The organism is Streptomyces sp. RPT161 (assembly GCF_027533845.1).
In the GTDB taxonomy this organism is placed as follows: domain Bacteria; phylum Actinomycetota; class Actinomycetes; order Streptomycetales; family Streptomycetaceae; genus Streptantibioticus_A; species Streptantibioticus_A silvisoli_A.
Genome location: NZ_JAPZVN010000003.1, coordinates 286,516 through 400,971 on the forward strand (window position 1 = coordinate 286,516; position 114,456 = coordinate 400,971).

The 114,456-nt window shown below is 71.0% G+C and carries 109 protein-coding genes and 2 riboswitches (2 of these 111 cut by a window edge); of the genes, 23 read left to right on the forward strand and 86 right to left on the reverse strand.

Features of this window, described 5'->3' with window-relative positions; genetic code table 11:
* A protein-coding gene (metE, locus tag O5O46_RS09325; RefSeq protein WP_269854839.1) for a 5-methyltetrahydropteroyltriglutamate--homocysteine S-methyltransferase crosses the window boundary here: on the forward strand, positions 1–449 show its final stretch. 1,870 nt of this gene lie to the left of the window's left edge; 449 of the gene's 2,319 nt are visible here — the last part of the coding sequence; its start codon lies off the left edge, out of view; its stop codon occupies positions 447–449.
* Positions 450–587: 138 nt separating this feature from the next.
* On the opposite strand, the gene O5O46_RS09330 is transcribed toward metE, so the two are convergent.
* Complete coding sequence (locus tag O5O46_RS09330) at positions 588–929, reverse strand: (2Fe-2S) ferredoxin domain-containing protein (RefSeq protein WP_269855150.1); 342 nt, start codon at positions 927–929, stop codon at positions 588–590.
* 122 nt (positions 930–1,051) lie between these two features.
* A riboswitch (cobalamin riboswitch) is annotated at positions 1,052–1,175 on the reverse strand.
* Positions 1,176–1,466: 291 nt separating this feature from the next.
* Here O5O46_RS09330 and O5O46_RS09335 point away from each other — a divergent pair.
* The 5 genes from O5O46_RS09335 (at position 1,467) to meaB (ending at position 7,141) form a co-directional block, all read left to right on the forward strand.
* A complete protein-coding gene (locus O5O46_RS09335; RefSeq protein ID WP_269854840.1) occupies positions 1,467–1,733 on the forward strand; it encodes a hypothetical protein in 267 nt (88 codons plus the stop codon).
* Between the two features lie 27 nt (positions 1,734–1,760).
* Entirely contained in the window at positions 1,761–2,033 is a 273-nt protein-coding gene (locus O5O46_RS09340; protein ID WP_333482349.1) for a hypothetical protein, read from the forward strand.
* A gap of 114 nt (positions 2,034–2,147) precedes the next feature.
* Positions 2,148–3,959 carry a methylmalonyl-CoA mutase family protein gene (locus tag O5O46_RS09345; RefSeq protein ID WP_269854842.1) on the forward strand — a complete coding sequence of 604 codons (1,812 nt, stop codon included), beginning with the start codon at positions 2,148–2,150 and terminating at the stop codon, positions 3,957–3,959.
* The gene (scpA, locus tag O5O46_RS09350) at positions 3,959–6,136 is read left to right on the forward strand and encodes a methylmalonyl-CoA mutase (protein ID WP_269854843.1); all 2,178 of its coding nucleotides are present in this window, start codon (positions 3,959–3,961) and stop codon (positions 6,134–6,136) included. The genes O5O46_RS09345 and scpA overlap by 1 nt, the downstream gene beginning before the upstream one ends.
* A gap of 12 nt (positions 6,137–6,148) precedes the next feature.
* The gene (gene meaB, locus O5O46_RS09355; protein WP_269854844.1) at positions 6,149–7,141 is read left to right on the forward strand and encodes a methylmalonyl Co-A mutase-associated GTPase MeaB; all 993 of its coding nucleotides are present in this window, start codon (positions 6,149–6,151) and stop codon (positions 7,139–7,141) included.
* A gap of 147 nt (positions 7,142–7,288) precedes the next feature.
* On the opposite strand, the gene O5O46_RS09360 is transcribed toward meaB, so the two are convergent.
* The 5 genes from O5O46_RS09360 to O5O46_RS09380 all read right to left on the reverse strand — a co-directional run bounded on the left by O5O46_RS09360 (position 7,289) and on the right by O5O46_RS09380 (position 11,397).
* On the reverse strand, positions 7,289–7,738 hold the full coding sequence (locus tag O5O46_RS09360) for a Fur family transcriptional regulator (RefSeq protein WP_269854845.1): 450 nt from the start codon (positions 7,736–7,738) through the stop codon (positions 7,289–7,291).
* A 70-nt stretch (positions 7,739–7,808) separates the two neighbouring features.
* A complete protein-coding gene (locus O5O46_RS09365; RefSeq protein WP_269854846.1) occupies positions 7,809–8,639 on the reverse strand; it encodes a metal ABC transporter permease in 831 nt (276 codons plus the stop codon).
* 1 nt (position 8,640) lies between these two features.
* Positions 8,641–9,573 carry a metal ABC transporter permease gene (locus O5O46_RS09370; protein WP_269854847.1) on the reverse strand — a complete coding sequence of 311 codons (933 nt, stop codon included), beginning with the start codon at positions 9,571–9,573 and terminating at the stop codon, positions 8,641–8,643.
* Positions 9,574–9,580: 7 nt separating this feature from the next.
* Positions 9,581–10,432, reverse strand: coding sequence for a metal ABC transporter ATP-binding protein (locus tag O5O46_RS09375; RefSeq protein WP_269854848.1), 852 nt, complete (start codon positions 10,430–10,432; stop codon positions 9,581–9,583).
* Entirely contained in the window at positions 10,432–11,397 is a 966-nt protein-coding gene (locus tag O5O46_RS09380) for a metal ABC transporter solute-binding protein, Zn/Mn family (RefSeq protein WP_269854849.1), read from the reverse strand. Before O5O46_RS09380 ends, O5O46_RS09375 begins: the two co-directional genes overlap by 1 nt.
* A gap of 118 nt (positions 11,398–11,515) precedes the next feature.
* Here O5O46_RS09380 and O5O46_RS09385 point away from each other — a divergent pair, with 118 nt between their 5' ends.
* Positions 11,516–11,821: a hypothetical protein gene (locus tag O5O46_RS09385; protein ID WP_269854850.1), complete on the forward strand. Its 306-nt coding sequence runs from the start codon at positions 11,516–11,518 to the stop codon at positions 11,819–11,821.
* Positions 11,822–12,031: 210 nt separating this feature from the next.
* On the opposite strand, the gene O5O46_RS09390 is transcribed toward O5O46_RS09385, so the two are convergent.
* The gene (locus O5O46_RS09390) at positions 12,032–13,405 is read right to left on the reverse strand and encodes a C39 family peptidase (protein WP_269854851.1); all 1,374 of its coding nucleotides are present in this window, start codon (positions 13,403–13,405) and stop codon (positions 12,032–12,034) included.
* Positions 13,406–13,493: 88 nt separating this feature from the next.
* The gene (locus O5O46_RS09395) at positions 13,494–14,633 is read right to left on the reverse strand and encodes a M24 family metallopeptidase (RefSeq protein WP_269854852.1); all 1,140 of its coding nucleotides are present in this window, start codon (positions 14,631–14,633) and stop codon (positions 13,494–13,496) included.
* 71 nt (positions 14,634–14,704) lie between these two features.
* Here O5O46_RS09395 and O5O46_RS09400 point away from each other — a divergent pair, with 71 nt between their 5' ends.
* Entirely contained in the window at positions 14,705–15,307 is a 603-nt protein-coding gene (locus O5O46_RS09400; RefSeq protein ID WP_269854853.1) for a uridine kinase family protein, read from the forward strand.
* A gap of 494 nt (positions 15,308–15,801) precedes the next feature.
* The gene (locus O5O46_RS09405) at positions 15,802–17,685 is read left to right on the forward strand and encodes an AAA family ATPase (protein ID WP_269854854.1); all 1,884 of its coding nucleotides are present in this window, start codon (positions 15,802–15,804) and stop codon (positions 17,683–17,685) included.
* Between the two features lie 65 nt (positions 17,686–17,750).
* Here the strand turns inward: O5O46_RS09405 and O5O46_RS09410 are convergent, their stop codons facing one another.
* The 11 genes from O5O46_RS09410 to O5O46_RS09460 all read right to left on the reverse strand — a co-directional run bounded on the left by O5O46_RS09410 (position 17,751) and on the right by O5O46_RS09460 (position 27,122).
* Complete coding sequence (locus tag O5O46_RS09410) at positions 17,751–18,848, reverse strand: hemolysin family protein (protein WP_269854855.1); 1,098 nt, start codon at positions 18,846–18,848, stop codon at positions 17,751–17,753.
* Positions 18,845–20,173 (reverse strand): hemolysin family protein, encoded by a 1,329-nt coding sequence (locus O5O46_RS09415; RefSeq protein ID WP_269854856.1) that lies wholly within the window; start codon positions 20,171–20,173, stop codon positions 18,845–18,847. The genes O5O46_RS09410 and O5O46_RS09415 overlap by 4 nt, the downstream gene beginning before the upstream one ends.
* 215 nt (positions 20,174–20,388) lie before the next feature.
* A complete protein-coding gene (locus O5O46_RS09420; protein ID WP_269854857.1) occupies positions 20,389–20,850 on the reverse strand; it encodes a PH domain-containing protein in 462 nt (153 codons plus the stop codon).
* A 35-nt stretch (positions 20,851–20,885) separates the two neighbouring features.
* Positions 20,886–21,734: an ATP phosphoribosyltransferase gene (gene hisG, locus O5O46_RS09425; RefSeq protein WP_269854858.1), complete on the reverse strand. Its 849-nt coding sequence runs from the start codon at positions 21,732–21,734 to the stop codon at positions 20,886–20,888.
* Between the two features lie 50 nt (positions 21,735–21,784).
* Entirely contained in the window at positions 21,785–22,057 is a 273-nt protein-coding gene (locus O5O46_RS09430; protein WP_269854859.1) for a phosphoribosyl-ATP diphosphatase, read from the reverse strand.
* An 81-nt stretch (positions 22,058–22,138) separates the two neighbouring features.
* Positions 22,139–22,624 (reverse strand): 6,7-dimethyl-8-ribityllumazine synthase, encoded by a 486-nt coding sequence (gene ribH / locus O5O46_RS09435; RefSeq protein WP_269854860.1) that lies wholly within the window; start codon positions 22,622–22,624, stop codon positions 22,139–22,141.
* Positions 22,625–22,680: 56 nt separating this feature from the next.
* Positions 22,681–23,970: a bifunctional 3,4-dihydroxy-2-butanone-4-phosphate synthase/GTP cyclohydrolase II gene (locus O5O46_RS09440; RefSeq protein WP_269854861.1), complete on the reverse strand. Its 1,290-nt coding sequence runs from the start codon at positions 23,968–23,970 to the stop codon at positions 22,681–22,683.
* Positions 23,971–24,061: 91 nt separating this feature from the next.
* Positions 24,062–24,712 (reverse strand): nicotinamide mononucleotide transporter family protein, encoded by a 651-nt coding sequence (locus tag O5O46_RS09445; RefSeq protein ID WP_269854862.1) that lies wholly within the window; start codon positions 24,710–24,712, stop codon positions 24,062–24,064.
* On the reverse strand, positions 24,709–25,317 hold the full coding sequence (locus O5O46_RS09450) for a riboflavin synthase (protein WP_269854863.1): 609 nt from the start codon (positions 25,315–25,317) through the stop codon (positions 24,709–24,711). Before O5O46_RS09450 ends, O5O46_RS09445 begins: the two co-directional genes overlap by 4 nt.
* A complete protein-coding gene (ribD, locus tag O5O46_RS09455) occupies positions 25,318–26,466 on the reverse strand; it encodes a bifunctional diaminohydroxyphosphoribosylaminopyrimidine deaminase/5-amino-6-(5-phosphoribosylamino)uracil reductase RibD (RefSeq protein WP_443072453.1) in 1,149 nt (382 codons plus the stop codon). It abuts the gene before it with no gap.
* Positions 26,467–26,658: 192 nt separating this feature from the next.
* A riboswitch (FMN riboswitch) is annotated at positions 26,659–26,789 on the reverse strand.
* 147 nt (positions 26,790–26,936) lie between these two features.
* Positions 26,937–27,122 (reverse strand): hypothetical protein, encoded by a 186-nt coding sequence (locus O5O46_RS09460; protein WP_269854865.1) that lies wholly within the window; start codon positions 27,120–27,122, stop codon positions 26,937–26,939.
* 132 nt (positions 27,123–27,254) lie between these two features.
* On the opposite strand from O5O46_RS09460, the gene O5O46_RS09465 reads away from it, so the two are divergent.
* A complete protein-coding gene (locus O5O46_RS09465) occupies positions 27,255–28,148 on the forward strand; it encodes a DUF2797 domain-containing protein (protein WP_269854866.1) in 894 nt (297 codons plus the stop codon).
* Positions 28,149–28,176: 28 nt separating this feature from the next.
* Here the strand turns inward: O5O46_RS09465 and O5O46_RS09470 are convergent, their stop codons facing one another.
* The 3 genes from O5O46_RS09470 to O5O46_RS09480 all read right to left on the reverse strand — a co-directional run bounded on the left by O5O46_RS09470 (position 28,177) and on the right by O5O46_RS09480 (position 30,892).
* Positions 28,177–29,562, reverse strand: a complete 1,386-nt coding sequence (locus O5O46_RS09470; RefSeq protein ID WP_269854867.1) for a uracil-xanthine permease family protein — start codon at positions 29,560–29,562, stop codon at positions 28,177–28,179.
* Between the two features lie 65 nt (positions 29,563–29,627).
* Complete coding sequence (locus O5O46_RS09475) at positions 29,628–30,476, reverse strand: helix-turn-helix transcriptional regulator (RefSeq protein WP_269854868.1); 849 nt, start codon at positions 30,474–30,476, stop codon at positions 29,628–29,630.
* Between the two features lie 80 nt (positions 30,477–30,556).
* A complete protein-coding gene (locus tag O5O46_RS09480) occupies positions 30,557–30,892 on the reverse strand; it encodes an L-rhamnose mutarotase (RefSeq protein ID WP_269854869.1) in 336 nt (111 codons plus the stop codon).
* 121 nt (positions 30,893–31,013) lie between these two features.
* On the opposite strand from O5O46_RS09480, the gene O5O46_RS09485 reads away from it, so the two are divergent.
* A complete protein-coding gene (locus O5O46_RS09485) occupies positions 31,014–31,706 on the forward strand; it encodes a DUF5995 family protein (RefSeq protein ID WP_269854870.1) in 693 nt (230 codons plus the stop codon).
* Between the two features lie 41 nt (positions 31,707–31,747).
* Here the strand turns inward: O5O46_RS09485 and O5O46_RS09490 are convergent, their stop codons facing one another.
* From O5O46_RS09490 to O5O46_RS09500, 3 genes are all read right to left on the reverse strand, one after another.
* Positions 31,748–33,445 (reverse strand): flavin monoamine oxidase family protein, encoded by a 1,698-nt coding sequence (locus O5O46_RS09490; protein ID WP_269854871.1) that lies wholly within the window; start codon positions 33,443–33,445, stop codon positions 31,748–31,750.
* Positions 33,446–33,504: 59 nt separating this feature from the next.
* On the reverse strand, positions 33,505–34,305 hold the full coding sequence (locus O5O46_RS09495; RefSeq protein WP_269854872.1) for a carbon-nitrogen hydrolase family protein: 801 nt from the start codon (positions 34,303–34,305) through the stop codon (positions 33,505–33,507).
* 220 nt (positions 34,306–34,525) lie between these two features.
* Positions 34,526–35,428: a LysR family transcriptional regulator gene (locus tag O5O46_RS09500; RefSeq protein ID WP_269854873.1), complete on the reverse strand. Its 903-nt coding sequence runs from the start codon at positions 35,426–35,428 to the stop codon at positions 34,526–34,528.
* Between the two features lie 95 nt (positions 35,429–35,523).
* Between O5O46_RS09500 and O5O46_RS09505 the strand changes: the two genes are divergently transcribed.
* A complete protein-coding gene (locus tag O5O46_RS09505) occupies positions 35,524–37,035 on the forward strand; it encodes an MFS transporter (RefSeq protein WP_269854874.1) in 1,512 nt (503 codons plus the stop codon).
* Here O5O46_RS09505 and O5O46_RS09510 read toward each other — a convergent pair.
* The 3 genes from O5O46_RS09510 to O5O46_RS09520 all read right to left on the reverse strand — a co-directional run bounded on the left by O5O46_RS09510 (position 37,011) and on the right by O5O46_RS09520 (position 40,771).
* Positions 37,011–37,466: an Lrp/AsnC family transcriptional regulator gene (locus tag O5O46_RS09510; RefSeq protein ID WP_269854875.1), complete on the reverse strand. Its 456-nt coding sequence runs from the start codon at positions 37,464–37,466 to the stop codon at positions 37,011–37,013. The genes O5O46_RS09505 and O5O46_RS09510 overlap by 25 nt on opposite strands.
* A 10-nt stretch (positions 37,467–37,476) precedes the next feature.
* Entirely contained in the window at positions 37,477–38,883 is a 1,407-nt protein-coding gene (locus tag O5O46_RS09515) for an amino acid permease (protein WP_269855151.1), read from the reverse strand.
* A 439-nt stretch (positions 38,884–39,322) separates the two neighbouring features.
* Positions 39,323–40,771, reverse strand: coding sequence for a GuaB1 family IMP dehydrogenase-related protein (locus tag O5O46_RS09520; RefSeq protein WP_269854876.1), 1,449 nt, complete (start codon positions 40,769–40,771; stop codon positions 39,323–39,325).
* Positions 40,772–41,011: 240 nt separating this feature from the next.
* On the opposite strand from O5O46_RS09520, the gene htpX reads away from it, so the two are divergent.
* Positions 41,012–41,914, forward strand: a complete 903-nt coding sequence (htpX, locus tag O5O46_RS09525) for a zinc metalloprotease HtpX (RefSeq protein WP_269854877.1) — start codon at positions 41,012–41,014, stop codon at positions 41,912–41,914.
* A 56-nt stretch (positions 41,915–41,970) separates the two neighbouring features.
* Positions 41,971–42,552: a PspA-associated protein PspAB gene (gene pspAB / locus O5O46_RS09530; RefSeq protein ID WP_269854878.1), complete on the forward strand. Its 582-nt coding sequence runs from the start codon at positions 41,971–41,973 to the stop codon at positions 42,550–42,552.
* Here the strand turns inward: pspAB and O5O46_RS09535 are convergent.
* The 7 genes from O5O46_RS09535 to def all read right to left on the reverse strand — a co-directional run bounded on the left by O5O46_RS09535 (position 42,512) and on the right by def (position 48,670).
* Positions 42,512–42,970, reverse strand: a complete 459-nt coding sequence (locus tag O5O46_RS09535) for a barstar family protein (protein WP_269854879.1) — start codon at positions 42,968–42,970, stop codon at positions 42,512–42,514. The genes pspAB and O5O46_RS09535 overlap by 41 nt on opposite strands.
* Positions 42,951–43,364, reverse strand: a complete 414-nt coding sequence (locus O5O46_RS09540; protein WP_269854880.1) for a ribonuclease domain-containing protein — start codon at positions 43,362–43,364, stop codon at positions 42,951–42,953. Before O5O46_RS09540 ends, O5O46_RS09535 begins: the two co-directional genes overlap by 20 nt.
* A gap of 179 nt (positions 43,365–43,543) precedes the next feature.
* Positions 43,544–44,581 carry a sugar-binding transcriptional regulator gene (locus O5O46_RS09545; RefSeq protein ID WP_269854881.1) on the reverse strand — a complete coding sequence of 346 codons (1,038 nt, stop codon included), beginning with the start codon at positions 44,579–44,581 and terminating at the stop codon, positions 43,544–43,546.
* A gap of 174 nt (positions 44,582–44,755) precedes the next feature.
* Complete coding sequence (gene rpe / locus O5O46_RS09550) at positions 44,756–45,442, reverse strand: ribulose-phosphate 3-epimerase (RefSeq protein ID WP_269854882.1); 687 nt, start codon at positions 45,440–45,442, stop codon at positions 44,756–44,758.
* A 70-nt stretch (positions 45,443–45,512) separates the two neighbouring features.
* Entirely contained in the window at positions 45,513–46,940 is a 1,428-nt protein-coding gene (locus O5O46_RS09555) for an RsmB/NOP family class I SAM-dependent RNA methyltransferase (protein WP_269854883.1), read from the reverse strand.
* A 191-nt stretch (positions 46,941–47,131) separates the two neighbouring features.
* Complete coding sequence (gene fmt / locus O5O46_RS09560) at positions 47,132–48,082, reverse strand: methionyl-tRNA formyltransferase (protein ID WP_269854884.1); 951 nt, start codon at positions 48,080–48,082, stop codon at positions 47,132–47,134.
* A 42-nt stretch (positions 48,083–48,124) separates the two neighbouring features.
* Positions 48,125–48,670 (reverse strand): peptide deformylase, encoded by a 546-nt coding sequence (def, locus tag O5O46_RS09565; protein WP_269854885.1) that lies wholly within the window; start codon positions 48,668–48,670, stop codon positions 48,125–48,127.
* 241 nt (positions 48,671–48,911) lie between these two features.
* Between def and O5O46_RS09570 the strand changes: the two genes are divergently transcribed.
* Complete coding sequence (locus O5O46_RS09570) at positions 48,912–49,415, forward strand: hypothetical protein (protein ID WP_269854886.1); 504 nt, start codon at positions 48,912–48,914, stop codon at positions 49,413–49,415.
* A 70-nt stretch (positions 49,416–49,485) separates the two neighbouring features.
* Here the strand turns inward: O5O46_RS09570 and O5O46_RS09575 are convergent, their stop codons facing one another.
* The 14 genes from O5O46_RS09575 to pyrR all read right to left on the reverse strand — a co-directional run bounded on the left by O5O46_RS09575 (position 49,486) and on the right by pyrR (position 66,306).
* Positions 49,486–51,621 (reverse strand): primosomal protein N', encoded by a 2,136-nt coding sequence (locus tag O5O46_RS09575; RefSeq protein ID WP_269854887.1) that lies wholly within the window; start codon positions 51,619–51,621, stop codon positions 49,486–49,488.
* Positions 51,622–51,721: 100 nt separating this feature from the next.
* Positions 51,722–52,930, reverse strand: a complete 1,209-nt coding sequence (gene metK / locus O5O46_RS09580) for a methionine adenosyltransferase (protein WP_269854888.1) — start codon at positions 52,928–52,930, stop codon at positions 51,722–51,724.
* Positions 52,931–53,215: 285 nt separating this feature from the next.
* The gene (coaBC, locus tag O5O46_RS09585) at positions 53,216–54,418 is read right to left on the reverse strand and encodes a bifunctional phosphopantothenoylcysteine decarboxylase/phosphopantothenate--cysteine ligase CoaBC (RefSeq protein WP_269854889.1); all 1,203 of its coding nucleotides are present in this window, start codon (positions 54,416–54,418) and stop codon (positions 53,216–53,218) included.
* A 136-nt stretch (positions 54,419–54,554) separates the two neighbouring features.
* The gene (rpoZ, locus tag O5O46_RS09590) at positions 54,555–54,827 is read right to left on the reverse strand and encodes a DNA-directed RNA polymerase subunit omega (protein ID WP_255929886.1); all 273 of its coding nucleotides are present in this window, start codon (positions 54,825–54,827) and stop codon (positions 54,555–54,557) included.
* A 76-nt stretch (positions 54,828–54,903) separates the two neighbouring features.
* The gene (gene gmk, locus O5O46_RS09595; protein WP_269854890.1) at positions 54,904–55,500 is read right to left on the reverse strand and encodes a guanylate kinase; all 597 of its coding nucleotides are present in this window, start codon (positions 55,498–55,500) and stop codon (positions 54,904–54,906) included.
* 49 nt (positions 55,501–55,549) lie between these two features.
* Positions 55,550–55,873: an integration host factor gene (locus tag O5O46_RS09600; RefSeq protein ID WP_255929890.1), complete on the reverse strand. Its 324-nt coding sequence runs from the start codon at positions 55,871–55,873 to the stop codon at positions 55,550–55,552.
* A gap of 262 nt (positions 55,874–56,135) precedes the next feature.
* A complete protein-coding gene (gene pyrF / locus O5O46_RS09605; protein ID WP_269854891.1) occupies positions 56,136–56,984 on the reverse strand; it encodes an orotidine-5'-phosphate decarboxylase in 849 nt (282 codons plus the stop codon).
* A 103-nt stretch (positions 56,985–57,087) separates the two neighbouring features.
* Positions 57,088–58,194 (reverse strand): quinone-dependent dihydroorotate dehydrogenase, encoded by a 1,107-nt coding sequence (locus O5O46_RS09610; protein ID WP_269854892.1) that lies wholly within the window; start codon positions 58,192–58,194, stop codon positions 57,088–57,090.
* A gap of 140 nt (positions 58,195–58,334) precedes the next feature.
* A complete protein-coding gene (gene carB, locus O5O46_RS09615; RefSeq protein ID WP_269854893.1) occupies positions 58,335–61,646 on the reverse strand; it encodes a carbamoyl-phosphate synthase large subunit in 3,312 nt (1,103 codons plus the stop codon).
* Positions 61,639–62,778 (reverse strand): glutamine-hydrolyzing carbamoyl-phosphate synthase small subunit, encoded by a 1,140-nt coding sequence (gene carA / locus O5O46_RS09620; protein ID WP_269854894.1) that lies wholly within the window; start codon positions 62,776–62,778, stop codon positions 61,639–61,641. Before carA ends, carB begins: the two co-directional genes overlap by 8 nt.
* Positions 62,775–63,341, reverse strand: coding sequence for a PH-like domain-containing protein (locus O5O46_RS09625; RefSeq protein ID WP_269854895.1), 567 nt, complete (start codon positions 63,339–63,341; stop codon positions 62,775–62,777). The genes carA and O5O46_RS09625 overlap by 4 nt, the downstream gene beginning before the upstream one ends.
* Positions 63,338–64,639 (reverse strand): dihydroorotase, encoded by a 1,302-nt coding sequence (locus O5O46_RS09630; RefSeq protein ID WP_269854896.1) that lies wholly within the window; start codon positions 64,637–64,639, stop codon positions 63,338–63,340. Before O5O46_RS09630 ends, O5O46_RS09625 begins: the two co-directional genes overlap by 4 nt.
* Entirely contained in the window at positions 64,636–65,652 is a 1,017-nt protein-coding gene (locus O5O46_RS09635) for an aspartate carbamoyltransferase catalytic subunit (protein WP_269854897.1), read from the reverse strand. Before O5O46_RS09635 ends, O5O46_RS09630 begins: the two co-directional genes overlap by 4 nt.
* 84 nt (positions 65,653–65,736) lie before the next feature.
* Positions 65,737–66,306, reverse strand: a complete 570-nt coding sequence (gene pyrR / locus O5O46_RS09640) for a bifunctional pyr operon transcriptional regulator/uracil phosphoribosyltransferase PyrR (RefSeq protein ID WP_269854898.1) — start codon at positions 66,304–66,306, stop codon at positions 65,737–65,739.
* 187 nt (positions 66,307–66,493) lie between these two features.
* Between pyrR and bldD the strand changes: the two genes are divergently transcribed.
* Positions 66,494–66,994, forward strand: a complete 501-nt coding sequence (bldD, locus tag O5O46_RS09645) for a transcriptional regulator BldD (RefSeq protein WP_255929900.1) — start codon at positions 66,494–66,496, stop codon at positions 66,992–66,994.
* Positions 66,995–67,100: 106 nt separating this feature from the next.
* Here bldD and nusB read toward each other — a convergent pair whose 3' ends face one another.
* The 14 genes from nusB to O5O46_RS09715 form a co-directional block, all read right to left on the reverse strand.
* Positions 67,101–67,529, reverse strand: coding sequence for a transcription antitermination factor NusB (nusB, locus tag O5O46_RS09650; RefSeq protein ID WP_269854899.1), 429 nt, complete (start codon positions 67,527–67,529; stop codon positions 67,101–67,103).
* Positions 67,530–67,531: 2 nt separating this feature from the next.
* Complete coding sequence (gene efp, locus O5O46_RS09655; RefSeq protein WP_269854900.1) at positions 67,532–68,098, reverse strand: elongation factor P; 567 nt, start codon at positions 68,096–68,098, stop codon at positions 67,532–67,534.
* A gap of 49 nt (positions 68,099–68,147) precedes the next feature.
* Entirely contained in the window at positions 68,148–69,254 is a 1,107-nt protein-coding gene (locus O5O46_RS09660; protein ID WP_269854901.1) for an aminopeptidase P family protein, read from the reverse strand.
* Positions 69,255–69,622: 368 nt separating this feature from the next.
* Entirely contained in the window at positions 69,623–70,399 is a 777-nt protein-coding gene (locus tag O5O46_RS09665; RefSeq protein WP_269854902.1) for an AAA family ATPase, read from the reverse strand.
* A 147-nt stretch (positions 70,400–70,546) separates the two neighbouring features.
* Positions 70,547–70,987 (reverse strand): type II 3-dehydroquinate dehydratase, encoded by a 441-nt coding sequence (gene aroQ / locus O5O46_RS09670; RefSeq protein ID WP_269854903.1) that lies wholly within the window; start codon positions 70,985–70,987, stop codon positions 70,547–70,549.
* Complete coding sequence (gene aroB / locus O5O46_RS09675) at positions 70,984–72,075, reverse strand: 3-dehydroquinate synthase (protein ID WP_269854904.1); 1,092 nt, start codon at positions 72,073–72,075, stop codon at positions 70,984–70,986. The genes aroQ and aroB overlap by 4 nt, the downstream gene beginning before the upstream one ends.
* Complete coding sequence (locus tag O5O46_RS09680; protein ID WP_269855152.1) at positions 72,072–72,617, reverse strand: shikimate kinase; 546 nt, start codon at positions 72,615–72,617, stop codon at positions 72,072–72,074. Before O5O46_RS09680 ends, aroB begins: the two co-directional genes overlap by 4 nt.
* 2 nt (positions 72,618–72,619) lie before the next feature.
* Positions 72,620–73,804 (reverse strand): chorismate synthase, encoded by a 1,185-nt coding sequence (gene aroC, locus O5O46_RS09685; RefSeq protein WP_269854905.1) that lies wholly within the window; start codon positions 73,802–73,804, stop codon positions 72,620–72,622.
* A 115-nt stretch (positions 73,805–73,919) separates the two neighbouring features.
* Entirely contained in the window at positions 73,920–74,774 is an 855-nt protein-coding gene (locus O5O46_RS09690; protein ID WP_269854906.1) for a shikimate dehydrogenase, read from the reverse strand.
* Entirely contained in the window at positions 74,774–76,417 is a 1,644-nt protein-coding gene (gene mltG / locus O5O46_RS09695; protein WP_269854907.1) for an endolytic transglycosylase MltG, read from the reverse strand. Before mltG ends, O5O46_RS09690 begins: the two co-directional genes overlap by 1 nt.
* Before the next feature lie 94 nt (positions 76,418–76,511).
* Positions 76,512–76,976, reverse strand: a complete 465-nt coding sequence (gene ruvX, locus O5O46_RS09700; protein ID WP_269854908.1) for a Holliday junction resolvase RuvX — start codon at positions 76,974–76,976, stop codon at positions 76,512–76,514.
* A gap of 26 nt (positions 76,977–77,002) precedes the next feature.
* Entirely contained in the window at positions 77,003–79,672 is a 2,670-nt protein-coding gene (gene alaS, locus O5O46_RS09705) for an alanine--tRNA ligase (RefSeq protein WP_269854909.1), read from the reverse strand.
* Positions 79,672–79,998, reverse strand: coding sequence for a DUF6167 family protein (locus O5O46_RS09710; RefSeq protein WP_269854910.1), 327 nt, complete (start codon positions 79,996–79,998; stop codon positions 79,672–79,674). Before O5O46_RS09710 ends, alaS begins: the two co-directional genes overlap by 1 nt.
* Before the next feature lie 6 nt (positions 79,999–80,004).
* A complete protein-coding gene (locus tag O5O46_RS09715; protein WP_269854911.1) occupies positions 80,005–80,469 on the reverse strand; it encodes a DUF948 domain-containing protein in 465 nt (154 codons plus the stop codon).
* A gap of 280 nt (positions 80,470–80,749) precedes the next feature.
* Here O5O46_RS09715 and O5O46_RS09720 point away from each other — a divergent pair, with 280 nt between their 5' ends.
* Positions 80,750–82,744 (forward strand): ATP-binding protein, encoded by a 1,995-nt coding sequence (locus tag O5O46_RS09720; RefSeq protein WP_269854912.1) that lies wholly within the window; start codon positions 80,750–80,752, stop codon positions 82,742–82,744.
* A gap of 250 nt (positions 82,745–82,994) precedes the next feature.
* Here the strand turns inward: O5O46_RS09720 and rpsD are convergent, their stop codons facing one another.
* Positions 82,995–83,606, reverse strand: a complete 612-nt coding sequence (gene rpsD / locus O5O46_RS09725) for a 30S ribosomal protein S4 (RefSeq protein WP_269854913.1) — start codon at positions 83,604–83,606, stop codon at positions 82,995–82,997.
* A gap of 160 nt (positions 83,607–83,766) precedes the next feature.
* Here rpsD and O5O46_RS09730 point away from each other — a divergent pair, with 160 nt between their 5' ends.
* Entirely contained in the window at positions 83,767–84,477 is a 711-nt protein-coding gene (locus O5O46_RS09730) for a DUF2470 domain-containing protein (RefSeq protein WP_269855153.1), read from the forward strand.
* Positions 84,478–84,487: 10 nt separating this feature from the next.
* Positions 84,488–84,787, forward strand: coding sequence for a YciI family protein (locus O5O46_RS09735; protein WP_269854914.1), 300 nt, complete (start codon positions 84,488–84,490; stop codon positions 84,785–84,787).
* A 10-nt stretch (positions 84,788–84,797) separates the two neighbouring features.
* Here the strand turns inward: O5O46_RS09735 and O5O46_RS09740 are convergent, their stop codons facing one another.
* The 4 genes from O5O46_RS09740 to O5O46_RS09755 all read right to left on the reverse strand — a co-directional run bounded on the left by O5O46_RS09740 (position 84,798) and on the right by O5O46_RS09755 (position 89,036).
* The gene (locus O5O46_RS09740; RefSeq protein ID WP_269854915.1) at positions 84,798–86,147 is read right to left on the reverse strand and encodes a replication-associated recombination protein A; all 1,350 of its coding nucleotides are present in this window, start codon (positions 86,145–86,147) and stop codon (positions 84,798–84,800) included.
* 46 nt (positions 86,148–86,193) lie between these two features.
* The gene (locus tag O5O46_RS09745; RefSeq protein ID WP_269854916.1) at positions 86,194–86,832 is read right to left on the reverse strand and encodes a vitamin K epoxide reductase family protein; all 639 of its coding nucleotides are present in this window, start codon (positions 86,830–86,832) and stop codon (positions 86,194–86,196) included.
* 204 nt (positions 86,833–87,036) lie between these two features.
* Positions 87,037–88,314, reverse strand: a complete 1,278-nt coding sequence (gene hisS, locus O5O46_RS09750) for a histidine--tRNA ligase (protein WP_269854917.1) — start codon at positions 88,312–88,314, stop codon at positions 87,037–87,039.
* 11 nt (positions 88,315–88,325) lie between these two features.
* On the reverse strand, positions 88,326–89,036 hold the full coding sequence (locus tag O5O46_RS09755; protein ID WP_269854918.1) for an MBL fold metallo-hydrolase: 711 nt from the start codon (positions 89,034–89,036) through the stop codon (positions 88,326–88,328).
* 181 nt (positions 89,037–89,217) lie between these two features.
* Here O5O46_RS09755 and O5O46_RS09760 point away from each other — a divergent pair, with 181 nt between their 5' ends.
* A complete protein-coding gene (locus O5O46_RS09760; protein ID WP_269854919.1) occupies positions 89,218–90,042 on the forward strand; it encodes a peptidylprolyl isomerase in 825 nt (274 codons plus the stop codon).
* Between the two features lie 262 nt (positions 90,043–90,304).
* The gene (locus O5O46_RS09765) at positions 90,305–91,534 is read left to right on the forward strand and encodes a DUF349 domain-containing protein (RefSeq protein ID WP_269854920.1); all 1,230 of its coding nucleotides are present in this window, start codon (positions 90,305–90,307) and stop codon (positions 91,532–91,534) included.
* 90 nt (positions 91,535–91,624) lie between these two features.
* On the opposite strand, the gene O5O46_RS09770 is transcribed toward O5O46_RS09765, so the two are convergent.
* The 15 genes from O5O46_RS09770 to pgsA form a co-directional block, all read right to left on the reverse strand.
* The gene (locus O5O46_RS09770) at positions 91,625–94,087 is read right to left on the reverse strand and encodes a RelA/SpoT family protein (RefSeq protein ID WP_269854921.1); all 2,463 of its coding nucleotides are present in this window, start codon (positions 94,085–94,087) and stop codon (positions 91,625–91,627) included.
* A 139-nt stretch (positions 94,088–94,226) separates the two neighbouring features.
* Positions 94,227–94,787, reverse strand: coding sequence for an adenine phosphoribosyltransferase (locus O5O46_RS09775; protein ID WP_269854922.1), 561 nt, complete (start codon positions 94,785–94,787; stop codon positions 94,227–94,229).
* A gap of 16 nt (positions 94,788–94,803) precedes the next feature.
* A complete protein-coding gene (gene secF / locus O5O46_RS09780; RefSeq protein ID WP_269854923.1) occupies positions 94,804–95,934 on the reverse strand; it encodes a protein translocase subunit SecF in 1,131 nt (376 codons plus the stop codon).
* The gene (gene secD / locus O5O46_RS09785) at positions 95,934–97,712 is read right to left on the reverse strand and encodes a protein translocase subunit SecD (RefSeq protein WP_269854924.1); all 1,779 of its coding nucleotides are present in this window, start codon (positions 97,710–97,712) and stop codon (positions 95,934–95,936) included. Before secD ends, secF begins: the two co-directional genes overlap by 1 nt.
* A 126-nt stretch (positions 97,713–97,838) precedes the next feature.
* Positions 97,839–98,327 (reverse strand): preprotein translocase subunit YajC, encoded by a 489-nt coding sequence (gene yajC, locus O5O46_RS09790; protein WP_269854925.1) that lies wholly within the window; start codon positions 98,325–98,327, stop codon positions 97,839–97,841.
* A gap of 173 nt (positions 98,328–98,500) precedes the next feature.
* A complete protein-coding gene (gene ruvB / locus O5O46_RS09795) occupies positions 98,501–99,565 on the reverse strand; it encodes a Holliday junction branch migration DNA helicase RuvB (protein WP_269854926.1) in 1,065 nt (354 codons plus the stop codon).
* A gap of 47 nt (positions 99,566–99,612) precedes the next feature.
* Positions 99,613–100,227: a Holliday junction branch migration protein RuvA gene (gene ruvA, locus O5O46_RS09800; protein WP_269854927.1), complete on the reverse strand. Its 615-nt coding sequence runs from the start codon at positions 100,225–100,227 to the stop codon at positions 99,613–99,615.
* The gene (ruvC, locus tag O5O46_RS09805; protein WP_269854928.1) at positions 100,224–100,760 is read right to left on the reverse strand and encodes a crossover junction endodeoxyribonuclease RuvC; all 537 of its coding nucleotides are present in this window, start codon (positions 100,758–100,760) and stop codon (positions 100,224–100,226) included. Before ruvC ends, ruvA begins: the two co-directional genes overlap by 4 nt.
* Before the next feature lie 111 nt (positions 100,761–100,871).
* On the reverse strand, positions 100,872–101,624 hold the full coding sequence (locus O5O46_RS09810) for a YebC/PmpR family DNA-binding transcriptional regulator (RefSeq protein ID WP_269854929.1): 753 nt from the start codon (positions 101,622–101,624) through the stop codon (positions 100,872–100,874).
* A 74-nt stretch (positions 101,625–101,698) separates the two neighbouring features.
* Positions 101,699–102,295, reverse strand: a complete 597-nt coding sequence (gene pdxT, locus O5O46_RS09815) for a pyridoxal 5'-phosphate synthase glutaminase subunit PdxT (RefSeq protein ID WP_269854930.1) — start codon at positions 102,293–102,295, stop codon at positions 101,699–101,701.
* A 132-nt stretch (positions 102,296–102,427) separates the two neighbouring features.
* Positions 102,428–103,342, reverse strand: coding sequence for a pyridoxal 5'-phosphate synthase lyase subunit PdxS (pdxS, locus tag O5O46_RS09820; protein WP_269854931.1), 915 nt, complete (start codon positions 103,340–103,342; stop codon positions 102,428–102,430).
* A gap of 210 nt (positions 103,343–103,552) precedes the next feature.
* Positions 103,553–104,101, reverse strand: coding sequence for a hypothetical protein (locus O5O46_RS09825; protein WP_269854932.1), 549 nt, complete (start codon positions 104,099–104,101; stop codon positions 103,553–103,555).
* A gap of 193 nt (positions 104,102–104,294) precedes the next feature.
* Complete coding sequence (locus O5O46_RS09830; protein WP_269854933.1) at positions 104,295–105,446, reverse strand: glycosyltransferase family 4 protein; 1,152 nt, start codon at positions 105,444–105,446, stop codon at positions 104,295–104,297.
* A complete protein-coding gene (locus O5O46_RS09835) occupies positions 105,443–106,381 on the reverse strand; it encodes a phosphatidylinositol mannoside acyltransferase (protein WP_269854934.1) in 939 nt (312 codons plus the stop codon). The genes O5O46_RS09830 and O5O46_RS09835 overlap by 4 nt, the downstream gene beginning before the upstream one ends.
* Entirely contained in the window at positions 106,378–107,040 is a 663-nt protein-coding gene (gene pgsA / locus O5O46_RS09840; RefSeq protein ID WP_269854935.1) for a phosphatidylinositol phosphate synthase, read from the reverse strand. The genes O5O46_RS09835 and pgsA overlap by 4 nt, the downstream gene beginning before the upstream one ends.
* Positions 107,041–107,329: 289 nt before the next feature.
* Here pgsA and O5O46_RS09845 point away from each other — a divergent pair, with 289 nt between their 5' ends.
* On the forward strand, positions 107,330–109,528 hold the full coding sequence (locus O5O46_RS09845) for an elongation factor G-like protein EF-G2 (RefSeq protein WP_269854936.1): 2,199 nt from the start codon (positions 107,330–107,332) through the stop codon (positions 109,526–109,528).
* 229 nt (positions 109,529–109,757) lie between these two features.
* Positions 109,758–111,344, forward strand: a complete 1,587-nt coding sequence (locus O5O46_RS09850; RefSeq protein WP_269855154.1) for a hypothetical protein — start codon at positions 109,758–109,760, stop codon at positions 111,342–111,344.
* 101 nt (positions 111,345–111,445) lie between these two features.
* Here O5O46_RS09850 and O5O46_RS09855 read toward each other — a convergent pair whose 3' ends face one another.
* From O5O46_RS09855 to O5O46_RS09865, 3 genes are all read right to left on the reverse strand, one after another.
* Positions 111,446–112,006, reverse strand: a complete 561-nt coding sequence (locus O5O46_RS09855) for an HIT family protein (RefSeq protein ID WP_269854937.1) — start codon at positions 112,004–112,006, stop codon at positions 111,446–111,448.
* 82 nt (positions 112,007–112,088) lie between these two features.
* Positions 112,089–114,071, reverse strand: coding sequence for a threonine--tRNA ligase (gene thrS, locus O5O46_RS09860; protein ID WP_269854938.1), 1,983 nt, complete (start codon positions 114,069–114,071; stop codon positions 112,089–112,091).
* Positions 114,072–114,272: 201 nt separating this feature from the next.
* Positions 114,273–114,456 carry the final stretch of a hypothetical protein gene (locus O5O46_RS09865; protein ID WP_269854939.1) on the reverse strand. 1,010 nt of this gene lie beyond the right edge of the window, so the window shows 184 of its 1,194 coding nt (coding positions 1,011–1,194); its start codon lies off the right edge, out of view; it ends in the stop codon at positions 114,273–114,275.

Here is a 114,456-nt window from a genome sequence, read left to right on the forward strand (position 1 = left end):
TGCGCGCCGCCGACCGCCCCACCTACCTGGCCTGGGCCACGGAGGCCTTCCGGCTCACGACCAGCGGGGTGCGCCCGGACACCCAGATCCACACCCACATGTGCTACGCCGAGTTCGGTGACATCATCCAGGCCATCGACGACCTCGACGCCGACGTCATCAGCCTGGAGGCCGCCCGCTCCCACATGCAGGTCGCCCACGAACTGGCCGCCCACGGCTACCCGCGTGAGGCAGGGCCCGGCGTGTACGACATCCACTCCCCACGGGTGCCGAGCGCACAGGAGGTCGCGGCCCTACTGCGCACCGCGCTGAAGGCGATCCCCGCCGAACGACTGTGGGTCAACCCCGACTGCGGGTTGAAGACCCGCGGTTGGCCGGAGACCCGTGACTCGCTGGAGAGCCTGGTCACCGCGGCCCGCACGGTTCGCGCTGAGCTGCTCCCGTCCTGAACCTGCCGATCACGAAGGGCCGGGACGCCTCGCGCGTCCCGGCCCCGGCTGGCGGGCGACTGACCATCGCCCCGGACCGGCGCACGTACGTACCGTATCCGGTGGGACCCCTGGTCCCAGATCGGCGCGGAGTACCGTTCAGGAAGGCGCGCGCCGCCGCGGCGGCGTGAAGGCGTACAGGTCGAGGATCTCCGGCCGGGGAGCGACACCAGGGCCGCCGGCGCGCACCCAGGTTGCGATGTCCTCGGTCGCGTCCGGGTCGTTGACCAGCCCCAGCCAGACCGGCCGGGCGCCGGCGGCCCGGCCAGCGGAGGAGGGCTGTACGACAATGACGTTGGCCTGGTCGCACACATCCAGGCAGGCGGAGACGCGCACGGGTGCCTCGGCTCGCAGGCGCGCGGTCTGCGCCGCGTGATCGACACCCCTCACCTTGGAACTACCGCAGCAGCAGTCCCGGCACACGACGACCCGGCACTGCACCGGGTCAGCCGCCCGCGCAGCCGCGTCGCCGTCGGAGGCCTCTTCTATGGGTCTCTCGGGCACGCCGAACACCCCTCTCTCCGGGGAGATCCGCCCCGGGTCCGTCGAGGAGGCGACCGCGTGAGTCTCCTGGCTCTCGGGTCGATGCTCGTCCCGGCCTTCCCACCCGTCGCGGGGCAGTGGCCAGTTGGGATCCGCTCGCCGATCACAGTGGCGGGACCGCGCCGGATTCACACCGGCTTCCTCGGACCGCCGTCGCCTTGTCTCCGTTCATCATTCCATCCGGCAGTCGCCCCCACCCCGCAGACCCCTGCGAAGCCCTCGGAGCGCGTCCGTCTTCGTCCGGCCCTCTTCGACGCCGTTGTTCCGGCCGAGCTGCCAGGGTCTGCGTGTGTCGCCAACTTTCCCGACTACCCGGCATGCACCGGAACATCGACCGTTTCCGCATCTCGTCAACACGCTGCCGCACGAAGCGCAGACATTGCACCCGATTGACGCGACATGGCGCCACGGGCGACTATCCCCGCCGGAGGGAACATGGACGTCAACACCACCGTCTACCCCGGTGAGTCGGCGCTCACGATCGTCGAGGAGTTCGTGCATCTGCGGCGTCTGTCAACGCAGGGCCACTCCACGCGGCACGTCGAGCGGCAAATCGGTGGCATGCGCGACCGGCTTGCCCACGACGTCCGCAAACCGGGATTCCTGGCGGTCACAGCGAGCATCGGCAGTCGGCTGTGCGGCTTCGGCACGGCCGTGCGGTCGGTGGACCCCGTTCCCACGCATCCCGCGCCGGACGCCTGACGTTCGCACCAGCCGCTGGCGGACGCGATGCAGATCACGGACCTGACGGTTGCACCCGTGGCCCGAGGCAGAGGTGTCGGCACGAGGCTGCTGGACGTCCTGCTGCTGCCCGCGCTGGACGACCGGGCCTGGGTGGCCGCCGATCCGGGCGACCGGGCCACGCTGGCCTTCCTCCGCTGTCGGGGCTGGCGGCAGATCGTCTTCCCGTCTCCCGGCAAGCCAACCGACGGGCGTGCGCAGCTCGTCCTTCTCGCTCCGCGCCATCCAGCGCTCACCGACGCGTCAACCGCTTCGCGCTGAGGGCCGGGCGCCAACTCCCACCACGTGCGCGGTCGCACGTCACACACTTGAAGAGAACAAGGTCACAATCGCGCCCTCTGCCGCTCGTCTGTCGACCTGCCCTAGCATCCGGGCATGACGGTCCTGCCTGACGACGGGCTCTCCCTGGCAGCCGAGTTTCCTGACGCGACACACGAGCAGTGGCAGCACCTGGTAGCGGGTGTTCTACGCAAGTCGGGCAAGGAAGTCTCGGACGCCGAGGCGGAGCACGCCCTGTCCACCGCGCTGGAGGACGGGCTGCGCACCCTGCCCCTGTACAGCGCGCGCGACACCGCGCCCGACCCCGGTCTGCCCGGCTTCGCGCCCTTCGTGCGCAGCGGCCGGGCCGAGGGGAACACGGTCGGCGGCTGGGACGTGCGCCAGCAGCACACGGTCGTGGACGCTGGCTCAGTCCTGACCGACCTGGAGAACGGCGTCACTTCCCTGTGGCTGGTCGTCGGCGAGTCCACCGGCATCCCCGTTCCGTCGCTCGACCGCGCCCTCGATGGCGTCTACCTCGATCTGGCACCCGTCGTCCTGGACGCGGGTGCCGAAGTCGAGCCAGCCGCACGGCGGTTGCTGCGGCTGTACGAGGAACGGGGCGTCGCGGCGGACGCGGCACGCGGCAACCTGGGCGCCGACCCGCTGGGCCACGAGGCCCGCACCGGAGGCTCGTACGACTTCGCGCCCGTGGCCGAGTTGGCCCAGCTGTGCGCCGCGCGGCATCCGGGGCTGCGGGCGCTGACCGTGGACGCCCTGCCCTACCACGAGGCAGGGGGTTCGGCGGCACAGGAGCTGGGCTGCTCCCTGGCGACGGGTGTCGCCTATCTGCGCGGGCTGACCCGGGCGGGGTTGGATGTCGAGCAGGCCTGTGCCCAACTGGAGTTCCGGTACGCCGCGACCGCCGACCAGTTCCTGACCGTCGCCAAGTTGCGCGCGGCGCGTCGGCTGTGGGCTCGGGTGGCCGAGGTCTGCGGGGCACCGCGGGCGGGCGCGCAGCTCCAGCACGCGGTGACCTCGCCGGTGATGATGACGCGCCGCGACCCGTGGGTGAACATGCTGCGCACCACGGTCGCGACACTGGCCGCGGGCGTGGGGGGCGCCGACGCGGTGACCGTGCTGCCCTTCGACCACGCGCTCGGTCTACCGGACGCCTTCGCACGTCGCATCGCCCGCAACACCTCCACCATCCTCATCGAGGAGTCGCACCTGTCCCGGGTGATCGACCCGGCGGGCGGCTCCTGGTACGTGGAGCGGCTGACCGACGAAGTCGCCCACTCTGCCTGGGAGTTCTTCCAGGAGATCGAGCGATCGGGCGGTCAGGCGGCCGCCCTGCGCTCCGGCATGGTCCGCGAACGGCTGGCCGCTACCTGGTCGGTGCGCAGCGCGAAGCTCGCCAAGCGGCGTGAACCGGTCACCGGGGTCAGCGAGTTCCCGTACCTGGCCGAGAAGCCGGTCGTCCGTGCTCCCGCGCCCAAGGCACCGTCCGGGGGCCTGCCCCGCGTGCGGCGGGACGAGGCGTTCGAGGCGCTGCGTGCCCGTTCCGACGCCCATCTGGCCGCGACGGGGGCCCGGCCCCGTGTCCATCTGACCGCTCTCGGGCCGGCCGCCGCACACACCGCGCGGCTCACCTTCGCCGCCAACCTCTTCCAGGCGGGCGGCATCGAGCCCGTCACCGAGGAGACGTTCGAGGAGAGCGGGGCGCGGGAGGTCTGCCTGTGCTCCAGCGACGCGGTGTACGAGGAGCAGGCCGAGGCCACCGCACAGGCGCTGCGGGCGGCGGGCGCGCGGCACGTGTTCGTCGCGGGCCGTCCCGGAACGTACGCGGGCGTGGACGCCTACGTCTTCGCCGGCTGCGACGCCGTCGCCGTACTCTCCGCCACGCTCGACCGCATGGGAGTGTCCTGATGTCCATCCCCGACTTCTCGGCGATCGAGCTGGGGAACCCGGCCGCCGACGGCAGCCCCGACGAGTGGCGTACGTCGGTGAAGAAGGCGGCCGACGGTGCCGATCTGCTCTGGGAGACGCCCGAGGGCATCACGGTCAAGCCGCTCTACACCGGGCAGGACCTGGAGGGCCTGGACTTCCTGGGCACCTACCCGGGCATCGCGCCCTACCTGCGCGGCCCGTACCCGACGATGTACGTCAACCAGCCCTGGACGATCCGCCAGTACGCGGGCTTCTCCACCGCCGAGGAGTCCAACGCCTTCTACCGGCGCAATCTGGCGGCCGGTCAGAAGGGCCTGTCCGTCGCCTTCGACCTGCCCACCCACCGCGGCTACGACAGCGACCACCCGCGGGTGACCGGTGACGTCGGCATGGCGGGCGTGGCGATCGACTCGATCTACGACATGCGGCAGTTGTTCGACGGCATCCCGCTGGACCGGATGACGGTGTCGATGACGATGAACGGCGCCGTGCTGCCGGTGCTCGCGCTGTACATCGTGGCGGCGGAGGAACAGGGCGTAGCGCCCGAGAAGTTGGCCGGGACCATCCAGAACGACATCCTCAAGGAGTTCATGGTCCGCAACACCTACATCTATCCGCCGAAGCCGTCGATGCGGATCATCTCCGACATCTTCGCGTTCACCTCGCAGCGGATGCCCCGCTACAACTCCATCTCCATCTCCGGCTACCACATCCAGGAGGCGGGTGCGACGGCCGACCTGGAGCTGGCCTACACCCTCGCCGACGGCGTGGAGTACATCCGGGCCGGGCGGGACGCGGGCCTGGACGTGGACGCGTTCGCGCCGCGGCTGTCGTTCTTCTGGGCGATCGGCATGAACTTCTTCATGGAGATCGCCAAACTGCGCGCGGCCCGGCTGCTGTGGGCCAAGCTGGTCAAGCAGTTCGAGCCGAAGAACACCAAGTCGCTCTCGCTGCGCACCCATTCACAGACCTCCGGCTGGTCGCTGACCGCGCAGGACGTGTTCAACAACGTCACGCGCACCTGCGTGGAGGCGATGGCGGCGACCCAGGGCCACACCCAGTCGCTGCACACCAACGCCCTCGACGAGGCGCTCGCTCTGCCCACCGACTTCTCCGCCCGCATCGCCCGCAACACCCAGCTGCTGATCCAGCAGGAGTCCGGCACGACGCGCGTGATCGACCCGTGGGGCGGCAGCGCGTACGTGGAACGGCTGACGTACGACCTCGCCCGCCGGGCCTGGCAGCACATCCGGGAGGTCGAGCGGGCGGGCGGTATGGCGCAGGCCATCGACGCGGGCATCCCCAAACTTCGCGTCGAGGAGGCCGCGGCCCGCACCCAGGCCCGCATCGACTCCGGGCGGCAGCCGGTGATCGGCGTGAACAAGTACCGGGTGGACTCCGACGAGCAGATCGAGGTGCTCAAGGTCGACAACTCCTCCGTGCGCGCCCAGCAGATCGCCAAGTTGCGGCGACTACGGGAGGAACGGGACGAGACCGCCTGCCAGGACGCGCTGGACGCCCTGACCCGGGCGGCCGACGGCGAGGGGAACCTGCTGGAGCTGGCGGTGCGCGCGGCCCGGGCGAAGGCGACCGTCGGAGAGATCTCGTACGCCCTGGAGAAGGTGTACGGACGGCACGCGGGCCAGATCCGTACGATCTCGGGTGTGTACCGCAACGAAGCAGGCGAGTCCCCGTCCGTGGACCGTACCCGTGGTCTCGTCGACGCCTTCGCCGAGGCCGAGGGCCGCCGACCGCGCATCCTGGTCGCCAAGATGGGCCAGGACGGCCACGACCGCGGGCAGAAGGTGATCGCCACCGCCTTCGCCGACCTCGGCTTCGACGTGGACGTCGGCCCGCTGTTCCAGACCCCGGCCGAGGTGGCCCGCCAGGCCGTCGAGGCGGACGTGCACATCGTCGGGGTGTCATCGCTGGCCGCCGGACACCTCACCCTCGTACCGGCGCTACGCGAACAACTCGCCGAGGAGGGGCGCGAGGACATCATGATCGTGGTCGGCGGAGTGATCCCGCCGCAGGATGTGCCGACGCTGCTGGAGATGGGGGCGACGGCCGTGTTCCCGCCCGGCACGGTGATCCCGGACGCCGCCCACGACCTGGTCTCCCGGCTGGCGGTCGACCTCGGGCACAGCGACCTGTGAGGCCGTGAACCCATGGCCATCGACCTCGACACGTACGTCAAGGGCGTCCTCGACGGCAAGCGGGCGGTCGTCGCCCGCGCGATCACCCTCGTCGAATCCACCCGCCCCCAACACCGGGCACTGGCCCAGGAGTTGCTGACCGAGCTGCTGCCGCACAGCGGGAAGGCCCGGCGGATCGGGGTCAGCGGTGTACCGGGCGTGGGCAAGTCCACGTTCATCGACGCCTTCGGCACGCTGCTGACCGGGCTCGGACACCGGGTGGCCGTCCTGGCGGTCGACCCGTCCTCCACCAGGACCGGCGGCTCGATCCTCGGTGACAAGACTCGGATGGAGCGCCTGGCCGTCGACCCGGCGGCCTTCGTCCGGCCCTCCCCCACCGCCGGCACGCTCGGCGGTGTCGCCAAGGCCACCCGCGAGTCGATCGTGGTGATGGAGGCCGCCGGCTACGACGTGGTGCTGGTGGAGACGGTCGGCGTCGGCCAGTCCGAGACGGCCGTCGCCAACATGGTCGACTCCTTCCTTCTGCTCACCCTGGCCCGCACCGGAGACCAGTTGCAGGGCATCAAGAAGGGCGTTCTGGAGCTGGCCGACGTGATCGCCGTCAACAAGGCGGACGGTCCGCACGAACGCGACGCCCGCACGGCGGCGCGTGAACTGGCCGGTGCGCTGCGGCTGATGCACGGCAAGGATGCCTTCTGGACACCGCCGGTGCTCAGTTGCAGCGCACGGGAGTCGACCGGCCTGGACACCGTCTGGGAGCGGCTGGAGCAACACCGCACGCTGCTGGACTCCAACGGCCGCCTCACTGCCCGACGTCGCGACCAGCAGGTCGACTGGACCTGGACCATGGTCCGCGACGAACTACTGGGCCGCCTGCACGCCGACCCGGCGGTCCGCTCCCTCGCACCCGCCCTGGAGCAGCAGGTCAGGAACGGTGAGCTGACGGCCACACTAGCCGCAGAACGCATCCTGGACGCCTTCACACCGTCAAGGCTGCGCGACTGACGAAACGTCTCCCGCACCGCAACCTGTGGGCGAGGCGGCTGGTGTCGCGCCGACGCGAAAGCGGGTCCGCAGGTGGCCGAAGCGGTTCCAGAGGACTGGCCGCCCGCGACGCTTACCGTCGGCCACCAGGTACCTGTGTCGCGTAACTCAGTGAGTCTGTGGTTGCCGCTCAGCGCAGTGCGGGCAGATGCCGGTGAGTTCGACGGTGTGTCGTACGTTCGCGAACCCGGAAGTTACCGCGATCTTTTCTGCCCAGTTCTCCACAGGCCCGGAGTCGACGGGCAAGCTGAGGCCGCACTCCGTGCACAGCAGGTAGTGGCGATGGTCAGCGCCGGGGCGGTAGCGGAAGAGGCGTTCACCCTTGGTGTCCCGTACGACGTCGACGCGTCCGGCATCGGCGAGCGCGGTCAGCGTACGGTACACCGTGGACAGCCCGACAGGCGATCCACCGGACAGCAGACGTTTGTGCAGGGCCTGGGCGCTGACGAAGTCCCCCGCCGCGACCAAGTCGGCCAGTATGATTTCGCGTTGCGGCGTCGGGCGTCCGATCGCCGCCACTTCCTGGGATGGCTCGCTGTGAGGTCGGTTCCTTGACATCACCGGGCTTTCCCTAAGCTCTCCGCAGGATCTGCGGTACGAGTGGGCGAACTGGGCGGGGGCTGGGCGGTCATGCCGCGCTTTCACCGGCAAGCGGTGCCTGGGGCCTGCTGTATGCGTTGCGGATCCAGCGTCCCCCGTGGGCCAGGAGGTAGCCAGCGAAGGCGAAGGCGGTCACGAAGAAGCCGACGGGCCAGTTGGTTTGGTAGGCCGCGGCGATCGATGCCCAGGCGGTCAGTAGCGCGATCACCACCGACAGGACGACGGCGTGCAGCGGTCGGTCGGTGAGACAGCGGGCCGTGGCCGCGGGGCCGACCATCAGGCTGAACATCAGCAGAGCGCCGACAACCGGTACGGCCGTGGTGGTGGCCAGGGCGACCACGACGAGAAAGGCCATGTCGATGCGGTGGTTGCGGATGCCACGTGCGGCGGCCAGCTCGGGTGCCACCGAGGTGAGCAGCAGCGGCCGGTAGAGCACGGCGATCGCGCCCAGGCACAGCGCGCCGAGCAGCGCCGTCAGACCGATCTCGTTGCCGCTGACCCCCAGTACCTCTCCGAACAGCAACGAGTAGATCTCGGGGGCGTACTCGGTGCTCCAACCCAGGAACAGCGAACCCGCACCGAGCAGCATCACCAACGCCAGGGCGGTCACCACGTCATGACGGCCGCGGCGGCCGAGCATGCCGATGCCGAGCGAGGCTCCGAGCGCGAACGCCCCAAGCCCGAAGATGGTGTTGAGGCCGAGCAGGCTGGCTCCGGCGGCCCCCGCGAAGGCGGCCTCCGGCACGGCGTGGGCGACGAACGCCGATCCACGCAGGACGACGAAGAATCCGACGACGGGGGCGACGACAGCCACGATGGTCGCCACAACCCACGCGTTGAGCATGTAGTCCGCGAACACGTCAGCCCTGCCTCACCGTTGGCAGTGGTTGCCCTGTGACCGGTGCCCCGGCCCGGCGTTGTCGGACGCGTGCCGTCCGAAGGCGGCTGCCGAGGCCGGTGAGCAGGTAGACGGTGAAGAGCACGGCCACCACGCAGAAGCTCACCGGCCACCCCTTACCGGCTGGCGGCCAGCGGTAGCTGTCGTAGGCCAGGACGATGCCGACCCACGTCGATACCATCCCGATGACGCCGGCCAACACCATCGCCACGGCTGGGCGCTTGGTCAGTCGTAGCGCGGTCGCGGCAGGTCCGATCAGCAGTGCGGAGCTGAGGATCGTGCCCACCGTCACCGAGGAGAGTGCCGCCGACAGTGCCAGGAGCATGAGGAACGCGACGCCCAACGTTCGCACCGGGATGCCGCGGGCCGCCGCCAGCTCCGAGCTGACCGAACTGAGCAACAGCGGACGGTACAGCAGAGCGAGGAGCACCAGGCAGACGATGCCGAGCAGGATCATGGCCGGCAGGGTGATGCCGTTGAGCGCGAACAGGGAACCGAACAAGATGGTGATGGTCACCCCTGTCGTGCTGTTGACGATCGTCTCGAAGTAGAGGAACAGGGCTGACAGGCCGAGCGCGGTGCTCAGCACCAGCCCGGTCGCCACGTCCCGGCCACTGCGTCGCTGTGTGCCGACCAGTTCCATTGCTCCGGCGACGATGAAGCCGCTGGTGACGAAACCCCACAGGGGTGTGATGCCGACCAGGAACGCGGCGGAGCCGCCAAGGGTGCCCAAGGCACTCAACGCGTGCCCGGCAAAGGACTGTCCGCGCAGCACGGTGATGACGCCCACCGCTCCCGAGACGAGTGCGACGACCGCCCCGGCGAGGACCGCCGTGCGCACCGGCTCGCTGTGGCCGAAGCCCGGGGCGAAGAGGGCGTGCAGGATGCCTTCCATCACAACCTCACCGCCCCTCCACAGACGCGTCGGCGGCGGGGGCTCCTGACTGCCGGGGAATCGCGTCGAGCGAGACGTGCGAACCGGAGACGACCAGGACTCGTCCGTCGACCCGAAGGACGTTGACCTGGTGGCCGTACAGCTTGCTCAGCACCTCGGTACGCACCACGTCGTCGGTCGTCCCGACCGCCACCCGGCCACCGGCCACATAGACGACTCGGTCCATCACGGGAAGCAGCGGGTTCATATCGTGTGCGGAGAGCAGGACCGCGATGCGCTGCTGCTCCGCGATGCGGGCGAGGAGATCGACGATCTCCTGGCCGCTGCGGATGTCGAGATTGGCCAACGGCTCGTCCATCAACAGCAGTTGCGGACGGCTGATGAGCGCGTGGGCGATCAGTACGCGCTGCAGCTCGCCGCCGGAGAGGTTGCCGACCCGGGCGTCGGCGAACGCCGTGGCGTCGACGGCATCGAGCATCTCCTCGACACGTTGCCGGCGTTGCCGGGACGGAGTGCGCGGTCCGACCTTCTCGCCGTCCAGCCCGAGGGCGACCAGGTCGCTGGCGCGCAGCGGGGCATCGGGGTCGATCAGCACTTTCTGCGGGACGTAGCCGACCGAACGGTTACGCCGCGCGAGCGGGCGGCCGTTGACCAGGACTGTGCCTTCCGCGGGTGCCAGCAGTCCCATGACGACCCGCAGGATCGTTGTCTTGCCGGCACCGTTGGAGCCGATGAGGCCGGTGAACTCCCCTGGCGCAAGTGAGAATCCCACTTCGTCGAGGATCTGCCGTCCTCCCCGCCACACGCTGACGCCCTCAAGGGCGAGGACGTCACCGCGTCGCATCTCGTCGCCGATCATCACAGGGTCGGCGCCGACTTGCCGTTGGCCACGGCGTTCCTCAACGCGGAGACCTCGGCGTTCATCCAGGACTGGTAGGTGTAGCCGGGCGTCGGCATGGTCTCGTAGACCCCGACGACGGGGATGTTGTTCTGCTTGGCCAGCGTCATCAGCGACTGCGTCAGGGAGTCGGTGACCTGCTGGTTGTAGACGAAGACCTTCGCCTTGTGCTGGGTGAACAGCGCCTTCTCGGTGGCGACGTCCTGCGGTGAGGGGTCGGTGCCGTTCATCACGTCGGCCTGGAACGCCCAGGGGGTCAGGTTCTTGAAGCCGAGCGCGTCGAGCAGGTAGTCGGCCACCGGCTCGGTGGTCGCCACCGCAGCGCCGGGAGCGGATGCCTTGAGTTGCGAGATCGCCTGGTTCCAGGGCTGGAGTGAGTTGTCGAACTTGGCGGCGTTCGCTTCGAAGTCGGCCTTGTGCGATGGGTCCATGGCCGACAGGTCCGCGGCGATGGCCTTCGCCACCGCGGGCATCGTCGTCGGCTTGAACCACAGATGCGGGTTCGGCGTGGAGTCCGGCAGGCCGAGCAGCTTCTGCACGTCGATCACCTGACGGTGGGAGTTGCTCGATGCCTGCTCTGTCTTGCCCATGAAGTCGTCGTAGCCCACTCCGTTCTGGACGATGAGCTGGGCGGAGCTGACGGTGTGCGCGACCTTGGGGTTCGCCTCGAAGGTGTGCGGGTCCGTGTTCGGGTTGCTCATGATCCCGGTCACCGACACGTACTGACCGCCGATCTGGCTGACGACATCGGCGTACTCGTTCTCCGCCGCCACCACCTGGATCGTCTTACCGGTGCTGGCGGCGCCGGTCTTCGACGAAGAGGACGAGCACGCGGTGGCCGTCACGGCTGTCAGGGCCGCCACGGCGGCGATGAGCCCAGTGCGTATGGACGACCGGGCGGGACGGGAGGCGGGGGCGGCAGACACGCGGGGGCTCCTTCGAACGATGCCGACAGACAGCCGCGCAGCGGCACGCTCCATCGGTGCGGTGATGCCGACAACAGTAGATGGAAATGATTTTCATATCCACTAAGGATGAAAATCATTGCCACTCCTTGACCGGCTCCGCGGCTGCCCCATGGTCAACACCCATACCGAGTTCCCCGACCCGCAGCACCCCGCAAACCGTGTGGCGGTCACCCACGAGCGGCGGGTCCGCCAGTGGATGCGTGACTTGGCAGCCGACGCCTGCGCTGCCGACCCCGAGCAGCTCGCCGACGATCTACTCGTCGTCCTCAATGGCGTCTACGTCACCGCCACCGTCCTCGGCCCCCAGGGCCCGGCCCAGCGCACCGGTGAGCTCGCCCGTCGCCTCATCTGGACTGCCTGCGACGAACCTGGCCGCCCCTGAATCCCGCGTCGCCGCCAGGCCGTCGACCGCAGTCCCACGCCACTCGCCTGCCGAACTCCTTCCCCGCCCCATCCACGAGGTGTCCCGTTGGATGGGGGCACGAATCCATCAAGGTCACGGTGGACCGGTACGGCCACCCGACCCACCTGACCCAGGGCGGCAGCGACCGCTGCCGCCAGGCCGTCGAGACGGCCTTCGGTCAGCACCTGTTCAGCGCACCCCAACGCTGGCCAGCGCAGCCCTGCGAGCTGCCGAAATGGTGGTGGGCCAGTACACGTAGCAGATGCCCCCGCTACCGCCCACCACCTGGCCCTTCGCGTTGTAGCGCTTCGTCCTCAGCCAGATGTTCTCGAACTGGCGCCGCTTGTAGACGCGCCGGACCGCAGCGTCGTCAGCGCTGAACGGGTCGTTGGCGATCACGTCGCCGGTCGGCGTGAAGCCGACCACGCACATCAGGTGGCCCGCAGTGCCGTAACCGGCGCCGTCGAGTTCCGAGGCGAGGAAGGACTGGGACGTTATCACCGGGATGCCGTGCCGGATCAGCCGTTCCACGTCGTTCAGGGAGCGCAGCCGGGTGATCACCGCCTCCATCTCGTGGTAGCTCGCGGCGTACGCTGCGTTGAACGGCCAGTTGCCGCAGCCCTGGTACTGCCAGTCGTAGGTGTACCGGGCCGCCTGGTCGACCTGCGGGTCGGCGAACGACGGGTTGACCCAGGCGAGTTGGGCGGGGGTGGGTCTGCGCCCCCAGTACTCGACCACCATCTGCGAGGAGGTCGGGCTGCACCATGCCTCCCCGCCGTTGTTGTACTCGGGGTACTGGCCCTTGTGGACCTCCTGCGAGTAGCGCGGCACTCGCAGTTCGTGCCCCGCGCCCTCCCCCGGTTTCGACGCGGGCACCGTGAAGCGGTCCGGTACGGCGGAGGCCATGGCGCCGATCCGCCAGACGATCGGGGTCAGTTGGGTACCCGGCCTGCGGTAGAGGGTCAGCCGCAGCCGGTAGGAGGCCAGCCGCAGCCCGCCGGCCGGATTGTCGATGGCGAAGGTGTCGGTGGAGATGCCGCTTCTGCCGTCGTCCTGGCCGTCCACCGAGGTGCGCTTGATGTCGGTGTCCCCGGACGCCCAGCGGCCCATCACGTACCACGGCGTCGTACCGCCGTCGCTGTAGGTGCCGCCCAACTCGGCCTGGAGCCACGTGCCTTGCGGGGTGTGCGCGTTCCACGAGGCGACCAGCTCGGTGGCGCCGAACGGCAGGGCGCGCGGCGGGGAGGTCCAGGTGGCGTACTCCCAGGTGCTGGTGGTCTTGGTGTGCGGGTCGGTGTACTCGACGGTGCCGACCGGACGGTCCAGCACGATGCCGGGGCGGCGGCCGGGCAGCGCCCTGGTGCCCCGCCCGGATCCGCAGCGCCAGTCGGTGTACGAGGTCCAGGAGTGGTAGTCCACGGGCGCCGCCTCCGGGCCGGGTGCGGGGGTGGCCGCCGGTCCCTCGGTACCGCGCGGCTCGGCGGACGCATGCGTCGCGGCGCTGGCGGTGGTGGCGGCCAGCGCGGTGACCAGGACGGCGCGGCGGGATGTCGGTCTTCTCATGTGGCGGAACCCCCTTGTCGTTGACGCGTCGGGTCGGTTCTGTCGGACAACTGTCGTACCGGGTGGGGAGGTTGGCCAGCCCCCGCTGTCAGGTGGGCAGTACGACCAGCTCCCGGCCGGTGACGTTGAGCCGTTCGCCGCCGGTCTCGGTGACCACGGCGATGTCCTCGATACGGGCACCGAAGCGGCCCGGCAGATAGATGCCCGGTTCGATGGAGAAGGCCATTCCGGGCTCAAGCGGCCGGTCGCTGCTCGCCACGATGTACGGCTCCTCGTGGGTCTCCAGGCCGATGCCGTGCCCAGTGCGGTGCAGGAAGTGCTCGCCGTATCCGGCGTCCTCGATGATGTCCCGGCCGATCGCGTCGAGTTCCCGCGCGGTGAGCCCGGGCCGTACCGCTTCGGTCTGCGCCTGCTGGGCCCGGCGCAGCACCGCGTACAACTCCCGGAAATCCGGGTCCGGTTCACCGACCGCGTAGGTGCGGGTGGAGTCCGAGCAGTAGCCGTCGGCCGTGGTGCCGCCGATGTCCACGACCACCGGGTCGCCGGCCCTGATCACCCGGTCGGAGACCTCGTGGTACGGGCTGGCGCCGTTCGGTCCGGCGGCCACGATGACGAAGTCGCAGGTGGCATGGCCCGCCTCGATGATCGCGTCGGCGATGTCCCGGGCCACCTCGCGCTCGGTGCGGCCCGGCCGCAGCCACTCCCCGATCCTGCGGTGCACCCGGTCGATCGCCGCCCCGGCCCGGCGCAGTGCGGCCACCTCGGCCGGGCTCTTGCGCATCCGCAGCTCCCGTAGCACCACACCGGCCAGGCTCTGCTCCGCGTCCGGCAGCGCGGCGCGGAACGCCAGCACCTTCTCCGCCCACATGTGGTCGTCCACCGCGACCCGCCTGGTCCGAGCGGGCAGCCGGTCGGCGACCAGCGCGTAGGGGTCGTCGGTCTCCGCCCAGCCGATGATCTCGACGCCGAGGCCACCGACCGGCGAGGCCTCGGCGGCCGCCTTCTCCAGCGCGGGCACCACCAGCACCGGCTCACCCTGCGCCGGGCACACCAGGCAGGTGAGCCGCTCCAGCGGCAGTGCGTGGTATCCGGTCAGATACCGCAGATCCGGCCCGGGCGAGATCAGCAGCGCGTCCAGTCCGGCCGCGGCGGCGGCCCGGCAGGCCGTGGCGAGCCGGTCGGCCGGGTAGAGGTCCGCGGTGGCGGAGGCATCGTGGGAGTCAGTCACGGCCTTACCGTAAACGCCGCCCGCGCGGGGCGCATCGGGCCCGCGGAAGGACGCGCCGTAGGCTGATCGCGATGGACCAACACCACGCCCGCTCCGCCACGCTGGCCCGGCTCGCCGCCCGGCTGCGTGCTCTGCCGCCGTCCTGCGGCCCGGTGCGGCTGGTCGCGGTGGACGGGCACGCGGGCTCCGGCAAGAGCACCTTCGCCGCCCGGCTGTCCGAGGCACTCGACGGCGCGCCCGTGGTGCATCTGGACGATCTCGCCACCCACGAGGAGTTCTTCGGCTGGACCGGGCGGCTGCGCGAGCAGGTGCTGGAGCCGCTGGGCCGGGGGGTTGCGGCGCGGTACGCGGTGTACGACTGGACCGCGTCCCGGTTTGCCACCTTCGCCCAGGTGCCGTGTGCGCCCGTGGTGCTGATCGAAGGCGTGGGGGCGGGGCGACTGGAGGTACGCCCGTTTCTGGCGGGACTGGTGTGGATGGAGTTTCCCCGGGACCACTCCTGGGAGCGCGGCCGGCATCGCGACGGCCCGGAGCTCCACGGCTTCTGGCAGGGCTGGACGCGGGCCGAGGCCGATCACTTCGCGGCCGATCCGTCTCGTCCTTTCGCCGATCTGCTGGTACTGCAGAGGTCGGATGGATACGAGGTACTACCGGGACCGATGTGCCGGTCCTGAACGGCCTTGCTCCTCACGTACGGTGACAGTGCGCGGCCGGTGAGCTGCGACGGCGAAATGTCTGGCACCAAGTGTCCGATGGCGGCTTGACCTGGGGGGCGTACAGGACTTACGTTCTGAATGCGCGGTCGGCAGCCGACCGCCCGATGACACGAAGCCCCCGGTTGTTCCCCCGTGACCGGGGGCTTCGTCCTGTGCGGGCTAAGCGGAATGCCCTCTTTGTCGGGAACGTTCTCACCCTGTGTCACGGTCGGCCCAGCGCCTTTGGGCGACGGCCGGTTCGCCATGTGTAACCTGAGAGTGCGGTGCGCCGCTCTCTACCCCACGCAACACCGCAGGTACGATGCCGAAGGGGGCGGCAGGCCGTCGCGGTCGGTCCGCTCCCACGCCAACTTCCTTGGCGGTTAGGCCCGTTCGACTGCAACACAGTTCGACAGGACCGTTCGCAGGAGTGGCGTTGGCAGGCCACGGGGGGCACGGTTGTGGGGGACCTGATGGACTTCGGTACTGAGCGCTCCGGCGCCCCCGCCGATCTGGCGTGGCTGCGCGCCGTCGACGCCTGCACGGTGGGAGCGTACGCGCAGGCCGAGGAGGAGTTCCGGGCGGCGGTACGGCTCGATCCGGGCATGGCCGACGCCTGGCTGGGACTGCACGCGCTGCGCGCCGACACCTCCACCGCCCTGCTGCGGATGTACCGGCACCGGGACCGGTTCGGGGAGCAGCGCAAACGCCACAGCCGCTCGCTCAACTCCTGGTACTGGCTGGGCTGGTGGGTGCAACCGGTGCTGGAGTCACCGCGCGACCTGCTGCTGGCCCACGCCTCGCACTGGCTGGACGGCCGCCATGTGGCCGACCTGGACCGGGCGTTGGCGGAGTGCCCACCGGTGGACACCGATTCGCAGGTCCGCTTCCTGCACGCCTGCCGGGCGTACCTGGTCAAGGACTGGGAGCAGTTGGTCCGGCACACCGAGCCACTGCTGGACGATCCCATACTGGGCATAGAGGCGGGCCTGTTCGGCGGCATGGCCCGGGTACGACTGGAGATGTGCGGGCAGGCGGAGCCGCTGCTGGCCGCCGCGCTGATGCGCTGCCGCAGCGAACTGCCGCAGCGCAAGGAACTGCGCTACTGGCTGGCCCGCGCCTACGAGGGCACCGGCCGCTCCGCCGCCGCGCTGCCGCTGTACCGGGCGGTTCACCGGGTGGACCCCACCTTCATGGACACCGCCGCCCGACTGGCGGCGATCACCGAGGCCGAGGACGGTCTGGACGAGGCCCAGGACCTGGCGACCGTGACACTCGCCGGAGTCGGCCAGTTCGGCCCGGACGGCGCGCCCGACGGCGAGCAGGGCCCGCTCCCCGACCCGGACCCCGGCCGCGCGTCCGACGGCCCTCCGGCGTCCTCCTCCCCCGCTCCCGCCCCGGGGGACGACGACGCGGTACGGGAGAAGGCGGTGCTGCCGGTGACCCCGATACCGCCGGAGATACCGATGGGCACCCCCGATCCGGTGCTACTCGCCAACGCGCTGGCCGAGTTGGAGCGGATGGTGGGTCTGGAACCGGTCAAGCGGCAGGTCAAGGCGCTGTCCGCGCAGCTTCGGATGGCCCGGCTGCGGGCCGGTCAGGGGCTTCCGGTGCAGCCGCCGAAGCGGCACTTCGTCTTCTCCGGCCCCTCGGGCACCGGCAAGACCACGGTGGCCCGCATTCTCGGCCGGGTCTTCTTCGCCCTCGGACTGCTCGGCGGCGACCACCTGGTGGAGGCCCAACGGGCCGACCTGGTCGGCGAGTTCCTGGGTCAGACGGCGGTCAAGGCCAATGAACTGATCGACTCCGCGCTGGGCGGCGTACTGTTCGTGGACGAGGCGTACAGCCTGTCCAACTCCGGTTACAGCAAGGGCGACGCGTACGGCGAGGAAGCGTTGCAGGTGCTGCTGAAGCGGGCCGAGGACAACCGCGACCGACTGGTGGTGATCCTCGCCGGGTACCCCGAGGGGATGGACCGGCTGCTCGCCGCCAATCCCGGCCTGAGTTCCCGCTTCACCACCCGGGTGGACTTCCCCAGCTACCGGCCGCTCGAACTGACGAAGATCGGCGAGGTGCTGGCCGCCGAGGGCGGCGACCGCTGGGACGAGGAGGCCCTGGACGAACTGCGCAGCATCGCCGGTCACGTGGTGGCACAGGACTGGATCGACGAGCTGGGCAACGGGCGCTTCCTGCGCACCCTGTACGAGAAGAGTTGCGCGTACCGCGACTTACGCCTGTCCATGTACGACGGCACGCCGACTCGCGTGGACCTGTCCACGCTTCGACTCCCCGACCTCATGCAGGCGTACGGTGAGGTCCTCTCGGGCCGAGGCCCGGGCCAACCACCGCTGGACTGAGGACCTTTCACGGGACTGCGGCCCCCTGACCCCGCGGTGGGTCAGGGGGCCGCAGTCCCCGGGCGTCAGCCCGCCATCGCGGACGGCCGCGCTGACGGTGCGGCCTCGGGGCGCCGGGGCTCCGCGACGATCCGGTGGGCGGGGTCTCGAACCTCGCCGACCAGCATCTCCAGCACGTCCTCCAGTGCCACGAGTCCCAGCGTGCGGCCGTCGGCGTCAGTGACAGCCGCCAGGTGGGACGCCGCGCGCCGCATGGCGGTAAGCGCGTCGTCCAACGGGAGTTCGGCCCGCAGCGTCGTCATCGGACGCCACAGCCTACGCGGCACCGGGCGGTCGCCCTCGTCCGTCTCCTGAAGCTCCAGCACGTCCTTGACGTGCAGATAACCCAGGAACGCCCCATCAGCCCCGGCCACCGGGAAGCGCGAGTAGCCGGTACGGACGGTGAGTTGCTCGACCTCGTACGGTGTGACCTGCGGCCCCACCGTCACCAGCGCGGACGGCTGCAGCAGTACGTCGGTGACCGGTCGGGTGCCCAACTCCAGGGCGTCCTCAAGGCGTTCCAGGTCACCGGGGTCGAGCAGTCCGGCCTGCCGGGAGTCCGCCAGCAGATAGCTGAGCTGCTCACTGGTGAAGGCCGCCTCGATCTCGTCGCGCGGCTCCACCCGGAACAGCTTCAGCACCAGCCGCGCGCAGGCCCCCAGCACCACGATCACCGGGCGGAACAACCGTGCGAAGGCGACCAGTCCGGGGCCCAGCCACAGCGCCGTCTTCTCCGGCGCGGCCATCGCCAGGTTCTTCGGCACCAACTCGCCGATGACGAGGTGGAAGAAGACCACGAAGGCGAGCGCGACCACATAGCCGATCGGATGCACCAGCCCCTCGGGCACCCGTAGCGCGGCGAACACCGGCTCCAGCAGTGCCGCGACGGTCGGCTCCGCCACCGCGCCGAGGGTCAACGAGCAGACGGTGACGCCGAACTGCGCGGCGGCCATCATCTGCGGCAGGTTCTCCAGCCCGTGCAGCACGGTACGGGCCCGCCGCTGCCGCTCCGCGAGCGGCTCCACCTGGCTGCGCCGCACCGAGACCATGGCGAACTCGGCGCCCACGAAGAACCCGTTGCCGAGTACCAGCAGTAGCGCGAACAGAAGTTGCAGGAAGCTCATCGCTCCTCCTCCTGCCCGTCACCGGTGCGCACCAGTCGTATCCGCTCGGCCCGGTGGTGCACCACCTCACGCACCCGCAGCTCCCAGCCAGGCAGCCGGGCGATGTCGCCGGGGCGCGGAATACGGCCCAGCAGATCGGCGACCAGTCCGGCCACCGTCTCGTACGGTCCCTGCGGCACGGCCAGCCCGATCCTGGCCAGCACGTCGGCCCGGCAGCTGCCGTCCGCGTCCCAGGCGGGGTGGCCGTCCTGGGCCGTGGCCTGGGCCAGCTCGGGGGTGTCGGCACCCTCGTGGTCGTGCTCGTCACGCACCTCGCCGACCAGTTCCTCCACGATGTCCTCCAGCGTCACCACACCCGCCGTGCCGCCGTACTCGTCGACCACCACCGCCATCGGCTGCTCGTTGCGCAGCCGCTCCAGCAGCGGCTGGACCGGCAGCGTCTCCGGGACCAGCAGCGGCGGCACCGCGATCCGGCCCACGGGCGTGACGGCCCGCAGCGGGGCGGGGACGGCGAGGGCGGCCTTGAGGTGGACCACACCGACCACCTCGTCCAGCCGCTCCCGGTAGACCGGGAAGCGGGACAGGCCGGTGGCCCGGGTGAGGTTGAGCACGTCGGCAGCGGTCGTGGTGTCCTCCAGCGCGCTGACCTTGACCCGTGCGGTCATCACCGACTGGGCGGTCAGCTCACCGAGGTTGATGGTGCGCACGAACAGGTCGGCGGTGTCCTCCTCTATGGCACCGGCCCGCGCCGAGTGGCGGGCCAGCGACACCAGTTCGGTGGGGGTGCGGGCGGACGCCAACTCGTCGGCCGGCTCCACGCCCAGGGCACGCACCAGCCGGTTGGCCGCCGAGTTGAGCGCCTGGATGACGGGCCGGAAGGCCCGGGAGAAGGCCCGCTGCGGACCGGCCACCATCCGGGCCACCTGCAGCGGCCGGGAGACGGCCCAGTTCTTGGGCACCAGCTCGCCGATGACCATCTGCACCGCCGAGGCGGCGATCATGCCGAGCACCACGCCCACCCCGGGCGCCACCGCGCCCGGCAGCCCGATCGCGGTGAGCGGGCCGGTGAGCAGCCGGGCCAGCGCGGGCTCGGCGAGCATGCCGACCACCAGCGAGGTGATGGTGATGCCCAGCTGGGTGCCGGAGAGCTGGAAGGAGAGCTTACGCAGGGCCGCGACCACGCTGCGGGCCCGTCGGTCCCCGCCCGCCGCGGCCCGCTCGGCCTCCGGCCGTTCCACGGTGACCAGGCCGAACTCGGCGGCCACGAAGAATCCGTTGGCGAGGATCAGGAGAAGTGCCGCACCGAGCAGCAGGAGGGAACTCATGCCGCCACCACCACGCATGAAGCGTTCACAGCGGAGGCGGCGCAGGTACTACAGGACGATTCGTCCATCGCCGGTTAGATGTCACTCCTTGGATCGTTCCGGTCTCCCCCGCGGCGTAGCGGGGTGGGCGCACACGCGCCATGTACCTCAAGAGTAGTCAAGCGGCGGCGCCCAGGGGGAGGCCCGCCCACGCCATCAGGGCGTTATGTCCGGTTTCACCGGTGGTCGCGACCGCCCGTGCCGTACCCGTCGACCAGCGCCCGCAGCTGTCGGGCGTGCCGCAGCGCCTGCTCCCTGGCCATCCCCGGCTGGATGCCCATGGCGGCCAGGCTGGTGCCGTCGGCGAGGTCGAGATAGACCCAGGGATCACCCGCACGCAGGTTGACCCGCAGCACTTCGGCCCATTCCAGGCGGCGCTTGGTGGTGAGGTTGACGACGGTCACCCCGCCTGGGTCCGCGACCACCTTGGGGCGGCTGAGCAGCACCAGCAGCGCGAAGATCAGCAGCCCGGTGCTGATCATGGTGGACCGGTCGGTCACCGTCCACGGATCCGGCATCGCCAGGGCGACCACGGTGAACGTGACCAGCATCACACTGCCGACCGACAGCAGCACCGCCCGGGTCCTGGTGGGCCGGAAGGTCACCGGCAGCTCGGGCAGCGGGTCGGAAGCGGGCATCTCGGCGGGCTTCCCGGTACGGGGCGAGGCGGCGGTCACAGGCGGCAGGCGTGGATGCCGGTGGTGAGGATGGCCCGGGCGCCCAGCTCGTACAGGTCGTCCATGATCCGCTGGGCCTCGCGGGACGGCACCATGGAGCGGACCGCTACCCAGCCCTCGTGGTGCAGCGGGGAGATCGTCGGCGACTCCAGGCCCGGGGTGAGGGCGACCGCCGCCTCGACCTTCTCGGCACGGATGTCGTAGTCCATCATCACGTACCGCCGGGCCACCAGGACGCCCTGCATACGGCGGAGGAACTGCTGGACCTTGGGGTCTTCGGTGGACGCGCCGGTGCGGCGGATGACCACCGCCTCGGACTCCAGGATCGGCTCGCCGATGATCTCCAGGCCCGCGTTGCGCAGCGTGGTGCCGGTCTCCACGACATCCGCGATGATCTCGGCGACGCCCAGCTGGATGGCGGTCTCCACCGCGCCGTCGAGGTGGACCACTGAGGCGTCCACGCCGTTGTCGGCGAGGTGCTTCTCGACCAGTCCGGCGAAGGAGGTGGCGATCGTCATGCCGCCGAACTCCTTGACGCTGTTGGCGGTGCCCGGACGAGTGGCGTACCGGAAGGTGGAGGCGGCGAAGCCGAGCTGCATGATCTCCTCGGCCTGCGCACCGGAGTCCAGCAGCAGGTCGCGGCCGGTGATGCCGATGTCGAGGCGACCGGAGCCGACGTACACGGCGATGTCCCGCGGGCGAAGGAAGAAGAACTCGACCTGGTTCTCCGCGTCCACCAGCACCAGTTCCCTGCGGTCCTTGCGCTGCCGGTAGCCGGCCTCATGCAGCATCGCCGACGCAGGCTCGGACAGAGAACCCTTGTTGGGGACGGCGATGCGCAGCATGGGAACGGCTTCCTTCGGTGAGTGCGGGTGGCGTACGGACGGAAGGTGGCTCACAGGTGAGCGTATACGTCGTCCAGGGAGATTCCCCGGGCGACCATCATCACCTGAAGGTGGTACAGCAGCTGCGAGATCTCTTCGGCGGTGCGGTCGGCGCCCTCGTACTCGGCGGCCATCCACACCTCAGCGGCTTCCTCGACCACCTTCTTGCCGATGGTGTGCACGCCCGCCTGCACCAGTTCGGCGGTACGGGACGTGCTCGGGTCGCCGCTGGCGGCCTTCCGCTGGAGCTCGGCGAAGAGTTCCTCGAATGTCTTCTTGGCCATGGTGGTCACACTCTACGTGACGGCCCGCCCGTCACCCGCCACCACCCTCAAACGAGGGCGCCGCGCGCCCTTCCGTCGCTGCTAGCGCCAGGGCTCGGAGACCGACCGCAAGGTCGCCGCCGTGGCGATCGCGGCGGTGACCGCCTCATGTCCCTTGTCCTCGGCGGAGCCAGGCAGTCCGGCCCGGTCCAGCGCCTGCGCCTCGGTGTCACAGGTCAACACGCCGAAGCCGATCGGCACTCCGGTGTCCACCGACACCTGCGTGAGCCCGGCCGTCACTCCCTGGCACACGTAGTCGAAGTGCGGGGTGCCGCCACGGATCACCACGCCGAGGGCCACCACCGCGTCATAGCCGCGACCGGCCAACACCTTGGCCACGACCGGGAGTTCGAAGCTGCCGGGTACCCGCAGCAGGGTCGGCTCGTCGATGCCCAGTTCGTGCAGCGCCCGTAGCGCACCGTCGACCAGACCGTCCATCACCTGCTGGTGCCACTGCGCCGCGACCACGGCCACCCGCAGGTCACCGCAGTTCTTAACGCTCAGCTCTGGGGCGCCCTTACCGCTCACATCTCTCCTTAGGTGGGGTCCGAGGGGCAGTGCCCCCGGGGAAAACTAAACGCCGGTCACTGGTTTCCGCATGCGCCGGTCGGCGCTGCGGCGTCGAGCCACGGCAGTTCATGGCCCATCCGGTCGCGCTTGGTGCGCAGGTACCGCAGATTGTGCTCCCCGGCCTGCACCGGCATCGGCTCCCGGCCGGTGACGCGCAGACCGTGCGCGGTCAACGCCGCCACCTTCTGCGGGTTGTTGGTCATCAGCCGCAGCGACCGCACGCCGAGGTCGGCGAGGATCTGGGCACCGGCGGCGTAGTCGCGGGAGTCGGCGGGCAGTCCCAGTTCCAGGTTGGCGTCCAGCGTGTCGCGGCCGCGCTCCTGGAGCTCGTAGGCGCGCAGCTTGTGCAGCAGGCCGATGCCGCGGCCCTCGTGCCCGCGCAGATACACCACCACGCCGCGGCCCTCGACGGCCACCTTCCGCATCGACTCCTCCAACTGCGGCCCGCAGTCGCAGCGCAGCGAGTGGAAGACGTCGCCGGTCAGGCATTCGGAGTGCATCCGCACCAGCACGTCCTCGCCCTGGCCGACCTCGCCGTACACCAGCGCGATGTGCTCGACACCGTCGGTGGTGCTGCGGTAGCCGTAGGCGCGGAAGTCGCCGAACTCGGTGGGCAGCGCGGTCGTCGCCTCACGGCGCACGGTGGGCTCGCTGGCCCTGCGGTAGGTGATCAGGTCCGCGATGGAGATGATCGCCAGCCCGTGCTTGCGGGCGAACGGCACCAGCTCTGGCAGCCGGGCCATGCTGCCGTCCTCGTTGGCGATCTCGCAGATCGCGGCGGCCGGGCGCAGCCCCGCCAGCCGGGCGAGGTCGACGCCCGCCTCGGTGTGCCCGTCCCGGGTGAGCACGCCGCCGGAGCGGGCGCGCAGCGGGAAGATGTGTCCGGGGCGCACGAAGTCGGTGGCCGCGCTGCCGGGGGCGGCGAGCATCCGCAGGGTGGTGGCGCGGTCGGCGGCGGAGATGCCGGTGCTGGTGCCGTGCTCGGGGGCCGCGTCCACGGAGACGGTGAAGGCGGTGCGCATCGACTCGGTGTTCTGCTGCACCATCTGCGGCAGGTCGAGGCGCTCCAGGTCGGGGGCCTCCAGTGGGGCGCAGATCAGGCCGCGGCACTCGGTCATCATGAAGGCGACGAGTTCGGGCGTGGCGAGCTCCGCGGCGAAGACCAGGTCGCCCTCGTTCTCCCGGTCCTCGTCGTCGACCACCACGACCGGGCGTCCGGCCGCGATGTCGGCGATCGCCCGCTCGACGGGGTCCAGGGCGAAAGTGTCGCCGTCGGCGTCGTACCAGCTCTGCAGCGCGGTCATGCTCGGCCCCTTGTGTTCGCTTCTCCGCCCTCGCGGCGCGAAGGTGCGGCTTTCACTGTTGTCTGCGGCCCGGCGGCCGCGAGTGCGACGCTCACGCGACTCCTTCCAGAACGGTCCCGGTGTTCGGAAGCACCCGGGTGCGCAGCCACCAGGCGCGCATGCCCGCGATCACGAGAATGAAGTAGACGCCGTAGACGAGGGCGGAGAAGACCAGCCCGCTGCTGAACGCCAGCGGCACACCGACCAGGTCCACCGCGAGCCAGGCGAACCAGAACTCGACCCAGCCACGGGCCTGCGCCACCATCGCGGCGAGGGTGCCGACGAATATGTACGCGTCCGGCCAGGGGTTCCAGGACAGCGCCGGGTAGGCCGTGAACAGCCCGCCGACGAGCAGCGTGCCGAGCGCCAACCCGGCCAGCAGCAGGCCGCGTTCCCGCCAGGTGGCGAAGCGCACCGCGACATCGCCCTCGGTGCGCAGCCCCCGCTGCCACCGGCCCCAGCCCCACAACGCCACGACGATGACCACGAGTTGCTTGCCGATCCCACCGCTGAGGTGCGCGGTGGCGTACGCGACGACCAGGACCAGCCCGGAGAGCAGCTGTGCGGGCCAGCTCCACACCGAGCGGCGCCAGCCGAGCGCGAGCGCGGCCAGGCCGAGCACGTTGCCGATCATGTCGGACCAGATGACGTGCTGTCCCAGTACGGAGAACGCCTGGCCGGACAGCCAGTGCAGGGCGCTCACCTGGCCACGTCCCCGGTACGGTCGCCCAGCAGCCGCTCGACGTACTTGGCGAGCACGTCCACCTCGAGGTTGACCGGGTCGCCGGGCTGCTTGATGCCGAGCGTGGTCAGCGCGAGGGTGGTCGGGATCAGGCTGACGGTGAAGTGGTCGTCGGCCGCCTCGACCACGGTGAGGCTGATGCCGTCCACCGTGATCGAGCCCTTCTCCACCACGTACCGCGAAAGGGCCTTCGGCAGCGAGACCTTGACGATCTCCCAGTGCTCGGCGGGGGTGCGCTCCACGATGGTCCCGGTGCCGTCGACATGCCCCTGGACGAGGTGGCCGCCGAGCCGCCCGCCGAGCGCCATCGGCCGCTCAAGGTTGACCCGGGAGCCGGTGCGCAGCGCGCCCAGGCTGGAGCGGTGCAACGTTTCGGCCATCACATCGGCGGTGAAGGCGCCGTCCGCGGTCTCCACGACCGTGAGGCACACGCCGTTGACCGCGATCGAGTCGCCGTGCTTGGCGTCTTCGGCGACTACCGGGCCGCGCAGGGTGAAGCGGGACGCGTCACCCAGGTCCGCCACGGCGACGACCTCGCCCAGTTCTTCGACGATTCCGGTGAACACTCAGTTCTCCTCGGCAGCTTCGGCATCGGGGTGGGCCCGCAGGTCCCTCGATGAGGGGTGGTGGTCGGGCGACGGGTGGGACCGAACCAGGTGATCAGGTGACGGGTAGGCGGTGATGCGGATGTCGGGGCCGATGGGTTGCAGGTCGGCCACATCGAGCCGCAACGCCCGTTCGATGGTGGGGATTCCGGCGTCGGCGAGGGCGGCGGGCCCGGCGCCGAGCAGTGCGGGTGCGAGGTAGCCGATGACCTTGTCCACCACTCCGGCGGCCAGGAAGGCCCCGGCGAGGGTGGGTCCGCCCTCCAGCAGCACGGACCGAACGTCGCGCTGGTACAACGCGCTGAGCAGGGCGTGCGGGTCGAGACCGCGGCCGTCGGCGGCGCGCGGCAGGCGGAGCACCTCGGCCTTGAGGTGGTCGGTGTCGGCGTCCTGGGCGACCGCCACCACGGTGGGCGCGGCCGAGTCCAGTACGCGGGCGTCGGGGCGGATGGTGGCTTCGGTGTCCACCACGACCCGCAGCGGCTGGGTGATGTCACCGTCGACGCCGCGCACCGCGAGCTGCGGGTCGTCGGCGCGCAGGGTGCCGGAGCCGACCAGCACCGCGTCGGACTCGGCGCGCAGGCGGTGCACCTCGGCCCTGGCCTGGGGTGCGGTGATCCAGCGGCTGGTGCCGTCGGCGGCGGCGCTGCGGCCGTCCAGCGTGGCGGCGTACTTCCAGGTCACGAAGGGGCGTCGGCGGGGGGTGGCGGTCAGCCATGCCTCGTTGCCGCGGGCCGCGGCGTCGGCGAGCAGTCCGCCCTCCACGTCGATGCCCGCGGCGCGCAGGGTGGCCGCGCCCCCGGTGGCGGTGGGGGTGGGGTCGGCGACGGCGTAGACGACCCGGGCGACTCCGGCGGAGATCAGCGCCTGGGCGCAGGGGCCGGTGCGGCCGGTGTGGTTGCAGGGCTCCAGGGTGACGACCGCGGTTCCGCCGCGGGCCCGCCCGGCCGCGGCGCGCAGTGCGTGCACCTCGGCGTGCGGCCCGCCGGCCCGCTGGTGCCAGCCCTCTCCGGCGACCTCGCCGTCCGGATCGAGGATGACGCAGCCGACGACCGGGTTGGGGCTGGTGGAGCCGAGCCCACGGGCGGCGAGCTCAATGGCCCGCTGCATCGCGAGGGCTTCAACTGCGGTGGCCACCGGGTCCTCCTGCCTCTTCGGGCGGACTCCGGGGCTCAGTCGGGACGCGTACGGGCGAGAACGCCTCGTACGGGCATGTACACCAGGCCACACCGTTGTCGGCAATGCGCCGCCGCGAGTACGAACGCTGGCGGGGCCGCCGAAGACGGCGTACCGGTGGATCCCGCGCGCACTGCCTCCCATCCGGACTTTAACCGTCGGTCCAGGAATTTCACCTGGTCAACCGGCCGCTGGTTGCGGACGGGTCGCGGACTGTAACCGCCGGTTCGGACTTTCACCGACCCCGGAGTGCGCTTTGTCACTGGTACAGCTTCAGTCTGCCACGGCTGATCGGGAACTATGCGGGCGAGGCCCTGTGGCTTGAGTCACAGGATGGATGCGGAACGTGAAGGTCCGATTCGCTGGGCCGAAGCGACCCCACGGCGGCCCGGCCCGCCGGTCGCTCAGCCCCAGACCGGATCGGGCTGTTCCGGTGCGGGGCGCAGCGCGTGGACATCGCCGCCGGGTGGGGTGCGCGGCCTGGACAGCGCGGTGCGCACGGCCCGGTCTCCCGCGTCGGCGGCGGCGTCCACGAACAAGGCCGTTGGAGCGTAGAGCCATCGCCGCCGCGCGGGCAGTGGTGCGGACATGACGAGAGCGCGACGGCTTGGGGACGGCCGGGCGCAGATCGGCACTGACAGACTGGTTGACGTGCGGACATCCCCCGCCGAGCCGCTGACCGGGGGCGCACCGCGCGAGCACTGCCTGCGACGGGAGCGTTGATGAGCGAATGGCGCTGCACCGGGATGTCGTGGCGCGCCACGGGTCCGGTGCTGGGCTGGTCCTCGGCGACCGCCGGTGAGCGCGAACGGCCGCTGGTGCTGGGCGAGTCGCTCGCCTTCGCCGCTGGTGGGGACCGCCGCTGCGGCGGTGTGCGGCGAGCCGGGCGGCGCCTCAGGTGCCCGTGGCAGGCCACGGTGCCCGACGGCGCCGTCTCCGGGCAGTGCCCGGACTGCTCGGCCATGGACCGCTCCTCCTCAGTGGCCGCCGACACCGCCTTCGACGACCGGCGCCCGTTCCGCCTGTACCTGGCGTGGTTCGGCCCCGGCCTGCTGAAGCTCGGCATCACCGCCGCCGAACGGGGCCACAACCGGCTACGTGAACAGGGCGCCCTCGCCCACACCTGGCTCGGCCAGGGTCCCCTGGCCGCCGCCCGCCGCGCGGAGGCGTCCCTCGGCCCGGCCCTGGGCATACCCGACCGCGTCCGCCACGCCACCAAACTCGCCGCCCGTATGGCCGCGTCTGACCCCGCCGACCGGACGCGGGAGATGGCGACCGCCCACGAGTGCGCGGTCTCCTGCGCGGCGTGGCCGGAGACCCTGCACAGCCTCCCGCTGGAGATCACTGACCACACCCCCGCCTACGGCCTGGACCTGGCCTCCCCACCGCTCCCGCACGCGGAGATCAGCCACCTCTCCGCCGGCAGTACCGTGGCGGGCGCCCTGACCTCGCTGGTGGGCACGGACGCGTATCTCAGCACCGGATCAGGGCTGTTCACACTCGACCTGCGCCTGCTCTCCGGCTGGCCCCTCACGTCCGCGTCCCCCACCGACCGCACCACCGCACCGAACCGGCCGCTCGGACCGCGCGAAGGGGACCAGGACGCCTTGTTCTGAGGGCACTTCGCGGCGCTGCGGTAGCCGCTCATTCCGGCTCTGTCGTCGTCCGGTCGTAGTCGCTCGTGCCGGCGTCGAGGAGGGGCATCCGGCGTTGGGCGGCGGCGCGGGAGAGCCAGCGCAGGGCGTGGTAGCCGGTGAGGACGATGAGCGTGCCCAGGGCGATGCCGTTGAGCTCGAAGTGGTTGGTGATCTTGAGCGAGACGCCGCCGATGGCGATGATGACTCCGGAGGCGGCCGGGATGAGGTTCAGCGGAACGGCGAAGTCCACCTTGTTGCGGACCCAGATCTGGGCGCCCAGCAGGCCGATCATGCCGTAGAGGATCACCGTGATCCCGCCCAGCACGCCGCCGGGGATCGCCGCCACCATGGCGCCGAACTTCGGGCAGAGGCCGAAGAGCAGAGCGAAGGCCGCCGCCGCGGAGTAGGCGGCGGTGGAGTAGACCCGGGTCGCCGCCATGACCCCGATGTTCTCCGCGTAGGTGGTGGTCGCCGGACCGCCGACGGCGGTGGAGAGCATGGTGGCCGTACCGTCAGCCGCGATGGCCATGCCCATCTTGTCCTCCAGCGGGTCCCCCGTCATCTCCCCGACCGCCTTGACGTGGCCCGCGTTCTCGGCCACCAGGGCCACCAGGACGGGAAGGGCGACGAGGATCGCCGAGGCCGAGAAGTCGGGGGCGTGGAAGTGCGGCAGACCGATCCAGTGCGCCTTGGCCACTCCGGAGAAGTCGATGCGCCAGTGGTCGGTGATCTGACCACTGCCATTGGCCGAATGGATCCTTCCGGTGGTGCGGTCGAGCACCCAGGAGAGCGCGTAGCCGAAGACCAGGCCGAGGAAGATCGCGATCCGCGACCAGAAGCCGCGCAGTACGACCAGCGCCAGCCCCGTGAACAGCATGGTCAGCAGTGCCGTCCACTGGTCCTGCGGCCAGTAGGTGCTGGCCGTGACCGGGGCCAGATTGAAGCCGATGAGCATCACGACCGCCCCGGTGACCGCGGGCGGCAGCACCGCGTGGATGACCCGGGCGCCGAGCACCTGGATGGCGATGCCGCACGCGGCCAGGCAGGCCCCCACCACCAGCATCGAGCCGGTCAGCGTCCCGGCGTTGCCGCCCTGACGCGCGATCACCGCGGACACACCGACGAAGGAGAGCGAGGAGCCGAGGTAGCTGGGGATGCGGCCCCGCGTCATCACCAGGAACAGTACGGTCGCCACGCCGGACGCCATCAGGGCCAGGCTCGGATCGAGCCCCATCAGTACCGGGGCGACGAAGCAGGCGCCGATCATCGAGACGACGTGCTGGGCGCCAAGGGCGATCGTGCGCCCCCAACTCAGCCGCTCCCCCGGTTTGACGACCTCGCCGGGCGCCAGGTGCCTGCCATCACCGTGCAGCTTCCAGCCGAAGCCGGTCATTGATCACGCTCCGTCCACTACGCTCCGGGCGACGAAGCATACGACGGCGCGGCGCGCCGGCACGGTCAGTTGGTGCTGGCGGCGAAGTCCTCAAGGCCGACCACGCGCAGCAGCCGAAGCCGCTCGTACGAGTCGCTGCCGGGGCGCGCGGTGTAGACGATCAGCCGCTGGCCGCCCTCCTCGCTGAGCAGCACCTCGCGCGCCAACTCCAGCGCGCCGACGACCGGATGGCGCAGCCGCAGGCTGTTCCGGTGCCGTGGTGCAGGCTCGGGGTGGTCCCACAGGTCGGCGAACTCCGGGCTCGCCGTGCGCAGTCGGGCGACCAGCGCGGCGGCCCTGGCGTCCTGGTGGCGTGCCGCCAACGCCGTCCGCAGCCGGGCGACATGGGCCCGGGAGTGGGCCAACCGGTCCGGCGCGGAGAGGAGTTCCCGGGCGGCGGGGTCGGTGAAGTGCCGGAGGATGACGTTCCGCCGCTGTGGCGGGAGGTTCGAGTCATCGCCGAGCAGCGCCGCCGCCAGTGCGTTGCGGGCCAGCACATCGCCGATGCCGTTCACCACTTGGGCGGGGGTGTCGGCCAGGCGGTCCAGGATCAACAGCATTCCCGGGCGAACGTGTTCGCCGGAACCACGGTCGTCCGGCGGCTCCTCCCCCGCCAACCTGAACAGATGGTCCCGTTCGCCGTCGGTCAGCCGCAGTGCCCGGGCCAGCGCGGCCAGGACCCGGCGCGACGGACGAGGCGCGCGGCCCTGTTCCAGCCGGGTGTAGTAGTCGGCGGACATGTCGGCCAGCCGGGCCACCTCCTCCCGCCGCAGTCCGGGGGTCCGGCGGCGCGGCCCCGCCGCCAGCCCGACGTCCACGGGCGCGAGCCCGGCACGGCGGCGGCGCAGGAAGTCGGCGAGAGCGGTGCGGTCCACATGTTCAGGATGCGCGGCACCGAAGACCGTATCCAGGGTGTGCCGGTCCCCGTATCGGGGTTACCGTCGACGGGCGGGCGTCAGTCCAGGTGGAAGACCTCTTCGGCGTGGACCCACAGTTCTCCCCGCGCCGCGCTGTCCAGCGGTTGCTGGCAGGGGTCGGTCAGCTGCCACCAGCGCCGGGTCTGCGGGTCGGCCGCGATACGGGCCTGGTCGGCGGCGTAGTCGTCGCCGGTGTACTCGAAGTAGGCGAACAGCAGGCCGTCGCGCAGGAAGATCGAGTAGTTGGTGATGTGCGCCGCGGTCAGGGTCTTCAGCACCGAGGGCCAGACCTCCTGGTGCAGCCTTCGGTACTCCGCCTCGTGCTCGGGACGGAGCCGGACCACCTGGGCGACGCGTCGCGGGGGCTTCGACATGGGGCCAGGATGCCCAGGCCTTCGTACCGCCGGAAGGGGGGAGGCGGCCTGTCGCCCGTTGTGGGGAACGCCGGGCGGGGCGAATCGCCCCAAGTGTCCGTTCACTGGGACGCTGGCCCGCATGACTCCAAGCGGGCAACTGTCCTCGGCGGCAACCGGTGTTGACTCCGCACTGGCACGGATGCGGGCGCTGTACGAGACGCTGCCGCCGGACGACGGCGTGGCGGTGTTCAACCGGGTGTACCTGGCGGTGACCGAGGCGCTGCGCGGCCGGATCGCGGACGGCTACTTTCCCGATCCCTACGCCACGGCCGAGTTGGGTGCGGTGTTCGCGGAGCGCTATCTGGCCGCCGTCGACGCCGACGCGGCCGGGCGGCGGGCGCCCGCGTGCTGGCGCCCGCTGTTCCAGTTGCGTGGGCACCGCGGGGTGCGGCCGGTGCAGTTCGCGCTGGCTGGCATCAACGCCCACGTGGGCCACGACCTGCCGATGGCGGTGGTCGACGCGTGCGAGGCGCTCGGCGCGCCACCGCACGCCGTCCAGCGGGACTTCGAGCGGGTCGGGCGGATGCTCGGGCTGCTTGAGGACCGGATCCGCGAGGAGTTGATGCCCGTCGGCGACGTGCGGGAGATCGGCGACGCGCTGATCCACCTCGCCGGGGCGTGGAGTCTGGACGCGGCACGGGACGCGGCGTGGGACGCCGCGCAGGTGCTGTGGCGGTTGCGTGAACTGCCGCATGTGTACGCGGCGTTCACGGATCGGCTGGACGCCGGGGTCGGGCTGGTCGGCCGGTGTTTGCTGACCCCGCTCAACTAGGGGCCGCCGGGGTGGGGGCGAGCCCCCACCCCCAAGGCCCGTCAGTCCTCCGGTAGTTCCACCGGCGCGATCTCCTCGTAGACGTCGCCCGGGCCGGGGTTGGTCGGGTCCGTCTCGCCACCGAGGTGGTGCATCACGCCCCACACCGCGTTCAGGGCGGTTTGGACCGCGCCCTCGGCCCAGCCGGCGGTCCAGGAGATGTCGTCGCCCGCCAGGAAGATGCCGCGCTTGTCGGCGGGCAGCCGGTCCTGCATGAAGTGGGTGAACAGGCGGCGCTGGTAGCGGTAGTGGCCCGGCAGGTTGGCCTTGAACGCCCCCATGAAATAGGGCTCGTTCTCCCAGGAGATGGTCACCGGGTTGCCGATGATGTGCTTGCGGATGTCGACCTTCGGGTAGATCTCGCCGAGCGACTTGAGCATGACCTCCATCCGCTCGTTGGCGCTGAGCGGAAGCCACTTGAGGCTGTCGTCGCACCAGGTGTACGACAGGCAGATCACCGCGGGCCTGTCCGGCCCGTCGTCCAGCAGGTACGTGCCGCGGGTCATCCGGTCGGTGAGCGTCATGCTCATCACGTCCCTGCCCGTCTCCTCGTCCTTGTCCAGCCAGAAAGGCCGGTCGACGGGGACGAACAGCTTGGACGACTCCATGTAGTGGGTGCGCTCGATCGCCGTCCAGTGGTCGATCGGGAACAGCTCGTCATCGCAGGCGATCTTCGACAGCAGCATCCAGCTCTGCGCGGTGAAGACAACCGCTTTGTAGGAACGGATGTCGCCGGACGCGTCGGTGACCGTGATCCGGTTGCCCGCGGTGCGGTGCAGCCTGGTGACGGCCGGGCGCGGCTCGCCGTCGTGCAGCGACTTCAGGGACGTGCCCGGCGCCCAGTACACCAGCTTGGCGGGCTCGTCCTCCCAGAGCCGCAGCGGCAGTTGCTCGCTGCCCCCGACGATGCCGCGGTGGTCGTCGTCCGCGCCGGTGTAGACGACGCGCAGGATCTCCAGGATGGAGTTGGGGAAGTCGGTGTCCCAGCCGCCGGTGCCGAAGCCCACCTGGCCGAAGATCTCACGGTGGCGGAAGGACTTGAACGCCGGGGAGTCGCAGAGGAACCCGTAGAAGGTCTGGTTGTCCAGCTTCTCCACGAGGTCCGCCCAGAGGGCGCGGATGGCGGGCACGTCGCGCTCGCGGATCGCCCGCTGCATCTCGGAGAACCGGGCGCCGTCCTCCAGGCAGGCGTTCCAGGCGTCCATCACCTGGTGGTAGACCTCGGGCAGGTCGTCGAGGGTGCGCGCGTAGTGCGACTCGCCCTTGAGGTCGACGACGGTCGACGGGGTGTCCGGGGCCAGCGGGTTGGGGAACGGCCTGGTCTCCAGGCCGACCATGTCGATGTAGTGCTGGAAGGCGGTGGAGCACGGCGGGAAACGCATCGCGCCCATCTCGGCCGTCAGGTCGTCGCAGCCGTCGAAGCGCGCGGTGCGCAGCCGCCCGCCGAGCCGGTCGGCCTCGTAGACGACCGGCTTGAGGCCCATCTTCATCAGCTCGTACGCGGCGACGATGCCGGACAGTCCGCCGCCGACGACGGCCACCTCCGTGCCGTGCTCGTGCGCCGGTATCGAGCCGAGGCCCGCCGGGTGCGCCAGGTAGTCGTCGTAGGCGTACGGGAAGTCGGGGCCGAACATGGTGATCGGCTTGGCCGCCTCCGGAACCTGCTCATCGTGGACGGCAGTGGGCACCGTGGACGTCATCGGCGTGCTCTCCTTGGCGGGGCGGTACGAGAAGGGCGGTACGAGAGGGGAGACCGGAATCAGGCGAGCGGCCCGTACAACTCGGGGCGGCGGTCGCGCAGATACGGGTTCTGGCGGCGCGAGGCGCGCAGGCGCACCGGGTCGACGTCAGCGAAGACCAGGTCCTCGCCGGTCCCGGCACGGGCGTGCGCCACGCCGTCGGGACCGGCCAGACAGCTGAGCCCGGCGAAGTGGAACTCGCCCTCGGCGCCCGCACGGTTCGCATAGGCCAGATACAGCTGGCTCTCGAACGCGCGCGCCGGGACGAGGGTCTGGGGTACGACCTCGAAGGGCCGCATCAGTGCGGTGGGCACCACGATCAGATCGGTACCGGCCAGCGCGTGCGCCCGCACGTTCTCCGGGAACTCGACGTCGTAGCAGATCAGCAGGCCGACGGTGAGCCCGTCGAGGGTCGCCTGGACGATCAGTTCGTCTCCGGCCGTGAAGTGCCGGGCCTCGAACTCGCCGAACAGGTGCGTCTTGCGGTAGTTGGCCAGCCGGACCCCGTCCGGGCCGATGAACTGGGCGGAGTTGAAGACCCGTTCGCCGTCGCGCTCGGGGTATCCGTACACGATCGCGACCCGGTGCTCGGCGGCGATCTTCGCGACGCGCTGGGCGCCGGGGCCGTCGGCGGGCTCGGCGAGGGTGGCGACGGCGTCCCCGAGGGCGTATCCGGTCAGGTACATCTCGGCGGTCGCCAGCAGCGCCGCGCCCGCGGCGGCCGCCCGCCGTGCGGCGTCGTCCAGCGCGGCAAGGCTCTCCTCGGTGGTCCGCGGCACACCGCTCGGGCCCTGGTACAACGCGATGCGCAGCGGCTTCATGGTGTCGTGGCCGTTCCGTGAAGGGGTTCGGGGGTTCCCTCGAAGGTACGGGCGCCTGCGGCGGGCTCACAAGGTCGGGTCATTGCGTTCCGATGGTGGGTTCGTTGCGTTCTGGGGGGCTTGCGTGGTGAATCGTTGCGCGGGTGCGCTCGTGGGTTTTCGCACCTGGTCCGCCCGTGCGCTCCGCCGGGTCGTGGGGCGGTTTCCGCCGCGCCGGGGCCTACGCGGCGGCGACCGCGTCCCTGACCACCTGGCGGAGCCAGGCGTGGCCCGGGTCCGCGTCGTGGCGGGGGTGCCAGGCCATGCCGATGCGGACCGGCGGCAGCTCCAGCGGGACCGGGAAGGTGCGCAGCCCCAGCGCGTCCACCGCGCGGGCCGCCACACGCTCCAGGACCAGGCCCACCGCATCGCTCTCCATGATCATGAACAGCGAGGCGGCCAGCGCGGGCGCGGAGCCGACCACCCGGCGGCGCAGCCCGCGGTCGGCCAGCGCTTCGTCCAGGGGGCCGTAGAACCGGCCGCGCCGGGAGATCAACAGGTGCCCGGCGTCGGTGAACTGACGCAGGGTCAGCTTGTTCTCCCTGGCCATCGGATGGCCCGGCCGTACCACCGCGACCATGCGGTCCTCGAACAGCGGCTCCACCCGTACCTCCGGCTCGCCGCGGTCGATGACGCCGATCTCCAGGTCCACCGAGCCGTCCCGCAGCGGCGGCACACCGGAGCGTTCCTCGGGCAGGAACCGCAGCTTGGAGCCAGGCGCCTCGCAGGCCACCCGGCGCAGCAGTTCGGAGCCGAACACCATCACCAGCGCGTCGAACGCCACAATGGTGAACTGCCGCTGGAAGGTGCTGGGGTCGTCGGGTGCCACCGAGGCGAAGACCGCCCGCGCCTCCTCCACCACGCGCCGCACCTCGGCGCGGATCGCCAACGCGCGCGGGGTGGGAACCATCCGCCGCCCGGCCCGCACCAGCACGGGGTCGCCGAACTGCCGCCGGATCCGGCCCAGCGTACGGCTCATCGCCGGGCCGGACAGTCCGAGCCGCTCGGCGGCCAACGTGACACTCTCTTCCTCCAGTAGCGCATCAAGCGCGACCAGCAGATTGAGATCGGCCCCGCGGTCCATTTCTCCCCTCCGAGCTGCTGGATTGCGTCTGGCGCAGCAATGCCTTGCCATCATTGCACTTGAAGGCAACACTGGCGGCCCCTAGCGTCCTGAACATGTCCACAACGCTTTCCGCCACTGCTCCGGCACCCCCAACCACCAAGCCACGCGCGGTCGTTCTGGCGATGTGCGCCTGTGTGCTGGTGACCCAGTCCCTGGTCGCGGCGATCAACCTGGCGATACCGAAGCTCTCCGCCAGCGCACTGCATCCCAGCTCCGCGCAACTGCTGTGGATCGTCGACGCCTACGTCATCGTCTTCGCCGGTCTGCTGATCCCGGCCGGTGCGCTGGGTGACCGCTACGGCCGCAAGGGGGTGCTGCTCAGCGGCCTGGCGGTGTTCACCGTGGGCGCGGCCGGCTGCGCGCTCGCGCCGAGCGTGCCCGTGCTGCTCGCGGCACGGGCGGTGTGCGGTCTGGGCGCCGCCCTGGTGCTGCCGGGCACCATGGCGCTGCTGCTGTACGCGGTGCCGGCCGAGCGCCGGGGCGCGGCGGTGGCCAGTTGGAGCAGTGCCATCGCCGTCGGGGGTGTGCTGGGCAACGCGGGCGGCGCGCTGGTGTTGCAGTACCTGCCCTGGCAGGGCCTGTTCTGGATGTACGTACCGCTGGGCGCGGCGCTGCTGGCCTTCTCCGCGCACAGCGCGCCCCGGGTGCCCCGGCACGCCGCGGCCCTGGACCTGCCCGGCTCGGGGCTGCTGATCCTCGGCTGTGTGGCGCTGCTCTACGGCATCATCGAGGGGCCCGAGCTGGGTTGGGGTTCGACCGCCACGCTGGGCGCCTTCGCCCTGTCGGCGGTGCTGCTGGCGGTGTTCGTCCGGCACGAGCTGCGGGTGGCCGCTCCGCTGCTGGACCCACGGCTGTTCCGGCTGCCGAAGGTCCGCGCGGGGGCGCTGGGGGTGGCTGCGGCGTTCTTCGGGATGTTCGCGCTGTTCTACGTGAACGCCCAGTTCCTCCAGTACGTCAAGGGGTTCAGCGCGCTACGGGCCGGATTCGCGGTGCTGCCGCTGGCGTTCGGGATGATGCTGGTGACACAGCGCAGCATGCGGTGGGCGGCGCGGATCGGGGCCGCCGCCACGGTGGCCACGGGGCTGGTGTCCATCGCGGGCGGTCTGCTGCTGTTGTCCACCGCGAACTCCGGCACGCCGTACCCGCTGTACGCCTGCTACATGCTGGTGCTGGCGTTCGGCGCGGGCATGGCGATGCCCTCGCTGTCGCACGCCATCGTCACCTCGCTGCCGCAGCACCGGGCCGGGGTCGGCTCGGCGCTGAACACCGCGGCCCGTGAGCTGGGCACCGCGCTGGGGGTGGCGGCGGTGGGCACCGCCCTGTCCACCGGGTTCGCCTCCCGGCTGCCCGCCCCGCTCGCCGGTCACGCGGACTCGACGGCGGCCACCTTCGCGGCGGCCACCCGGCTGGGGGTCCGGGCCCACACCGAGGCGGTGACCGCGTTCACCCACGCGACGGCGGACGGGTACCGGGTCGTGGCGGCACTGCTGCTGGTGCTGACCGTCGCCGTCGCCGCCGGGCTGCGGCGCGGGGGCACGGCTCAGGTGGGCGAGCCCGCGCTGTAGCGGCGCAGCAGTGGCGAGAGCACCAGGACGGACTTGGTGCGCTCCACGAAGGGTTCGCCCGCGATGCGCTCCAGGACGCGCTCGAAGTGGCGGACGTCGGAGGCGTAGATCTGCACCAGGGCGTCCGCCTCGCCGGTGACGGTGGAGGCCGAGGCCACCTCCGGGTAGCGGGTGAGGCCGCGCCGGATGTCCTCGGGAGAGGTGTTGTGGCGGCAGTAGATCTCGACGAACGCCTCGGTCTCCCAGCCGAGTGCGGCCGGGTCGACCCGTACCGTGAAGCCGGTGATGGCGCCCGCCGCCAGCAGCCGGTCGACCCGGCGCTTGACGGCGGGCGCGGACAGGCCGACTTCGGCGCCGATGTCGGCGTAGGAGCGGCGGGCGTCCTCGGCGAGGGCGTGCACGATGCGTTCGTCGAGATCGTTCAGTCGCAAGGGGGGTGGTTCACTTCTCTAGTCGGGTGGGCACTTCTCGGGCCAGCTGCGAGCGGCGCATGCCGTACGCGAAGTACAGCACGATTCCGATGATCATCCAGCCACCGAAGTACTCCCAGGTAATCGTTTCGAAGCTACCCATCATCCACAGGCACAGCAGGAAACCGATCGCCGGGGTGACCGGCGAGAAGGCCACCTTGAAGCTGCGCGGCATGTCCGGCCGCGTCCTGCGCAGCACGATGACGGCCGCGTTGACCAGGGCGAAGGCGAAGAGGGTGCCGATGCTGGTGGCGTCGGCGAGCGCCCCGAGCGGGACCACGGCGGCCAGCACACCGCAGAACAGCGAGACGATCACGGTGTTGGCCACCGGGATGCCGGACTTCGGGCTGACCCTGGCGAACAGCTTGGGCACCAGGCCGTCCCGGGACATGGAGAACAGGATCCGGGTCTGGCCGTACATCACGGTCAGCACCACGCTGGCGATGGCGATGACGGCGCCCGCGGCCAGCAGTACGGACCAGAAGTCCTGGCCGGTGACGTCCTTCATGATCTGGGCCAGCGCGGCGTCGGCGTTTCCGAACTGCTTCCACGGCATCGCGCCCACGGCCACCAGTGCGACCAGGCAGTACAGCGCGGTGACGATCAGCAGCGAGAGCATGATCGCCCGCGGCAGGTCGCGCTTGGGGTTCTTGGCCTCCTCGCCCGCGGTCGAGGCGGCGTCGAAGCCGATGTAGGAGAAGAACAGCGAGGCACCCGCCGCGCTGACGCCGCCGAGGCCGAGCGGCATGAACGGCTTGTAGTTCCCGGCCCTGATGCCGGTGAAGGCGACCGCGCAGAAGAGGATCAGCGAGGCGATCTTCACCATGACCATGATGGTGTTGGCCCGCGCGCTCTCCTTGGCGCCGCCCAGCAGGAAGCCCATGGCCAGCAGTACCACGAGCAGCGCGGGGATGTTCAGATAGCCGCCCTGGCCCGGAGGGTTGGCCATCCAGCCGGGGATGGTGAGTCCGATGGTGCCGCTGAGCAGTTCGTTGAGGTACTGCCCCCAGCCCACCGCGACCGCGGCGACCGACACGCCGTATTCGAGGATCAGACACCAGCCGCAGATCCAGGCGATCAGCTCGCCCATCGTGGCGTAGGCGTAGGAGTAGGAGGAGCCGGAGACCGGGATGGTGCCGGCCAGCTCGGCGTAGGACAGGGCGGAGAAAAGCGCGGTCAGACCGGCGATGACGAAGGAGACCACCACGGCCGGACCGGCCTTGGGCACCGCCTCGCCGAGCACCACGAAGATGCCGGTGCCCAGGGTGGCGCCGATGCTGATCATGGTGAGCTGCCACATGCTCAGCGAGCGCTTGAGCTGACCGCCCTCACCCTGGCCGCCCTCGGCGACCAGGCGTTCCACCGGCTTGCGGCGCATCACGGCGGCACCGAGGCCGGACGGCCGTCCGGCCGGAGGCGGTACGGCGTCGGTCGTCCGGGCAGGGGCTGTCGGCGTCGTGCCGGGTTCCACCACGGGGGCTCCATCATCGTCAGCGGCTCTGAGCGGCGGCGACCCGCACGGCCGACCAGGCGAAGGGCACGCCGATGAAAGGCATGCCCTTGAGGGGGACCGCCGAGCCGGGGGTCCCCGCTGCTCCACGTATGGCCCACGACTCTAAGAGGGCGGGCGCTCCGTCCATAATGCGTGACCATTGCACATATACAAAAAAACGTTGCGCCTAACCCGTGGTAGCCGAGTGATCGTTAGCCGCTCTCGGCGAATCGTTGCGCTCGGGGCGTTATGCGGCAAATAAGCAAGGCCCCGTACGGCCCGCCGAGCGGCGGTCCGTACGGGGCCTGATGCCGATGTGGTGCGTCTACTGCCAGCTGGAGTGCAGCGGCTTGCCCTCGGCGTAGCCGGAGGCGGACTGCACGCCGACGACCGCCTTCTGGTGGAACTCCTCCAGCGAGCCCGCGCCCGCGTAGGTGCAGGAGCTGCGGACACCCGCGATGATCGAGTCGATCAGGTCCTCGACACCCGGGCGGGCCGGGTCGAGGAACATCCGCGAGGTCGAGATGCCCTCCTCGAACAGCGCCTTGCGGGCCCGGTCGTACGCGGACTCCTCGCTGGTGCGGTTGCGCACCGCGCGGGCCGACGCCATGCCGAAGCTCTCCTTGTACGGACGGCCGTCCGCGGTGTGCAGGAGGTCGCCGGGGGACTCGTAGGTCCCGGCGAACCACGAGCCGATCATCACGTTGGACGCGCCGGCGGCCAGCGCCATCGCCACGTCGCGCGGGTGCCGCACACCGCCGTCGGCCCACACGTGCTTGCCGTACTTGCGCGCCTCGGCGGCGCACTCCAGCACGGCCGAGAACTGCGGACGGCCGACACCGGTCATCATGCGGGTGGTGCACATGGCGCCCGGACCGACACCGACCTTGATGATGTCGGCTCCGGCCTCGATCAGGTCACGGACGCCCTCGGCGGCCACGATGTTGCCGGCCACGATCGGCACCTGCGGGTCGAGCGCGCGCACCGCCTTGACGGCGGAGATCATCGACTCCTGGTGGCCGTGCGCGGTGTCGATCACCAGCGTGTCGACACCGGCGTCCAGCAGCTGCTTGGCCTTGCCCGCCACATCGCCGTTGATGCCCACGGCGGCGGCGATCCGCAGCCTGCCCTGGGCGTCGGTGGCGGGGGTGTAGAGGGTGGCGCGCAGCGCGCCCTTGCGGGTGAGGATGCCCGCCAGCCTGCCGTCCTTGTCGACCGCGGGGGCGAGCCTGCGGTGGGCTTCCTCCAGGCGGTTGAACGCCTCACGCGGGTCGATGTCCGCGTCGAGGACCAGCAGGTCCTTGGACATGACCTCGGACAGCTGGGTGAAACGGTCCACCCCGGACAGGTCGGACTCGGTGACGACGCCCACCGGGCGGCCGTCCTCGACCACGACACCCGCGCCGTGCGCCCGCTTGGGCAGCAGCGCGATGGCGTCGGCGACGGTGCTGTGCGGGGCGAGCACGATCGGGGTGTCCAGCACCAGGTGGCGCTGCTTGACCCAGGAGATGACCTCGGTCACCACGTCGATCGGGATGTCCTGCGGAATGACGGCCAGACCGCCGCGGCGGGCCATCGTCTCGGCCATGCGGCGGCCGGCGATCGCGGTCATGTTGGCGACCACGAGGGGGATGGTGGTTCCGGTGCCGTCCGGGGCGGACAGGTCCACACCCTGCCGGGAGCCCACGGCGGAGCGGCTGGGAACCATGAACACGTCGTCGTACGTCAGGTCGTACGGCGGCTGAGAATCGTTGAGGAAACGCACGTACTTCATTTTTGCATGCCGGAAGGGGAAACCCGGTTTGGAGGAACCTCCCGGATCCGGCAGTACCGCTTGGGGCATGATCTGAAACGACCCGCTCCGTGTGGCGTGGACCACCCGCGGCTTCGGCCGGGGGTCCGGGGGTGAGCCCCCGGGCGTAGGCGGTCACAGGTGGGCGAGTGACAATCGTAGTGACGTAGTGAGGCGTCCTCCGGCCGCGCGGCCGGGCCTTGGGACCCCCGGGAGGGGAACATGAACCGCACTCGCTTCGCCCCGGATCGGGGCCTGGCCAGCCGCATGGTCATCACCATGTTCTTGATCGGCCTGCTGTACGTGGTCTTCGTCGGTGCGCTGCTGGTGCTGCTGCGAGGCGCCTGGCCGATGATCCTGATCATCGCCGGGGGCCTGTTCATCGCCCAGTTCTGGTTCAGCGACAAGATCGCCGCGTTCAGCATGGGCGCGCGCGAGGTCACGCCGGAGGAGTATCCGCAGCTGCACGGCACGGTCGACCGCCTGTGCGCCCTGGCCGACATGCCCAAGCCGCGGGTGGCGGTCGCCGAGTCCGACGTGCCCAACGCCTTCGCCACCGGGCGCAACGCCGACAACGCGGTGATCTGCGCGACCACCGGACTGCTGCGCCGGCTGGAGCCGGAGGAGCTGGAGGGCGTGCTGGCCCATGAGCTGTCGCATGTGGCGCACAAGGACGTCGCGGTGATGACCATCGCGTCCTTCCTCGGCGTACTGGCCGGGGTGATCACCCGGGTCGCGCTGTGGGGCGGCTTCCGCTCCCGTGGCAACAACCAGAACGCCGCCATCGCCGCGCTGCTCATCCCGCTGGTGAGCGCCGTGGTGTACGCGATCAGCTTCCTGCTGACCCGGATGCTCTCCCGTTACCGCGAGCTGTCCGCGGACCGCTCGGCCGCGCAGCTCACCGGTCGGCCGTCCGCGCTCGCCTCCGCGCTGACCAAGGTCACCGGCCAGATGGCCCGGATCCCCACCGAGGACCTGCGCAAGGCGGAGCCCTTCAACGCCTTCTACTTCGCCCCGGCGATCGCCTCCAAGGAGAGCCTGTCCAACCTGCTCTCCACCCACCCGACGCTGGAGCAGCGGCTGGAGCAGCTGGGGCGGATCTCCGCCGAGCTGAACCGCGGCTGAACCACCACCGCACCCGCCGGGGAGATTCCCCGTACCTTTCGAGGAGCTGACCGTCCGTGGGATTCCTTGACACCCTGCTCGGCCGCAGCAAGCCGGTGAAGCCCGATCTCGACCAGCTGTTCGGACTGCCGTCGGCCGCCGTGACGCTGACCGCGGCGGCCGGGTTCACCCCGACCGGCGAGGGGTCGGTGTGCTTCGCCGCCGTGGAGGGCGGCGCCTTCGCCCAGTTGAAGCAGGAGGTGCAGGGCCTGCTGGACGCCGGGGCCAAGCAGGACGGCGGGCTTCCGGTGGAGTTCAGCCGGGACTCCTACGGCTACACCTGGCTGCTCTCCCGGCACGCCGCGGACGATGTGACAGGTCTGGTCACCGATCTGCACGCGGTCAACTCGGTGCTGGAGAGCGGCGGTTTCGGCCCCCAGTTGCTGTGCTCGCTGGTGGGCTTCCGGGACGCCGAGGGGCGTTCGCTGGCGCTGGTCTACCTCTACAAGCGCGGCACGTTCTACCCGTTCGCGCCGCGCGGCGGCGAACGGCGGGACAACGCGCTGGAGTTGCAGGTGAAGGCGATGGTCGCGAACGACCTGCGGGTCGAGGAGGACCTCAGCCGCTGGTTCCCGGTGTGGGGTGCGCCGGGGCTGTGAACTCCGGCTCCACCAGCAGGGCCAGGAACGGGGTGTCCGTCTTCGCCCAGTAGTCGGCGGCGTCGCCGAGGACGTCGAGCGCGGTGCGCCACTCCCCCGGTGCCGCCGCCGCGTACCCCTGCCAGCCGGTGACCACCAGCACCCGGCCGCCTTCGGCGGGCAGTACGTCCGCGTCGGTCAGGCAGTCGTACAGGGCGTCCCAGTTGGCGCCGAACCACTCCGGCAGCTTCAGCGCCTCGGCGCAGCGCGCCATGAACGCGGCCTTGTCCGCGGCCCCTTGGAGGTCCAGCGGATACGCCCGGCGCCCGGTCCGCCGCACCGCGGCCAGCAGGTCGGCGATCGGGCGGTCCTGCTGCCAGTGGACTACTCCGGTGCCGCCCAGCAGAATCGGCAGCTTGTCAGGTTCCGGGGTGGTCAACTCCCGTCACCTCCTTGAAGGTTCGGTAGTGGTCGTCGGTGTAGTACGTCTCATGGCCCGCGCCGGTGACGATGCGGCGGGCACCGCGGTCACGCGCGCCGGGGGTGGGCACCGTGTACTCGTGGTAGTAGCCGCGGCGTTCGCGCGGCAGCGCGTTCTCGTAGTTGCCGAACACCACGCCGTCCTTCGGGTACGGGAACGGGCCTCCGGCGGCGATGAGTTGCAGGGTGTGCCGTGCCTCCGGGGGCAGTTGGCCCACCGTGATCGTCGCCATGCCGTGTCCGCGCGTTCCGCTCGGGCGCGCAGCGGAGTGTTTGCCGCCGGAACAGCCCGCAAGGGCGAGGATCAGGCAGGCAAGCAGGGCGGGGAGCAGACGGAACGGACGGCGTCGCATGGGGTCGATGCTTCCACATCCCGGGTCACGGCGGGTTCGGCGCAGCCGGGTCCCCGCCCCGGAAGGCCGCGGCCCGGGGGCTTGCTCCCAGTAGAGAAGAACCGCCGCGGCGGCGAGCGACCACGACGGCGTGGCCCGGCGGTGCCCAACCGAAGGCCAGTGGATCCGCCGGAGGCGGCTCACGCCTCGCCGGGGTCGGCGCGTTCCAGGGCCGGACGGGGGCCAGGGGCCTGGTGGTTGAGCAGGTGGTCCGCCGCGGCGGTGTCCGTGACGAGGCTGGTGACCAGCCCGGACCGCAGCACCGCGCCGACCGCCTGCGCCTTGCGCATGCCGCCGGCGATGGCGACGACCTCCGGCACCCGGCGCAGCCGGTCCGCGTCCACCGTGATGCAGCGCTCCCGCAGGTCCGGGCCGACCCGTCGGCCGTCCGCGTCGAACAGGTGCGAGGACATCTCGGCGGCCACGCCGAGGTCCGCGTAGTGCTTGCGCTCGGCGTCGGACAGCGCGTCGTACACCGTGGACACGCGCGGCTCCCAGGAGCCGATGGACACCACGGCGACGGTGACCTTGTCGAAGTAGCTCATGGCCGCGGCGATCCCGGTCTGCTTGCGCAGCGCGGCGGCCGTGGCCGCGTCCGGCAGCACCATGGGCGCGTACATCGGATGGGCCTCACCGCCGGAGACCGCGGCGGCCCGGCGGACCGCCTCGACCGAGCCGCGCTCCGCGGTCCCGGCGTCGTACACGCCGGTGAGCTGGACGACGGTGCACGGCGGCAGCCGGTCGAGCGCGTTGGCCATGGTGATGATGGAACGCCCCCAGGCGAGGCCCAGCACATCACCCTCGTTGACCAGCTCACCGAGCAGCCCGGCGGCCACCGCTCCGAGGTTCTCCGGGTCGGGGGCGTCACTGGCCTGGCCGTCCGGCGACTCGACCACCACCGCGTGGCGCAAGCCGTACCGGGCGCGCAGCGCGTCGGAGCGCTCGGCATCCAGCTCCGCGGGGACACGGATCTCGATGCGCACCAGATCGCGTTCGAGCGCGGACTCCAGCACGCGGGCGACCTTGAAGCGGCTGACGCCGAACTCCTCCGCGATCTGGATCTTGGACTTGCCCTCCAGGTAGAAGCGGCGGGCCATCGCCGCCGCCTGCACCATCTCGGCGGGCCCCATGCGGACGGATGAGCGGCCAGTGGTCACGTCAGCCTCCCCAGTGCTCATTTGATTGCCAACATGCTCATCTTTGCAGATGGCGAGGCGCGGCGCGCCCTCCGGCCGCCGGGACTTTGCCCGGAATCACAATCTCACCCGCAATTTACGGGAGTGAGATGAACGGAACGCGGCGCTGGGTGCCGCGACGCCCAGCGGAGTTAACGGTTCCGTTCCCGTTCGCGTTCAGTGGCCGCAGGCCCACGGCGCGCCGGCGAAAGTCGACTCGGCCCTCTCGCGCAGCGCCCGCACCGCCGCCGCCGGATCGTCCGCCCCGTACACCGCGGAGCCCGCCACGAACACGTCGGCGCCCGCCTCAGCGCACCGCTCGATGGTGGACTCGGACACCCCGCCGTCCACCTGGAGCCACAGCTCAAGGCCGTGCTTGGCGATCAGTTCCCGGGTGCGGCGGATCTTCGGCAGCATGATGTCCAGGAACGCCTGGCCACCGAAGCCCGGCTCCACCGTCATCACCAGCAGCATGTCGAGTTCCGGAAGCAGGTCCTCGTAAGGCTCGATCGGCGTGGCGGGCTTGAGCGCCATGGACGCCCTGGCACCCTGGGCCCGGATCTCCCGGGCAAGCCGGACCGGCGCCGCCGCGGCCTCGACATGGAAGGTCACCGACCCCGCGCCCGCCTCCACGTACCGCGGTGCCCAGCGGTCCGGGTCCTCGATCATCAGGTGGCAGTCCAGCGGGGTGTCGGTCGCCTTGCGCAGCGATTCCACGACGGGAACACCGAGCGTGAGGTTGGGCACGAAGTGGTTGTCCATCACGTCGACATGGAGCCAGTCGGCTCCCGCCACGGCCTGCGCCTCGTCGGCGAGCCGGGCGAAGTCGGCGGAAAGGATGCTCGGGTTGATCTGCGCACGCATGCGCCCAGTATGGCGCCCCGTGCGCCGGGCCGCTTCGGGCGGCCCCCTCGCCCCGGCCGGTGGGGCCGGGTCAGCCGACCCGGCGCAGCAGCGCCAGGTACATCGCGTCCGTGCCGTGCAGATGCGGCCACAGCTGGATGTCCGGGCCGTCGCCGAGGTGCGGTACGCCGGGCAACAGCGGCCGGGCGTCGACCAGTTCGGCGGCCTCCGGCGCCGCACGCAGCACGTCGTCCACCACGGCCCGGGTCTCCGCCGGATGCGGTGAGCAGGTCGCGTACCCCACCACACCGCCGACCCGCACCGAACGCAGCGCTGTGCGCAGCAACTCCCGCTGGAGCGGCCCGAATCCGGCCACGTCCTCCGGGCGGCGGCGCCACCGGGCCTCCGGGCGGCGGCGCAGCGCGCCCAGCCCGGTGCACGGCACATCCATCAGCACCCGGTCGAAGGCTCCCAGCGGCCACGCCGGTCGGGTGCCGTCGGCGGTGACCACCTGGTAGGGGCCGGGGTTGCCGGCCAGTGCGCGGGCGACCAGCCGGGCGCGGTGCGGCTGCTTCTCGGCGGCCAGCAGCCCGGCGCCACGCTCCGCGGCGAGCGCGGCCAGCAGCGCCGCCTTGCCGCCGGGTCCGGCGCAGCCGTCCAGCCAGCGGCGGTCGGGGCCGTCCAGCGGGGCGTTGGCCAGCGCGAGCGCGACGAGCTGGCTGCCCTCGTCCTGGACCCCGGCGGCGCCGTCGCGCACCGCGTCCAGTGCCGCCGGGTCGCCGCCGTCGGCGAGCCGGATCGCGTACGGGGACCAGCGGCCCGGCGCGCCGTCCACGCCGACCTCCTCGGCCAGCTCGGCGGCGCCGCACCGGCCCGGCCGGGCGACCAGGGTCACCTCGGGCCGCTCGTTGTCCGCCGCCAGCAGCTCCTCGATGTCCTCGCGTCCGCCGCCGAGCGCGTCCCACAGCGCGGAGACCACCCACCGGGGGTGGGAGTGCACCACGGCGAGGTGGTCCTCGGGGTCCTCGTCGTACGGCGGTGCCACCCGGTCCAGCCAGCCGTCGAGGTCATCGGCGGCGATCTTGCGCAGCACCGCGTTGACGAACCGCGAGCGGCCGTCCCCCACCACGGCCCTGGCCAGCTCGACGGTGGCCGAGACCGCGGCGTGCGGTGGGATGCGGGTGCCCAGCAGCTGGTGCGCGCCGAGACTCAGCACGTCCAGCACCGGCGGGTCCACCTCGCGCAACGGCCGGTCGACGCAGGCCGCGATGACGGCGTCGTACGTGCCCTGGCGGCGCAGCGTCCCGTAGACCAGCTCGGTGGCCAGCGCCGAGTCCCGGCGGTCGAAGCCCGCTCCGTCGCGCTCGGCTTCCCGCAGCAAGGCCGGGAGCACGAGATTGGCGTACGCGTCGCGCTCGTCCACTGCGCGCAGCACGTCGTAGGCGAGCTTGCGCACCGGATCGGGCTTCGGGCGACGGTACGGTGCCTTGCCCTGCGGGCGGCGGGGACGGGAGTTCATACGGGAAGGTGCTCCGGAATCCAGCGATGTACGGGCCGCCTGGGCGGCGGACCTCCCCAGCCTACGGCTTACCCGCCGTACGGGCTGGCCACAGGGGGTACCGGAGGCTCGCCCCGGCCCATGGCCAGCCGCGACGGCGAGCACTCGACGACGGCCCCGGCGGTCACGAACCGGCCGCGCCCCGGCGCCCGCTAGGCCCCGGCCCCGTCGAACCGTTCGCCGGAAGCGATCCGGACGCCGCGGGCCCAGTCCGCGGCCCGCATCCGCTTCTTGCCCTGCGGCTGCACCTCCGTCAGCTCCACGGCGTACGAGCCGGTGCCCGCGTAGACCGCGGACTTGGTCACCGCCAACTCGCCCGGCGCGAGTTGGAGGTCCGCGCGGTCCGGCAGCGGCTTCACCGGCGCCGCGAGCTTGAGCCGCTCGCCCTGGAAGAGGGTCCACGCCCCCGGCGCGGGCGTGCACGCCCGGACCACGCGGTCCACCCGCAGCGCGGGCCCGGTCCAGTCGACGCGGGCGTCGTCGACGGTGATCTTCGGGGCCAGTGTGACGCCCTCGGCGGGCTGCGGCCGGGCCTTGAGCGTGCCGTCCGCGATGCCGTCCATGGTGGCCGCCAGCAGCCCGGCGCCGGAGCGTGCCAGCCGGTCCAGCAGCGCCCCGCTGGTGTCGTCCGGGCGCACCGTCTCGGTGATCACACCGTAGACCGGGCCGGAGTCCAGCCCCTCCTCGATCTGGAAGGTGGAGGCGCCGGTCACCTCGTCGCCCGCCATCACCGCGTGCTGCACCGGCGCAGCGCCACGCCACGCGGGCAGCAGCGAGAAGTGCAGGTTGACCCAGCCGTGCGCGGGGATGTCGAGCGCCACCCTGGGCAGCAGGGCGCCGTACGCCACGACCGGGCAGCAGTCGGGGGCGATCTCACGCAGCCGGACGAGGAAGTCCTCGTCACGCGGCCGGTTCGGCTTGAGCACCTCGATCCCGGCCTCTTGAGCGCGCTGCGCGACCGGGCTGGCCACCAGTTTGCGGCCGCGTCCCGCGGGGGCGTCGGGCCGGGTGACGACGGCGGCCACCTCGTGCCGCTCGGACGCCAGCAGCGCCTCAAGCGCGGGTACGGCGACTTCGGGGGTACCGGCGAAGACAAGCCTCATCGGGGTGCGGTGCCTTTCGGGAAGGAGCGTGGAACAGGGGACTCAGCGCGGCCGGCCGAACGTGCTGTGCGGGGAGATCCGGACCTGCGGAGGGGGTTCGCCCGCCCACTCGGCCTCCCGGATGGCCTTCATCGCCGCCTTGCGCTGCTCGGGGTCGAGCCGGTCGATGAAGATGATCCCGTCGAGGTGGTCGGTCTCGTGCTGGATGCAGCGGGCGAGCAGTCGCGTGCCCTCGACGGTGACCGGGTCGCCGTACATGTTGAAGCCCTTGGCGACCACGCCGTACGCCCGCTTGCAGTCGTACCGCAGGCCCGGCAGTGACAGACAGCCCTCCGGACCGTCCTGCTCCTCGTCGGTGAGCGTCAGGTCCGGGTTGACCAGATGGCCGAGTTCGCCGTCCACGTGATAGGTGAACACCCGCAGGGACACGCCGAGTTGGGGTGCGGCCAGACCCGCCCCCGGCGCGTCCAGCATGGTGTCACTGAGGTCCTTGACGAGGGTGCGCAGTTCCTTGTCGAAGACGGTGACCGGCTGCGCCTTCATGCGCAGCACCGGATCGCCGAAGAGATGGATCGGCATCACGGACACAGGGCGGACTCCCGTCGGCGGGGTACGGAGCGGCCTCCCAGTCTATGGCGGCCGGCGTACCGGCGGATTCAGGGGCGTACGCAGGGGACATGCGCCTCTTCCGTGTCCACTCGCGCCCCCAGAGCGTGACCCGATGGGCTGCTGACGCGTTGGTCAAGACAGATTGACCGAAAACGGGCCGACACCTGACCCGTTGACAACCCGACACACTCACAGCATCGCCGGTTCGAGAGGCTTGTTCATGGCCGACCACGCAACCCACGACGCCCAGGCACGGGCCAGTCTGCACCTCCTGGTGCGGGACATCGAGCGGGTCCGCCGGCAGGTGGACGCGCTGCGTACCCTCACCGCCCAGTTGGGCAACGTCTACCGCCCGAGGCGCAGCGGACCCGCCGCCGGATTCGTCGTTTACGGCCGGGCCCCGGCACCAACCGTAAGGCTCGCACAGGAGTTGCGGGACAGCGTCGAGACCCTGGTCACCGCGGCCGTCGACTTCGACCGGTCGCTGGGTTTCTCCTGGGACGCGGTGGGCTCGGCGCTCGGGGTGACCAAACAGGCCGTGCACCGGCGCTACGGGACCCGCCGGGCCACCGCGGCGGGCGGAGAGGACGAGCGCGGTGCCGCGCCCAGCGCCACCCGCACGGTTCCGGCCGCGCGGTCGATGCCGATGGGGGCGGCGCAGCCCGGCTCCGCGCTCCGTGACGAGGCGTTCCCCGGCGCGCTGCCCGGGCCGCGCAACGGCTGACCCGCGGCGCACCGCCCCCACCGCCCCGCGACGCCGACACGCCGGGGCGGTGGCCCGCTCCCGGATGGTTTCAGCCGATGTCCGGCGGATCCATCCGCACCCGTACGGGTTCGAAATTACGGGCCATCCGCGCTACCTGCGCCGTCTTGAGCGCCGCGGCCAACGCTCCGCCGTTGCCCGGCGGCACCCGGAGCAGCACCCGCTCCCACACCTCGCCGGGCGGCGGATCGCCCATCCGCCGGGGACGGCCGGGCGGCGCGGCCGGAACCGGAACCGGTCCCAACCGGTCAGTGCCCTCCGGCAGTTGGGCGTGCTCCAGCAGATCGGTGACCGCCGCCGCGGTGCCGGTCACCGACGCCATACGGGACACCGGCGGGAAGCCGAGTTCTGCCCGCTCCGCCAGTTCCCGTACCGCGTACCCGGCCGGATCCCAGCGCACCAGCGCCTGCACCGGGCGCAAGCCGGGCTCGGCGAGCACCGCGACGGTGCCGCCCTCGGCGGCCGGGCGGACCAGCGCCGCGGCGGTCAGCCAGCGGCGCAGCGTCTCCTCACCGGCTCGCAGGTCAGGGCGGTTCAGCAGGGCCCAGCCGTCGAGGAGCAGCGCCGCCGCGTAGCCGCCCTCCGCGACCGGCTCGGCGCCCGGCGTCGAGATGACCAGCGCGGGCTGGTCCGGCACCCGGGCCAGCACCGCCTCCCGCCCTGAGGTACGCACCGGCACCGTGGGGAAGGCCCGGCCCAGCTCGTCGGCGGTGCGCCGGGCGCCGACCACCTGTGCGCGCAGCCGGTTTCCGGCGCACTCCCGGCAGTGCCACGCGGCCTCCGGCCGTCCGCACCACGCGCAGTGCAGCACCCCTGACTCGGTCAGCTCCAGGGGACCCGCACACCGTGCGCAGCGGGCGGCTTCACGGCAGCGCTCGCAGGCCAGCCGGGGCACATAGCCCCGGCGCGGCACCTGTACCAGCACCGGACCGCGCAGCAGCGCGTCCCGGGTGACCTGCCAGGCGAGGCTGGGCAATCGGGCAGCGCGCGCGGCCGGGTCACGGGCCTGGTCCCCGTCGCCGACGGTACGCACCAGCGGGGCCGCCGCCCGCACCTGCTCACGGGGGGCGGTGAGCGGCAACGCCCAGCGGCTGTCGACGAGTTGGGCCCCCTCGGCGGTGACCGAGAGCCCACCGAGCAGGAACGCGGCGTGCTCGTCGGTGGCGCGCAGCAGCAGCACATCGCGGGCGTGCGGCTGCGGTGCGTGCGGTTCCGCGTGGCTGGAGTCGCCGTCGTCCCACAGCGCGACCAGCCCGAGGTCGGTCACGGGAGCGAACATCGCGGCGCGGGTGCCGATGACGCCGCGCACCGTGCCGCGGTTGACGGCCAGCCACCGCCGGTACCGCTCCTCGGGACCGCTGTCCGCGGTGAGCACGACATGGTGTCCGTCGCCCAGCAGGGCGGTGAGCGCTGCATCGACCCTGGCCACCGCCCGGCCGTCGGGCAGCACCGCGAGCGCGCCGCGCCCGGAGGCCAGGGTGGCGGCGAGGGCGCGGGCGAGTTCGTCCGGCCAGTGCGGGCCGGGCAGCGCGGTCCACACCGCGCGCGGGCTGGCCCCGGTGGCGAGCGCCTCCAGGAAGCCTGGGCCGGTGGCGTACCGCGCCCAGCTGCCGGGATCGGGGCGCGCCGGCGTTCCGGGCGCCTCCGGTATCGCCCGGCCCTCCGCCCGGGCGTGCCGGGGCGGCACCGCCAGCTGCACGACATCGGCCAGCGCCCCCGCGTACCGGTCGGCCACCGAGCGGCACAGCCTCAGCAGGCCAGGTCCCAACACCGGTTCCGCAGAGAGCACTTGGGCCAGCGGCGCGAGCGGCCCCCGGTAGTCGCTCTCGGGCAGCCGGGCCACAACGAACCCGTCGTGCAACTCCCCGCCTTCCCGGCGCCCCCTGACCACCCGGGCCCCGAACCGCACCCGGACCCGCACCCCCGGCTGGGCCTGCTCGTCCATCGCCTCGGGCACCGAGTAGTCGAAGAACTGGTCGAGGTGGATCAGCCCCTTGTCCACCAGCACCCGGGCCACCGGCAGGCCCGCCGCCAGCGCCGCCCCCCGCCAGCTGCGCGGCTTGGCCCGCGGCTCCTTCGCCTTGCGCACCGTCTCCCGGATCAGCGCGAGCTGCTCCCCGGGCCCGCCCTCCGGACCCCGCTCCGGGCGCTCGTTCTCGCTGCTCACGTCCTCATAACTACCAGACGGATACGACAATGCCCGCCGGGCAGCGGTGCGGCCCCGGACCGCGATGGTCCGGGGCCGCGACGTGGTTCAGGCGGCGGGCTTACAGCCCCACCGCCGCGCGGAGTTCGTCCACGCGGTTGGTGCGCTCCCAGGTGAAGTCCGGCAGCTCGCGGCCGAAGTGGCCGTAGGCGGCGGTCTGGGCGTAGATCGGGCGGAGCAGGTCGAGGTCGCGGATGATGGCGGCCGGGCGGAGGTCGAAGACCTCGGCGATGGCGTGCTCGATCTTGTCGACGTCGACCTTGGCGGTGCCGAAGGTCTCCACGAACAGGCCCACCGGCTCGGCCTTGCCGATCGCGTACGCGACCTGGACCTCGCAGCGCGAGGCGAGACCCGCGGCGACCACGTTCTTGGCGACCCAGCGCATCGCGTACGCCGCCGAGCGGTCCACCTTGGACGGGTCCTTGCCGGAGAAGGCACCGCCACCGTGGCGGGCCATGCCGCCGTAGGTGTCGATGATGATCTTGCGGCCGGTCAGGCCCGCGTCGCCCATCGGGCCGCCGATCTCGAAGCGGCCGGTGGGGTTGACCAGCAGGCGGTAGCCGTCGGTGTCCAGCTTGATACCGGAGTCCAGCAGGGCCTTCAGCTCCGGCTCGACCACGAACTCCCGGATGTCGGGGGCCAGCAGTGAGTCGAGGTCGATGTCGGAGGCGTGCTGTGAGGAGACGACCACCGTGTCCAGGCGGAGCGCCTTGTCACCGTCGTACTCGATGGTGACCTGGGTCTTGCCGTCCGGGCGCAGGTAGGGGATGGTCCCGTTCTTGCGGACGTCGGTCAGGCGCTTGGAGAGCCGGTGCGCCAGCGTGATCGGCAGCGGCATCAGCTCGGGGGTCTCGTCGCACGCGTACCCGAACATCAGGCCCTGGTCACCGGCGCCCTGCCGGTCGAGCTCGTCGTCGTCGCCCTCGACCCGGTTCTCGTAGGCGGAGTCCACACCCTGGGCGATGTCCGGGGACTGCGCGCCAATGGACACCGACACTCCGCACGAGGCGCCGTCGAAGCCCTTCTTCGAGCTGTCGTAACCGATACCGAGGACGGTGCTGCGGACCAGGGTCGCGACATCGGCGTAGCCCTTGGTCGTCACCTCCCCGGCCACGTGCACCAGACCGGTCGTGATCAACGTCTCGACGGCGACCCGGGAGGTCGGGTCCTCCTTCAGCAGGGCGTCGAGAATCGTGTCGCTGATCTGGTCAGCGATCTTGTCGGGGTGACCCTCGGTAACCGACTCCGAGGTGAACAGGCGGCGGGACACATCGCTCCCTGGGGTTGCAGCGGCTGCTGGCTGATACGGGCGGTCCGACCGGGGCTGCGCCCGTCGGACCACCGCCAGTTTATCGGTCGTGTCGAGGAAATAGACACGGTATCCGGATCTTTGTGTCCATCGTGACCTGCGACACCCTCCCGAACGTCATGACGATACGCCCTGGTGTTCGCCGGACGGACGGATTCCGCGCAGCGTTGGCCACACCGCCGCCCCGTGTTCACACCTCGGCCCACGGCTTCGGCGTGGCGTGACCCACCGGGACCCGGCGGCGGCTCACCAACGCTGGAGCACCAGGTCCCACACCACGTCGGCGAGCGCCTCCTTGGGGCCGTGGGGCACCGGGGTCCGGGTGCCGTCCGGGGCGAGCACCACGGCCTCGTTCTGCTCGGAGCCGAAGGTCTTGTGCTCGCCGACCTCGTTGACGACCAACAGATCGCAACCCTTACGAGTGAGTTTGGCGAGGCCGTTCGCCAGAACGTCGTCGGTCTCCGCGGCGAAGCCCACCACGATCTGCCCGGGTTGCGGGCGGGCCGCGGACAGCTCGGCGAGGATGTCCGGATTGCGCACCAGCTCAAGCGGCGCGGGCTCCTCGCCGTCCTTCTTCTTGATCTTGCCGGTGGCGTACCGGGCGGGCCGGAAGTCGGCGACGGCCGCCGCCATCACCACGGCGTCGGCGTTGGCCGCGGCCTTGAACACGGCCTCGTGCAGCTGCTGGGCGGTCTCGACGCGGACCACGTCCACCCCGGCCGGGTCGGCCAGCGCGGTGTTGGCGGCGACCAGGGTGACCCGTGCCCCACGGGCCACGGCGGTACGGGCGAGGGCGTAGCCCTGCTTGCCGGAGGAACGGTTCCCCAGGAAGCGCACCGGGTCCAGCGGCTCACGGGTGCCCCCGGCGCTGATCACCACGTGCCGACCGGCCAGGTCGGCGGCGGTCGCCGCGCCCCGGGCCAGCACCCGCTGGCAGACCTCGAAGATCTCGCCGGGCTCAGGCAGCCGCCCCTTGCCGGTGTCCACGCCGGTCAGCCGTCCGACGGCGGGCTCGACGACGATCGCGCCGCGGCCGCGCAACGTGGCCACGTTCTGCTGGGTGGCCGGGTGCTCCCACATCTCGGTGTGCATGGCGGGCGCGAAGACCACCGGGCAGCGTGCGGTGAGCAGGGTGTTGGTCAGCAGGTCGTCGGCGAGGCCGTGGGCGGCCTTGGCGAGCATGTCGGCGGTGGCCGGGGCGACCACGACGAGGTCGGCGTGCTGGCCGATCCGTACGTGCGGGACCTCGCTCACGGTGTCCCAGACGCGGGTGGAGACCGGGTTGCCGGACAGCGCCGCCCACGTGGCCTCTCCCACGAAGTGCAGCGCGGAGTCGGTGGGCACCACGCGCACGTCGTGCCCGGACTCGGTGAACCGCCGCAGCAGCTCGCACGCCTTGTACGCGGCGATGCCGCCGCTCACCCCCAGGACGACCTGTGGCCTGCCCATACGCCTCTCCCCGCCGAGCGGTTCGGGTACCCGGGCGGATACCCGTCTCCATACTGCGTCCGCCGGGAACCCGCCCCGGCCCAGACCACGGGCCCGGCAGCTGCGCCGCCGGGCCCGTGGTCTCGATGTGTCGCTGTCAGTGGGCCGGCGTGTCGACGGCCTCGGAGGTCAGCAGACCCGCGTTGATCTCGCGCAGCGCGATCGACAGCGGCTTCTCGTGCACGTGGGTGTCCACGAGCGGGCCGACGTACTCCAGCAGGCCCTCACCGAGCTGCGAGTAGTACGCGTTGATCTGGCGGGCACGCTTGGCCGCGTAGATCACCAGGCTGTACTTCGAGTCGGTGGCTTCGAGCAGCTCGTCGATCGGCGGGTTGATGATGCCCTCGGGCGTCGCGATGGAAGAGGACACTCTCTACCTACCCCTACTTGTGGAAAGAACTTGGACCTGGGTCAGCTCAGCTCGGCTCAGCGAACCCAGAAGTGGATCAGCAGACCCGCATCAAGGCTAGCAGTTCGCGTGCCACGTCCTCGACGGAGGTGTTGACCAGGGTGACGTCGAACTCGGACTCGGCCGCCAGTTCGACCCGGGCCGCGGCCAGTCGCCGCTCGATCACCTCGGCCGACTCGGTGCCCCGGCCGGTGAGCCGACGGACCAGCTCGTCCCAGCTGGGCGGGGCGAGGAAGACCAGCCTGGCCTCCGGCATGGTCTGACGAACCTGCCGCGCACCCTGCAGATCGATCTCCAGCAGTACCGGAACGCCGGCTTCGAGGTGCTCGAGCACGGCCTGCCGCGGGGTCCCGTAGCGGTTGCCCGCGAACTCCGCCCACTCCAGCAGCTCACCGTTGGCGATCAGCTTGTCGAACTCGTCGTCGTCGACGAAGTGGTACTGCACCCCGTCCCGTTCGCCCGGCCGGGGCCTGCGGGTGGTGACGGAGACCGACAGCCAGACTTCGGGGTGGACCTTGCGCAGGTAGCCGACGACCGTGCTCTTGCCGACCCCGGAGGGGCCGGAGAGCACGGTCAGCCGGGGTTGCTTGGCCGGAGGTTCGGGGGTTTCCCCCCGGGGGACCGCATCGCTCATGGAGCGATTATCCCGGTTCCCCGGCCATGCGGAAAACGACGGTTGAACGTCAGGCGCCGGTGCTGCCGAACTCACGCTCCAGAGCGGCGATCTGGTTGGAGCCGAGACCCCGCACCCGACGGCTCTCGGAGATGCCGAGCCGCTCCATGAGCTGCTTGGCGCGGACCTTGCCCACGCCGGGCAGGGACTCCAGCAGAGCGGAGACCTTCATCTTGCCGATGACATCGTTCTCCTGCCCCTGCTTGATGACCTCGTGGAGGGAGGCCCCGGAGTGCTTGAGACGATTCTTGACCTCGGCGCGCTCCCGGCGAGCCGCGGCGGCCTTCTCTAGCGCGGCAGCGCGCTGTTCAGGGGTTAGGGGCGGTAGAGCCACGCCTACGTCACCTCGGAAGTAGAACTGTCGGATACGGACCGGTGAGGAACCTAGTTGCTCCACACCTACAGAGCAACGAGCAACGCGCTTCCTTGCGTTCTCCTGTCGGAGACTAGCGGGCGAACCCGCTCCCGTCAGCGAGAACAGGCGAAAAGTCCAGGTCAGACTTGATCTCGCGGTACTTTTCGGGCATATCGGACAGAGTTCTTCTGTGCATGACTGCGTTGGGTATCCGCAAGGCCACGTTCCGCCCCCTTCGCCCTCAGTCGCCGACCACCGTCCGGACCTCGTCGGCGATCCGCTCGGCCGCCGCGCGCAGCGCCGCGGTGTCCGGTCCGTGCCGCAGGACGTCCCGGCTGACGCTCGGCAGCACGTTGCGCAGCGCCGATCCGAAGACCGCGGGCAGGTCGGCCGGGGTCGCGCCCTGCGCGCCGATGCCGGGAGCGAGCAGCGGCCCACCGGTGTCAAGGTCGATCCCTGCCTCGGCGACCGTGGCGCCCAGAGTCGCGCCGACCACCGCGCCGAACGAGCCCAGCGGCCGCTCCCCCGCGTTCTCCTCGCGCAGGTGGCCGAGAACCGTCGCGGCCACCGTGCTTCCGTCGGCCCCGGTCGCCCGCTGCACCTCGGCGCCCTCCGGGTTGGAGGTGAGCGCCAGCGCGAAGATCCCGGTGCCGCAGGCGCGGGCCAGTTCCACGGCCGGACGCAGCGACCCGAACCCCAGGTAAGGGCTGACCGTGACCGCGTCGCTGAACAGCGGGCTCGCCGGATCGAGGTAGGTGGCGGCGTACGCGGCCATGGTGGAGCCGATGTCACCGCGCTTGGCGTCCATCAGCACCAGCGCGCCGGCGGCCCGCGCGTCGGCCACCGTGCGCTCCAGCACCGCGACGCCGCGCGAGCCGAACCGCTCGAAGAACGCGGACTGCGGCTTGAGCACCGCGACCCGGTCGGCCAGCGCCTCCACCACGGTCCGGGAGAAGCGCTCCAGACCCGCCGGATCGTCGGCCAGGTCCCAGGCGGCCAGCAGGGAGGCGTGCGGGTCGATCCCCACGCACAGCGGACCACGGGTGTCCATGGCCCGCCGCAGCCGGGCGCCGAAGGGGTCGAGGGTCATGGGGCTTCTCCTTGTTCGCTTCTGCGCCGTTTGCTTCTGCGCCCGCGGGGGGACAGCGCGGGACTCGTCGTCGGATACCGGTCGTGCGCGTCGTGCGCGACGCTCACGCGTCCTTCTTGACCGCGGCGCCGACGGCGTCGGCGAGGGTGGGGTACGGGCTGGCCTTGAGCCGTTCGGCCAGCCCCTTGTGGATCGCACGGCACCAGAAGGGGCCCTGGTAGATGAAGGCGCTGTAGCCCTGGACCAGCGAGGCGCCCGCCAGGATCCGCTCCCAGGCGTCGTCCGCGGTCTCGACGCCGCCGACGCCGACCAGCGTGACCCGGTCGCCGACCCGCGCGTACAGCCTGCGCAGCACCTCCAGCGAGCGGGCCTTGAGCGGCGCCCCGGACAGTCCGCCCGCGCCGATGGCCTCGACGGCCGCCGAGTCGGTCTTCAGGCCGTCCCGGCCGATCGTGGTGTTGGTGGCGATGATGCCGTCCAGGCCGAGTTCCACCGCGAGGTCGGCGACGGCGTCGATGTCCTCGTCCGCCAGGTCGGGCGCGATCTTCACCAGCAGCGGTACGCGGCGGCCGGTGACGGTGCGGTCGGCGGCCTGGCGCACCGCGCCGAGCAGCGGGCGCAGGTGCTCGACGGCCTGGAGGTTGCGCAGGCCGGGGGTGTTGGGCGAGGAGACGTTGACCACGAGGTAGTCGGCGTACCGCGCCAGGCGCTCGGTGGACGTCACGTAGTCGGCGACGGCTTCCGCCTCGGGGACGACCTTGGTCTTGCCGATGTTGACGCCGAGCACCGGCTTGAAGACCGGCCTGCGGGCGGCCAGCCGGGCGGCGACGGCGGCCGAGCCGTCGTTGTTGAAGCCCATCCGGTTGATCAGGGCGCGGTCCTGGACCAGCCGGAACAGCCGCTTCTTGGGGTTGCCGGGCTGCGGCTGGGCGGTGACGGTGCCGATCTCGACGTGGTCGAAGCCGAGCATCGCCATGCCGTCGATGGCGGTCGCGTTCTTGTCGAACCCGGCGGCGAGGCCGAACGGCCCGTGCATCCGCTTGCCGAACACCTCGGTGCGCAGCTCCCGGTGGCGCGGCGCCAGGACGGCGGCGGCGAACGTGCGCAGCACTGGGATCCGGGCCACGCCACGGATCCAGCCGAAGGCCAGGTGGTGCGCCCGCTCCGGATCGAGCCGGGTGAAGAAGAGTTTGAAGAAAACAGAGTACATGGCGGCGGGCCTTCTACGGTGGGGCAACTGCGGCCCACAGGGCCTGAGTTGGGCGCGGCCGGTAGCGGCCACGCGTGCCGGGGGGTTGTGCCCACCCGTGCCGCCCTGCGGCACGGGTGGGCACAACCCCCGGGGTTCCGCTACTTCGCGCGGGCCGCGGTCAGATGCGCCGCGTGCTCCTGGAGTGACCGTACGCCGACCTCGCCGCCGCCAAGGGCGTCGATGCCCTGTACGGCCGCGGCCAGTGCCTGGACGGTGGTCAGGCACGGCACGCCGCGGGCGACGGCGGCGGTACGGATGTCGTAACCGTCGAGACGGCCGCCGGTGCCGTAGGGGGTGTTGACGATCAGGTCGACCCGGCCGTCGTGGATGAGCTGGACGATGGTGGGCTCGCCGTTGGGGCCGGTGCCCTCGCTCTGCTTGCGCACCGCGGTGGCCTCGATGCCGTTGCGCCGCAGCACCTCGGCGGTACCGGAGGTGGCCAGCAGTTCGAAGCCGTGGTCGACCAGGGCGCGGGCCGGGAAGATCATGGCCCGCTTGTCGCGGTTGGCGATCGAGATGAACGCCCGTCCCTTGGTGGGCAGCGCGCCGTAGGCAGCGGCCTGGGACTTGGCGTAGGCGGTGCCGAAGACCGCGTCGATGCCCATGACCTCGCCGGTGGAGCGCATCTCCGGACCGAGGATGGTGTCCACCCCGCGTCCGGTGGCGTCGCGGAACCGGCTCCACGGGAGCACGGCCTCCTTGACGGAGATGGGCGCGTCCAGCGGCAGGGTGCCGCCGTCGCCGCTGCTGGGCAGGATGCCCTCGGCGCGCAGCTCGGCGATGGTGGCGCCCAGCGAGATCCGGGCGGCGGCCTTCGCCAGCGGTACCGCGGTCGCCTTGGAGGTGAACGGGACGGTACGCGAGGCGCGCGGGTTGGCCTCCAGGACGTAGAGGATGTCCCCGGCCAGCGCGAACTGGATGTTGATCAGACCGCGGACCCCAACACCCTTGGCGATGGCCTCGGTTGAGGCGCGCAGCCGCTTGATGTCGTAGCCGCCCAGGGTCATCGGCGGCAGCGCGCAGGCGGAGTCGCCGGAGTGGATTCCGGCCTCCTCGATGTGCTCCATCACGCCGCCGAGGTACAGCTCGGTGCCGTCGTAGAGGGCGTCGACGTCGATCTCGATGGCGTCGTCGAGGAACCGGTCGACCAGTACCGGCCGGTCCGGGCTGATCTCGGTGGACTCCGCGATGTACGCGGACAGCCGCGCCTCGTCGTAGACGATCTCCATGCCCCGGCCGCCCAGCACATACGAGGGGCGTACCAGCACCGGGTAGCCGATCTCGTCGGCGATGGCCTTGGCCTGTTCGAAGGTGGTGGCGGTGCCGTGCTTGGGCGCGGGCAGCCCGGCTTCGGTGAGCACCCGGCCGAACGCGCCGCGGTCCTCGGCGAGGTGGATCGCCTCCGGTGAGGTGCCCACCACCGGAACGCCGTTGTCCTTCAGCGCCTGCGCCAGGCCCAGCGGCGTCTGGCCGCCGAGCTGCACGACGACGCCGGCGATGGGACCCGCCTGGGTCTCGGCGTGCACGATCTCCAGCACGTCCTCCAGGGTGAGCGGCTCGAAGTACAGCCGGTCGGAGGTGTCGTAGTCGGTGGAGACCGTCTCCGGGTTGCAGTTGACCATCACGGTCTCATAGCCCGCCGCCGACAGCGCGAACGAGGCGTGCACACATGAGTAGTCGAACTCGATGCCCTGGCCGATGCGGTTGGGCCCGGAGCCCAGGATGATCACCGCGGGCTTCTCGCGCGGCGCGACCTCGCTCTCCTCGTCGTACGACGAGTAGAAGTACGGGGTCCTGGCGGCGAACTCGGCTGCGCAGGTGTCGACCGTCTTGTAGACCGGGCGCACGCCCAGCGCGTGCCGTACCTCGCGCACGACCTCCTCGCGCAGGCCGCGGATCTCGGCGATCTGGACGTCGGAGAACCCGTACCGCTTGGCCTCGGCCAGCAGCTCGGGGTCCAGCCGGTCGGCGGCGGCCAGCTCGTCGGCGACCTCCTTGATCAGGAACAGCTGGTCGACGAACCACGGGTCGATGCGGGTCGCCTCGAAGACCTCCCGCGCGCCGGCGCCCGCCCGGATCGCCTGCATCACCGTGTTGATCCGGCCGTCGGTGGGGATCCGCGCGGCGGCCAGCAGCTTGCCCTTGTCGCCCGGGTCGCCGACGAAGGTGAACTGCGAGCCCTTCTTCTCCAGCGACCGCAGCGCCTTGTTCAGGGCCTCGGGGAAGTTGCGGCCGATCGCCATCGCCTCGCCGACCGACTTCATCGTGGTGGTCAGCGTGGCGTCGGCGGCCGGGAACTTCTCGAACGCGAACCGCGGCACCTTCACGACCACGTAGTCGAGCGTCGGCTCGAAGGACGCCGGGGTCTGCTCGGTGATGTCGTTGGGGATCTCGTCCAGCGTGTAGCCGACGGCCAGGCGGGCGGCGATCTTCGCGATCGGGAAGCCGGTGGCCTTCGACGCCAGCGCCGAGGAACGCGAGACCCGCGGGTTCATCTCGATGACGATGACCCGGCCGTCCTCCGGGTTGACCGCGAACTGGATGTTGCAGCCACCGGTGTCCACTCCGACCTCACGGATGACCGCGATACCGATGTCCCGCAGGATCTGGTACTCGCGGTCGGTCAGCGTCATCGCCGGGGCGACGGTGATCGAGTCACCGGTGTGCACACCCATCGGGTCGAAGTTCTCGATGGAGCAGACGACCACGACGTTGTCGTGCTTGTCGCGCATCAGCTCCAGCTCGTACTCCTTCCACCCCAGGATCGACTCCTCAAGGAGCACCTCGGTGGTGGGCGAGAGCGCCAGCCCCTGACCCGCGATCCGGCGCAGCTCGTCCTCGTCGTGCGCGAAACCGGAACCGGCGCCGCCCATGGTGAACGACGGGCGCACCACGACCGGGTAGCCGCCGAGCCGCTCGACCCCGGCCAGCACATCGTCCATGGTGTGGCAGATCACCGAACGGGCGGACTCACCATGCCCGATCTTGGCGTTGACCGCCTCGACCACGGCCTTGAACTGCTCGCGGTCCTCGCCCTTGTGGATCGCCTCGACGTTGGCGCCGATCAGCTCGACGCCGTACTTGTCCAGCACTCCCTGCTCGTGCAGGGAGATCGCGGTGTTCAGCGCGGTCTGGCCGCCCAGGGTGGGCAGCAGCGCGTCGGGGCGCTCCTTGGCGATGATCTTCTCGACGAACTCCGGGGTGATCGGCTCGACATAGGTGGCGTCGGCGATCTCCGGGTCGGTCATGATCGTCGCCGGGTTGGAGTTGACCAGGATGACCCGCAGGCCCTCGGACTTGAGCACCCGGCAGGCCTGGGTACCGGAGTAGTCGAACTCGGCCGCCTGGCCGATGACGATCGGGCCGGAGCCGATGACCAGGACGGACTGGATGTCGGTGCGCTTAGGCACGCTGGCCCTCCATCAGGGAGACGAAGCGGTCGAACAGGTAGGCCGCGTCGTGCGGGCCCGCCGCCGCCTCGGGGTGGTACTGGACGCTGAAGGCGGGGGTGTCGAGGCACTCCAGGCCCTCGACCACGTCGTCGTTGAGGCAGACGTGGGAGACCCGCACCCGCCCGTACGGGGTCTCGGAGTCACGGTCGAGCGGCGCGTCGACGGCGAAGCCGTGGTTGTGCGCGGTGACCTCGACCTTGCCGGTGGAACGGTCCTGCACCGGCTGGTTGATGCCCCGGTGGCCGTACTTGAGCTTGTACGTGCCGAAGCCGAGCGCCCGGCCCAGGATCTGGTTGCCGAAGCAGATGCCGAAGAACGGCGTCCCGCGCTCCAACACCCCCTGCAACACGGACATCTGGTGGTCGGCGGTGGCCGGATCGCCCGGACCGTTGGAGAAGAACACACCGTCCGGACCCGCCGCGTAGATGTCCTCCAGCGTGGCGGTGGCGGGCAGCACATGCACCTCGATGCCGCGCTCGGCCATCCGCTGCGGGGTCATCGCCTTGATGCCCAGGTCGACCGCGGCCACGGTGAACTTCCTGGTGCCGACGGCAGGGATGACGTACGGCTCGGTGGTGGCCACCTCGGCGGCCAGGTCGGCACCCTTCATCTGCGGGGACGCCTGGACCTTGGCCAGCAGAATCGCTTCGTCAGCGATCGCCGCGCCGGAGAAGATGCCGACCCGCATCGCACCGCGCTCACGCAGGTGCCGGGTGAGCGCCCGGGTGTCGACACCGCTGATGCCGACCACGCCCTGGGCGGTCAGTTCCTCGTCGAGCGAGCGCTGGGCACGCCAGTTGGACGAGACGCGCGCCGGATCGCGGACCACGTAGCCGGAGACCCAGATGCGCCTGGACTCCGGGTCCTCGTCGTTGACGCCGGTGTTGCCGACGTGCGGCGCGGTCATGACCACGACCTGGCGGTGGTAGGAGGGATCGGTCAGCGTCTCCTGGTAGCCGGTCATCCCGGTGGAGAACACCGCCTCCCCGAAGGTCTCCCCCACCGCCCCGTAGGCACGGCCGCGGAAGGTGCGGCCGTCCTCCAGGACGAGTACGGCGGGGATGCGGGCTCCCCTGGTGGAGGTGGTCATCGTGCGCCTTCCTTGGTGGTGTTCAGGTTGCTGAGTGCGGTGACCCACTCGGGGTGCTCGGCGGGGTGCTCGGAGCGGAACCCGGAGTCGATCAGCCGGTCGCCGTGCTGCCAGGTGATCACCAGCAGTCCGCCCTCGGGGACGACCTTGCCCGCGATGCCCTTGTCCAGTCGGGCGCCGCGCAGCGCCTCGGCCGGGATGAAGAAGTCGGTGGCGGCCGGCCGGCGCACCGCCACGCCCTGCTCGGTCAGGGTCAGTTCGACGAGGCTGCGGGTGCCCAGGCCGCGGGCGGCGATCCGGTCCAGCCAGTCACCGGCCGTGGTGCTGGCGTGGTAGCGGCCGGACAGCTCCGCGAGCGGCTCACCCAGGTTGTCGGGGATCCGCGGCAGCTCGGGCAGGTCGGACTGGCGGGCGGCCCGCTTGCGCCAGGCCCGCCACATCAGCCAGTAGACAAGGGCGATGAGGGCCAGCAGCGCGACGACCCACAGCAGTCGGTCGCCGAGGTCGGTGACCTTCGCCGAGTGCTTGTCAACCGCCTGCGTTACGTACGTTGTCGCGTTCACGTGAGCTTCCCGTCCATGACCGTCGCCTTGCCCCGCAGGAAGGTGGCGGTCACCTGGCCCGGCAGCTCAAGCCCCTGGTACGGGGTGTTGCGGCTGCGGGAGGCGAAGCCGGCGGGGTTCACCACACCACGGTATGCCGGATCCACCAGCGTGAGGTTGGCGGGCTCACCGGCGGCGATCGGACGGCCGTGACCGCCGAGGCGCCCGATGGCGGCCGGGCGGAACGACATCCGGTCGGCGACCCCGGACCAGTCCAGCAGGCCGGTGTCGACCATCGTGTGCTGGACCACGGACAGCGCGGTCTCCAGGCCCACCATGCCCATGGCGGCGGCGCCCCACTCGCAGTCCTTGTCCTCGTGCGGATGCGGCGCGTGGTCCGTGGCGACGCAGTCGATGGTGCCGTCGGCCAGCGCCTCGCGCAGCGCCATGACGTCGGCCTCGGTGCGCAGCGGCGGGTTGACCTTGTAGACCGGGTTGTACGAGCGCACCAGTTCGTCGGTGAGCAGCAGGTGGTGCGGGGTGACCTCGGCGGTGACGTTCCAGCCCTTGGACTTCGCCCAGCGCACCAGCTCCACCGAACCGGCGGTCGACAGATGGCAGATGTGCACCCGCGAGCCGACGTGCGCGGCGAGCAGCACGTCACGGGCGATGATCGACTCCTCGGCGACCGCGGGCCAGCCGCGCAGGCCGAGTTCGGCGGAGACGATGCCCTCGTTCATCTGGGCGCCCTCGGTGAGCCGGGGCTCCTGGGCGTGCTGGGCGATGACCCCGTCGAAGGCCTTCACGTACTCCAGGGCGCGGCGCATGATCACCGCGTCGTCCACGCACTTGCCGTCGTCGGAGAAGACGCGTACGCCCGCGGCGGAGTCGTGCATGGCACCCAACTCGGCGAGCTTCTTGCCCTCCAGGCCCACGGTGACGGCGCCGACCGGCTGTACGTCGCAGTAGCCGGACTCCCTGCCGAGCCGCCAGACCTGCTCCACCACACCGGCGGTGTCGGCGACCGGGAAGGTGTTGGCCATGGCGTGCACGGCGGTGTAGCCGCCGACGGCGGCGGCGCGGGTGCCGGTGAGCACGGTCTCGGAGTCCTCGCGGCCGGGCTCGCGCAGATGGGTGTGCAGGTCGACCAGGCCGGGGAGGAGGACCTGCCCCTGTGCGTCGATGACCGTGGCGCCTTCAGCGCTGGAGACGGTCAGGTCGCTGCCGACGGCGGTGATGGTCTCGTCGACGATGATGACGTCCTGCGGTTCGCCGCCGAGTACCCTCGCGCCGCGGATCAGGGTCTTGCCGGTCGTCACTTGTTCTCCTCGGTGCGGTTCTCGGACAGGGCGGGCTCGTTGCCGCCGAGCAGCAGGTACAGGACAGCCATCCGGACGCTGACGCCGTTGCCGACCTGTTCGACGGCGGTGCAGCGGTCGGAGTCGGCGACCTCGGCGGTGATCTCCATGCCGCGGTTCATGGGGCCCGGGTGCATCACGATGGCGTGCTCGGGCAGTGCGGCCATGCGCGTCGCGTCGAGCCCGTAGCGGCGGGCGTACTCGCGCTCGGTGGGGAAGAACGCGGCGTTCATCCGCTCGTTCTGCACCCGCAGCATCATCACCGCGTCGGACTTGGCCAGCACGGAGTCGAGGTCGTAACTGACGTCGCAGGGCCAGGTCTCCACCCCGATCGGCAGCAGGGTGGGCGGCGCGACCAGGGTGACGTGGGCGCCCAGCGTGCCCAGCAGATGGACGTTGGAGCGGGCGACGCGGCTGTGCAGCACGTCGCCGACGATGGTGATCCGGCGCCCGGCGAGGTCGCGTCCGGTGCCGTCGCCGGGGCCGTCCTGGTGGCGGGTGGGGCCGCCGTCGGGGGCGCCGGCGAGGTGGCGGCGCATGGTGAAGGCGTCCAGCAGGGCCTGGGTGGGGTGCTCGTGGGTGCCGTCGCCCGCGTTCACCACGGAGCCGTTGATCCAGCCGGAGGTGGCCAGCCGGTGCGGGGCGCCGGAGGCGTGGTGGCGGATGACGACGGCGTCGGCGCCCATCGCCTCCAGGGTGAGCGCGGTGTCCTTCAGCGACTCGCCCTTGGAGACCGAGGAGCCCTTGGCGGAGAAGTTGATGACGTCCGCCGAGAGCCGTTTGGCGGCGGCCTCGAAGGAGATCCGGGTGCGGGTGGAGTCCTCGAAGAAGAGGTTGACCACGGTGCGCCCGCGCAGCGTGGGCAGCTTCTTGATCGGGCGGTTGGCGACGCGGGCCATCTCCTCCGCGGTGTCGAGGATCAGCAGGGCGTCGTCACGGGTGAGGTCGGCGGCCGAGATGAGGTGGCGCTTCATCGGGTTCACTCCGGAGGGTACGGATATGCGGCAGGGCTGCGAGGCGCGCGGACAGGGCGGTCCGGGCGCGGCGGCGGGTGTGCCCTATTCGTCGTGGGAGCCGGGCTTGACGCCCAGCAGAACGCAGTCCCGGCCGTCGTTCTCGGCCAGCTGGACCTTGACGGTCTCGCGCAGCGAGGTCGGCAGGTTCTTGCCGACGTAGTCGGCACGGATCGGCAGTTGGCGGTGGCCGCGGTCGACCAGTACGGCGAGCTGGACGGCGCGCGGTCGGCCGATGTCGTTGATCGCGTCGAGGGCCGCGCGGATGGTGCGGCCGGAGAACAGCACGTCGTCGACGAGGATGACCAGGCGGCCGTCGATTCCGTCGCCCGGGATCTCGGTGCGGGCGAGCGCGCGCGCCGGGCCGAGCCGCAGGTCGTCGCGGTACATGGTGATGTCGAGGGCGCCCACCGGCGTCTTGCGGCCGGTGATCTCGGCGAGCTTGTCGGCGAGCCTGCGGGCGAGAAAGACCCCGCGGGTGGGGATGCCGAGGAGCACCACGTCGTCGGCGCCCTTGGCGCGTTCGACGATCTCGTGGGCGATACGGGTGAGGACCCGTGCGATGTCCGGCGCTTCCAGGACTGGGCGCACCGGTGTGGAACGGTCGTCGACCATGGGTCGTGAGACCTCCTTCCCCGCCTCACGGGACGGGCATTAAAGGACGTCAGGGGTACGTAGTCACGGTACCAGGCCGGGCGGACGGCTCTTTTCCGGGGGTCATCCGGAACCATTCCGCTTGACGAAGCCAAATTACGCTGCGTAACCTCACAGTGAGTTACCAAGTGTCCATCCGGGGAGCCTTATGTCCAGCGATTACGCCAAACAGCTCGGAGCGAAGCTCCGAGCGATCCGCACGCAGCAGGGTCTCTCCCTCCACGGCGTCGAGGAGAAGTCCCAGGGCCGCTGGAAGGCCGTCGTCGTCGGCTCCTACGAGCGTGGCGACCGCGCGGTGACCGTGCAGCGGCTCGCCGAGCTGGCCGACTTCTACGGGGTCCCGGTGCAGGAGCTGCTGCCCGGCAGCGCCCCCGGTGGCGCCGCCGAGCCGCCGCCGAAGCTCGTGCTCGACCTGGAGCGGCTGGCCCAGGTGCCGTCCGAGAAGGCGGGCCCGCTGCAGCGGTACGCCGCGACCATCCAGAGCCAGCGCGGCGACTACAACGGCAAGGTGCTCTCGATCCGCCAGGACGACCTGCGCACCCTCGCCGTGATCTACGACCAGTCGCCCTCGGTGCTGACCGAGCAGCTGATCGGCTGGGGTGTGCTGGACGCCGACGCGCGTCGGGCAGTGCAGCCAGAGGAGGGCTGAGCCCATAGGTGCCTTTGGCACCTGTGTTGCAGAAACGTCCCACTGAGTGCATCAGCGCAGAGGGCCCGGAACACCTTGTGTTCCGGGCCCTCTCGCGTTCGGTGCGTCACTGGGTGCGCAGCGTCGGCTTGAGCTCCTTCAGCCGGGCCAGCAGGCCGTTGACGAAGGACGGCGACTCGTCGGTGGAGAACTCCTTGACGAGCTGCACCGCCTCGTCCAGCACCACCGCGTCCGGGATGTCGTCCTCCCAGAGCAGCTCGTACGCGCCGAGCCGCAGCACGTTGCGGTCCACCGCGGGCATCCGGTCCATGGTCCAGCCGACCGCGTAGGTGGCGATCAGCTCGTCGACCCGTGCGGCGTGGTCCTCGTAACCCTCGACGAGCCGCATCGTGTACTCGGTGACGGGCGGCTGTCGGTCGTCGGTCCGGGCGAGCCGGATCCAGTCCGCCATGACGGTCCTGGGCGCGGCGCCGCGCTGGTCCGCCTCGAAGAGGATCTGGAAAGCGCGCTTGCGGGCCTTGGTACGGGCAGCCACGGTTAGCTGTTCACCCGGCCGAGGTAGTCACCAGTGCGGGTGTCCACCTTGATCTTCTCACCGGTGGTGATGAACAGCGGGACCTGGATCTCGTAGCCGGTCTCCAGCGTGGCGGGCTTGGTGCCGCCGGTGGAGCGGTCACCCTGCACACCCGGCTCGGTGTTCTGGATGGTGAGCTCGACTGCGGCCGGGAGCTCGACGTAGAGGACCGAGCCCTCGTGCGTCGCCACGACGGCCTCGAAGCCCTCGATCATGAAGTTGGCGGCGTCGCCAACGGACTTGCGGTCCACGTGGATCTGGTCGTAGGTGTCCATGTCCATGAAGACGAAGTACTCGCCGTCCATGTACGAGAACTGCATTCCGCGCTTGTCGACGGTGGCCGTCTCGACCTTCACGCCTGCGTTGAAGGTCTTGTCGACGACCTTGCCGGAGAGCACGTTCTTGAGCTTGGTGCGGACGAAGGCAGGGCCCTTGCCCGGCTTGACGTGCTGGAACTCAACGACGGACCAGAGCTGGTCGCCGTCGAGCTTGAGCACCATGCCGTTCTTGAGGTCGTTCGTGCTGGCCACGGTCGCGGAATCTCCTGAGAGTGCTGCATCGGAAACCAGAAAGCGCCCGCTACAAGGCGAGCAGTTCCTTGGTCGTGATGGTGAGTAGCTCGGGCCCGCCGTCCGCCGTGGGGCGTACGACGAGTGTGTCGTCGATCCGGACACCGCCCCGGTCCGGGAAGTGGACCCCCGGCTCGACGGTGACCGGCACACAAGCGTCCAGTTTACCCATGGCTGAGGGGGTGAGCCGAGGGTCCTCGTCGATTTCGAGTCCCACGCCGTGTCCGGTCCACGATCCGGCGGCCTCACCGTGGCCCGCCCGCTCCAGCACCCGGCGCGCGGCGAGGTCGACCTCCCGGCAGCTGGCGCCCGGTGCCAGGGCCTCGCGGCCGGCCCGCTGGGCGTCGAACACGACGTCGTACAGGTCGATCTGCCAGTTCGCCGGTGCGGCGCCGATGACAAAGGTACGGCCGACCTCGCAGCGGTAGCCGCGGTAGCAGGCGCCGAGGCAGACGGTCAGGAAGTCGCCCTCCTCGACCCGCCGGTCGGTGGGGCGGTGCCGGGCGGCGCCCGAGTGCGGGCCGGTGCCGACGTAGGTGGGGAAGGCGGGGCCGTCCGCGCCGTGGTCGGCGAGACGACGCTCCAGCTCCAGGGCGAGGTGCCGTTCGGTGCGGCCGACCAGGATGGACTCCAGCAGCTCGCCCAGCGCCTGGTCGGTGATCTCGGCGGCGATCCGCAGGCAGGCGATCTCCTCCTCGTCCTTGACCAGCCGCAGCTGCTCCACGGCCTGGCCGAGGTCGAGCAGGCGCAGGCTCGGCGTGACGGAGGCGATGGCCCGGTGCCGGGCGACGGTCAGATGGTGCTCCTCGACCGCGAGGCTGTCGGCGCCCAGGCCCGGGGCGAGGTCGGCCGCGGCCACCGCGGGGTCGCCGTCCGGCGACGGCAGCACCACGCGCCGCAGGTCGTCCGGTGGGGTGCCCTCGCCCGGTTCCCCGTACACCCGGCGGCGGTGGACCAGCAGGTCCTCCGCGGGCGCCAGCATCAGTACGGCGTCGGACGGCGCCCAGCCGGTCAGATAGCGGATGTTGGCGGGTCGGGAGACCAGCGCCGCGGCGGATCCAGCCGCCGAGCACCGCTCCCGTAGCCGCAACCGGCGGGAAGCGTGCACCTCGGACATGTGCCGAGCGTACGCAACACTCGCTCGCAAGACCTCCGGACCGGGTCCGGACGGGTCCCTGCGGGCCGTGTCCGCGCCCCCACGCCGGGCGGCGCCGGTGGGGGTTCTGTCCGCCGTCACGGCGGGAGGAAGTCCGCCACCGCGCGCCCCGGCGGGCCCTAATCGGCTTGCGGCCGGTTCGCACCGCCCGACTACGCCGCAGGGGTTGCCCGCCGTCGTGGGGGAAGAGACTTGGCCGCCGCGGGCACGGATACGCGGACGGAAGAACCTCGGTGGGCGCAAGCCCCGCCGGGGTCTGCGACGGGGTCCCGAGTGGCGGGTTCCGAGCGAGGCCGGGTGGGCGGGAGAGAAACCCCGGCGGGGACCGGCTAGTGGGCGGTGAGGGAGCGGGTCACGACGCGGTCCAGGGCCTCCGCCGTCGCGGGGACGTCCAGCTGGGAGTTGTCGATGATGGGCAGACCCGACCCGTACCAGCCCGCCATGCGGCCGTGGATACGGGCCACCTCCTCGTCGGACAGACGCCGGTTGCCGGTGCGCTCGGCGTTGCGGGCCAGTACGACCTCCAGGCCCGGCAGCAGGACCACGGGCAGCAGCCCGGGTCCGACGTGCCGTTTCCAGCCACCGAGGCCGACCACCGGCCGGTCCGGGAAGACCGCGTCGTCGATGATGCAGGAGATGCCGTTGGCCAGGAAGTTACGGGCGGAGAACCCGCAGGTGCGCCGGGCCAGCCGGTACTGCGCCTCGGAGTGCTCGTTCCAGCCGGACTGCGGATCGGCGAACCCGGACCGCACCCACTCCCGAACGTCGTCCAGGCTGATGTGCGCGGTCGGCGCACCGCGGTGGTCGGCCCAGTACCGCGCGACGGTGGTCTTGCCCGCCCCCGCCGGACCGATGAGCAGCACCGCGACCGGTGCGTACGAGGGGGCCGCCGGCATCGCCATGGCGGCCGGGGGCAGCGGGAAGTGCCCGGTGATGGCCGCCGGAGCCGGACCGGGCACCGGGCCCGGCGGCGCGGGCCACGGCGGAGGCACGGGCGGTTCCTGCGGGACCGGGCCGGAGCCGGGCCGTCCGTGCGGGGCCGGGGGGATCCAGCCAGCGGCACCCCCGTGAGGCGGTGGCAGCGGCACCCCCACAGCATGCTGCATCTCGGCGCACTCCGTCTCGTGCCGATCGGAACTGTGTCGGACCCCGGCGCTATGACCGGTCCGACACCGAACCGTACCGCCCCCGGCCGTAGTTGTGTGAACGACCAGGGGACGGTCAAGGTGCCCGGACAGACGTCCGGGCACCGTTCAGGCCGACAGTTCGTCGGCGAGCGCGCGCAGCGCCAACCGGTAGGAGCCGAGGCCGAATCCGGCGATGGTGCCGCTGGCCACCGCCGCGATGACCGAATTGTGGCGGAACTCCTCACGGGAGTACGGGTTGGAGATGTGCACCTCGATCAGCGGCGCGGTGCGCTGCGCCGCCGCGTCCCGCATCCCGTACGAGTAGTGGGTGAACGCCCCGGGGTTGAGAACGACCGGAATCGATCCATCGGCGGCCTCGTGCAGCCAACGGATCATCTCTCCCTCGTCGTTGGTCTCCCGGACCTCCACAGCGAAGCCGAGTTCCTTGCCGAGGGCGGTGCACTCCTCGACCAGCCCCGCGTAGGAGGTCGAGCCGTACACCTCCGGCTCCCGGCTCCCCAGGCGGCCCAGGTTCGGCCCGTTCAGCACGTAGACGGGACGCGTCACCCGGCCACCTCCGTGTACGCGGCGACCAGCAGGGCCGGGTCGGGGCCCTCCAGCACGGTGGGCTTGGCCAGACCGTCCAGCACGATGAAGCGCAGCCGGTCACCGCGCGACTTCTTGTCCACCTTCATGGTCTCCAGCAGCCTGGGCCACTGGTCGCCCTTGTAGGTCAGCGGCAGACCCACCGAGGAGAGCACCGCGCGGTGCCGGTCGGCTGTGGCGTCGTCCAACCGGCCGGCCAGGCGGCCGAGTTCGGCCGCGAACACCATGCCGACGGAGACCGCCGCGCCGTGCCGCCAGCTGTACCGCTCGTTCTTCTCGATGGCATGGGCCAGCGTATGACCGTAGTTGAGGATCTCCCGCAGCCCCGACTCCTTCAGGTCCTGCGAGACCACGTCGGCCTTCACCCGGATCGACCGCTCGATCAACTCCGCGGTGTGCGGACCGTCCGGGGTACGGGCCCCCTGCGGATCTGCCTCGATCAGGTCGAGGATCACCGGATCGGCGATGAAGCCCGCCTTGATGATCTCGGCCAGACCGCTGACGTAGTCGTTGACCGGCAGCGACTCCAGACAGGCCAGATCGCACAGCACCCCGGCGGGCGGATGGAAGGCACCCACCAGGTTCTTGCCCTCGGCGGTGTTGATGCCGGTCTTGCCGCCGACCGCGGCGTCCACCATCGCCAGTACCGTGGTCGGCACCGCGACCCACCGCACCCCGCGCAGCCAGGTGGCGGCGACGAATCCGGCCAGGTCGGTGGTGGCGCCACCGCCGACCCCGACGATCACATCGGTACGGGTGAACTGGGTCTGCCCGAGCACGCTCCAGCAGTACGCGGCCACCTCGGCGGACTTGGCCTCCTCGGCGTTCGGCAGTTGGATCGCGATCGCCTCGTAACCCTGCTCCGCGAGGTCGTCGCGGACCGCCTCTCCGGTGGCGGACAGCGCCTCCGGGTGCAGCACCGCGACGCGCTTGGCCTCCCGGCCGATCAACGCGGGCAGTTCGCCCAGCAGTTGGCGGCCGACCAGCACCTCGTAGGGGGCGCTGCCCGCGGTACCGCCGACCTGGACGCGGGTGGGTGTGTCGTTCATACCTTCCTCAGCTCCAGTACGTCGAGGACCTGGTCGGCGACGTCCTGCGGGGTGCGGTCATCGGTCGCCACGACGGCCCGTGCGACCTGGGTGTACAGCGGACGGCGGCGCTCCATCAACTCCCGCCACCGCTGCCGGGGGTTGACCGCCAGCAGCGGCCGGGGCGCGTCGAGCCCCACCCGGTGCACGGCGGTCGACAGGCCCACGTCGAGGAAGACCACCGGGCGTCCCAGCAGCGCCTCCCGGGTCCCCTCGTCCATGATCGAACCGCCGCCGAGGGAGAGCACCCCCGGGTGCTCGGCGAGCGCCGCGCGGACGGCGGCCCGCTCCAGCTCCCGGAAGTACGGCTCACCGTCCTCGACGAAGATGTCGGAGATGGCCCGGCCCTGGGCGGCCTCGATGTCGGCGTCGGTGTCCCGGTACGTGGTGCCCAGCCGTTCGGCGAGCACCCGGCCGATGGTGGACTTGCCCGCCCCAGGCGGCCCCACCAGCACGACGACGGGGCCGCGTTCCGGCTGCCCCTCGGCGACCTCGTGTGCCATGCTCACCGGATCACCAGGTTGTCGAGGTATCCGGTGACGTTGCGCCGGGTCTCGGCGACCGAGTCGCCGCCGAACTTCTCGGCCACGGCGTCCGCCAGCACCAGCGCGACCATCGCCTCGGCCACGATCCCCGCGGCGGGCACCGCGCAGACATCGGACCGCTGGTGGTGCGCCTGGGTGGGTTCACCGGTGGTGACGTCCACGGTCGCCAGCGCCCGCGGGACGGTGGCGATGGGCTTCATCGCGGCCCGTACCCGCAGGAGCTCACCGGTGGTGAGGCCGCCCTCGGTGCCGCCGGAGCGGCCGGAGGCGCGGCGGATTCCCTCCTCGGTGGGCAGGATCTCGTCGTGCGCCTTCGACCCCGGCACCCGGGCCAACTCGAAGCCGTCGCCCACCTCCACGCCCTTGATCGCCTGGATGCCCATCAGCGCGGCGGCCAGCCGGGCGTCGAGACGGCGGTCCCAGTGCACATGCGAGCCCAGGCCCACCGGTACCCCGTAGGCCAGCACCTCGACCACGCCGCCGAGGGTGTCGCCGTCCTTGTGCGCCTGGTCGATCTCGGCCACCATCGCCTCGCCGGCGGCGGAGTCCAGGCAGCGCACCGGGTCGGCGTCCAGCCGCTCGACGTCAGCGGGCTTGGGGTAGACGCCGTAGGGCGCCTTGGCCGCGCCCAACTCCACGACGTGCGAGACGATCTCGATGCCGGCGGTCTCCTTCAGGTACGACCGCGCCACCGTGCCGAGCGCCACGCGGGCCGCGGTCTCCCGCGCCGAGGCCCGCTCCAGCACCGGACGGGCCTCGTCGAAGCCGTACTTCTGCATGCCCGCCAGATCGGCGTGGCCCGGACGCGGCCTGGTCAGCGGGGCGTTGCGGGCCAGCTCGGCGAGTTCGGCCGGGTCGACCGGGTCGGCCGCCATGACCTTCTCCCACTTGGGCCACTCGGTGTTGCCCACCATGATCGCCACCGGCGATCCCAGGGTGAGACCGTGCCGCACCCCGCCGAGGAAGGTGACCTCGTCCCGCTCGAACTTCATCCGGGCGCCGCGGCCGTACCCCAGCCGCCTGCGGGCCAGGGCGTCCGCCACCATCTCCGTCGTCACCGGTACCCCCGCAGGCAGCCCCTCCAGTGTCGCCACCAGGGCCGGGCCGTGCGACTCCCCCGCCGTCAACCAGCGCAACCTACTCAACGGTGTTCCCTCTCTCCTGTGCCCGCCGGAAGTCCTCGAACCGCGAACGTCCTCGGATCCGATCCTCCCACGGGACACCGACAAGCCGGGCACCAGTCCGTCGAACGGACAGCACTCAACGTGCGGCGAGCGCCGCCTCCCCGGCCGCCCGCATCGCGGCGAGCGGCGCCGGGCGGCGGCCGGTCATCAGCTCGACCTGGAGCACCGCCTGGTGCACCAGCAGGTCCAGGCCGCCGACCAGCGCGCCGCCACGCGCCGACCAGGCCGCCGCCAGCGGCGTCGGCCACGGCTCGTAGAGCACGTCGAACAGCGCACCGGGCTGGTCCGGCACCTCGGCCGCGAGCGCGTCGGTGGCACCCGCGGGGGTGGTGGCGATCACCAGGGGGGCGGTGAAGGCGTCCGCCGCGGCCGACCAGTCCCGGGTGCGCACGGCCACGCCGAGCCGCTCCCCCCACTCCCGCATCTCGACGGCCCGCGCCTCGCTGCGCACGTAGGCGGTGACCTCGGCCGAGCAGATCCGGGCGAGCGCGGCCAGCGCGGAGGAGGCGGTGGCTCCGGCTCCCAGGATCGCCGCGGCGTCGACGCTGTCCACACCGCGTTCCCGCAGCGCGGCGACCATGCCGGGGATGTCGGTGTTCTCCCCGAGGCGCCGCCCGTCCGCGGTGAAGACGACGGTGTTGACGGCCTCCACGGACGCCGCCGTGTCGCTGATCTCGTCCAGCAGCGGGATCACCGCGCGCTTGAGCGGCATGGTCAGCGACAGCCCGGCCCAGGGCTTCCGGTCGTCGCCGATCGAGGCGAGGAAGCCGGGCAGCGCCGCCTCGTCCACCTCATGCCGTTCGTACTCCCAGCCCTCCAGGCCCAGGGCCCGGTAGGCGGCGCGGTGCAGCACCGGGGAGAGCGAGTGGGCGATGGGCGATCCGAGGACCGCCGCGCGGTGGGGCCGGGCGGCCCGGGAAGGGGTCGACATCAACCGCCGTGCTCCTGCTGGTACTTGTTGAATTCCGCCACGTTCCGCTGGTGTTGCGCGTAGTCGTTGGTGAACCGGGTGTCCCCCGGCTTGACGGTCACAAAGTACAGCCAGTTGCCGTCGGCCGGGTGGAGCGCGGCGTCGATCGCCTGGTGTCCGGGGTTGTCGATCGGTCCGGGCGGCAGGCCCTTGTGCAGATAGGTGTTGTACGGCGAGTCGAAGTGGGTGTCGGCGCTGGTGGTGTTCAGCGTCGAGCGGCCCTTGGCGTAGTTGATCGTCGAGTCGAAGCCGAGCGCCATGTTCTGCTGCAGGCGGTTGTAGATGACCCGGGAGACCTTTTGGAAGTCCTGCTTCTCCTGGGCCTCGGCCTGGATCAGGCTGGCGATGATGATGATCTCGTACGGGGTCCTGCCCATCTTGGCGGCCTGTGCTTCGAGGTCGTCCTTGCCGTATTCGGCCTCGGCCTGCTGGACCATCTGCTTGAGGAAGTCCACCGGTTTGGTCGACTTCCCGATGCTGTACTTGGTGGGGAACAGGAAGCCCTCGGGGTTGCCGTTGGCATAGGACGGCAGTCCGAGGTCGCCGCTCTTGGCGGCGTTCGCCGTGGTGCCGGACGGCAGGCCGAGCTTCTGGTCGATGGCCTGGTAGATCCGGGAGGCGCGCCAGCCCTCGGGGACGATCAGCGAGTTCTGGCTGCTGGGGTCGGTCATCATGGCGACCGCGGCGGCGGCCGACATCTCCTTGTGCAGGGTGTAGACACCGCCTTGGAGCGCCTTGTCGCCCACGGCCTTGGTGAAGGCCTCGACGCTCTTGACGACATCGTTCTGCTTGAGGATGTTGCCCATCTGGGCGACCGTGGCGCCGTTGGGGATCACGACCTGTACGTCGCCGGTGCCGTCGCCGGAGAAGTCGGGCGCCGAGGCGAAGTGCCGTTCCCAGTACCAGTACCCGCCGTAGCCGCCGCCTCCGATGAGCCCGAGGAGCACGACGAGGGCGACCAGGACGGCGCAGCCGCTGCGCTTCTTCTTGCCCTTGCGCTGGTCGTCGTCCGGGGCGTCCTCGTCGTCATCGTCATCGTCATCGCTGTCGACGAAGCGCTCGCGCTCCTCGCCGTCGGTGAGCGAGGCGCCGGTGAAGAACGGATGCCGCTCGGGCTCGTCGGCCTCCTCGTGGAACGCCGCCCATTCCGCGGTCTGTTCGGGATCGGACTGCGGCGCGGGCTGCGGGGGTAGATAGCCGTAGGGGTCGGCGTGCGCGGTGTCGGTGAATGCCTGGCCAGGCTGCTGAACATACGTTTCAGCAACGCCCGTGGCGTATGCGTCGTGCGTCGGCACGGCGTGCTGACCGGTCCAGTCGTACTGCTGCTGGCCGTCCCAGTGCGGCTGCTGCGGATACTGCTGGCCGCCGGAGTAGTGCGGGTCGACGTACCCGGGTTCCGCGTACTGCTGGCCGGGGTACTGCGCCTGCGGGTACTGCTGCTGCCCGGCGTAGTGCTGGGCGTCCGGGTACGGCTGCTGCGGCAACGGGTTGCCGTACTGGTCCCAACCGCCGTGCGACTGACCACGGTCCCACCCCTGGTCCCCGTAGAGGGGGTCGTCGGGGTGCCACGGTTCGGGACCGGGGCTTCGGCCGTAGTCGGTCATGCGTCTCCTGAATCGCGAGGCGGCACGTGGCCGACGCTCGTGGCGCCGCCCGTGGGGGCCCGCCTCTCCGGCGCGGAACGTTACCGTATCGCGATCAGATGACCACTTCGACGGTCTCGCCGGGCGGCCTGCCGGAGACCCGCTCGGTCTCCAACGCGCTCTGCAGGATGACCACCGCGGCGGCCTGGTCCACAACTGAGCGGCCCTTCTTGGCCTTTACCCCGGAGGCGCGCAGACCATGGGTGGCGGTGACGGTCGACATCCGCTCGTCCACCAGCCGCACCGGCACGGGTGTGATGATTTTCGCAAACTCCGTTGCGAAATCACGTGCCTTGGCGGCCGCCGGGCCCTCGCCCCCGCTGAGGGAGCGAGGCAGCCCGATGACCACCTCCAGGGGTTCGTACTCCTCGACGATGGCGGCGATGCGGCGGCGGGCCGCCTGGACGTCGCGGCCGGGGACGGTCTCCACGGGTGTGGCGATCAGCCCGTCGGGGTCGCACGAGGCGACCCCGATCCGGGCGTCCCCGACATCGACGGCGATCCGCCTGCCGCGTCGCATTGCCTGTCCTTCCGTCAGTTCCCTGCTCAGGCCTTCTCGGCGACCAGTCGGCGCACCGCCTCGACGGCCTCGCCCACGGCGTCCGGGTTGCTGCCGCCGCCCTGGGCGACGTCGTCCTTGCCGCCGCCTCCGCCGCCGAGGGTCTTGGCGGCGGTGCGCACCAACTCACCCGCCTTGACGCCGCGTTCGCGGGCCGCCTCGTTGGTGGCGATGACGGTGAGCGGGCGGCCGTTGGCCACGGTGAACAGGGCGACGACCGCCGGACGGCCCCCAGTGATCCGCTGCCGTACGTCCAGGACCAGCTTGCGCAGGTCGTCGGCGCCGGTGCCGTCCGGGACGGTACCGGTGACCAGGGCGACGCCCTTGACGTCCTCGGCGCCCTGGGCGAGCCCGGCCGCGGCCTGGAGCACCTTCTCGGCGCGGTACTTCTCGATCTCCTTCTCGGCCTCGCGCAGCTTGCTCAGCATGCCGGAGATCTTGTCGGGCAGCTCCTCCGGGCGGCCCTTGACCAGCTCGGTGAGCTGGGAGACGACGGTGTGCTCACGGGCGAGGAACCTGTAGGCGTCGGCGCCTACCAGCGCCTCGACCCGGCGCACCCCGGAGCCGATGGACGACTCGCCGAGCAGCTTGACCAGCCCGAGCTGGGCGGTGTTGTGCACATGCGTACCGCCGCACAGCTCCTTGGAGAAGTCGCCGATGGTGACCACGCGCACCCGCTCGCCGTACTTCTCACCGAACTCGGCGATGGCGCCCTGCTTCTTGGCCTCGGCCATGCTCATCACCTCGGCGGTGACGTCCAGTTCACGGGCGAGGACCTCGTTGATCTTCTGCTCGACGTCGCTGAGCACCGAGCCGGGAACGGCGGCCGGCGAGCCGAAGTCGAAGCGGAAGCGGCCCGGGGAGTTCTCCGAACCGGCCTGGGCGGCGGTCGGGCCGAGGGCGTCGCGCAGCGCCTGGTGGGTGAGGTGGGTGGCGCTGTGGGCGCGGGCGATCGCCCGGCGACGGGTCAGGTCGATGGCGGCGTAGGCACCGGCGCCGACGGTCACCTCGCCGACCTGGACGACGCCCTTGTGCACCGAGACGCCCGGTACCGGCTGCTGGACGTCGCGCACCTCGATCACCGCGCCGGAGTCCAGGCGGATCCGGCCGGCGTCGGCGAGCTGGCCGCCGCCCTCGGCGTAGAACGGGGTGCGGTCCAGGACGACCTCGACCTCGTCGCCCTCGACGGCGGCGGGCGACGGGAGCCCGTCGACCAGCAGACCGACGACGGTGGCCTCGCCCTCGTAGTCGGTGTAGCCGGTGAAGACGGTGCTGCCGGAGGTGTCGGCCACCTCGCGGTAGGCGGACAGGTCGGCGTGACCGGTCTTCTTGGCCTTGGCGTCGGCCTTGGCGCGCTCCCGCTGCTCCTTCATCAGGCGGCGGAAGCCCTCCTCGTCCACGGAGAGCCCCTGCTCGGCGGCCATCTCCAGGGTGAGGTCGATCGGGAAGCCCCAGGTGTCGTGGAGCAGGAACGCCTTGTCGCCGGGGAGCACGCTGCCGCCCGCGGCCCTGGTCTCGGTGACCGCGGTGTCGAGGATGTTGGTGCCCGCCTTGAGCGTCTTGAGGAAGGCGTTCTCCTCGGCGAGGGCCACGGTCTCGATGCGCCTGCGGTCCTCGGCCAGCTCCGGGTACTGCGGGCTCATGGCCTTGATCACGGTGTCGACCAGCTCGCCGACGGTGGGCTGGACGGCGCCGAGCAGCCGCATGTTGCGGATGGCGCGGCGCATGATGCGGCGCAGCACGTAGCCGCGGCCCTCGTTGCCGGGGGTGACGCCGTCGCCGATGAGCATCACCGAGGTGCGGATGTGGTCGGCGACGACGCGCAGCGACACGTCGGAGCTGTGGGCGGCGCCGTAGTGGACGCCGGTCAGCTCGGTGGCCTTGTCGATGATCATGCGCGAGGTGTCGATCTCGTACATGTTCCGCACGCCCTGCAGGATCATCGCGAGGCGTTCCAGGCCGAGCCCGGTGTCGATGTTCTTGTTGGGCAGGTCGCCGAGGATCGGGAAGTCGTCCTTGCCGGAGCCCTCCCCGCGCTCGTACTGCATGAAGACCAGGTTCCAGATCTCCACGTACCGCTCGTCGTTGACGGCCGGGCCGCCCTCGGGGCCGAACTCCGGGCCGCGGTCGTAGTTGATCTCGGAGCACGGGCCGCAGGGGCCGGGCACGCCCATGGACCAGAAGTTGTCCTTCTTGCCCAGGCGCTGGATGCGCTCGGCGGGCACGCCGACGACGTCCCGCCAGATCTGCTCGGCCTCGTCGTCGTCCTGGTAGACGGTGATCCACAGCCGCTCGGGGTCAAGCCCGTAGCCGCCCTCTTCCTGGGAGGTGGTGAGCAGCTCCCAGGCGAGCTTGATGGCGCCTTCCTTGAAGTAGTCGCCGAAGGAGAAGTTGCCGCACATCTGGAAGAAGGTGCCGTGCCGGGTGGTCTTGCCGACCTCTTCGATGTCCGGGGTGCGCACGCACTTCTGCACGCTGGTGGCGCGCGGGAACGGCGGCTTGACCTCACCGAGGAAGTACGGCTTGAACGGGACCATGCCCGCGGGGACCAGCAGCAGCGTCGGGTCGTCCGCGATGAGCGACGCGGACGGCACGACCGTGTGCCCGCGCTCCTCGAAGAAGCGCAGCCAGCGCCTGCGGATTTCTGCCGACTCCATCAGTGGCCTTCTTTCTGCTCGTACAAGGGACGCGTCTGCGGCGTGCGGGCGTCCGCCTGGTAGGCGATCTCCGGGCGTTGCCCGGGGAGTTCTGCGTGCGGGGCGTCGAGCCCCAGTAGGTTGTTCAGCTGCGATTCGCGCTCGGACATTCCGGCGCGGACGTCCTTGGCGAACCGCCGTGCCCGGCCGCCGAGTTCGATGGCCCGGTCGGCCGCGGTCGCGGCCAGGCCCTCGGGGGTCAGGCGGCGGGCGGCGCGGTGCACCTTGTTGGTCGCCCACACCCCGGCGGTGATTCCGGTGACGAACCAGAAGAGGCGGCGGAACATCTGGTATCAGCCCTTCCCTCGGGTGCGGCGCGACCCGCGGCGGCCCGCCGGGATCGCGGTGCCGACGATGACCTTGCCGCGCGCGGCGTCCGCGCGGGACCGCGCGCCGCCGCCGTCGTCCTCGCGCCCGCGCAGGCCGACGGCGCGGCGCACGCCGTAGCCGAACGCGGCGACCTTGACCAGCGGGCCGCCGAAAGTGCTGGCGACGGTGGAGGACAGCGCCGAGGCGTTGGCGGTGACCTCCTGCACGTCGGCGGTGATGTTGTCCACGCGGTCGAGCTGGGTGTGCGCGGAGCGCACCGCCTCGGTGGCCTCGCCGAGCAGCGGGACGGCCTGTTCGGTGACGTCGGCGACCAGCCGGGTCGCCTGCTTCAGCGTCTGCGCCAGCCTGACCAGCACGACGGCGAGGAAGGACACCAGGATCGCCCAGAAGACGGCCACGATGAGACCGGCCACCTCTCCACCGGACACTGCTCCGCGCTCCTTTGGTTCACGACGGTCGGCAGCCGCTCGCAGCGGGCGGGGCGGGACGGTCCGGGAGGTCGGATGGGTTCCGGGGTCACACCTGGCACGGTCCGCCGTGCTCGGGCGGCAGGGTACCGACCCTATCGCGCCGGGGTCGGCTGTTCGTACCGCATTCCCGCGGGGCGGGCGCGTCGTGGGTGCCGGATTTCCGCCGGTGCCGGGCCTGGCGTGGCAGCGGTAGCTGGAATTGCACGCTCCGCTCTCATCCCAGTACGCTCCGTGCCCCATGCAGCACGGTGCCCCGCTCGACGGTCCCTCTCCCTTTGCTCCGCGCTCCGGGCCAGGCGGTCTGCCCGCCGAGGTGGACCGGCTGGTGGGTCGCGACGCCGAACTCTCCGCGCTGCGAGGCCGATTGGAGCGGTCCCGGCTGGTGACGGTGACGGGAACCGGCGGGGTCGGCAAGACACGGCTGGCGCTCGCCGCCGCGAGCGGATCGCAGGATCGGTTCTGCGGTGGGGTGCGGCTTGTGGAGCTGTCCATGGTGCGCGACGCGCCGATGGTGGACCGCGCGGTGCTTGAGGCACTGGCGGTCACCGACCACTCCGCCCGCCCGCCGCGGTCGGTACTGGCCGAGTACCTCGCCGACCGCGAGCTGCTGCTGGTGCTGGACGGCTGCGAGTACCTGGTCGCCGAGTGCGCGGCGCTCGCCGCCGAGCTGCTGCGCCGCGCACCGGGGTTGCGGATCCTGGCCACCGGCCGCAGGCCGCTCGGCGTCCCGGGGGAGTCCGTACTGCCGCTCGGCCCGCTGGAGTTGGCCGACCAGCCGGACGGTGAGAGTTCGGCGGTACGGCTGTTCGCGGAGCGGGCGGTGGCGGTCGTGCCGTCGTTCGCGGTCACCGAGGCCAACCGGGCGGCGGTCGGCGCACTGTGCCGTCGGCTGGACGGCCTGCCGCTCGCGCTGGAACTGGCCGCGGTCCGGCTGCGGACGATGTCGGTCGAGCGGATCGCGGAGCGGATCACCGACCGGTTCCAGCTGCTGGCGGGCGGGGACCGTGCCGCGCTGCCGCGCCGGCAGACGCTGCGCGCGGTGATCGGCTGGAGCCACGAGCTGTGCACCCCGACGCAGCGGCTGCTGTGGGCCCGGCTGTCGGTGTTCGCCGGGGAGTTCGACCTGGACGCGGTGGAGTACGTGTGCACCGGCTCGGGGCTGCCCGCGGAGGAGGTGCGGGACACGGTGGCGGCCCTGGTCGCGCAGTCCGTGGTCATCCGGGACGAGGCGGCCGAAGGGGCGCGCTACCGGATGCTGGAGCCGGTACGGGAGTACGGCGCGGGCTGGCTGGAGGCGCTGGGCGACACCGAGCGGCTGCGGCGCCGGCACCGGGACTGGTACCTGGGTTTGGCCACCTCGTGCGAGCTGGACTGGTTCGGTCCCGGACAGGCCGAGGTCGCGGCGCGGGTCGACCGGGACCTGCGGAATCTGCGGCTCGCCCTGGAGTTCGGCCTGGAGCGCGCCTCGGATCCGCACATCGGCCAGTACCTCGCGGGCAGCCTGTGGTTCTACTGGGTCGGCTGCGGGCGGCTGTCGGAGGGGCGGCACTGGCTGGACCGGGCGCTTCGGCGACCGGGCGGCAACGACGGGGCGCGGGCCAAGGCGCTGTGGGTGCTGGGGTACGTCGCGGCACTGCAGGGCGACACGGTGGCGGCGGTGGCCGCGCTGGACGAGTGCCGTGCGCTGGCGGAGCGCACCGGCAACGCCGCCGCGGCGGCATACGCGGTGCACCGCATCGGGTGCGTGGCGCTGCTGTGCCACGACGTGCCGCGCGCGGCCGAGCTGTTCGGGGCCGCGCTGGCCCGGTACCGGGAGATCGGGGAGCTGAACAGCCATGTGCTGTTGGGCCGGGTGGGACTGGCCCTGGCGATGGCCCTGCGGGGCGATCTGGAGGGCGCGGTCGCGCAGTGCGAGCAGGTCCGCGGGGTGTGCCTGCGGTACGGGGAGCGGTGGGCGCTGGCCTACGCGCTCTACGTACTGGGGTACGCGGCGTGGCGCGGGGGCGCGGGTGCGCGGGCCGCAAGGGAGTTGCTGTGCGAGGGGCTGGCGATCCACCACGCCCTGCGCGATCCGGTCGGCATGGTGGTGGCGCTGGAGCTGCTGGCGCAGCTCACCGACGACGGCCAGGGTGCGGCGGCCCGCGCCTGGCCCTCACTCGGGGGGTTGCGCGGGGGCGCCCACCTGGACCTGGACACGGCGGTGTCCCGCGCGCTGAGCGCCCCCACCCGCTAGCGGGTGTGATTCGGCGGTTCCGGCACCGCCGAGCCACACCGCGGGAGTTGCTCGCCGCCGCCTCGGCTCTTTTGGGGCGCTCCGCCCCCAAACCCCCGAGGGCATCGGAAAGCGCGGCCACAAGGACCTCCGCCGCGACGGCGAGCGACCCCACGGCGTGAACCGCCGGTGCCGGGCCCGCCGGAACCGTCCGGGATCCGCGGGCGGAGCTCCCCGGAGGCGCGGCGGCCCGAGTCCGGCTGACCGTAGGTCAGCGGGCGTAGTACTCGACGACCAGCTGCTCGTCGCAGATCACCGGGATCTCCCGGCGGTTCGGGTCGCGGTCCAGGCGGAAGGCCAGGGCGTCCAGGTTGACCTGCAGGTACTTGGGGGCCTCACCGTCGCCCGCCCAGCCGCCCTCGCGGGCCACCAGGAACGGGGTCTTGGCACGCGAGCGCTCCCGCACCCGCACCACGTCGTCCGGGCGGACCCGGAAGGAGGGGCGGTCCACCTTGCGACCGTTGACCTCGATGTGACCGTGCACCACCATCTGGCGGGCCTGGTAGATCGTGCGGGCGAGCCCTGCCCGCAGCACGAGCGCGTCAAGACGCCGCTCCAGCTCGACGATCAGCGCGTCACCGGTCTTGCCCTCGACCTTGCGTGCGCGGTCGTAGGCGCGCCGCATCTGGGTCTCGCTGATGTCGTACTGGGCGCGCAGCCGCTGCTTCTCCAGCAGCCGCACCTTGTAGTCACTGCTCTGCTTGCGGCCGCGACCGTGCTCGCCCGGCGGGTAGGGGCGGGCCTCGAAGTACTTCACAGCCTTCGGGGTCAGCGCTATGCCGAGCGCGCGGGACTTCTTGACCTTGGGACGCGACTGGTTCACGTTCTCCAGACCTCCATGTAAGTTAGGTGAGCCTTACCTTAGCTGAGGAGATCGCATGAATCGACCCGGGAACCCCATGCCGCCCAGCGCGGAGCACACCACAGCGGTGGTCGGTGAGGAGCATGGTCAGCCGCGTCCCGAAGAGGAAGACGCGCTCACGTTGCCGACGGCAGCGGAGCGCTTGCGAACTCTCGTCGAGGGTAACTCGTCCGCCCGGCTCGTCATTCCCGGCCTGGACGGCGCCGATCCGTTCGGCATGATGCCGTCGGAGCGCACGGTGACCGAGGACGGCGACATCATCCTGTGCCTCCCGCCCGACTCCCCCGCGGTCCGCGCCGCCACGCACGCCGAGGACGACGAGCTCACCGCTGTGCTGGAGATCACGGACATCGCACCCGTCGCCGTCCGCCACCGGACCCGCGCCCACGCCTGGGTCGCGGGCTGGCTCACCCCGATACGCGACGGCCGGCCGGGACGGCTGCGGCTTGAGTTCGGCGAGGCCGCGGTGGACGACCTGTGGGGCGCCGACCCGGTCGAACCCGACGAGTTCGCCGGCGCCGGGGCCGATCCGTTCGCCGCCCACGAGGCCGAACTGCTCCAGCACCTGGCCACCGCGCACGGCGGCCAACTCGACTGGCTGTGCGCACTGGTCGGCGGGCGGAACGGACAGTGTGCGGCGCCGCACGGCGCGGTTCCGGTGGCGCTCGACCGGTTCGGGCTGCGGGTGCGGTTCAGCGGTGACGGCCACGCCTTTGACGCGCGCTTCGACTTCCCCGCGCCGGTGGCCGACCACGGCCAACTGCGGCGCGCCATGCACGCGTTGTTCGACACCGCCCGGGACGCCGCCGGTCACACACCGGGCGAGGCGTAGTCTGCCGATCATGTTTGTTGTCGAACTGACCTACACCGCACCGCTGGAGCGCATCGACGCCGCGCTCGCCGACCACGTCGCCTGGCTGGACAAGCAGTACGCCGACGGAACCGTCATCGCCTCCGGCCGCAAGGAGCCCCGGGACGGCGGCGTGCTGATCATGGTGGCCCCGGACCGGGCCACCGTGGAAGCGCTGGTCGCCACCGACCCGTTCGCCGTCGCGGGCGTCGCCGAGTACCGCGTCATCGAGTTCGTCGCCACCAAGACGGCACCCGCCCTGGAGCGGTACCGGCAGCAACTCCCGTCCTGAGACCGGCGGTTCACCCGCCCGACAACCGGCCCCGGACGCGGTCGAGCACATCGGCGTAACGCGCCTCCGCCCCATAGCGGGTGGGCTCGTAGTAGCGCCGGCCCTGCACCTCGTCCGGGGCGTACTGCTGGGCGGCGATGGCCCCCGGCAGGTCATGCGGGTACTGATAGCCCTCGCCGTGCCCGAGCTTGCTCGCGCCCTTGTAGTGGCTGTCCCGCAGGTGCGGCGGCACCGGGCCCGCGAGGCCCTTGCGCACGTCGCCGATCGCCGCGTCGATCGCCAGGTAGGCGGCGTTGGACTTCGGCGCGAGCGCCAGCGCGATGGTGGCCTGGGACAGGGTTATCCGGGCCTCCGGAAAGCCGATCATCTGCACCGCCTGCGCCGCGGCGACCGCGGTCTGCAGCGCCTGCGGGTCCGCCAGCCCGATGTCCTCGCTCGCCGAGATCATCAGCCGCCGGGCGATGAACCGCGGGTCCTCGCCCGCCTCGATCATCCGGGCCAGATAGTGCAGGGCGGCGTCCACGTCGGAGCCCCTGATGGACTTGATCAGCGCGCTGGCCACGTCGTAGTGCTGGTCACCGTCGCGGTCGTACTTCACCGCGGCCCGGTCCACGGCCGCTTCCAGCGTCTCCAGGGTGATCTCGGGCTCGCCCTTGGCCAGCGCCGAGCCCGCCCCCGCCTCCAGCGCGGTCAGCGCGCGCCGGGCGTCCCCGCCCGCGATGCGCAGCAGATGCGCCTCGGAGTCCTCGGGCAGTGCGACGGCGCCCGCCAGACCGCGCGGGTCCGCCAGCGCCCGGTGCAACAGCCCGCGCAGGTCGTCGTCGGTGAGCGCTTCGAGGGTGAGCAGCAGCGAGCGGGACAGCAGCGGCGAGATCACCGAGAAGTACGGGTTCTCCGTGGTGGCGGCGATCAGCGTCACCCAGCGGTTCTCCACCGCCGGGAGCAGCGAGTCCTGCTGGGCCTTGCTGAAACGGTGGATCTCGTCCAGGAACAGCAGCGTCTCACGCCCGTACGCACCCGACTCGCGCTTGGCGCTGTCGATGACGGCGCGCACTTCCTTGACGCCCGCGGTGATCGCCGAGAGCTCCACGAACCGCCGGTTGGTGGCATGGCTGACCACGTACGCCAACGTGGTCTTGCCGGTGCCCGGCGGCCCCCACAGGATCACCGAGGCGGGACCGGCCGGGCCGCCGCTGCCCTCACCGACGAGACGGCGCAGCGGCGAGCCGGTCTTCAGCAGATGCCGCTGGCCCACCACCTCGTCGAGGGTGCGCGGACGCATCCGCACGGCGAGCGGGCTTCCGCCCGGCTCCCTCTCCTGGCGTTCCTCGGCGGCTACGGTGAACAGATCCGGTTCCACGCCAAGAAGCCTAGGACACCCCTCTGACAGTGCCTGGTCGCGCGACCTAGATCAGCGTGCTCCAGTACGACCACCAGCGGGTCAGGATCAGCATGATGATCACGCCGTACCAGAGCGCCGGAACCGCCCAGTGGAACTCCAGAGCCGCCGAGCGCAGCCCCCGCGGCACCGGGATGACGCGGTGCTTGATGTTGTGCACCAGCGTGTACCAGAAGGCGGCGATGGTCACCACCCAGGCCAGCGAGCACCACAGGCACAGCGAGCCGATGCTGTACAGCGACTCGTACTGCAGCCAGGTCACGAAGCCGACCCCGAACAGGGTGCCCGCCTGCAGGCCGAGCCAGAACCACGGGCGGTAGCGCGCCCCGGCCAGTACGCCCATGCCCACGCACATCATGACCGGGTAGGCGACCAGGCCGATCATCGGGTTCGGGAAGCCGAACGCGGACGCCTGGGCGCTCTTCATGATGTTGCCGCAGGAGATGATCGGGTTGAGGCTGCACCCGGGCACGAAGTTCGGGTTCTTCAGCAACTCGAACTTGTCGATGGTGATCACCCAGGCGGCGAGCAGTCCCAGGGCGCCGCACACCACGAGCAACACGCTGAACGCCCGGCTAGCGCCGATGAGTCCCGCCGTCTCCTGCCGTTCGTCACTGCGTGTCTCGTCAAGCGCCGATGTCGTCATGTCGCCTTCTGTCGCCGTGTGCTCGGGTCCCCGCCTCTTCCAGCGTGCCTCATTGTGCACCAGAGGTCCGCTACGCGGACCCGGACCGTCGAGTGAGCCGGACGGCCCCGGCTTGACGGTGGGGGGACCGGACGGCGCATATCCGGTCCCCCTTGTCGCTACGTACGGACCCCTCGCCTGGTTCAGCACACCGCCAGCCGAGCGCTAGGCGCTGGGGCTGCCCGAGAGGCGCTCGCGGACGGTGTCCACCAGCGCGTCCAGCGCGACCGCGCTCTGCTCGCCGCTCTCCAGGTCCTTCAACTGCACGGTCCCCTCGGCGAGGTCACGCTCACCGGCGACCACCGCGAACCGGGCACCGGACCGGTTGGCCGACTTCATCGCGTTCTTCAGGCCCTTGCCGCCGTACGCGAAGTCCGTCGCCACGCCCTGCCGGCGCAGTTCGGTGACGAGCGAGAACAGCGCGCGCCGCGCCTCCTCGCCGAGCGGCACCGCGAACACGTCGGTGTGCGCGGGGAGTTCCAGCTCGATGCCCTCGGCCTTCAGCGCCAGCACGGTGCGGTCCACCCCCAGCGCCCAGCCCACCGACGGCAGCGCCGGGCCGCCGATCATCTCGGACAGGCCGTCGTAGCGGCCACCGCCGCCGACCGCGGACTGCGAGCCGAGGCCGTCGTGCACGAACTCGAAGGTGGTCCTGGTGTAGTAGTCCAGGCCGCGCACCAGCTTCGGGTCGTCCTCGAACGCCACGCCCGCGGCGGTCAGCAGCTCCCGTACCTGCTCGTGGTAGCTCTTGCACGCCTCACACAGGTGGTCGCGCATCATCGGGGCGCCGACCAGCTGCTTCTGCACCGCCTCGCGCTTGTCGTCCAGCACTCGGAGCGGGTTGATCTCGACCCGCCGCCGGGTCTCCTCGTCCAGGTCGAGGGCGCGCAGGAACTCCTGGAGCGCCGCGCGGTAGACGGGACGGCACTCCTTGTCGCCCAGCGAGTTCAGCAGCAGCCGGAAGTTCCGCAGCCCCAGCGAGCGGTAGGCGTCGAAGGCCAGGATGATCAGCTCGGCGTCGAGCGCCGGGTCCTCCGTGCCCAGCGCCTCCGCGCCGACCTGGGAGAAGTGCCGGTAGCGGCCCTTCTGCGGGCGCTCGTAGCGGTAGTACGAGCCGGAGTACCACAGCTTGACCGGCAGGTTGCCGAGCTTGTGCAGGTTGGCCTCCAGCGCGGCGCGCAGCACCGAGGCGGTGCCCTCGGGGCGCAGCGCCAGCTCGTCGCCACCCTTGGTGGTCAGGGTGTACATCTCCTTGGTCACGATGTCGGTGGACTCACCCACACCGCGTGCGAAGAGTTCGACGGCCTCGAAGCCCGGGGTCTCGATGTAGCCGTACCCGGCCCGCTTCAGCGGTGTGGAGATCGCCTCACGTACCGCGAGGAACACGGAGGAGTCCGGCGGAATCAGATCGTACGTGCCCTTGGGGGCGGAAAAGGTACTCAACGGAAGAGTCGTCACAATCCTCGTCGTGGAGCCGTGGTGTCGGCTCCGAGGCCGCGGGCCACCTCGCGCAGGTACGGGTTGGTGGCGCGTTCGCGGCCGATGGTGGTCTGGGGGCCGTGGCCGGACAGCACCACGGTCGAGTCGTCGAGCGGCAGGCACACACGGGCCAGCGATTCGAGGATCTCGGCGTGCGAGCCGCCAGGCAGGTCGGTGCGTCCGATGGAGCCGGCGAACAGCAGGTCGCCCGAGAACAGCACCGGCGGGATCTCCGCCGTCTCGGGCAACCGGAAGGTCACCGACCCCTTGGTATGGCCGGGCGCATGCGAGACGGTCAGCTCCAGGCCCGCCAGGGACAGCGCCGAGCCGTCGGTCAGCTCCCGTACGTCGTCGGGCTCCCCCACCGTCAGCCCGCCCATCAGCTGCTGGCCGATGGACATGCCCAGCGCCTTCTCCGGGTCGCTCATCATGTAGCGGTCCTCGGGGTGGATCCAGGCGGGCACGCCATGGGCGCCGCACACCGGAACGACGGAGGCGACATGGTCGAGATGGCCATGGGTGAGGACGACGGCCACCGGCTTGAGCCGGTGCTTGGCGATGGTCTCCTCGACACCGCGGGCCGCTTCATGGCCCGGGTCGATGATCACGCACTCCTCACCGGCGGCGGGGGCGACCAGGTAGCAGTTGGTCCCCCAGGCCCCGGCGGGGAACCCGGCAATGAGCACGATCGTCCTTCTGTCGTCCGCGTCGGTCTGCGCAGCAGGTTTCTGCAGACGACGAGCCTACCGGCGGCGGTACGAGACAAGCGAACCCGTATCGTCGCGGGTCTCGTGCCGGTCCCGTATCGTCACCGCAGCAGACCAAGCGGTAACGGCTAGCGCCACGGCACACCCGGGAGAAGCAGAAGTGGTCAGCAAGGATCAGCGGCGGCGCCAACTCGCCCGCGAGAAGTACCTGCGCCAGCAGCAGCGCCGCACCGAGCAGCGGGGCAGGGCACGCAAGCGCAACGCGGCGATCGCCGGCGTGGTCGCCGTAGTGGTGGCGGCCGGTGCCGCGGCATGGGCCTCCACCGGTCTCGGCGGCGACAAGAAGACCACCGCCGACGCGGCCAGTTCCGCCTCGGCCACGTCCACCAGCAAGGCGCCGGACCCGTGCGCCAAGCCCGCACCGGGCTCCCCCGGCACCAAGCAGTGGAAGTCCGAGCCGTCGATGTCCGTCGACGGCAAGGCCTCGTACGCCATGGACCTGGCCACCACCTGCGGTGACATCAAGCTGAAGCTGGACGCGGCCAACGCGCCGCACACGGTGAACTCCTTCAAGTTCCTGGCCGACCAGGGCTTCTTCGACCACACCAAGTGCCACCGGCTCACCACCAGCGGCATCTACGTGCTCCAGTGCGGCGACCCCAAGGGCACCGGCCAGGGCGGCCCCGGATACACGCTGCCGGACGAGAACCTCAAGGACCCCGCGATCGCCAAGGGCACCTACCCGGCGGGCACGGTCGCCATGGCCAACACCGGCCAGCCGCACACCGGCGGCAGCCAGTTCTTCCTGGTCTACAAGGACAGTCCGCTGCCCGCCTCGTACACCCCCTTCGGCACCATTGACGCCGACGGCATGAAGGTGCTCCAGAAGATCGCCGCCGCGGGCGAGGACGATTCCAACAACCCCGGCGACGGAAAGCCCAACGCCACGGTGGTGATCAACAAGGCGACCGTCACGCAGTCGTGAATTCCGGTCGTGCGGGATGCGGACAGCCGGGGCGCGGTTCGCCTATGTTGGCGTTGTACAAGGTGACGGTCGCTCTCCGGAGCGGCCGCGGACCGCACAGCGGGCGCCTGCGCCGACGGCTGCCGCCCTCGCGGAATCCGAACGCGGTCGGAACCACCATCAGCAGCACGTCGGAGCGGCCAGGGCGAGGCCCGGCCGGAGGAAACTGTGGACGATGCCCGCGCACCGCTGGACGGGCCGGGCATCACGTGGAGGAGGCGCTGTGAGCAGCGACCCATGGGGACGCGTCGACGAGACGGGGACCGTGTACGTGCGGACGGCCGACGGTGAGCGGGTTGTCGGTTCGTGGCAGGCGGGCTCTCCCGACGAGGCGCTGGCCTATTTCAAGCGCAAGTACGACGGGCTCGTCGTCGAAATCGGCCTCCTCGAACGCCGGGTGCGCACCACCGACCTGTCCGCCAAGGACGCCATGACCGCGATCGAGCACCTGCGGGCCACGGTGAACGAGGCGCACGCGGTGGGTGATCTGGACGCGCTCACCAAGCGTCTTGACGCTCTCGTGGAGCAGGTCGCGACGCGCCGTGAGGAGCGCAAGGCCGCCAAGGCCAAGGCGACGGACGAGGCGCGGACCGCCAAGGAGGACCTGGTCGCGGAGGCGGAGCAGCTGGCCACCAGCGAGCAGTGGCGCAACGCCGGTGAGCGGCTACGGGCCCTGGTGGACAGCTGGAAGGGCCTGCCGCGGCTGGACCGCAAGACCGATGACGAGCTGTGGCACCGGTTCAGCCACGCCCGTTCCGTCTTCTCCAAGCGCCGCAAGGCGCACTTCGCCTCGCTCGACGCGCAGCGCGAGGAGGCACGGCAGCTCAAGGAGAAGCTCGTCCAGGAGGCGGAGGCGCTCTCCGGCTCCACCGACTGGGGCCCGACGGCGGCCCGTTACCGCGAGCTGATGTCGGACTGGAAGGCCGCGGGCCGGGCCCAGCGGGAGGCCGAGGACGAGCTGTGGAACCGCTTCCGCGGCGCCCAGGACGTCTTCTTCGCGGCCCGGGCCGAGGTGTTCGCCGAGCGCGACTCCGAGCAGCGCGAAAACCTCGCGCTGAAGGAGGAGTTGGCGATCGAGGCGGAGAAGCTGCTGCCGGTGACGGACCTGAAGGCGGCGCGGGCCGCCTTCAGATCGATCAACGAGCGGTGGGAGGCCATCGGCCATGTGCCGCGGGAGGCCCGCCCGAAGATCGAGGCCCGGATGCACGCGGTGGAGCGGGCGCTCCAGGACGCGGAGGAGGCCGAGTGGCGGCGCACCAACCCGGAGGCGCGGGCTCGCGCCGAGGGGCTGACCGGCCAGCTCCAGGCGGCCGTTGACAAGCTGCGGCAGCAGCTGGAGGCCGCTCGCGCGGCCGGGAACACCGCCAAGGCCGACAAGCTGGCCAAGGAACTGGAGGGCCGCCAAGCCCTCCTGGACCAGGCGCTCAAGGGACTCCAGGAGTTCGGCGGCTAGCCCCCGCGCTGCCACACGTCGTCCTCAAACGCCGGACGGGCTTGGATCCCAAGCCCGTCCGGCGTCTCTCGTTCAGCCCGTGGGCGTGCCCTACCGCGACCGCCCCGAGGTCACCCGGTACACGTCGTAGACGCCCTCCACACCCCGAACCGCCTTCAGGACATGGCCCAGATGCTTGGGGTCGCCCATTTCGAAGGTGAAACGGGAGGTCGCGACCCGGTCGCGAGAGGTCTGAACGGCCGCCGACAGGATGTTGACATGCTGGTCGGACAGCACCCGCGTCACATCGGAGAGCAACCGCGACCGGTCCAGCGCCTCGACCTGGATGGCCACCAGGAAGACCGAGGACTGGGTCGGCGCCCACTCCACCTCGATGATCCGCTCCGGCTGCTGGGACAGCGAGTCGACGTTGACGCAGTCCGCCCGGTGCACCGAGACCCCGTTGCCCCGGGTGACGAAGCCGATGATGGGGTCGCCCGGCACCGGCGTACAGCACCGGGACAGCTTGACCCACACATCCCGCTCGCCCTTGACGATCACACCGGGGTCGGCGTTCGCCCGCCGCTTCGCGCGGCTGCGCGACGGCGTGGTGACCTCGGCGATGTCCTCGGTCGCCCCCTCCTCGCCACCGAGCGCCTCAACGAGCTTCTGCACCACGGACTGCGCGGTGATGTGCCCCTCGCCGATCGCCGCGTAGAGCGCCGATATGTCGGGGTAGCGCATCTCGTGCGCCAGGGTGACCAGCGAGTCGCCGGTCAGCACCCGCTGGATCGGCAGGTTCTGCTTGCGCATCGCCCGGGCGATGGCTTCCTTGCCCTGCTCGATGGCCTCCTCGCGGCGCTCCTTGGAGAACCAGGCGCGGATCTTGTTGCGGGCCCGCGGCGACTTGACGAAGCCCAGCCAGTCCCGGGACGGCGCGGCGCCCGGCGCCTTGGAGGTGAAGACCTCGACCAGGTCGCCGTTGTCCAGCGTCGACTCCAGCGGCACCAGGCGCCCGTTGACCCGTGCGCCGATGGTGCGGTGGCCGACCTCGGTGTGCACCGCGTACGCGAAGTCCACCGGAGTGGCGCCCGCGGGCAGCGCTATGACATCGCCCTTCGGCGTGAAGACGAAGACCTCGTTGCGCGACAGGTCGAAGCGCAGCGACTCCAGGAACTCGCCCGGGTCCTCGGTCTCCTTCTGCCAGTCGAGCAACTGCCGTAGCCACGCCATGTCGTTGACGGCGTCGTCCGACTTGGCCGCCTTCGGGCTGTCGGTACGCACCTTGGAGGCACCGGCGACCGCCTCCTGCTTGTACTTCCAGTGCGCGGCGATGCCGTACTCGGCGCGGCGGTGCATGTCGAAGGTGCGGATCTGGATCTCGACCGGCTTGCCGCTGGGCCCGATGACCGTCGTGTGCAACGACTGGTACATGTTGAACTTGGGCATCGCGATGTAGTCCTTGAACCGCCCGGGCACCGGGTTCCACCGCGCGTGGATGGTGCCCAGCGCCGCGTAGCAGTCGCGGACGGTGTCGACGAGGACGCGGATGCCCACCAGGTCGTAGATCTCGGCGAAGTCCCGGCCCCGCACGATCATCTTCTGGTAGACGCTGTAGTAGTGCTTCGGGCGGCCGGTGACGGTGGCCTTGATGCGTGCGGCGCGCAGGTCCTGCTGGACCTGGTCGGTGACGACCGCGAGGTACTCGTCGCGCTTGGGCGCGCGCTCGGCGACCAGCCGGACGATCTCGTCGTACATCTTGGGGTAGAGGATCGCGAAGGCGAGGTCCTCCAGCTCCCACTTGATGGTGTTCATGCCCAGCCGGTGCGCCAGCGGGGCGTAGATCTCCAGCGTCTCGCGGGCCTTCTTCTCCTGCTTCTCCCGCTTGAGGTAGCGCATGGTGCGCATGTTGTGCAGCCGGTCGGCGAGCTTGATGACCAGGACCCGCGGGTCCTTGGCCATGGCGACGACCATCTTGCGCACCGTCTCCGCCTGCGCGGCCTCGCCGAACTTGACCTTGTCCAGCTTGGTGACGCCGTCCACCAGCAGCGCGACCTGTTCGCCGAAGTCGCGGCGCAGCGTGTCCAGGCCGTACTCGGTGTCCTCGACGGTGTCGTGCAGCAGCCCTGCCATCAGCGTCGCGGGGTCCATGCCCAGTTCGGCCAGGATGGTGGTGACGGCGAGCGGGTGGGTGATGTACGGGTCGCCGCTCTTGCGCTTCTGGCCGCGGTGCCAGCGCTCCGCGACCTGGTAGGCCCGCTCGATCTGCCGCAGCCCGGAGGAGTCGATCTTCGGATCGTTACTGCGCACGATCCGCAGCAGCGGTTCCAGCACCGGGTTGTACGGGCTGGAGCGCTGTACGCCCAGCCGGGCGAGCCGGGCCCGTACCCGGTTGGAGGAGCCGCCGGAGCGCGCCGGTGCCGTGCCCGGGACGGGCTTGGCGGTACGAGCGCCGCTGGCGTCGGAGGGCGTCCGGGCAAGGGTGCCGTCCGCGGACTTCCCAGCGGAGGTCGGCGCGGACCGCGACGTGTCGTTTCCGCCCCCGGCGGTGAGCGGCTGGGCCTCGTCTGGCAAGGGCACTCCTCAAGCGGGTCGGACTCCCATGGTATCGGTGTGTCGACCAGGACCGCGTGCGACGGCGGTCGGCAGCTCCCGGACACGGCGGAGGCGGGCTCCCCGGCCGGGAAGCCCGCCTCCGTCGCGGTGTCGAGCGTCAGACGACGATGAGCGCCTCCAGGGGCGCCCCCGCCAGGGTCGGCGCAAGACGGCCGCGGCCATCCAGGAAAGCGAGTTCCATCAGCACCGCGACGCCCGCCACCTCAGCGCCCGCGCGCCGGATGAGGTCCAGCGAGGCCTCCGCGGTACCGCCGGTGGCCAGCACGTCGTCGATGACGAGGACCCGGTCTCCCGGCCCGAAGGCATCCGAGTGGACCTCGATCTCGGCCGTTCCGTACTCCAGCTCGTACCCCTGCCGCAGGGTGCTGCCGGGCAGCTTGCCCGCCTTGCGTACCGGTACGAAGCCGATCTCCGCCTTGGCCGCCGCCGGAGCGGCGAGTATGAAGCCGCGGGCTTCGAGGCCGACGACCTTGTCGGCTCCCAGGCGCACGCACAGCGCGGCCAGGGCGTCGGTAAGGGCCCCGAAGGCCGCCGGGTCAGCGAGCAGCGGGGTGATGTCCTTGAACACCACGCCCGGCTTCGGATAGTCGGGTACGTCGCGGATCCGGCTGAGCAGCAGTTCACGCAGGTTGGATCGGGCGGTGTCCGCCGTGGTCACTGGTGGGTCTCCTCGCTCAGCGGCGCTTGCCGGAAGGACGGCCGCGGCCGCGGGAGCGTGCGGTGGGCTGACGTCGCTGACCGCCGACGGTGGCCGTGGCGGCCGCCTCGACCGGCTCGTCGTCGGCGTCCGCGGGCACCGCGTCCTGCGGCTCCTCGCTCTCGCCCTTCGCCTCGGCCGCGGCGCGCTTGGCCTTGACCCGCTTGGCGAGCGCCCGCATCTCCGGGGTGCGCTCCTTGAGGGAGGCGACCAGCGGGGTGGCGATGAAGATCGAGGAGTAGGCACCGGCCGCCAGACCGACGAACAGCGCCAGCGCGATGTCGTTGAGCATTCCCGCGCCGAGCAGCCCGCCGCCGACGAACAGCAGCGCGGCGACCGGCAGCAGGGCGACCACGGTGGTGTTGATGGACCGCACCAGGGTCTGGTTGAGGCTGCGGTTGGCCAACTCGCTGTAGGTGAAGCGAGTTTGGCTGGTGATGCCCTTGGTGCTCTCCTTCAGACCGTCGAAGACCACCACGGTGTCGTAGAGCGAGTAACCGAGGATGGTCAGCAGGCCGATGACCGTACCCGGGGTCACCTCGAAGCCGACGATCGCGTACACACCGATGGTGATGGTGAGGTCATGGACCAGCGCGACCAGCGCGGAGATCGCCATGCGCCACTCGAAGGCGACGGCGAGGTAGAGCACCACCAGGACCATGAAGATGACCAGGCCGAGTTCGGCCTTCTGGGAGATCTCCTGGCCCCAGCTCGGGCCGACCACCTGCGGGGAGATGGCGTTGGGGTCGACGTTCAGTTCCTTGGCGAGGTCCTGCTTGACCTTGTCCGCGGTGGTGCCGTCGATGCCGCTGACCTGGATGCGCAGTCCGCCGGTGCCGAGCTTCTGGGCGATGACGTCGTGGTGCCCGGAGATGACGTTCTGCGTCTTGGTCTGCGCGTCCCCCGTCGACACCGAGGTCTTGGGCGTGGTGAAGACCGCGCCGCCGGAGAACTCGATGCCCTTGTTCAGGCCGTTGACCGCGAGGCCGATGATCGCCACGAGGGTGATGACGATGGAGACGCCGTACCAGAGCTTGCGCTTGCCGACGAAGTCGTAGGAGACCTCGCCCCGGTGCAGGCGGTGACCGAGATTACCGAGCCGGGACATCAGGCCTCCTTGGCTTCGGGGCTGGCGGTACGGCGACCGCGGCGCAGCGGTGCCTGGACACCGAGGCTCTTGGGGTTGAGCCCGGACCAGGGGTGGCCCTGCGCGTAGAACTTGCGCCGGGCGAGGATCGTCATCAGCGGCTTGGTGAACAGGTAGACCACCACCACGTCGAGCAGGGTGGTCAGGCCGAGGGTGAACGCGAAGCCCTGGACCTTGCCGACCGAGCAGATGAACAGCACGGCCGCGGCGAGGAACGACACGAAGTCGGACACCAGGATGGTGCGCCGGGCCCGCGGCCAGGCCCGCTGGACCGCCGGGGCGAGGCTGCGGCCACCGCGTAGCTCGTCGCGGATCCGCTCGAAGTACACGATGAACGAGTCCGCCGTGATACCGATCGCGACGATGGCACCGCAGACCGCGGGCAGGTTCAGCGCGAAGCCGATCGCCGGGCCGAGCAGCGTCATGATGGCGTAGGTGAGCGCGGCGGAGACCAGCAGGCTGACCACGGCGACGAAGCTCAGACCGCGGTAGTACGCGAGCAGGTAGAGCACCACCAGCGCCAGGCCGACCGCGCCGGCGATCAGGCCGCCGTGCAGTTGCTCACCGCCGAGCTGCGGGGAGACGGTGGTGACGTCCGAGGTGTTGAAGGACAGCGGCAGCGCGCCGTAGGACAGCACGTTGGCCAGGTCCTCGGAGGACTGCTGGGTGAAGTTGCCGTAGATCTGGGCGCTACCGCCGGTGATCGCCGAGGAGACCGAGGGCGCCGAGACGACCTGGTTGTCCAGCACGATGGCGAACTGGTTGTTCGGCGGCTGCTGCTTGGCGAGCTGACCGGTCACGTCGGCGAACTTCTTGCCGCCCGCGGAGCTGAACTCCAGCGTGACGATCCATCCCTCACCGGACTGGGTGTCGTAGACCGACTTGGCGCCGGAGACCTGCTTACCGTCCACCTGGGCCGGGCCCAGGATGTACTTGGTCTTGCCGTCCTGGCTGCACGCGACGGTGGTGTCGGTCGGCTGGGCGCCGAGCCCGGCGTTCGCCATCTGCGTGGGCTTGGAGCAGTCCAGCGCGTTGAACTGCTTCTGCACGGCCGGGGGCACGCCTGCGGCGCCGGAGGTCGGCGGAGGCGTGCTGGCCGCGGACGGGTTGGTCGAGGGGGTGGCCGACGAGGTCGCCTTGGGGCTGCTGGAACCGGCCGCCTTGACAGCGTCGGTGACCGCCCGGCCCTGGGCGGTGGAACTGGGCGACGGGGAGGTCGACGGCTTGGCACTGGCACCGTTCTTGCCCGCGCCCGACGGGGAGCTGGACGGGGCGGACGACGGGCTGCCGGAGGGGCTCGGCGACGGCTTGTTCCCGGCGGCCGGGGCGTTGTTGGCCTCGGTGATCACCGTGCGGAAGTACAGCTGGGCGGTGGTGCCGACCTGCTTCTTCGCCTGGTCGGCGTTGGTACCCCGGGGGATGTCGACGATGATGTTGCGATCGCCCTGGGTCTGCACCTCCGCCTCGGAGACACCAAGACCGTTGACCCGCTTGTTGATGATGTTGACCGCGGTGTCCATGTTGGCCTTGTTGATCGCGTTGGCCTGACCCGGAGTGTTCTTCGCGGTCAGCGTGATCTCGGTGCCACCGGCGAGGTCGATGCCCAGCCGCGGGCTGGTGTGCCCGGAGATGAACATGCCTCCGGTGAGCGCGACCAGAGCCACCAGGATCACGGCCAGCGCGCGGCCGGGGTACCCCTGGGCCCCCGGCGACCTGCGCCCCTTCTTGGGTGCTGCCACCTTCTCGTTTCTCCCTGTCCAACCGTTTCCGCGTCGGCGTTGCTGTCGCGGGACGGCCACGAATGATGTGAGGACGTGCCGGACGTGCTGGACGCAGGGCCTTCAGCCTAGCCCTGAACCCGCGACTTACTTCTCGCTGTCCTTGGCGTCCTTCGCCGTGTCGGCGTCGCGCACCGCGTCCTTGGCGTCGGTGGCCTCGCCTTCGGTGGCAGCGGCCTTGTCCAGGTTGACGGGCTCCTCGTCCTGGGACTTGGCGGCGTGCTCCGGCTCGTCGGCGGGCTCGACGACCGGGGTGCCGTCAACGCCGGGGTGCTCGTCGAAGGTGAGCGGGATGTCGTTGTTGACGAGGCTGTCGTACTCCTCGTCGCTCAGCACCGCGCCGACGGCGTTCTTGGCGTACAGCGAGTGGACACCCGGAGCGACCTCCAGCAGGACGGTCGTGTCGCGGACCTCCTTGACCTTGGCGATCATGCCGCCGATGGTCCGCACACCCGTACCGGGCTGCATCTGGTTGCGCATCTCGGCGGCCTGGCGCTGCTTGTTCTTGGCCGAGCGGGTCATGAGCAGCATGACGCCGATGATCAGGATGAAGGGGAGAAGCGTGGCGATGTTCACGGCCTGGGGGTTTTCCTTCGCGCGGCCACGTGGACGCGGCCTGGTCTACGGATGGGGGTGTGGGGTGCGGATGCCGTCCTAGGAGGGCATCGGCGGAGTCTAGGCGAACCCACACCTTGGGAACAACGCCCAGCATTGCACTCAGGTTCCGCGAGCGGCGAGTCCCCGCGCCGTCACTGGCCGAACAGCCCCTGCTGGCCGGGCGGGTTCGACTGCTGCGGCGGCACCAGGCCCAGGTGGGCCCAAGCGGCGGGAGTGGCGATCCGGCCACGCGGCGTGCGCGCCAGCAGCCCCTCACGCACCAGGAACGGCTCCGCCACCTCCTCCACCGTCTCCCTCTCCTCCCCCACGGCCACCGCCAGTGTCGACAGTCCCACCGGTCCACCGCCGAACAGCCGCAACAGGGCGTCCAGCACCGCGCGGTCCAGCCGGTCCAGGCCGCGCAGGTCCACCTCGTACACATCGAGTGCCTGCGCGGCGATCTCGCGGGTGATCGCGCCGTCCGCCTTGACCTGGGCGTAGTCGCGGACCCGGCGCAGCAGGCGGTTGGCGATCCGGGGGGTGCCGCGGGACCGGCCGGCGATCTCGGCGGCGCCCTCGGGGTCGATCGCCACGTCGAGCAGATCGGCGGAGCGGCGCACGACCCGCTCCAGTTCGGCGGGCCCGTAGAACTCCATGTGGCCGGTGAAGCCGAAGCGGTCGCGCAGCGGGGGCGGCAGCAGGCCCGCCCTGGTGGTGGCACCGACCAGGGTGAACGGCGGCAGCTCCAGCGGAATGGCGGTGGCGCCGGGGCCCTTGCCGACGATCACGTCGACCCGGAAGTCCTCCATCGCCATGTAGAGCATCTCTTCGGCGGGCCGGGACATCCGGTGGATCTCGTCGAGGAAGAGGACCTCGCCCTCGGTGAGCGACGACAGGATCGCGGCCAGGTCGCCCGCGTGCTGGATGGCGGGTCCCGACGTGATCCGGATCGGGGCGCCCATCTCGGCGGCGATGATCATCGACAGGGTGGTCTTGCCGAGGCCCGGAGCGCCGGAGAGCAGTACGTGATCGGCGGTGCCGCCGCGCTGGCGGGCCGCTTTGAGCACCAGGTCGAGTTGTTCGCGGACCCGCTCCTGACCGATGAACTCGCCGAGGTCCTTGGGCCGCAGGGCGGCCTCGACGGCGCGCTCCTCACCGTCCGCGGCTGCGGCGACCAGCCGCTGGTCGGTCTCGGGTACTGGGTCGTCCCAGGTCATGGGTGGGTCTGTCCTTTGTCGGGGCGGACGTCGGTGCGGTCGGCGGGCTAGCGGGCCCGGTTGAGGGTCTTCAGAGCGGAGCGCAGCAGAGCCGAGACATTGGGCGTGCCACCCTCGGCCTCCGCCTCGGGCGCCACCGCGGCGACCGCTTCATCGGCCTGCCGGGGCTGGTAGCCCAACCCGACCAGGGCGGCGTGGAGTTGGTCCCGCCACGATGCGGGCGCGGCGGCCGCGGGGGCCGGCACGGTGCCGCCGCCCACGGGGGCGCCGAGTCGGTCCTTGAGCTCCAGCAGCAGCCGTTGGGCGCCCTTCTTGCCGATGCCGGGCACCGCGGTGAGCGCCTTCTCGTCGTCCGTGGCGACGGCCAGCCGCAGGGCGTCGGGCGAGTGGACGGCGAGCATGGCCTGGGCCAGCCGGGGCCCAACCCCGCTTGCCGTCTGCAGGAGTTCGAAGACCTGCCGCTCGTCGTCGTCGGCGAAGCCGTAGAGGGTGAGCGAGTCCTCGCGCACCACCAGGGAGGTGGCCAGCCGGGCCGGCTCCCCCAACCGAAGCGCGGCCAGGGTGCCGGGGGTGCACTGGACCGACATCCCCACACCGCCGACCTCCACGACCGCGGTGTCCGGGGACAGGGCCGCGACCGGCCCACTGACGAAGGCGATCATGCGGTGCCTTTCGGAGTACGGAGCCGCTGGGCGGCGACGGCCTGGCGCAGCCGGTCGCTGGCCGTGCCGCGCCAGATGTGGCAGATGGCCAGGGCCAGCGCGTCGGCGGCGTCGGCGGGCTTGGGCGGTGCGTCAAGCCGTAGCAGCCGGGTGACCATGGCGCCGACCTGCGCCTTCTCGGCCCGGCCGCTGCCGGTGACGGCGGCCTTGACCTCGCTGGGGGTGTGCAGTGCGACCGGAAGGCCGCGACGGGAGGCGCAGAGCAGGGCGACGGCGCTGGCCTGCGCGGTGCCCATCACGGTGCGGACGTTGTGCTGGCTGAACACCCGCTCCACGGCGACGAATTGCGGCCGGTGCTCGTCGAGCCAGGCCTCTATGCCGCGTTCGATGAGCACCAAACGCTCGCCGATGTCCGCGTCGGCCGGGGTGCGGACGACGCCAACTCCCGCCATGCGCAACGGTTTTCCCGGGGCGCCGTCCACCACGCCGATGCCGCAGCGGGTCAGTCCGGGGTCCACTCCGAGCACACGCACCGAGCCCCTCCCTTCACGCCGTCGATCAGCTGTTCTTCGGAGGTTATCGGGTGCCACTGACAACGAAGGGGGGCCGGTGGGGGTGTTTCCCACCGGCCCCCCTTCAGGGGCTCAGGCTTCGACCTTCTCCATGATCTCGTCCGGGACGTCGAAGTTGGCGAACACGTTCTGCACGTCGTCGCTGTCCTCAAGGGCGTCGATCAGCTTGAAGATCTTGCGCGCGCCCTCCTCGTCCAGCTCCACCTGCATGGTGGGAAGGAAGTTGGCGTCGGCGGAGTCGTAGTCGATGCCCGCCTCCTGGAGCGCCTTGCGCACCGGGACCAGGTCGGTGGCCTCGCTGATCACCTCGAAGGACTCGCCCAGGTCGTTGACCTCCTCGGCGCCCGCGTCGAGCACGGCACCGAGCACGTCGTCCTCGGTCAGCCCGTTCTTCGGGACGATCACCACGCCCTTGCGGTTGAACAGGTACGACACCGAGCCCGGGTCGGCCATCGAGCCGCCGTTGCGGGTCATCGCGACGCGCACCTCGGAGGCGGCGCGGTTGCGGTTGTCGGTGAGGCACTCGATCAGCACGGCGACACCGTTCGGGCCGTAGCCCTCGTACATGATCGTCTGGTAGTCGGCGCCGCCCGCCTCCAGGCCGGCACCGCGCTTGATCGCGCTGTCGATGTTCTTGTTCGGTACCGAACTCTTCTTGGCCTTCTGTACGGCGTCGTAAAGAGTCGGGTTGCCGTCCAGGTCGGCGCCGCCCATCCGCGCCGCGACCTCGATGTTCTTGATCAGCTTCGCGAAGAGTTTGCCGCGCTTGGCATCAATCACGGCCTTCTTGTGCTTCGTCGTAGCCCATTTAGAGTGGCCGGACATCCGCCTGTCTCCTTCACGTCACCAAACTGCCAACGAACACTTGTGATCCTACCGGGATCACGCGGTCCGGCTTTTCACCCCGACTGCCGCACCATGCCCGCGAACAACGCGTGCACCCTGTGGTCTCCGGTCAGCTCCGGGTGGAAGGAGGTGGCGAGCAGGTTGCCCTGGCGGACGGCGACGATCGTCTCGTCCCGCAGCCGCGCGAGCACCTCGACCCCGGCGCCCACCGACTCGACCCATGGAGCGCGGATGAAGACGCCCTCGCAGGGGCCGCCCTCGATGCCCGCGATCTCCACGGCGGCCTCGAAGGACTCGTTCTGGCGGCCGAAGGCGTTGCGACGCACCGTCATGTCGATGCCGCCGATGGTCTCCTGGTCGTCACGGCCGTCGAGGATCTTGTCGGCGAGCATGATCATGCCCGCGCAGGAGCCGTAGGCGGGCATTCCGCCGCGTATCCGGGCGCGCAGCGGTTCCAGCAGGCCGAAGGTGACGGCCAGCTTGGACATGGTGGTGGACTCGCCGCCCGGGATCACCAGGCCGTGGACACCGTCGAGTTCCTCGGGGCGGCGCACCGGGCGGGTCTGGACACCGGCGGCCTCCAGCGCGGCGGTGTGCTCACGTACATCGCCCTGGAGGGCGAGCACGCCGACGGTGGGGGTAATGGGCACAGCGGAACCTTTCGCAGGCGTTTCTCGGCCCAACGGACGGGCCACGGCCGCGCGGTGGGGATTCCGGGGCGAAGCCCCTGGAAGCTCCCAGCGCGGCCGTGGCCCGGACCATCGGTGGTTCGGGGCGGGTGGTTACCAGCCGCGGTTGGCGTAGCGCTCGGTCTCCGGGAGGGTGTCGCAGTTGATGCCGACCATGGCCTCGCCCAGGCCGCGGGAGACGTCCGCGATCACCTTCGGGTCGTCGTAGAAGGTGGTGGCCTTCACGATCGCGGCGGCGCGCTGGGCCGGGTCGCCGGACTTGAAGATGCCGGAGCCGACGAAGACGCCCTCCGCGCCGAGCTGCATCATCAGCGCGGCGTCCGCCGGGGTGGCCACGCCGCCCGCGCTGAACAGCACGACGGGCAGCTTGCCGAGCGTGGCGACCTCCTTGACCAGCTCGTACGGGGCGCGCAGCTCCTTGGCGGCGGCGTACAGCTCGTGGTTGTCCAGGCCGCGCAGCCGGGCGATGTCGCCCTTGATCTGGCGCAGGTGGCGCACCGCCTCGACCACGTTGCCGGTGCCCGCCTCGCCCTTGGAGCGGATCATGGCCGCGCCCTCGGCGATCCGGCGCAGCGCCTCGCCCAGGTTGGTCGCACCGCACACGAAGGGCGTGGTGAAGGCCCACTTGTCGCTGTGGTTGACCTCGTCGGCGGGGGTGAGGACCTCGGACTCGTCGATGTAGTCCACGCCCAGCGCCTGGAGCACCTGGGCCTCGACGAAGTGGCCGATCCGGGACTTGGCCATGACCGGGATCGACACCGCGTTGATGATGCCGTCGATCATGTCGGGGTCGGACATGCGGGCCACGCCGCCGTCCTTGCGGATGTCGGCGGGCACCCGCTCAAGCGCCATGACCGCGACGGCACCGGCGTCCTCGGCGATCTTGGCCTGCTCCGGGGTGACCACATCCATGATCACACCGCCCTTGAGCTGCTCGGCCATGCCGCGCTTGACGCGCGCGGTGCCGGTCTCGGGGCTGGCAGTGGTGCTGGCGGGCGTGGTGGACAAGATTGACCTCACTCGTTGAGATACGTGTGCGATAGGCCCATCGTAGGACCGTACGGATCGACCCTGGACCTGCCCTCAGGTCCACTTCGGCCGGACCGCCGCTACGGAACTGACAAAACCCGAGGCATCAGGCCAAGAACAAGGGCCAATCGCCACCCAGTGGCCCGATTTCCACCGCTCCGCGGGCCGCGGTTGGCCTGGGAACGGCCGCTAGCGGCTCGCCCCGTCCGCGGTGAGGGCCTGCGGCGGCTCGTCGTCCATCTCGAAGGCCAGCGGGAACGGCGCGTGCCCGGCCAGCCGGAACCAGCGGACGGCGCGCTGCCGCCGTAGGGCGCGCGCGGCGCGCACCGCGTCGTTGTGGAACCGGCGGGCCATCGGGGTACGGCGTACCGCCGCGGTCAGTTCGCCCACCGCCTCCGGGCCGCCCGGTGCCTCCCGTACCGCCTGTACGGTGTCGGGCTCGGCGAAGACCGCGCGCAGCGTCTGGCTCAGGTCACTCTCCGCGACCTCGCGCTGCTCGTCCTCGGCCTGCCGGGCCGCGTGGGCGGTCTGGTACAGCACGATCGAGGCGGCCGGATCGAGGATGCCGGAGGTCGCCAACTCCTGTGCCACCGAGGCGCGGCGCAGCAGTTGCGCGTCCAACGCGGCGCGCGCCGCGTCGATGCGCGCGTGCAGGCGGTCCAACCGGCCGGCGGTCCAGCTGAGGTAGATGCCCAGCAGGACCAGTGCTGCCGCGATCCAGATCAAGGTGAACGTCACGGGCTGCAAGCCTACGGGTTCCGTGCGGATGGTCGGGGGTTCGCGTGGTCTCTCCGCCACCCGCCCGCCCGTTCGCCGTCCCACCGGCGGGCAACGCCTCGCCCCCCACCCACAACCGATGCGGCGCACCGGTACGCGAAGGGGGCGGCGAACGGGTGGGAGGCGGGAAGAGGAACGCGAACCCGGCGGAGGGTCACAGGCGCAACCGCGCCCGCAGCCCGGTCCGTTCGTCCGGCGCCACAGAAGCCGCGCCGTCCGTCACCATCTCGTAGACCGAAAGGATCTCCGCCCCGACCGTCGACCAGTCGAACCGCCGTACGTGCCTGCTGCCCAACTCCCGCAGCTCCGCGAGCCGTTCGCGGTCGCCGAGCAGCCGTACCGCCGAAGTGGCCAGCGCCTCCGCGTCCTCCACCGGGAACAACTCGCCCGCCGCTCCCCCGTCCAGCACCTGCCGGAAGGCGTCGAGATCGCTGGCCAGCACCGGCGCGCCCGCCGACATCGCCTCCACCAGGATGATGCCGAAGCTCTCACCACCGGTGTTGGGCGCCACGTACAGGTCCACGCTGCGCAGCATCCGCGCCTTGTCCTCGTCGCTGACCATGCCGAGGAACTCCACACGCTCGCGCATGGATTCGGGCAGCCCGTCGACCGCCTCCTCCTCGTCGCCGCGCCCGGCGACCAGCAGCCGGGTCTCCGGCCGGGCCGCGAGGATCTTCGGCAGCGCCCGCATCAGCGTCGGAAGTCCCTTGCGCGGCTCGTCGATCCGGCCGATGAAGCCAATCGTTTCCCCTTGCCACTGCGGCTTCGGTTCGGCCTTCGCGAAGAAGTCGACGTCGACGCCGTTGGGGATCACCACGGCATCGCCGCCGAGATGTTCGACGAGGGTGCGCCGGGCGTACTCGCTCACCGCGATCCGCGCGCTGATCTTCTCCAGCGCCGGTTGCAGGATCGGGTACGCGGCGATCATGGCGCGCGAACGCGGGTTGGAGGTGTGGAACGTGGCCACGATCGGCCCCTGCGCCGCCCAGCAGGACAGCAGCCCCAGCGACGGCGAGGCGGGCTCGTGGATGTGGATCACGTCGAAGGCTCCGTCGTGCAGCCAGCGCCGTACCCGCGCGGCGGACAGGAAGCCGAAGTTGAGCCGGGCCACCGAGCCGTTGTACGGCACCGGCACCGCCCGCCCGGCGGAGACGACGTAGCCCGGCAGCGGGGTGTCGTCGTCGGCCGGGGCCAGCACCGAGACCCGGTGGCCGAGACCGATCAGGTGCTCGGCGAGGTCCCGGATGTGGAACTGCACGCCACCGGGGACATCCCAGGAGTACGGGCAGACGATCCCGATCCTCAAGGCCGCTCCGTTCCGGAGCTGTCGGACCGCCGAGCGGTGGTGTCCGGGCGCGGTTCCAGGTCCGCCAGCCACAGCCGCTGCAGCATGTGCCAGTGCTCCGGATGCTCGGCGATGCCCTCGGCGAAGGCGTCGGCCATCCGTTGCGTCATCGCCTTCGCCTTCTCGGTCCGGGTCCCGTCCTCGGGCACCTCGATCCGGGGGTGCACCTGTCCGCGCATGACCGCCGACTCGTCGTACCAGAGGGTGACCGGCAGTAGCGGCGCACCGGTCTGTACGGACAGCATCGCAGGTCCCGCGGGCATCCGGGCGGTATCGCCGAAGAACGAGACCTCGATCCCGGAGGCGGACAGATCGCGGTCGGCGACCAGGCACACCAGTCCCCCGGCACGCAGCCGCCGGGCGAGGGCGCCGAACGCGGCGCCGCCGGTGTGCGGCAGCACCTCCATGCCCAGGCCCTCGCGGTAGGCGACGAACCGGTCGTAGAGCGTCTCGGGCTTGAGCCGCTCCGCGACGGTGGTGAACGGTACGCCGAGCTTGGTGGTGACCCAGGCGCCCGCCAGGTCGTAGTTCCCCATGTGCGGCAGGGCGAGGATCACGCCGTTGCCCGCGGCGAGCGCCTCTTCGAGCAGATGGATGTCCTTGACCTCGAAACCGTCCCTGATGCGCTGCCTGCTCCAGGCCGGGAGCCGGAAGGACTCCATCCAGTACCGCAGGTAGGAGCGCATTCCGGCGCGGGACAGCTCGGCCAGGCGCTCGGGGGTGGCGTCCGGGACGACCCGCGCGAGATTCGCCTCCAGGCGCAGTACTCCCTTGCCGCGCCTGCGCCAGGTCAGATCGGCTATGCCCCGGCCCAGTGCGTGCGCCACGGGCTCGGGCAGCCGTTTGACCGCGGTCCATCCGGCCCCGTACAGCGCGTCGGTGAGCTTCTCCTTCACGCCGGGTTCCCCTCCCCTTCGTGTGCCGCCGCGTCGGCCTCCGCCGCCTCGCGGCGCACGGTGACCACGCGCTGCACCATGGTCACCAGGCTGCCCGCGGCCACGATCCACAGCGCGATCGGCAGCAGCACCTGGATGCCTGGTACACCGAACTTGTGCAGCCCGGAGACGCCGCAGGCCACCAGTGAGATCACCAGCCGCTCGGCGCGCTCCACCAGCCCGTTGACGTTGACCGGCAGCCCGATGGCCTCGCCGCGCGCCTTGGTGTACGAGACGATCTGGCCGCTGGCCAGGCAGAAGATGGTCACCGCGCACAGCACCAGGCTGTGGCCGCCCCCGGCGTACCACAGCGCGAGACCTCCGAAGATCGCCGCGTCCGCCACCCGGTCAAGGGTGGAGTCGAGGAACGCCCCCCAACGGCTGGAGCGGCCCAGCTGGCGGGCCATGTTGCCGTCGACCAGGTCGGAGAAGACGAACAGGGTGATGACGACGGTGCCCCAGAAGAACTCGCCCCTGGGGTAGAAGGCCAGCGCCCCCGCCAGCACGCCCCCCGTACCGACGAGGGTGACCGCGTCGGGGCTGACGCCCAGACGCAGCAGCAGTGCGGCGAACGGTGTGAGGACACGCGTGAAGAAAGCACGCGCGTACTTGTTCAGCATGGCCTTCCCGACAGGTCAGTGGTACCGGCTTGGCCCCTTTCGGCCCCGGCGGCCCCATCGTAGCCAGGCGCCGAGTGCGGCCGGTCACAGGCACCCGTCCGGTACGGGCGGGGGTACGACGTATGGACGCAAACGTAAGGGCGTGGGAAGGTCGAATAACCGCGGGCGCCACCGGAGCCGCCTGATCAGTCCCGTGGCCTTCGCGTTCGCGCCTGCAGCGAGCCAGCCCTGCCCTCATGAGCCGCGGGCTCGACGAGGGCAGCCACCATGCAGTGACTGGAGGCAAGCGATGGGCGACAGGCGAGACGCACATGCTGGAGCCGCCGGAGGCGCACCGGCGGCCGACCGGCCCGAAGGACTGCGGAACGTGGTGCTGGTCGGCCACAGCGGAGCGGGCAAGACGACGCTGGCGGAGGCGCTGGCGTTGGCGGGTGGGGCGATGAACCGGTGCGGCCGGGTCGAGGAGGGGACGACGGTCTCCGACTTCGACGAGATCGAACACCGGCAGCAGCGTTCCGTACAGCTCTCCCTGATCCCGGTGGACTGGGGCAACGTCAAGATCAATCTGCTGGACACCCCCGGGTACGCGGACTTCGTCGGGGAGTTGAGGGCCGGTCTGCGCGCGGCGGACGCGGCCCTTTTCGTCGTCTCGGCCGCGGACGGCGTGGACGGCGCCACCCGGATGGTGTGGGAGGAGTGCGCGGCGGTCGGCATGCCCCGCGCGGTGGTGGTGACCCACCTGGAGAACGCCCGCGCCGACTTCGACGAGATGACCGCCATCTGCCAGCGCGTCTTCAGCGGCGACGACCCCGATGCGGTGCTGCCGCTGTACCTGCCGCTGTACGGGGAGGAGGGGCCCGACGGGCACACCCCGGTGGCGGGGCTGATCGGGCTGCTGTCGCAGCGCGTCTACGACTACTCCTCGGGCGAACGGGTCGAACGCGACCCCGACCCCGAGCACCTGCCGCTGATCGCGGAGGCCCGCAACCGGCTCATCGAGGGGATCATCGCCGAGAGCGAGGACGAGACCCTCATGGACCGCTATCTCGGCGGCGAGGAGATCGACTTCAAGACCCTCATCCAGGATCTGGAGCGGGCCGTGGCGCGCGGCACCTTCCACCCGGTGCTGGCCGCCGCGCCACCGGCCGAGGGCGCCCGGCAGGGCCTGGGCACCCTGGAACTGCTGGAGCTGGTCACCGGAGGCTTCCCGACCCCGGCCGAGCGGGAGACGCCCGCGGTGACCACCCCGCAGGGCGCACCGCGCCCGCCGCTGCCCTGCGACCCGGACGGGCCGCTGGTCGCCGAGGTGGTCAAGACCTCCTCCGACCCCTATGTGGGCCGGATCAGCCTGGTGCGGGTCTTCTCCGGGACGCTGCGCCCAGACGAGACGGTGCACGTGTCCGGGCACGGCCTGGCGGACCGCGGGCATGAGGACCACGACGTGGACGAGCGGGTCGGGGCGCTGTCCTCCCCGTTCGGCAAGGTCCAGCGGCCGGTGCCCAGGGCCATCGCGGGCGATCTGGTGTGCGTGGCGAAGCTGAGCCGCGCGGAGACCGGCGACACCCTCTCCGCGAAGGACGATCCGCTGCTGATGGAGCCTTGGGTCATGCCGGACCCGCTGCTGCCGGTGGCGATCGAGGCGCACAGCAAGGCGGACGAGGACAAGCTGTCGCAGGGCCTGGCCCGGCTGGTCGCCGAGGATCCGACGATGCGCCTTGAGCAGAACCAGGACACCCACCAGGTGGTGCTGTGGTGTCTGGGCGAGGCGCATGTGGATGTGGCGCTGGAACGGCTGCGCGCCCGGTACGGGGTGCAGGTTGACGCGGTGCCGTGCAAGGTGTCGCTGCGCGAGACCTTCGGTGAGAAGGCGGCCGGGCGCGGTCGGCACGTCAAGCAGTCCGGTGGGCACGGGCAGTTCGCGATCTGCGAGATCGAGGTGGAGCCGCTGCCGGTGGGCTCGGGCATCGAGTTCGTGGACAAGGTGGTCGGCGGCGCGGTACCGCGGCAGTTCATTCCTTCGGTGGAAAAGGGCCTGCGGGCGCAGGCCGCCAGGGGCGTGGCGGCCGGCTACCCGGTGGTGGACATCAGGGTCACCCTGCTCGATGGCAAGGCGCACTCGGTGGACTCCTCGGACGCCGCCTTCCAGACCGCGGGCGCGCTGGCGCTGCGCGAGGCCGCCAAGGAGGCCCGCATCCATCTGCTGGAGCCGGTCGCCGAGGTGCAGGTACTGGTCTCGGACGAGTACGTGGGGCCGGTGATGAGCGACCTCGCCGGACGCAGGGGCCGGGTGGTGGGCACCGAACCGGCGGGCCCCGGGCGGACGTTGGTGCGTGCGGAGGTGCCGGAGATCGAGATCGGCCGGTACGCGATCGACCTGCGGTCGATCTCGCACGGAACCGGCCGGTTCAACCGCTCGTACGCCCGGCATGAGCCGATGCCGTCGCAACTCGCCGCGAAGTTGCGGGAGGAGCAGGAGGGGAGCAGGTAACTCCCGTCCCACACAGCTCGGGAGACGTCCTTCGCATCGCACCACTGACGGGTTGGTCACCGTCCGGATACGCTGTGCTCGTAGATCGGACGGTGTGCCAATCCGATCCGCGATGACGGTAGTTGACGGCCCGCCGCGGGCCGTCGGGTGAGGGAGTTGGGGGGCGGAAGTGTCTTTCTCCGGCGTGGAGTTCGACTTCAGCCCGGGCGCTCAGGTGCCGCTCACCGGTATGGGTGGGGAGACCGCCGCCACACAGGCGCTCTCCTCCGCCGCGTACCGGGACGGGCCGGTCGAGGACCTGGTGAAGATCAACCCCGAAGCGGGCGTCGGACCACCGAAGTTGTCCCTCTTCGAACCCAACCTCGGCGAGGCGTTCGCCCGTGCCGTACAGGTGCGGATGCTGGGCGGCGCGCGCAAGGAGACCGTTCAGTCGTTCGGCATGGACCCGCAGACCGTGGTGGTGCACTGCCTGGCGGCCAACCGGATCCGGCAGCAGCGCGACCGCCGGCTGACCGTTGTGATGGGCGTGTGCGGGCTGCTGTTCCTGCCCGGTGTGCTGATCTGGCTCGGCGCGTTCCAACTGCGCCGCACGCTCGGCAAGTTGGCGGGCCGGGTCAGCTCACTGGGCGGCCTGGTGCTCGCGGTGGTGGTGGGACTGGCCGCGCTGTTGCTGTTGCGGCCACCGCTGACCGGGTTCTTCGGGCTGTACCTGCGGGTGATGCTGCTGGTTCCGATCCTCGGCTGGTACGTCGCCAAGCGGATCTGCGAGAAGACCGCGGTGGACCTGCGGGAGCGCTGGGCGTCGCTGCTCGGCGGGGGCGGGGTCGGCGCCAGGATCCCGGAGGCGGTACCGCAGCACCCCAACCAGACCCGCGCCGAGCTGATGCGGCAGTCACTGGTGGCGCTGGCCACCGAGCAGAGCAGCAACGTGGTCTTCTACGCCGGTCCCAAGGGCATCCTGGGGATGGGATCGCGGTGGGGCGTCTGGCAGTTGGCGGAGGAACTGGAGCCGCGGCCCGACACCGACATCCACCCGTTCCGCAGCTGGGACGTGATCAAGGCCATCCAGGACCGGTTGCGCGATCTGGAGCGCGGTCCGCTGCACACCGGCGGTTTCCCCAAGCCGACCGTACGGCACTGGATCGTGGCGCCGGTCGGGGAGAACGCCAAGGAGGTCAGCCGACCCACCGGGCCCGAGGTCGAGGGCTTCACCGTCAAGGACTTCGAGATACAGCGGATCTGCAACGAGCAGCAGTTCGGCAGCGGCAACCGGCACTACCTCGGTGTGCAGTTCGTGCTGTGGGACGGTCAGTTGGTGATCAACCTGCTGATCACGGTGACGGTGCTGCACTACACCCTGCGGATCGAGGTGACCGGGCATGCGCTCGGGCCGGTGAACTCGCTGTTCATGGGCGGCCCTTCACCGAAGACCAAGGAGGTGTCCAAGACCGTCAAGTTCTGGGAGACCAGGACCGTACACCTGCCGCTGGTGGACGCCGGGGAGGTGGTACGGCTCGCGGCGCGGGCGCCGTTCACCTGGTTCCCGCCGGTGCTGGACTTCCTGGGCGGCCAGCTCGCGCTGCCCGAGCCGTTCGGGCTGCGGCACGCGTGGGCGGACAAGCCGTGGAAGCACCGCTTCATGGCGGACGACGCGTTGCGCGCGGCCACTCCCGTGCTGCGGGCGGTGAACGCCGCGGCGATCTCCGTGCTGGAGGAGAACGGGGTGAACACGGAGCGGTTCACCAATCGCTCCCTGGTGCTCAGCGGGTTGGTCCAGGCGGCGGAGCCCAGGGCCGCGGACGCTTATAACGCGTAGCGGCCGGGTTCTCTCCCAGCCGCCCGGCCTTTGTCCTCAAACGCCGGACGGGCTGACAGATCAGCCCGTCCGGCGTTTGAGGACGACGCGCGCAGCGTGGATCAGTCGTGCGGCCAGTGGGCCGCCAGCATGGCTCGCGTGTCCGCGAGAAGTTGCGGCAGCACCTTCGTGTGGCCGACCACCGGCATGAAGTTGGTGTCCCCGCCCCAGCGGGGCACGACGTGCTGGTGCAGGTGGGCGGCGATACCGGCGCCCGCCACCGCACCCTGGTTCATGCCGATGTTGAAGCCGTGCGCTCCGGACGCCGAGCGCAGCGCGGTCATCGCCCGCTTGGTGAACTCCGCAAGCTCCGCCGTCTCGGCCTCGTCGAGGTCGGTGTAGTCCGCGACGTGCCGGTACGGCACCACCATCAGATGGCCACCGTTGTACGGGTAGAGATTCAGCACCGCGTAGACCATCTCACCGCGCGCGATGATCAACCCGTCGACGTCGGACTTGGCCGGAATCGCGCAGAAGGGGCAGCCGTCACCGGCCTCCGGACCGGTGGGCTTGTTCTCGCCCTGGATGTACGCCATGCGGTGCGGGGTCCACAGGCGCTGGAACGCGTCCGGCGTCCCCACTCCGATCTGGTGCTCCGGCTCAGTCGTCATGTTGTGCAGCATATTCGCCCGCGACGCGGGGCGAAGCGGCGAGGGGCGGACCGCAATGGTCCGCCCCTCGTTACCCCGGCCGCGCGGGGACCAGTCACACCTGGATACGGCGCTCCACAGCATCAACGATCTCGGCCAGCGCTTGGTCACTGGGGATGCCGTTCTTCTGCGAACCGTCGCGGTAGCGGAAGCTCACCGCGCCGCTCGCCACGTCCTCGTCACCAGCGATGATCATGAACGGGATCTTCAGCTTCTGCGCGTTGCGGATCTTCTTCTGCATCCGGTCCGACGAGGAGTCCACCTCGACCCGCAGCCCCTTCGCCCGCGCCTGGGCCGCGAACTCCTCCAGGTACGGCACGTGCGCGTCACCGATCGGGATGCCGACCGCCTGGACCGGCGCCAGCCAGGCCGGGAACGCGCCCGCGTAGTGCTCGGTCAGCACGCCGAAGAAGCGCTCGATGGAGCCGAACAGTGCCCGATGGATCATCACCGGACGCTGCCGTGAGCCGTCGGCGGCCTGGAACTCCAGGTCGAACCGCTCGGGCAGGTTGAAGTCCACCTGGATCGTGGACATCTGCCAGGTGCGGCCGATGGCGTCCCGCGCCTGCACGGAGATCTTCGGGCCGTAGAACGCGGCGCCACCCGGGTCCATCACCAGGTCGAGTCCCTGCTTCTCGGCCGCCTCGCGCAGCGTCTGGGTGGCCTCCTCCCAGACCTCGTCGGAGCCGATGAACTTCTCCGGGTCCTTGGTGGACAGCTCCAGGTAGAAGTCGTTGAGCCCGTAGTCACGCAGCAGGTTCAGCACGAAGGTGAGCAGCGAGTCCAGTTCGTCGGCCATCTGCTCCTTGGTGCAGTAGATGTGCGCGTCGTCCTGGGTCAGACCGCGCACCCGGGTCAGACCGTGCACCACGCCCGACTTCTCGTACCGGTAGACGGTGCCGAACTCGAAGAGGCGCAGCGGCAGTTCACGGTAGGAGCGGCCCCGGGACCTGAAGATCAGGTTGTGCATGGGGCAGTTCATGGGCTTCAGGTAGTACTTGTGGCCCTCGTCGAGCTCCATGGGCGGGTACATGCCGTCCGCGTACCAGTCCAGGTGGCCGGAGGTCTGGTACAGCTCCTGCTTGGTGATGTGCGGGGTGTTGACGAACGAGTACCCGGCCTCCTCGTGGCGCCGGCGCGAGTAGTCCTCCATCACCCGGCGGATGACACCGCCCTTGGGGTGGAACACCGGCAGGCCGGAGCCGATCTCCTCGGGGAAGGAGAACAGGTCGAGTTCGGCGCCGAGCTTGCGGTGGTCCCGCTTCTCGGCCTCGGCCAGCCGGTCGAGGTACGCCTTCAGCTCGTCCTTGGACGGCCACGCGGTGCCGTAGATCCGCTGCAGCTGCGGGTTCTTCTCGCTGCCGCGCCAGTAGGCGGCGGCGGAGCGCATCAGCTTGAAGGCCGGGATGATCCGGGTGCTGGGCAGGTGCGGACCGCGGCACAGGTCCTTCCAGCACAGCTCGCCGGTCTTGGCGTCGAGGTTGTCGTAGATGGTCAGCTCACCGGCACCGACCTCGGCCGAGGCGCCCTCGGCGGCCTCCGCGGCGGAGCCCTTCAGGCCGATCAGCTCCAGCTTGTACGGCTCGGCCGCCAGTTCCTCGCGGGCTGCCTCGTCGCTGACCGCGCGGCGGGAGAAGCGCTGGCCGCGCTTGACGATCTCCTGCATCTTCTTCTCGATGCGCTTGAGGTCCTCGGGGTGGAAGGCCTCGGCGACGTCGAAGTCGTAGTAGAAGCCGTCCTTGATCGGCGGGCCGATGCCGAGCTTGGCCTCCGGGAAGATCTCCTGCACGGCCTGCGCCATGACGTGCGCGGTGGAGTGGCGCAGGATGTTCAGCCCGTCCTCGCTGTCGATGGTGACGGGCTCGACCTCGTCGCCGTCGGAGAGCGGGTAGCCGAGGTCCTTCAGCTCACCGGCGACACGGGCAGCGACGACGGAGCGGTCCCCTTCGAAGAGGTCCGCGGCCGTCGTCCCCGTCGTGACCACGCGCTCTTCCCGTTCCACGGAATCGCGTTTGATGATCACACGGAGCTCTGACACCGGTTTCTCCTGACTCATGACATGCGGTCGGCAGCGGACGCTGCACCGCTGAATCGTACCGAGCGGGACCGCCACGGCGCTAAGCCATGATCGTCATGAGCTGCCGCCGAGGGTCCGAGGGCCCGCTCCCACGGACATTGCGCGGCGACGGCGGGCAACCACGACGGTGGAGACCGGTGGTGCCGCACGCACCGCGACCCCCTAGTCGACGGCGTCAGCGGCCTCCTGCAAGGACTTGAGCAGTCGGTCGCGCTCGGCGGCGTCCACATGCAGAAGCGTCACGCCACTCGCCCCCGACAACCGGCGAAAGCCGCGCCCGGGCTCCAGTTCCCCGCTGACCCGGACCGGCAACCCCACCAGATGGGCGTGGGCGGCGACGCGGTAG

Bases quoted from the DNA above. Each gene is read 5' to 3' on its own strand.
- O5O46_RS09335 (WP_269854840.1), top strand. From the start codon at position 1,467: ATGGACGTCAACACCACCGTCTACCCCGGTGAGTCGGCGCTCACGATC.
- O5O46_RS09340 (WP_333482349.1), top strand. From the start codon at position 1,761: ATGCAGATCACGGACCTGACGGTTGCACCCGTGGCCCGAGGCAGAGGT.
- O5O46_RS09345 (WP_269854842.1), top strand. From the start codon at position 2,148: ATGACGGTCCTGCCTGACGACGGGCTCTCCCTGGCAGCCGAGTTTCCT.
- scpA (WP_269854843.1), top strand. From the start codon at position 3,959: ATGTCCATCCCCGACTTCTCGGCGATCGAGCTGGGGAACCCGGCCGCC.
- meaB (WP_269854844.1), top strand. From the start codon at position 6,149: ATGGCCATCGACCTCGACACGTACGTCAAGGGCGTCCTCGACGGCAAG.
- O5O46_RS09360 (WP_269854845.1), bottom strand. From the start codon at position 7,738: ATGTCAAGGAACCGACCTCACAGCGAGCCATCCCAGGAAGTGGCGGCG.
- O5O46_RS09370 (WP_269854847.1), bottom strand. From the start codon at position 9,573: ATGGAAGGCATCCTGCACGCCCTCTTCGCCCCGGGCTTCGGCCACAGC.
- O5O46_RS09375 (WP_269854848.1), bottom strand. From the start codon at position 10,432: ATGATCGGCGACGAGATGCGACGCGGTGACGTCCTCGCCCTTGAGGGC.
- O5O46_RS09390 (WP_269854851.1), bottom strand. From the start codon at position 13,405: ATGAGAAGACCGACATCCCGCCGCGCCGTCCTGGTCACCGCGCTGGCC.
- O5O46_RS09400 (WP_269854853.1), top strand. From the start codon at position 14,705: ATGGACCAACACCACGCCCGCTCCGCCACGCTGGCCCGGCTCGCCGCC.
- O5O46_RS09405 (WP_269854854.1), top strand. From the start codon at position 15,802: ATGGACTTCGGTACTGAGCGCTCCGGCGCCCCCGCCGATCTGGCGTGG.
- O5O46_RS09410 (WP_269854855.1), bottom strand. From the start codon at position 18,848: ATGAGCTTCCTGCAACTTCTGTTCGCGCTACTGCTGGTACTCGGCAAC.
- O5O46_RS09415 (WP_269854856.1), bottom strand. From the start codon at position 20,173: ATGAGTTCCCTCCTGCTGCTCGGTGCGGCACTTCTCCTGATCCTCGCC.
- O5O46_RS09420 (WP_269854857.1), bottom strand. From the start codon at position 20,850: ATGCCCGCTTCCGACCCGCTGCCCGAGCTGCCGGTGACCTTCCGGCCC.
- hisG (WP_269854858.1), bottom strand. From the start codon at position 21,734: ATGCTGCGCATCGCCGTCCCCAACAAGGGTTCTCTGTCCGAGCCTGCG.
- O5O46_RS09430 (WP_269854859.1), bottom strand. From the start codon at position 22,057: ATGGCCAAGAAGACATTCGAGGAACTCTTCGCCGAGCTCCAGCGGAAG.
- O5O46_RS09440 (WP_269854861.1), bottom strand. From the start codon at position 23,970: ATGACCGCGCTGCAGAGCTGGTACGACGCCGACGGCGACACTTTCGCC.
- ribD (WP_443072453.1), bottom strand. From the start codon at position 26,466: ATGCAGCGGGCCATTGAGCTCGCCGCCCGTGGGCTCGGCTCCACCAGC.
- O5O46_RS09460 (WP_269854865.1), bottom strand. From the start codon at position 27,122: ATGTCCGCACCACTGCCCGCGCGGCGGCGATGGCTCTACGCTCCAACG.
- O5O46_RS09465 (WP_269854866.1), top strand. From the start codon at position 27,255: ATGAGCGAATGGCGCTGCACCGGGATGTCGTGGCGCGCCACGGGTCCG.
- O5O46_RS09470 (WP_269854867.1), bottom strand. From the start codon at position 29,562: ATGACCGGCTTCGGCTGGAAGCTGCACGGTGATGGCAGGCACCTGGCG.
- O5O46_RS09480 (WP_269854869.1), bottom strand. From the start codon at position 30,892: ATGTCGAAGCCCCCGCGACGCGTCGCCCAGGTGGTCCGGCTCCGTCCC.
- O5O46_RS09485 (WP_269854870.1), top strand. From the start codon at position 31,014: ATGACTCCAAGCGGGCAACTGTCCTCGGCGGCAACCGGTGTTGACTCC.
- O5O46_RS09490 (WP_269854871.1), bottom strand. From the start codon at position 33,445: ATGACGTCCACGGTGCCCACTGCCGTCCACGATGAGCAGGTTCCGGAG.
- O5O46_RS09495 (WP_269854872.1), bottom strand. From the start codon at position 34,305: ATGAAGCCGCTGCGCATCGCGTTGTACCAGGGCCCGAGCGGTGTGCCG.
- O5O46_RS09500 (WP_269854873.1), bottom strand. From the start codon at position 35,428: ATGGACCGCGGGGCCGATCTCAATCTGCTGGTCGCGCTTGATGCGCTA.
- O5O46_RS09505 (WP_269854874.1), top strand. From the start codon at position 35,524: ATGTCCACAACGCTTTCCGCCACTGCTCCGGCACCCCCAACCACCAAG.
- O5O46_RS09515 (WP_269855151.1), bottom strand. From the start codon at position 38,883: ATGCGCCGCAAGCCGGTGGAACGCCTGGTCGCCGAGGGCGGCCAGGGT.
- O5O46_RS09520 (WP_269854876.1), bottom strand. From the start codon at position 40,771: ATGAAGTACGTGCGTTTCCTCAACGATTCTCAGCCGCCGTACGACCTG.
- htpX (WP_269854877.1), top strand. From the start codon at position 41,012: ATGAACCGCACTCGCTTCGCCCCGGATCGGGGCCTGGCCAGCCGCATG.
- O5O46_RS09540 (WP_269854880.1), bottom strand. From the start codon at position 43,364: ATGCGACGCCGTCCGTTCCGTCTGCTCCCCGCCCTGCTTGCCTGCCTG.
- O5O46_RS09545 (WP_269854881.1), bottom strand. From the start codon at position 44,581: ATGAGCACTGGGGAGGCTGACGTGACCACTGGCCGCTCATCCGTCCGC.
- rpe (WP_269854882.1), bottom strand. From the start codon at position 45,442: ATGCGTGCGCAGATCAACCCGAGCATCCTTTCCGCCGACTTCGCCCGG.
- O5O46_RS09555 (WP_269854883.1), bottom strand. From the start codon at position 46,940: ATGAACTCCCGTCCCCGCCGCCCGCAGGGCAAGGCACCGTACCGTCGC.
- fmt (WP_269854884.1), bottom strand. From the start codon at position 48,082: ATGAGGCTTGTCTTCGCCGGTACCCCCGAAGTCGCCGTACCCGCGCTT.
- O5O46_RS09570 (WP_269854886.1), top strand. From the start codon at position 48,912: ATGGCCGACCACGCAACCCACGACGCCCAGGCACGGGCCAGTCTGCAC.
- coaBC (WP_269854889.1), bottom strand. From the start codon at position 54,418: ATGGGCAGGCCACAGGTCGTCCTGGGGGTGAGCGGCGGCATCGCCGCG.
- gmk (WP_269854890.1), bottom strand. From the start codon at position 55,500: ATGAGCGATGCGGTCCCCCGGGGGGAAACCCCCGAACCTCCGGCCAAG.
- pyrF (WP_269854891.1), bottom strand. From the start codon at position 56,984: ATGACCCTCGACCCCTTCGGCGCCCGGCTGCGGCGGGCCATGGACACC.
- O5O46_RS09610 (WP_269854892.1), bottom strand. From the start codon at position 58,194: ATGTACTCTGTTTTCTTCAAACTCTTCTTCACCCGGCTCGATCCGGAG.
- carA (WP_269854894.1), bottom strand. From the start codon at position 62,778: ATGACCACCTCCACCAGGGGAGCCCGCATCCCCGCCGTACTCGTCCTG.
- O5O46_RS09635 (WP_269854897.1), bottom strand. From the start codon at position 65,652: ATGAAGCGCCACCTCATCTCGGCCGCCGACCTCACCCGTGACGACGCC.
- pyrR (WP_269854898.1), bottom strand. From the start codon at position 66,306: ATGGTCGACGACCGTTCCACACCGGTGCGCCCAGTCCTGGAAGCGCCG.
- bldD (WP_255929900.1), top strand. From the start codon at position 66,494: ATGTCCAGCGATTACGCCAAACAGCTCGGAGCGAAGCTCCGAGCGATC.
- O5O46_RS09660 (WP_269854901.1), bottom strand. From the start codon at position 69,254: ATGTCCGAGGTGCACGCTTCCCGCCGGTTGCGGCTACGGGAGCGGTGC.
- O5O46_RS09665 (WP_269854902.1), bottom strand. From the start codon at position 70,399: ATGCAGCATGCTGTGGGGGTGCCGCTGCCACCGCCTCACGGGGGTGCC.
- aroB (WP_269854904.1), bottom strand. From the start codon at position 72,075: ATGAACGACACACCCACCCGCGTCCAGGTCGGCGGTACCGCGGGCAGC.
- O5O46_RS09680 (WP_269855152.1), bottom strand. From the start codon at position 72,617: ATGGCACACGAGGTCGCCGAGGGGCAGCCGGAACGCGGCCCCGTCGTC.
- O5O46_RS09690 (WP_269854906.1), bottom strand. From the start codon at position 74,774: ATGTCGACCCCTTCCCGGGCCGCCCGGCCCCACCGCGCGGCGGTCCTC.
- mltG (WP_269854907.1), bottom strand. From the start codon at position 76,417: ATGACCGACTACGGCCGAAGCCCCGGTCCCGAACCGTGGCACCCCGAC.
- ruvX (WP_269854908.1), bottom strand. From the start codon at position 76,976: ATGCGACGCGGCAGGCGGATCGCCGTCGATGTCGGGGACGCCCGGATC.
- alaS (WP_269854909.1), bottom strand. From the start codon at position 79,672: ATGGAGTCGGCAGAAATCCGCAGGCGCTGGCTGCGCTTCTTCGAGGAG.
- O5O46_RS09710 (WP_269854910.1), bottom strand. From the start codon at position 79,998: ATGTTCCGCCGCCTCTTCTGGTTCGTCACCGGAATCACCGCCGGGGTG.
- O5O46_RS09720 (WP_269854912.1), top strand. From the start codon at position 80,750: ATGCAGCACGGTGCCCCGCTCGACGGTCCCTCTCCCTTTGCTCCGCGC.
- O5O46_RS09735 (WP_269854914.1), top strand. From the start codon at position 84,488: ATGTTTGTTGTCGAACTGACCTACACCGCACCGCTGGAGCGCATCGAC.
- O5O46_RS09745 (WP_269854916.1), bottom strand. From the start codon at position 86,832: ATGACGACATCGGCGCTTGACGAGACACGCAGTGACGAACGGCAGGAG.
- secF (WP_269854923.1), bottom strand. From the start codon at position 95,934: ATGTCCCGGCTCGGTAATCTCGGTCACCGCCTGCACCGGGGCGAGGTC.
- ruvB (WP_269854926.1), bottom strand. From the start codon at position 99,565: ATGACCTGGGACGACCCAGTACCCGAGACCGACCAGCGGCTGGTCGCC.
- ruvA (WP_269854927.1), bottom strand. From the start codon at position 100,227: ATGATCGCCTTCGTCAGTGGGCCGGTCGCGGCCCTGTCCCCGGACACC.
- O5O46_RS09810 (WP_269854929.1), bottom strand. From the start codon at position 101,624: ATGTCCGGCCACTCTAAATGGGCTACGACGAAGCACAAGAAGGCCGTG.
- pgsA (WP_269854935.1), bottom strand. From the start codon at position 107,040: ATGCTGAACAAGTACGCGCGTGCTTTCTTCACGCGTGTCCTCACACCG.
- O5O46_RS09845 (WP_269854936.1), top strand. From the start codon at position 107,330: ATGGGCGACAGGCGAGACGCACATGCTGGAGCCGCCGGAGGCGCACCG.
- O5O46_RS09850 (WP_269855154.1), top strand. From the start codon at position 109,758: ATGGGTGGGGAGACCGCCGCCACACAGGCGCTCTCCTCCGCCGCGTAC.
- O5O46_RS09855 (WP_269854937.1), bottom strand. From the start codon at position 112,006: ATGCTGCACAACATGACGACTGAGCCGGAGCACCAGATCGGAGTGGGG.